Below are 111,551 nucleotides of genomic sequence, written 5' to 3' on the forward strand. Positions count from 1 at the left end.
CTCCGTCCGCACCGTGCACGCCGGCACCGCGGTCGTCGCCGCCTCCGCGACGAGGGAGCTCTTCGAGCACTTCGGCGCGCCGGGGAGCGGCCGCGAGACTCCCGCCGCGTTCGGCACGCTGACCGACCGGGAGCGCGAGATCTTCCAACTCGCCGCGCGCGGCCTCAGCAACACCGAGATCGCCCGGGCGGAGTTCCTCAGCGAGGCCACGGTCAAGACGCACATCAGCCGCACGCTCGGCAAGCTCGGGCTGCGCGACCGGGTGCAGCTCGTCGTCTACGCCTACGAGAACGGGCTCGTCGCCTGAGCCGGCCCGCGCGCCGCACTGCCGCGCCGGGGTGCCGACCCGCGAGCGCAGTGCTACCGTGGTCGCGTGCGCATCGGTCTGCTCCTTCTTAGCCGCCGCGACGAGATCTGATCCTCAGGCCCTCCTCGTCGCGGAGTCCGTCGTCGGCTGAACCAGACCCATCGTCACCACAGACCACCCGCGTGGTTCGATCCGCATCCGGATCCCCGCGAGACGAGAGACAGGCGCGTCCGCGCGCCGGGAGAGCACCCTCATGAAGAACACCCAGAAGCCGTCGTCGCTGCCGATCGGCAAGTACAAGCCGTTCCACGAGCAGATCGTCGTGGAGCTGCCCGACCGCACCTGGCCGGCCAAGCGCATCACCACGGCGCCGCGCTGGTGCGCCGTCGACCTCCGCGACGGCAACCAGGCGCTGATCGACCCGATGAGCCCCGAGCGCAAGCGGATCATGTTCGACCTCCTGGTCCGGATGGGCTACAAGGAGATCGAGGTCGGCTTCCCGAGCGCCAGCCAGACCGACTTCGACTTCGTCCGCAGCCTCATCGAGGAGGACGCGATCCCGGAGGACGTCACCATCCAGGTGCTGACCCAGGCCCGCGACCACCTGATCGAGCGCACCTACGAGTCGATCCGCGGCGCCCGCCAGGCGATCGTGCACCTCTACAACTCGACCAGCGTGCTGCAGCGCGAGGTCGTCTTCCGCAAGGACCGCCAGGGCATCATCGACATCGCCCTCGCCGGCGCGCGCAAGTGCCGCGAGATGGAGGCGTCGGTGCCCGGCACCGCCGTCTACTACGAGTACTCGCCCGAGAGCTACACCGGCACCGAGCTCGACTTCGCCCGCGAGATCTGCGATCGCGTGGTCGAGGTCTTCGAGCCGACTCCGGAGCGCAAGGTCATCCTCAACCTGCCCGCCACGGTCGAGATGGCGACGCCGAACGTCTACGCCGACTCGATCGAGTGGATGTGCCGCAACCTCGCCCAGCGCGAGAACATCATCGTCTCGCTGCACCCGCACAACGACCGCGGCACCGCGGTCGCGGCGGCCGAGCTGGGCTACCTGGCCGGCGCGGACCGCATCGAGGGCTGCCTCTTCGGCAACGGCGAGCGCACCGGCAACGTCGACCTGGTCGCGCTGGGCGTGAACCTGTTCACCCAGGGCATCGACCCGCAGATCGACTTCAGCGACATGGACGGCATCAAGCGCACGGCCGAGTACTGCAACCAGCTGGCCGTGCCGGAGCGCAGCCCCTGGGCCGGCGACCTGGTCTTCACCGCGTTCAGCGGCTCGCACCAGGACGCCATCAAGAAGGGCTTCGAGGCGATGGAGGCCGAGGCCGAGCGCACCGGCGTCAGCCGCGACGAGCTGACCTGGGCCGTGCCGTACCTGCCGGTGGACCCGAAGGACCTCGGCCGCTCCTACGAGGCGGTCATCCGCGTCAACTCGCAGTCCGGCAAGGGCGGTGTCGCGTACCTGCTGAAGACCGACCACGCGCTGGACCTGCCGCGCCGCCTGCAGATCGAGTTCTCCGCGGTCGTGCAGGCCAAGACGGACGCCGAGGGCGGCGAGGTCACCAGTGAGCAGATCTGGACGATCTTCCAGGACGAGTACCTGCCCGCGCCCGCGCACCGCGCCGAGGACAAGTGGGGCCGCTTCGAGCTGGCCCGCACGAGCACCTCGAGCGACCTGGGCGGCTCGATCGCCCTCGACGCCGTGCTGCGCGTCGGCGACGAGACGGTCACGGCGAGCGCGACCGGCAACGGCCCGATCAACGCCTTCGAGGCGGTGCTGGCGCAGCACGGCGTCGAGGTCCGCGTCTTCGACTACGTCGAGCACGCTCTCAGCGCCGGCGGCGACGCGCTGGCCGCCTCCTACGTCGAGTGCTCGGTCAACGGCCGCACCCTCTGGGGCGTGGGCGTCGACGCCGACATCTCGACCGCCTCGCTGAAGGCGATCGTCTCGGCCGTCAACCGCGCCCTCCGGGAGGAGGCCCCGGACCGCGAGCTGGCGACGGCCTCGGCCTGACGCTCGCGCTGGGCGGCCGCCGAGGCGGCGCGGCCCGTTCCCTGCCTGCGAGTCGCCCGCGGAGCGGGCACGCCATGCTGGTCGAGTAGCCCGCGGAGCGGGCGTATCGAGACCCCCCCGTCCATGCGGTGGTGGGTCTCGATACGCCGCGTGCCGCGGCTACTCGACCAGCATGAGGATGCCGCGTTCCGCGGCTTCCCGATCAGCATGCTGCGCGCCGCTGTGGTCGCCGCCGAGGCGGACCTCCGTCAGGCGCGGCCCTGGAGGATGAGGTTCCAGTAGACCCAGGGGAGCAGGTAGCGGTCGGCGAGGAAGGTGAGGCGGCGCTCCTTCGCGAGGCCCTTCCAGAAGGGGATGGTCGGCTTCGGGCGGTAGCGGTCGTCGAACTCGGCGAAGACGACGGTCGAGCGCGAGACGACGAACGGGCAGACCGAGTAGCCGTTGTAGACCTGGGGGAGCGGCTTCCCCTTGCGGGCGGCGACGAGGTTCTTCGCCAGGGTCTTCGTCTGCTGCCGGAGCGCTCCGCCCGACTTCGAGTTGGTGGTCGCGGCGGCGTCGCCGAGCGACCAGACCTCGGGGTGGCGGGGGTGGCGCAGCGTCAGCGGGTCGACCTCGACGAAGCCGCCGACGCCGCCCTCCGCCACGAGTCCGGTGCCCGCTAGCCAGTCCGGCGCTGACTGCGGCGGCACGGCGTGCAGCACGTCGTAGGAGAGCGTCTCCCGCTGCTCGGTGCCGATGTGCCCGCCGTCGTGGTCGACACCCAGCTGCGCGCTCCGGCCGTCCTCGCCGGCGATGACGATCGTCCGCTTCTCGGCGTCCACCTCGACCAGCTCGCGGCTGTAGCGCACGTCGATCCCGTACTCCGCCACCTTTCGCTCGAGCTCCGCGTCGATCAGCGGCATCCCGAACATCGTCGGCGTCGGCACGACGAGCACGACGTGGACGTCCGCGAGCACGCCGATCTCGCGCCAGTAGTCGCAGGCGAGGTACATCGGCTTCTGCGAGGCGCCGGAGCAGGTGCCCGGGCCGCTCGGCTGGGTGAAGACGACCGTGCCGGAGCGGACGCCGCGGAGCACGCTCGACGCCTTCCGCGCGTACTCGAACTCGTAGTTCGAGACACCGACCGGCGACGCCATCGCCTCCGACAGCCCGGGCACCGCCTCCCAGTCCTTCTGTATGCCGGGGCAGACGACGAGGTCGCCGTAGCCGACCTGCCGACCGGAGGCGAGCACGACCGTCTTCGCGGCGGGGTCGATCGCCTCGACGCGGTCCCGTATCCAGGTCACACCCTTCGGCGTCACCGAGCCCTGCGGCCGGGTCGCCTTCGAGGCGGGAGCGGTGCCGCCGGCCACGTGGGAGAACATCGGCTGGTAGAGGTGCGTCTCGCGCGGCTCGATCACCGCGACGTCCTTCACGCCGTAGCGGCGGAGGCGTCCCGCGACCGAGAGCCCCGCGTTCCCCCCGCCGATGATCAGCACGTCGTGTCGGTCTGTCGTGGTGCCCGCAGCGGTCATGCCGCCACCCTAGGTCGGACCTCCGACACGGGCGCGGGCTTCCGCGAGCCGTCCGGACGTGCATCCCCGCCGTCAGCCTCGCTTCCGCCAGCCCAGCCGCGGCACCCGGCTCAGCGCCCGCTGCTCCGGCAGGCTCCAGCCGTAGCGCACCGCCAGCAGCCGGATGACGGCCGTGACCAGCACCGCGATCGGCGCCGCGTAGTCGATCACCATCCCGAACCGCAGCGCGACCACCAGCACGACTGTGCCGGCGGTCGCCGCGATCGCGTAGAGCGAGCCCACGTGCATCAGCGCGATCGGCCGGTTGAGCAGGATGTCCCGGATCACCGAGCCTCCGACGGCCGAGACGGTGCCGACGAACACGGCGGGCACCTCCGGCACGCCGAGCGAGAGCGCCTTCGTCGTCCCGATGGCGCCGAAGAGCCCGATCGTCAGGGCGTCGAGCGCCGTGATCGTGCCGTCGACCCGGTTGAGCACGTGCTGCAGCAGCATGCCGAAGAGCGAGGCCGTCACCGCGACGAGCAGGTAGGCGTTGGTGTGCAGCGCCACGAGCGGGGTCTGCAGCAGCAGATCGCGCAGCACGCCGCCGCCGAGCCCCGTCGCCGTGCCGATGATCGTGACGCCGAGCAGGTCGATCCGGCGGTCGCGGAACTCGCCCGCGAACATCGCACCTTGCAGGCAGCCGATCGCGATGGCGAGGAGGTCGGCCCAGGCGGGGATCTCGAAGAGGGAGGCGGCCACCGAGCCATCGTTCCACGGGCGGGAGCGGGCGGGTGCCGGTCCACCGCGGGGTTGTCAGGGGTGGGGAGGATAATCGAGCGCATGCCCACCTACCGTGACGAAGCCGTCGTGCTGCGCACCCACAAGCTGGGCGAGGCCGACCGCATCGTGACGCTGCTCTCGCGCAGCCACGGCAAGATCCGCGCGGTCGCGAAGGGCGTGCGCAAGACCGGCTCCAAGTTCGGCTCGCGGCTCGAGCCGTTCATGGTCGCCGACCTGCAGCTCTACGAGGGCCGGAGCCTCGACATCGTCACGCAGGCCGAGTCGCTCGGCGCGTACGGCGCGATCATCGCGGCCGACTACGACAGCTACACCGCGGCGAGCGCGATGGTCGAGACGGCCGACCGCCTCACCGACGCCGACGCGTCGCTGCAGCAGTACCTCCTGCTCGTCGGCGCCCTGCGCTCGCTCTCGAAGCACGAGCACGAGCCGGTGCTCACGCTCGACTCCTACCTGCTGCGCGCGCTCTCGATCGCCGGCTGGGCGCCGAGCTTCGAGGACTGCGCCCGCTGCGGCGCCCCCGGCCCGCACGGCGCCGTGGTCGTCCAGCTCGGCTCTGTGGTCTGCGAGGAGTGCACGCCCCCCGGCGCCCCGCGCGTCGCCCCCGAGGTGGTCGTCCTCCTCGGCGCCCTGCTCACGGGAGACTGGGAGCACGCCGAGACGACGGAGCCCTCGACCCGCTCCCGAGCGAGCGGCGTGGTCGCCGCCTACACCCAGTGGCACCTCGAGCGCGGACTGAGATCTCTGGAGCACGTCACCCGATGAAGCCGTTCACCCACAGGGACGCCGTCCCGTTCCGCCCCCTCGACTGGACCGGCGTGCACCCGCCGGAGCTGCCGCGCAAGGCGGTGCCCGAGCACGTCGCGATCGTGATGGACGGGAACGGCCGCTGGGCCAACTCCCGCGGGCTGACCCGGGTGGAGGGGCACAAGCGCGGCGAGGCGTCGCTGCTCGACGTGGTCGCGGGAGCGATCCAGATCGGCGTCAAGCACCTCAGCGTCTACGCCTTCTCTACCGAGAACTGGAAGCGCTCGCCCGACGAGGTGCGCTTCCTGATGGGCTTCAACCGCGACGTGCTGCACCGCCGCCGCGACCAGCTGAACGAGTGGGGCGTGCGCGTGCGCTGGGCCGGCCGGAAGCCGCGGCTCTGGGCGTCGGTCATCAACGAGCTGCAGTACGCCGAGAAGCTGACCGAGGGCAACGACGTCCTCACGCTCACCATGTGCGTCAACTACGGCGGCCGCACCGAGATCGCCGACGCGGTGCAGCGGATCGCCGCCGAGGTCGCCGCGGGCCGGCTGAAGCCGTCCGGCATCACCGAGAAGACGATCGGCAAGGCGCTCTACCTGCCCGACATGCCGGACGTCGACCTCTTCGTGCGCTCCTCCGGCGAGCAGCGCACCAGCAACTTCCTGCTCTGGCAGAGCGCCTACGCCGAGATGGTCTTCCTCGACCGGCTCTGGCCGGACTTCACCCGCGAGGACCTCTGGGGCGCGATCGAGCACTACGCCGGCCGCACCCGCCGCTTCGGCGGCGCCGTGGACGTGCCGGGCGCGTCCGCCTGACGCGCCCGGCACGATCGGCGGCTCAGCCGTCGGTCCCGCACCGGGTCGGGTCGGCCGGAAGGGTGCCCTCGACGAGGTAGGCGTTCGCGATGGCGGTCGCGCACGACGAGTCCCGGTACAGGGCGCCGTGACCGTCCGCGTCCACCTCGACGAGAGTGCTGTTCGTCACCTCGGTCTCGTGCAGCCGCACGGCGTCCGCGTGCGGCGTCGCCGGATCGTGCAGGTTGGAGGCGATGAGGATCCTGTTCCCGCTCGTGTAGGAGAGCGCCGGATCCAGGCGCTCGTACTCGCCCCACCGGTCGCAGTCCCGGACCGGGTCGTCCGCCTGCTCGAGGACGCCGAGCGGCCCCGTGCTCGTCGGACCCTCACCCGCGACCGGAGCGGCGCTCGCTCCGGGGACCGCGGGGACGGCGCAGTAGACGGCGTACTCGAGTGCTCGGTCGACAGCCGAGTCGTCGGTGCTCGCGACGACGTCCAGCGCGTCCGCGTCGCCCGCCACCACCCCGCGGAGGACGGCGACCGTCTCTCCCCACGAGGACCGCGGCTCGTACAGGCTGGTCAGCAGGAAGGACGCGAGTTCGCGGCCGCCCACCTCGGCGGGCGCGCCGTCGGGGCCGGTCGCCGTCCGGGGCTCCGCCGTCAGCGACTGCAGGAGGGCTGTGAGCTGCTCGGCCGCCGTCGTCGCATCGCCGGTGAAGGGGCAGGCGCCGATGCCGCCCGATGTGCAGGCGGCGAGGAGGCGCGTGAGGCTCGCCTCGAAGCCCTCGAGATCGCTCGCCCTGTTCCGCGAGGCGGTGTCCGCGACGCCGTCGAGGATCATCCGGCCGACGGTGTCCGGGAAGAGGGTCGCGTAGACGCTGCCGATGTAGGTGCCGTAGGAGGCGCCGTAGTAGTCGAGCTCCGGCTGCTGCAGCGCCTGCCGCAGCAGCTCGTGGTCCATCGCCACGTCCGTGCTGGACGCGTGGACGGCGAAGCGGCTGGTGCTCGAGCACGCCTCCACCGCACCCGCGTCGTCGGCGGTCATCGCCTGGACGTCGCAGGCGAGAGCCGTCTCGGGGCTGACGCCTCGCGGCTCGATGCCGACCACGTCGTACTTCTCGAAGACGGGAGCGGTCTCCGGCACGGTCGCCAGGCCGAGGGCCATGTTCCGCGCCGAGACGCCCGGTCCGCCCGGGTTGACCATGAGCACCTCGTCGTGCGGTCCGCCCACCGAGACCCTGATCAGGTCGAGGTCCACCGACTCGGAGGTGTCGGGGCGGCTCCAGTCGACGGGCGCTGCGATGCTGCCGCAGGTCGCATCCACTCCGTCGAGCCCCGTCACGGCCTCGCTCGGGCAGTCGAACCAGGAGGGCTCCCCGTGCTGGGTGAACCACGAGGTCACCAGCGCCCGGGGCCCGCTCGTCGAGTCGACCACCGTGCCGGCGGTGCCGGCGGTGCAGCCGGACAGCATCAGCGCCAGGAGGCACCCCGCGCCGATCATCGGATTCTTCTTCATCGTGTCCATCCCTCGTGAATCGCTCGTCACCGCTCATGTCGGCGCGATGCGGTCGTCGGCTCGTGATCCGCACGTCGTCGACCCGTCGCGCGATCGGCGGCGGATCCGGACGTCTCCGCGGCCTCGACGAGGCGGCGTCGCGTGCGAGTGGTCAGCGTAGGGAGCGGGGGCCGCAGAGACCGGGCCGGCGTGCAGTGGACGCTGTTCGGAGATGATCGCGGTGCGGTGGGCCTACTCTTCTCCGTCCGCCTGCCCGCGAGACACCTCGGCTGGTGGGGGGAGTCGGCGTGACGGAGGGGCGGGCCCGATGGCGCCGCTGGCTACCATCGGAGCATGACGATCGGGACCAGCACACTCCGCGTCGGGCTCGTCGGCTACGGACTCGCCGGCCGGATCTTCCACGCACCGTTCCTCGAGGCGCACCCGGACGTCGCGCTGGTCGTGATCTCGACCAGCGATCCGGAGCGGGCGGCGGCGGCCGCCGCTGCGCATCCCGGCGCACGGATCGTCGCCGGCCTCGACGCGGTGCTCGCCGAGGGGCCCGACCTGGTCGTCCTCGCGACGCCGCCCTCCGTGCACCGCGAGCAGGCCGAGCAGGTGCTCACCGCCGGTGTCGCGGTGGTCATCGACAAGCCGTTCGCGCCGAGCACGGCCGACGTCGACGCGATCCTCGCCGCCTCCGAGGCGGGCGGGGCGCCGGTGTTCGTCTTCCAGAACCGCCGCTGGGACGCCGACTTCCTGACGTTGCGCCGGCTCCTGGCGGAGGGAGCGCTCGGTGACGTGATCCGCTTCGAGTCGACGTTCGAGCGCTGGAGCGCCCCGAAGACCGGCCGCTGGCAGACGGCGATCGGCCCGGCGCAGGGCGGCGGCATACTCTTCGACCTCGGCAGCCACCTCGCCGACCAGGCCCTGGTGCTCTTCGGCCCGGCCGTCGTCACCGCGGCGGAGACCCGCGTCGTGCACGCGGGCGGCGCGAGCGAGGACGACGCCTTCGTCTCGCTGCTCCACGAGTCCGGCGTGCGCTCGCACCTGACGATGAGCCGGGTCGCCCGCGCCTCGGCGCCCCGCTTCCGGGTGCTCGGCACGCGGGCGGCGTTCTCGGTCGACGGCCTGGACCCGCAGGAGGGCGCGCTGCGCGGCGGGGGCGCCACTCCGCTGGACGAGGACTTCGGCGTCGTTCCGCCGGGCGCGGAGGGGATGCTGACCGACGAGCACGGCACGACGGCCGTGCCGAGCGAGCGCGGGAACTACGCCGCCTTCCTCGCGGGAGTCGTCCACGCCCTGCTCGACGGCGCTCCGTCACCCGTCGACGTGCACGACGCTCGAGCCGTGGTCGCGCTGATCGAGCAGGCCCACGCCCTCGCCGCACGATGACGCACGACGCGCCCGGTGCTGCCGCGAGGTTGGCGATCCGGGCGTCGAGGGGGATCCTCGGAGGGTGAGCACCGCACCCCCGGCCCCCGCCGACCTCCGAGCGCTCTTCCCCGGCGCCCGCGGGTACCACAACGCCTGCACGCTGGGCCTGCCGCCTCGCGCGACCGCCGAGGCCCTGCGCGCGGACCTCGACGAGTGGTCGGCCGGCGGCGGCACCGCCGCGGGCTACGGAGCGGTCGCTGAGCGCGCCCGAGCCTCCTTCGCGCAGATCGCCGGAGTGCCGGTCGACCGGGTCGCGATCGGCTCGCAGACGTCGGCGATGGCCGCCGTGCTCGCCGCGTCGCTCCCGGACGGAGCGCACGTGCTCTGCGTCGACGGCGACTTCTCCTCCATCGTCTTCCCCTTCCTCGCCCAGGCCCACCGCGGCGTCGTGGTGCGATCGGTGCCCCTGGAGGCGCTCGCCGAGTCGGTCGAGGACGCCGACGACCTCGTCGTCTTCTCGGCCGTGCAGTCCAGCAGCGGAGCGCTCGCCGACCTCGACGCGGTCGTCCAGGCCGCCGCCCGCCACGGCGTGCGCACGGCCTGCGATCTGACCCAGGCCGCGGGCGTGCTGCCGGTGGACGCCTCCCGCTTCGACGCGACCCTCACGCACGCCTACAAGTGGCTCTGCTCGCCGCGCGGCGCCGCCTTCCTTACCGTCTCGCCCGAGTACGCGGCCGAGCTGCTGCCGGTGCAGGCCGGCTGGTACTCGGGGGAGGACGTCTGGTCCTCGTGCTACGGGCCCGCGATGCACCTCGCCGAGAACGCCCGGCGCTTCGACGTCTCGCCCGCCTGGCAGGCGTTCGTCGGGGCGGAGGCGTCGCTCGAGCTGTTCCGCTCGCTCGACCTCGCCGAGGTCTGGGAGCGCGCCTCCGGGCTGGGCGATCAGCTCTGCGAGCGCCTCGACCGCGCGCCGCAGCACCGCGCGATCGTCTCCTGGCCGGACGAGGACGGCGCCGATCTGGCGCGCCTGCAGGCCGCAGGGCTGCGCGTCTCGGGACGCGGCGGGCGCCTCCGGGTCGCCTTCCACCTCTGGAACGACGAGTCCGACGTCGACGAGCTCGTCCGGGTGCTGCGGGAATAGCTCCCCGTCGCCGCGGTTGTCCTCGGAGTGAGCGAAGCGCAGACCCCCATCACCGTCGACATCTGGTCCGACATCGCCTGCCCCTGGTGCTACATCGGCAAGCGCAAGTTCGAGCGCGGGCTGGCGGCGTTCCGCGCGGCGCACCCCGATGCGCCGGAGGTCGCGGTCGGGTACCGCAGCTTCGAGCTGTCGCCGGAGACGCCGGAGGACTACCGCGGCGGCACGGCCGAGTTCCTCGCCCAGCACAAGGGCGTCCCGCTGGAGCAGGCGCAGCAGATGCTCGACTCCGTCACCGCGATCGCGGCGGGGGTCGACCTCGACTACCACTTCGAGTCGGTCGTGCACGTCAAGACCGTCCGTGCGCACCAGGCGCTGCACCACGCGAAGGCGAACGGGCTCCAGCTCGAGCTGAAGGAGCGGCTGCTCCGCGCCTACTTCGTCGAGGGGCGCGACCTCGCGGACTCCGACGTCCTGGCCGCCCTCTCCGCGGAGGTCGGGCTCGACGCCGACGAGGCTCGGCGCGCTCTGGACGAGCAGCGGCACCTCGCCGACGTGCAGTCCGACATCGCGCAGGCGCGCGAGTACGGGATCAACGGGGTGCCGTTCTTCGTGCTCGACGGCCGCTTCGGGGTCTCCGGCGCACAGGAGCCGACGGCCTTCACCGAGGTGCTCGAGCACGTGCTGTCGCAGCGGGCGGTCGTCGCATGAGCGACCGAGTGCCGAGCGGGCCGTTCGAGATGCTCGGCGCGACGGACGTGCCCGTCTGCGAGGACGGTGTCTGCGCGGTCCCGGCGTCCGCGGCTCCCGCTGTCAGCGAGCAGGCTCCTCGATCGTGATGTCGGCGACCGTCGCGCCGTAGGCGGCGATCAGCGCGTCCGCGTCGACGAAGGCGCTCCGGCCGCTCGTGCCGGCGCCCAGGGCGATCCTGCGGCCGACGATCCGCTCGTCCGCGACGACGGGCCAGGCGGTCGTCGAGCCGATCGGCGTGATCGTGCCGCGGCGGTAGCCCGTCGCCTCCAGCGCCACCGACTCGTCGGGCAGGCGGAGCTTGTTCACGCCGACCACCGCGCGCAGCAGCGGCCAGGAGATCTGCCGGCCGCCGGGCACCAGCGCGAAGACGAAGCCGCCGTCGTGGCGCTTCACCACCAGCGACTTCACGATCGAGCCCGGCTCGATGCCCAGCAGCTCGGCCGCTTCGGCCAGGCTGCCGGCCTCCGGGCGGTCGACGATCTCGACGTCGAGTCCGCGCTCGCGCGCATCCGCCTCGAACCGCGCCGGGCCGTCCTCCCATGTGCGGTCCTCCGCAGTTCCGACCTCCACGGTGTCGTCCTCCACAGTGCCGTTCCCGTCCATCCGTCCCCACCTCTCCGCTCGTTCGCCTTCCCCAACACAGGATCTGGGAGAATCGATGCCGATGTCCTCCACTCTCATGGCCGCACCGCCCGCGCGCACCGCGCCGGCGCTCCGGATCGGCCCCCTCGAACTCGACGCCCCCGTCGTCCTCGCGCCCATGGCCGGGATCACCAACACCGCGTTCCGCCGGCTCTGCCGCGAGTTCGGCAACGGGCTCTACGTCAGCGAGATGATCACCTCCCGCGCGCTCGTCGAGCGCACCCCGGAGTCGATGCGCCTCATCCGCCACCACCCCAGCGAGAAGGTCCGCTCGATCCAGCTCTACGGGGTCGACCCGAAGACGGTCGCCGAGGCCGTCACCATGCTCGTCGCGGAGGACCGCGCCGACCACATCGACCTCAACTTCGGCTGCCCCGTCGCCAAGGTCACCCGCAAGGGCGGGGGAGCGGCCCTGCCGTGGAAGCTCCCGCTGTTCCGTCAGATCGTCGAGGGCGCGGTGCGGGCCGCGGGCGACGTCCCGCTGACGGTCAAGATGCGCAAGGGCATCGACTCCGACCACCTCACCTACCTCGAGGCCGGCCGGGCCGCGGAGGGCGCGGGAGTCGCGTCGATCGCGCTGCACGCCCGCACCGCCTCCGAGTTCTACAGCGGCCAGGCCGACTGGTCGGCGATCACGACCCTCAAGCAGGCGATCACGAGCGTCCCGGTGCTCGGCAACGGCGACATCTGGTCGGCCGAGGACGCGCTGCGGATGATGAGCGAGACCGGCTGCGACGGCGTCGTCGTCGGGCGCGGCTGCCTCGGCCGCCCGTGGCTCTTCGGCGACCTCGCCGCCGCCTTCGCGGGATCGGACGAGCGCTTCACACCGACCCTCGGCCAGGTCGCCACGGCCTTCCGCCGGCACGCCCAGCTGATCTGCGAGTTCTTCGAGAGCGAGGAGCGCGGCTGCCGCGACATCCGCAAGCACGTCGCCTGGTACTTCAAGGGCTACCCCGTCGGCGGCGACCTGCGCGCGAAGATGGCCTCCGTGGTCACCCTCGCCGAGCTCGACGAGCTGCTCGCCACCCTCGACCCGGACGTGCCCTACCCGGGCGAGGCGGCCGAGGGCCAGCGCGGCCGCGCCGGCTCGCCGAAGACGCCGTCGCTGCCCGACCGCTGGCTCGAGTCCCGCGAGCTGAACGCCGACCAGCGCGACGCCGTCTCGGCCGCCGAGATCCACCACAGCGGTGGATGACCGCGCGCTCTGGGGGTACTCGCTCGTCGACGTCGAGCGGTTCCTGCCGGAGGACCACAGCACCCGCCGCTCCGACTTCGCCCGCGATCGCGCCCGGCTCTTCCACTCCAGCTCGCTCCGCCGCCTCGCGGCGAAGACCCAGGTGCTCAGCCCGACCGCCGGTGTCGACTTCGCCCGCAACCGGCTGACCCACTCGCTCGAGGTCGCCCAGATCGGTCGCGAGCTCGCCACGAGCCTCGACCTCGACCCCGACGTCGTCGACACCGCCTGCCTCGCTCACGACATCGGCCACCCGCCCTTCGGCCACAACGGCGAGCGCGCCCTCAACACCTGGGCCGAGTCGATCGGCGGCTTCGAGGGCAACGCGCAGACCTTCCGGCTGCTGACGCGGCTCGAGGCGAAGGTGTTCGGCGAGGACGACCGCCCCTACGGCCTGAACCTCACCCGGTCGAGCCTCGACGCCAGCTGCAAGTACCCGTGGCCCGACACCCGCTCCGTCGCCGACCCGTCCGGCCGCGCCAAGTACGGCTTCTACGCCGACGACGAGCCGGCCTTCACCTGGATGCGCCAGGGCGCGCCCGAGGGCGTCCGCTGCATCGAGGCCGAGGTGATGGACCTCTCCGACGACATCGCCTACTCGGTGCACGACTTCGAGGACGCCGTGTTCTCCGGCTACATCGACGTCGCCGCGCTCGGGTCCCGCGTGGACCACGACGACCTCGTCGAGTCGATGCACTCCTGGGTCGGCGGCGAGATCGGGCACGACGAGCTCGTCGCCGCGTTCGACCGCCTCGACTCGCTCGACGTCTGGGTCGACTCCTGGGACGGCTCGCGCCGCGACCAGGCCCGGCTGAAGAACCTCACCAGCCAGCTCATCGGCCGCTTCGCCGCGTCCGCCACCGAGGCCACCCGCGACGCCTACTCCCACCCCGACCTCGTCCGCTTCGGGGGCCACGTCGTCGTGCCCCGCGAGCAGCAGGCCGAGATCGCCGTGCTCAAGGGCATCGTCGCCACCTTCGTGATGTCGCGGAACACCCGCCAGCCGATCTACGCCCAGCAGCGCGAGGTCCTCACCCGCCTCGCCGACACCCTCCTCGAACGCGGCGCCGGCGCCCTCGACGCCGGCTTCGCCGAGGACTGGAACGCCGCCGGCACCGACGACGCCCGCCGCAGGGTCGTCGTCGACCAGGTCGCCAACCTCACCGACCAGAGCGCCCTCAGCTGGTTCGAGAGGCTGTGCCACTGACGTGAGCGGGGCGCAGCCCCGCTCACGTCGGACGCCGGTCCCTGCCCGGCGTCCGCGCGGTCGGCTCCTCGGGGTGGTGCGTCTCAGAGAGCGGGTCGCGGACGCCTAGCGCGATTCGCTGGCACGCGAATCGCCCGTTCGGCTGCACCCTGCGGCGTGCATGCCGGAAGGCTGAGCTCTCCGGCACCCGTGCTGGTCGAGGAGGGCGCGGAGCGGCCGTATCGAGACCGACGTGTCCGGCGGGGTGGGTCTCGATACGCCGCGTTCCGCGGCTCCTCGACCAGCAGGTGGGCGCGGGTCTCGCGCTTCGCACGACGACGGCAGTCGCCCCGTGGTCTGAGGCTGCCTGCTCATGCTGGTCGAGTAGGGCGCGCAGCGGCCGTATCGAGACCGACGTGTCCGGTTCGGTGGGAAGCCCATGCTGATCGAGTAGGCCGCGCAGCTGGCGTATCGAGATCGACCAGCGTCAGCAGGACGAGTCTGCAGGCCCGTCCTGCTGGGGACGGTGGGTCTCGATACGCCCCTGCGGGGCTGCTCGACCAGCATGTGCGCGGGCGGAAAAGGCGCACTCGGCCGGGGGGCGGGTGGCGGCGGATACGATGGGGGACATGCCTCGGATTCGACAGACGGATGTCGAGGAGGTCAAGGCCAGGGTCAACATCGCGGACGTGGTCGGCGAGTACGTCACCCTGAAATCGGCGGGCGTCGGCTCGCTGAAGGGGCTCTGCCCGTTCCACGACGAGCGCAGCCCGAGCTTCCACGTGCGCCCCCAGGCCGGCTTCTACCACTGCTTCGGCTGCCAGGAGTCGGGCGACGTCTACAGCTTCGTGATGAAGATGGACCACACCTCGTTCAGCGAGACGGTCGAGCGGCTCGCCGGCCGCATCGGCTTCCCGCTGCAGTACGAGGAGGGCGGCGGCCAGGCCCCCGAGACCGGCGGACGCGCCCGGCTCATCGCCGCGAACAACGCCGCCGAGGAGTTCTTCCGCGAGCAGCTCGCCACCCCCGGCGCCGACGTCGGCCGCCGCTTCCTCGGCGAGCGCGGCTTCGACCGCGCCGCCGCCGACCGCTTCGGCGTCGGCTTCGCCCCCGACGGCTGGGACGGCCTCACCACCGCGCTCAAGCGCCGCGGCTTCTCCGAGGAGGAGCTGACCACGGCGGGCCTCGTCAGCAGCAGCAACCGCGGCGGCGTCTACGACCGCTTCCGCGGTCGGCTCGTCTGGCCGATCCGCGACGTCACCGGCCAGACCGTCGGCTTCGGCGCCCGCCGCCTGCTCGAGGAGGACAAGGGCCCGAAGTACCTGAACACCCCCGAGTCGCCCGTCTACCACAAGTCGCAGGTCCTCTACGGGCTCGACCTGGCCAAGCGCGACATCTCCCGCGGCCACCGGGTCGTCGTCGTGGAGGGCTACACCGACGTGATGGCCTGCCACCTCGCCGGCGTCACGACCGCGGTCGCCACCTGCGGCACCTCCTTCGGCGTCGACCACATCAAGGTCCTGCGCCGCGTGCTCGGCGACGACAGCGGCGTCGGCGAGGTCGTCTTCACCTTCGACCCGGACGCCGCCGGCCAGAAGGCGGCGATGCGCGCCTTCCAGGAGGAGCACCGCTTCGCCGCGCAGACCTTCGTCGCCGTCGCGCCCGAGGGCCTCGACCCGTGCGACCTCCGCCTCAACCGCGGCGACGACGCCGTGCGCCGCCTCATCGACGACAAGAAGCCGATGTTCGAGTTCGTCATCCGGCAGCTGCTGGCCCGATACGACCTCGACACGGTCGAGGGCCGGATCGCCGCCCTGCGCGCCGCTGCGCCCGTCGTCGCCGAGATCCGCGACCCGGCGCTGCGCCCGGGCTACTCGCGCGAACTCGCCCGGATGCTCGGCCTGGACATGTCCGAGGTCAACTCCGCCGTCCGCTCCGCCGGCTCCCGCGCGCGCAACGCCCCGGGCGGCCGGGACGAGCGCCCGCAGGAGGACGCCCCGGAGGCTCCCGCCGGTGCCCGGATCGCCGACCTCCCCGTCGACGTCGTCACGCGGATCGAGCGCGAGGCGCTGATGGCCATGCTCCAGCTGCCCCAGGTGATGGGGGAGTCGCTGCTCGCCCGCGCCGCGCACGCCGCCGTCACGAACGAGACCCTCCGCGTCGTCCGCGACGCCGTCGTCGCCAATCTCGAGCGCGCGCAGGACCGCGACTGGGTCGAGCACGTCGCGGCCGACGTGCCCGGGCCGTTCGCCTCGCTCGTGCACCAGCTCGCCGTGGCGCCCATCCCAGCCGCCGACGAGGCCGGCCTCGCCCGCTACTCGAAGGACGTGGCGATCTCGCTGATCGAGCGCGACCTCCTGCGCGAGATCGCCGAGCTGCGCGGCGCCCTGCAGCGCGCCTCGACCGACCCGGTGCTCTCCCGCGCCGTGCAGGTCCGCCTGGTCGAGCTGGAGCGCGAGAAGCGGGCCCTGCGCACCGAATGAGGGCGCCGCGAGTGCCGCGTGCCCTCGATGAGGGACGTGTTGCAGTCGTGTGAAGAAAGCGCCGGACGGCCCGCGCCGGTTCGGAGAGCGCTTCCGCATGTGTTACCACTGAGGAACAGCAATGCGGGCGCTCAGCGTCGTGGCCCCCGTGCGCCCAGAGAACACCGTGCGCCTGAAGGACAGTGCGCCGGATCGACACCGCTCCGCACGGACCCGTGCGCGACGGACTCTGCGCCGCGGGACCGCGTTCCACGCCGAGGTCCGCATCCGATTTCTGACAGGAAGAGGCAGACGGAGATGACATCCGGATTCACTCGCGGTTCGCGGGCACTCGGCACGGCAGCAGGCTTCGCCGCGGTCGCGCTCGTGCTGGCGGGCTGCTCCGCCGGCGGCGGGGACTCGACCGGCGGCGCGGCCGGCGGCACGCTCACCATCGGCACCACCGACAAGATCACCACGCTCGACCCCGCCGGTTCGTACGACAACGGCTCCTTCGCCGTGATGAACCAGGTGTTCCCGTTCCTGATGAACACCCCCTACGGCAGCCCGGACGTCGAGCCCGACATCGCCGAGTCGGCCGAGTTCACGGCGCCGACCGAGTACACGGTCACGCTCAAGGACGGCCTGAAGTGGGCCAACGGCCACGACCTGACCTCCTCGGACGTCAAGTTCTCCTTCGACCGCCAGGTCGCCATCGCGGCCGAGAACGGCCCGTCGTCGCTCCTCGCGAACCTCGACAGCGTCGCGGCGCCGGACGACACCACCGTCGTCTTCACGCTGAAGTCGGAGAACGACCAGACCTTCCCGCAGATCCTCTCGAGCCCCGCGGGCCCGATCGTGGACGAGGAGGTCTTCTCGGCCGACGAGCTGACCGCCGACGCGGACATCGTCTCGGGCGACGCCTTCGCCGGGCAGTACACGATCGCCAACTACGACGTGAACAACCTCATCCAGTACAAGGCGTACGACGACTACCAGGGCGTGCTCGGCGCGGCGAAGACGGGCACGATCAACGTCAAGTACTACGCGGACAGCTCGAACCTCAAGCTGGACATCCAGGAGGGCAACATCGACGTCGCGTACCGGAGCCTCTCCGCGACCGACGTCGAGGACCTCCGCGGGAACGACGCCGTCAAGGTCGTCGACGGTCCCGGCGGCGAGATCCGCTACATCGTCTTCAACTTCGACATGCAGCCGTTCGGCGCGACGACCGCCGAGGCCGACGCGGCCAAGGCGCTCGCCGTCCGCCAGGCCGCGGCCGATCTGATCGACCGCCAGGAGATCGCCGACCAGGTCTACAAGGGCACCTACACCCCGCTGTACTCCTACGTCCCCCAGGGCCTCACCGGCGCGACCGAGTCCCTCAAGGGCCTCTACGGCGACGGTCAGGGCGGTGTCGACGCCGACAAGGCGGCCGCCACGCTCCAGGCCGCGGGCGTCACCACCCCGGTCACCCTCAACCTGCAGTACTCGAACGACCACTACGGTCCGTCCTCGGGCGACGAGTACGCGCTGATCAAGGACCAGCTCGAGTCGACCGGCCTGTTCACCGTGAACCTGCAGACGACCGAGTGGGTCCAGTACTCCAAGGACCGCTCGAGCGACGTCTACCCGGCGTACCAGCTCGGCTGGTTCCCGGACTACTCCGACGCCGACAACTACCTGTCGCCGTTCTTCATCAAGGAGAACTTCCTCGCGAACCACTTCGACGACGCCGACGTGCAGAGCCTGATCGCCGAGCAGGTCTCCACCACCGACGCCGATGCGCGCACCGCGCTGATCGAGGAGATCCAGGACAAGGTCGCGGCGCAGCTGTCGACCCTGCCCTACCTCCAGGGCTCGCAGGTCGCGATCGTCGGCAGCACCGTGAGCGGAGCCGAGGACACCCTCGACGCCTCGTTCAAGTTCCGCTACGCGGCGCTCAGCAAGGGCTGATCCACCCCTCCGGCCGGCGCCTCCCCACCCGGGAGGCGCCGGCCGTTCTCCACGAAAGGCATCACGTGACGACAGCCACGACGGCTGCGGCGACGGCGCCCACCCGGCGACCGCGCGGCTCCGGAGGAGGACTCGGGCGCTATCTGCTCGTCCGCTTCCTGCTCATCATCCCGACCGTCTTCATCCTCGTGACGATGGTGTTCCTGCTCATGCGCTCGACGGGCGACCCGATCACCGCGGCGCTGGGCGGTCGGCTCACCGCCGACCAGCTGGCCGAGCGCGTGGCCGCGGCCGGCTACGACCGCCCGCTGATCGTGCAGTACCTCGAGTACCTCGGCAACCTGCTGCGCGGCGACTTCGGCACCACCCTGAGCGACAACCGCCCGGTCACCGAGGTGCTGGTCACCTACGGCGCCGCGACCGTCGAGCTCGCCTTCTACGCCCTGATCGTGGCGTTCCTGGTCGGCATCCCGCTCGGGATGCTCGCCGCCTACCACCGCGACCGCACGCCCGACGCGGTCCTGCGCATCTTCGCGATCCTCTGCTACGCGACCCCCGTCTTCTTCGCGGGGCTGCTGCTCAAGCTCGTCTTCTCGGTCTGGCTCAAGTGGTTCCCGGTCGCCGGCCGGGCGACGACGAACACCGAGCTCTCGCTGCAGTTCCTCGAGAACAAGACCGGCATCTACCTCATCGACGCGATCCAGACCGGCGACCCCGCCGCCGTGGGCGACGTGCTCTCGCACGCGGTCCTCCCGGCGATCGCGCTCGGCCTGCTGACCGCCGGCATCTTCCTCCGCCTCGTGCGCACCAACGTGATCGGCACCCTCGGCACCGACTACGTCGACGCCGCCCGCTCGCGCGGAGTGAGCGAGTTCCGCCTGGTCCGCACGCACGCCTACCGTCCGGCGCTCATCCCGATCATCACCGTCATCGGCCTGCAGATCGCCCTGCTGCTGGGCGGCGCGGTGCTCACCGAGACGACCTTCGAGTGGAAGGGCCTCGGCTTCCAGCTGGCCGAGTACCTCCAGGCGCGCGACTTCGTCGCCGTGCAGGGCATCGTCGCCCTGCTGGCCGTGATCGTGGCGCTGACCAACTTCATCGTCGACGTCATCGCGGCGCTCATCGACCCGCGAGTGAGGTACTGACCCATGAGCACCACCACTCCGGCGCGCCCGCGCCGCCGCCTCGTCGATCGGCTGCCGGTCGTCCACCAGCTCCGGCAGAGCGTGGGCCTGCAGCGCGGGATGCTCGTCACCGGTCTCGTGATCACCGGTGCGTTCCTCCTCGTCGCGGCCCTCGCCCCGCTGATCGCCCCCTACGGCTACTCGCAGCTGCGCACCGGCACCGAGTCGTTCGGCGCGCAGCAGCCGCCGAGTGCCGAGCACCTGCTCGGCACCACCGTCGGCGGCTACGACGTCCTCTCGCGCGTGATCTGGGGCGCGCAGACGGCGTTCCTCGTCATCGTCGTCGCCGTCGTGCTGTCGATCTTCCTCGGCGTCTTCCTCGGTCTCGTCTCCGGCTACCTCGGCGGCTGGCTCGACCGCGTGCTCGTCGTGATCTGCGACGCGATCTACGCCTTCCCGACCCTGCTGCTCGCGATCGTGATGTCGATCGTGATCTCCGGCGGGCAGTCGAACCTCTGGTCGGGCATCTTCGCCGCTGCGGTCTCGATCACGGTCGTCTACATCCCGCAGTACTTCCGGGTGATCCGGGCCGAGACGGTGCGGATCAAGGGCGACGCCTTCGTCGAGTCGGCGAAGGTCATCGGCGCCTCGACCCCGCGGATCATGTTCAAGCACGTGCTGCGGAACGCCACGCGCACGCTGCCGCTGATCTTCACGCTGAACTCGTCCGAGGCGATCCTCACCCTCGCGGGCCTGGGCTTCCTGGGCTTCGGCATCGAGCCGACCTCGGCCGCCGAGTGGGGCTACGACCTCAACAAGGCGCTGTCCGACGTGACCAGCGGCATCTGGTGGACCTCGGTCTTCCCGGGCCTGGCCATCGTCCTCGTCGTGCTCGGCATCACGCTGGTCGGCGAGAGCCTCAACGACCTCGCCGACCCGCGCCTGCGCGGCCGGCGCGCGGTGGCCGCCGGTTCCGGCGACGTCGCCGCGACGTCCGTCGTCCCGGGCGGCGCGCTCCCCGCGGACGGCCTGGAGACGCCGGGACACGATCCCGTCGCCGGAGTGGAGAAGACCCGATGAGCGTCCAGCGTCCCGCCGACAGCCGTCCCGCCGACGCGGGCTCCCGCCCGATCGTCGACATCCAGGACCTCGAGGTCGCCTTCGCGAGCGACCGCGGCGCCGTCCGCGCGGTGGCCGGCGTCAGCCTCCGGGTCGAGCGCGGCGAGGTGCTCGCCGTCGTCGGCGAGTCCGGCAGCGGCAAGACTGTGACCGCCAAGACCATCCTCGGCCTGCTGCCCGAGACGGCGACGGCGTCCGGCGTCATCCTGCTCTCGAAGAAGGACGGCAGCTCGTCGACCGACGTGGTCTCCGTGCCGAAGTCGCGTCTGCGCGAGCTCCGCGGCACCGATGTCGCGATGGTCTTCCAGGAGCCCGGCACCGCGCTCAACCCGGTCTTCACCGTCGGCTGGCAGATCGCGGAGGGTCTGCGGGCGCACGCCTCCGTCTCGCGCAAGGACGCGCGCAAGCGCGCCATCGACGTGCTGCGCACGGTCGGCATCCCCGAGCCGGAGAAGCGCGTCGACTACTACCCGCACCAGTTCTCCGGCGGCCAGAAGCAGCGCGTCGTCATCGCGATGGCGCTCGTGCTCGACCCCGGCCTGATCGTCGCCGACGAGCCGACGACGGCCCTCGACGTGACGGTGCAAGCCGAGATCCTCGACCTGCTCCGCCGCTGCCGCGACGAATTCGGCACCTCGATCGTCCTGATCACCCACAACATGGGCGTCGTCGCCGACCTGGCCGATCGCGTCGCGGTGATGTACCAGGGCGAGCTGGTCGAGGAGGCGCCGGTCGCCGAGCTGTTCGCCGCTCCGAAGGCCGAGTACACCCGCAAGCTGCTCGCCGCCGTGCCGCACGTGGGCCAGGGCGTCGCCCGGGCGAAGGAGCGCGCCATCGAGCGCGCCGGCGCCCCGGAGGCGGAGACGCTCGTCCTCGCCGAGGACCTGCGGATCCAGTACCCCGGCCGCCTCGGCCGCCCCGGCTTCGTGGCCGTCGACGGTGTCTCCTTCCGCATCCGCGCGGGCGAGGTGCTCGGCCTGGTCGGCGAGAGCGGCTCGGGCAAGACGACCATCGGCCGGGCGATCGCGGGACTGACCACCGTCACCGGCGGCTCGCTGCGCGTGCTCGGCAAGGAGATGCGCGGCATCCGCGAGCGCGCCTTCCGTCCCGTCCGCGGCGACATCGGCTTCGTCTTCCAGGACCCGGCGTCGAGCTTCAACCCGCTGCTGACGATCGCCGAGTGCGTCGCCGAGCCGCTGATCGTGCACGGCCGCGCCCGCGACGCCGGTGCCGCCCGGAAGCGGGTCGACGAGCTGCTCGAGGCGGTGCAGCTGCCGCGCTCCTACGGCGACCGCTACCCGCACGAGCTCTCCGGCGGTCAGCGGCAGCGCGCGAGCCTCGCGCGCTCGCTCGCGCTCGAGCCGAAGCTGCTGATCGCCGACGAGCCGACCTCGGCGCTCGACGTCTCGGTGCAGGCGCGCGTGCTCGAGCTGTTCGCGGAGCTGCAGCGCGAGTTCGGCTTCGCCTCGCTCTTCATCAGCCACGACCTCGCCGTCGTCGACCTGCTCGCCGACCGGATCGCCGTGCTCTACCGCGGCGAGCTGGTCGAGGAGGGCACGGGCGAGGAGGTGCTGTCCGCGCCGAAGCACCCGTACACGCAGCGGCTGCTGGCCTCGCTGCCGGTGCCGAACCCGGGGGAGCAGGCCGAGCGCCGCGAGCTCCTGCGCAGCATCGTCGAGGCGGAGCGGAAGGCGTGAGCCGAGCCGCCGCCGCCTCGGCGCCCATCGTCGTCGACGACCTCAGCGTCGAGTACCCGCCGCGCGGCATCAGCGGGCGCTGGACCGCGCTGCGCGGGGTCAGCCTGCGCGTCGAGCCGGGCGAGGTGCTCGGCATCCTCGGCGGCAGCGGCTCCGGCAAGTCGACGCTGGCGCGCGTCCTCGGCGGCGAGGGTCTCGACGGCCCGGCCGGCGCCGGGGCGCGGACGCGGCCGGTGATCATCGGCGGCGAGGCCACCGTCTCCGGTCACCGCCTCCGCGGGATGCCCGCCCGCGAGATCAAGCGCTTCACCTTCGACGTCGCGCACCTGGCGCAGGACGCCGGCGCGGTGCTGCGCCCGGAGCTGACCGTCTCCGAGCTGATCGCCGAGCCGATCTTCCTCCGCGACCGGCACTACGACCCGAAGAGCGCGGCGGTGCGGGTGGCGACGCTGCTCGACTCCGTGCACCTGCCGCTGTTCCTGCTCGACCGCTTCCCGTACGAGCTCTCCAGCGGTCAGCGGCAGCGCGTCGCGATCGCGCGCGCCCTCGTCCTCGGCCCGAAGGTGCTGATCGCCGACGAGCCGACCTCCGGCATCGACGCGACCGTCCGCGAGTCGATCGTGGACCTGCTCACCGATCTGCGGCGGCAGGAGGGCTTCGCCGCGGTCGTCGTGAGCCACGACATCGACGTGCTCAGCCGGGCCACCGACCGGATCGCCGTGCTGGTCGAGGGCGAGGTGGTCGCCTACGGCCCGCTGCTCGAGGTGCTGAACGACTCCCGTCACCCGTACGTCCGCGAGCTCGGCGCCGCCTTCGCGGAGTTCGAGCGCTTCGACGCCTCCCGCGCCGCGCGCACGGCGCCCGCGGAGGAGGCCGGATGAGCGAGCCGCGAATCGCGGTCCTGCCCCGGCCGAAGCAGATCTTCACCGACGCGATCGAGGCCGGCGGCGGCTCCGTCGTCGGCGTCGAGGACGCGGAGGCGCTGCTCTGGCTCTCCTACGGCCGCACCGACGAGCTCGCCACGGTGCTCGCCGAGCACCCGGGCCTCCGCTGGGTGCAGCTGCCCTGGGCGGGGGTCGACGTGTTCGCGCCCGTGCTGCGCAGCACTCAGCGGGAGGGGCTGCGCTGGACGAGCGCGAAGGGCGCCTACGCCGAGCCGGTCGCCGAGCACGCTCTTGCGCTGACCCTCGCGCTGCTGCGCTCGCTGCCCGAGCGCGCCCGCGCCGACTCCTGGGGAGCGAAGCGCGCCAGGACCCTGCACCGCGCACGGGTCGTCGTCGTGGGCGCGGGCGGCATCGCCGTGGAGCTCCTGCGGCTGCTGAGCGTCTTCGACGCGCACGTCACCGTGGTGCGCCGGAGCGCCGCGGAGGTGCCCGGAGCCGACCGCACGGTCACCGCGGACCAGCTGCCCGACGTGGTCGCCGACGCCGACGTCCTCGTGCTCGCGGCCGCCGCGACCGACGGCACCGCCCGGCTGGTCGACGCCGAGCTGCTGCGGCGGCTGCCGGCCGAGGCCGTGCTGGTCAACGTCGCCCGGGGGAGCCTCGTCGACACCGACGCCCTCGTCGCCGCCCTCGCGGAGGGACGGCTCGCCGGGGCCGCCCTCGACGTCACCGACCCGGAGCCGCTGCCGGACGGGCACCCGCTGTGGAGCGAGCCGCGCTGCCTGATCACCCCGCATTCCGCGGACACCCCGGAGATGACGACGCCTCTGCTCGCCGAGCGGGTCCGCGCCAACGTCGCCGCCTTCGCCGCGGGTCGCGAACTGCTCGGCGTCGTCGACCCGGCGCTCGGCTACTGATCCAGGATTTGGAGTTCGCGCAGACTTTGCTAAAGTAGTCACGCGCTGTTCGCCTCCGGGTGAGCGGATGATCCTCGATAGCTCAATTGGCAGAGCAATCGGCTGTTAACCGGTAGGTTCTTGGTTCGAGTCCAAGTCGGGGAGCGAAGGGCCTGGGACTCCACTCCTGGGCCCTTTTTCGTGCCCTCGAGTCGGTCCTCCGGGCCCGGTCTCCGCTCGTCGTTCCCTGCGTGCTCACCGGCCGGCCGTGCTCTCTGCCACGACCCCGACCGGAGCCCCCATGCGCGACGACGTCCTCGACCTCCTCCGCCGCCGGCCCGACGTCGAGGCCCCCGACCTCGTCGCGGTCGACGCGAGCGACCGCCTCCTCCTCGACCTCGCCGCGGGGCACTCCCGGGTCGCCGTCGTCGGCGACGCCTTCGGCGCGCTGACGCTGGCCCTCGCCGCCGACGGCGTGGCGGTCTCCTCCGCCCAGGACTCGATCGTCGCCGAGCGGGCCCTCGCCGCCAACGCCGAGGCGGTCCGCGCCGCCGGCATCGAGCTCGCGCCCTTCACGATCGCCGACTCGATCGCCGACGCGGTCGAGGGCGCCGAGATCGTGCTGCTGCGCCTCCCGCGCTCGCTCGACGCGCTGGCCGCCGTCGCGGCCGAGGTCGCGCTCGCGAACCCCGCCGCGCAGCTCATCGGCGCCGGCCGGATCAAGCACATGTCGCTCGGCATGAACGAGGTCCTGGCCCGCCGCTACGACCGGATCGACGTCAGCCTCGCCCGGCAGAAGTCGCGGGCGCTCCTCGCGAGCGAGGCGAAGGCGGAGCAGCCCGCTGCTGCCGGTGCGGAGCGCCGCCGTCTCGAGGCGCACGGGCTCGAGATCGTCGCACTGCCCGGCGTCTTCGCCGGGGCCAAGCTCGACCTCGGCACGCGGGCGCTGCTCGCCGCGCTCGACCTGGCCGCGCTGCCCGGGGGAGTCGCGGTCGACCTCGGCTGCGGCTCCGGAGTGCTCGCCGCGTCGCTCGCGCTCGCCCGCCCGGACCTCGACGTGATCGCCACCGACAGCTCCCGCGCCGCCGTGGAGTCCGCCGGCGCCACCGCCGAGGCGAACGGCCTGGGCGACCGCATCCGGCTGCTCCGCGACGACAACGCCTCCACGATCGCCGACGGCTCGGTCGACGTGGTGCTCTGCAACCCGCCGTTCCACTCCGACGGCGCGGTGACCGACCTCGTCGCGCGCCGGATGATCGCGGCCGCCGGCCGCATCCTCCGCCCCGGCGGCGAGCTGTGGACGGTGTTCAACTCGCACCTCGCGCACCCGGCCGAGCTGCGCCGCTCCGTCGGGCCGACCAAGATCATCGAGCGCAGCGCGAAGTTCACCGTCGCGCGCAGCCGCCGCGAGGGCTGAGCACTCACCCGAGTCGGGAGGGACGACCGCAAGCCCCCGCCGCGCCTCCGGCTCCGGCGCCCGCTCCCGGGTACGATCGCTCTCCGGCGTCCCCCGCGCCGTTCCCTGATGCCCCGGAGGCCGTCGTGCTCGAAGTCGTCCTCGTCCTCGCCCTGATCGTCGCGGCGGGGGCGATCGTCCTGTGGCGCCGCTCCGCCGCCGCCGAGCGCCGCGCGCTCGACAGCCGGGCCGAGGAGGCTGCGCGCGCCGTCGCCCTCGAGCTGTCCGTCCGGGAGCAGGAGGCGCGGCTGCGCATCGTCGGCGAGCTCGAGCAGCTCGCCGTCCGCGCCGCGTCGAAGGTGGTCGAGGAGGCCGAGAGCGTGCGCCTCACCATCGACCGCGATCCCGCCGCCGCCTCGCGCTCCGCCGGGCGGGCCGTCAGCGCCGCGGAGGCGTCGCTCGCCCAGCTGCGCCGCATCGCGACGGTCGCCGCGGTCGATCCGCGCGAGCTCCCCGCGACCGGCGGGACGGACGCCCTGATCGAGAGCGCCCGCGAGCGCGGCCTGGTCGTGCAGGAGGAGACGTTCGGCGAGCCGTTCCCGCTGCAGGACGGCGCGGACGTCGCCGTGATGCGCGTGCTCGAGTACGCCTTCGACGAGGCCCTCGAGTCCGGCGGCACCGGCACCGAGCTGCGGATCACCTCCCGCTGGACCGCCACCGGCCTGCGCGTCGAGGTCGACGACGACCGCGAGCGCCACGCCGGCGCCGAGTCCGACGCGAGCGCCGTCGACGCCGACCTGCATGCGCTGACCGACCGGATCGACAGCCCCGCGCTCTCGGAGCTGCGCGAGCGGGCCGGCCTCTTCGGCGGCGACGTCGTCGAGAAGCGCACGCCGGGCGTCGGGCGCAGCGTCACCGCGTCCTTCCCGACCGTGCGCCACCACAACGGCGTGCACGGCGTCGACCTGGCCTAGGTCAGGGAGCGCCGGCCGGGAATCGGAGCGGAGTCGAAGTCCCTCGGACGCTCAGTCCTCGAGGTGCTCGACGCCCGGGGTCCAGGAGACGCCGGGGACGCCCCAGCCGCGCTTGCGGGTGATCTTCGCGACGGGCTTGGCGTACTCGTGCTCAAGGCGGTCCGTGTAGAGCACCCCGTCGAGGTGGTCGAACTCGTGCTGGAAGACGCGGGCGAACCAGCCGTCCGCCTCGATCTCGAACGGCGTTCCGTCGAGGTCGACCGCGCGCAGGATCGCCCGCTCGGAGCGCCGCAGCGGGAAGCGCTCGCCGGGGAACGACAGGCAGCCCTCGGACTCGGTGTCCTCGTCGGCCTCGCCGAGCGGCGTCGGGGTGACGAACAGCTCGGGGTTGATCGCGACGCCGCGGCGGGGAGTGCCGTCGTCGGCCTCGTAGTCGTAGACGAAGAGCCGCAGCGGCACGCCGACCTGCGGTCCGGCCAGGCCGACGCCGGGCGCCGTGTCCATCGTCTCGAACATGTCCGCGACGAGCGTGCGGAGTGTGTCGTCGAACTCGGTGACGGGGGCGGCGGGGGAGTGCAGGACGGGGTCGCCGGCGATGCGGATGGGGAGGACGGCCATGGGGATCAGGGTATCGCGGGCCCTGCAGGCGGCCGTCCTGACCGTCATCCGCTGGTTAGCCGAGGTCCCCCGTGCGTCGGAGGATGCGCGGATCGATCGTGGGTAGGGTCGTGCCCATGCCCACTGACCTCGCCGACCTTCTGAACGACCCGGCGAAGTTCATCGGCATCCCGATCGCCCTGATCGGCGCGGTCTTCCTCTCGCTCGGTGCGCAGTTCCAGCACCGCGGAGTCGTCAAGGTCGAGCGCTTCTCGAAGCGCTCCGGCTCGAGCGGGCTGAGCGGTGGGCAGCTCTTCGCGCTGCTGTCGCGGCCGTCCTGGGTGATCGGCACGCTGATGCTGGCGCTCGCGATCGTCTTCCAGCTCACGAGCCTCGGCTTCTCGCCGCTGATCGTCGTCCAGCCTCTCGGCGCGGTCGCGCTCGTCATCACTGCGATCGTCAACGCCCGGGTGAGCAAGGTGCGGCTGAACGCGTCCTCGATCCGCGCGATCATGCTCTGCGTCGGCGGCGTCGGAGTCTTCGTGCTGGTGGCCGCCTTCAATGCGGTCGACGAGTCGATCCGGACCTCGCAGCTGATCACGATCCTGGTGATCCTCGCGGTCGTCATGACGATCTTCGTCATCGCCTTCCGGGTCTTCCGCAAGAAGGCGCGGGCGATCTTCTACATCCTCGGCGCCGGCGTCGTCTACGGCTTCGTCGCCACCCTCGCCAAGGTCGTCCTCAACCGGATCAAGTTCGGCGAGTTCGACCCGCTGACCGTCGTCTGCATCGTGGCGCTCCTGGCCGCGACGGCGCTCGGCGGCTACTTCGTGCAGAACGCCTACGCCTCCGGGCCGCCGGACCTCGTCGTGGCCGGCCTGACCGTCGTCGACCCGCTGGTCGCCGTCGCGATCGGCATCATCGTCCTCGGCGAGGCGCAGTACGCGGCGCCGTGGGCGATCCCGCTCTTCATCGCGGCGGGAGTGGTCGCCATCTGGGGCGTCTTCCTCCTCGCGAAGCACCACCCGCAGGCCCGCTGAGCCACCCGACGCGAGGCGCCGCAATCCCGGGTTCCGGCGCCCTCCCCGCCTACACTGGGACCGCTTCGAGACGCCGTGCACCCGCCCGAACCCACGCCGATCGCTCCTCTCGTCGAGCGACACGACATCGTTAGGACCCACTCCGTGTCAGATCCCCGCGACGCGTCACGCCCCGAGTCGTCGACCGGCGACTCCGCTCCGGCGGACGCCGCCCGCCGCCCGCTGACCGTCGTGATCGGCTGCGACACCTTCGCGCCGGACGTCAACGGAGCGGCCAAGTTCGCCGAGCGCCTCGCCGCCGGCCTGCAGGCGCGCGGCCACGAGGTGCACGTCGTGGCCCCGTCCGCCGACGGCTGGAGCGGCACCCGCGTCGAGGACCACGAGGGCCAGCGGATCATCGTGCACCGCCTCTTCAGCCTCCGGTGGCCCCCGCACGACTGGCTGCGCTTCGCGATGCCGTGGCGCATCCGCCAGAACAGCGCGCGGATCCTCGACGAGGTGAAGCCCGACGTCGTGCACTTCCAGTCCCACGTCATCGTCGGCCGCGGCCTCGGTCAGGAGGCGGCCAAGCGCGGCATCCGCATCATCGGCACCAACCACTTCATGCCCGAGAACATGCTCGAGTTCACGCTCCTGCCCAAGGCCGCCCAGGCGAAGGCCGTGGCGATGGCCTGGCGGGCCGCCCGCCGCACCTTCGGCCGCGCGGAGGCGGTCACGACGCCGACCCGGAAGGCCGCGCAGTTCCTCGAGAAGTACACCGGGCTGCAGGGCGTTCGTGCGATCTCTTGCGGCATCGACGCCGACAACTACACGCCCGACTTCACCCCGCGCACCGCCAACCGCATCCTCTTCGTGGGGCGCGTCACCGGTGAGAAGCACATCGACGTCCTGCTCCGCGCGGTCTCTCTGCTCGACCCGTCGCTGGATGCGCAGCTCGAGATCGTCGGCGGCGGCGACCAGATGCGCAACCTCCAGCAGCTCGCCACCACCCTCGGCATCGCCGACCGCGTCCACTTCACCGGCTACGTCTCCGACGCCGAGCTGAAGCAGGCGTACAGCCGTGCGACCGTCTTCGCGATGCCCTCCATCGCCGAGCTGCAGAGCATCGCGACCATGGAGGCGATGGCCTCGGCCCTCCCCGTGGTCGCCGCCGACGCGATGGCTCTCCCGCACCTCGTCCACGAGGGCGAGAACGGCCACCTCTTCGAGCCCGGCAGCGCGCAGGCCCTCGCCGACGGTCTCACCGACGTCCTGACGGCTGACCCCGAGCGCCTCGAGGCACTCAAGCGCAGCTCGCTCCGCATCGTCGCCGCTCACGACATCAACCGCACGATCAGCACTTTCGAGAGCCTGTATCGTGGGGAGCCGGTGGCCGATCCGGCCGCCGACGCAGCGTCCGCTCCGGCAGGCCGAGCCGCCTCCTGACGGCCCGCCCCGCTCGCCCCGGGCGCCGCGGGGCGTTAGCTCAGCCGGTCAGAGCAGCGGACTCATAATCCGTCGGTCACGGGTTCAAGTCCCGTACGCCCTACTTCCGTCCCGTCGCGGTCACCCCGCCGGTCCGTGCCCCGACTCCGCAGAAGTCGTCGTACTCGCGCGCTGCCTACGACAACTTCTGCGCACTCGACGCGACCTCGCCGTCGGTCCCCGCCGCGCATACGCAGAAGTCGTCGTACTCGGGCGGCGAGTACGACGACTTCTGCGGAGTGAGCGGAGATGGGGGTGTCGCGGCGCTCCGTTACTGTCGTGATGTGGACACGCCTACTGCGCTCTTCGTTCTCTATGCCGCCGCCGGTCTTCTGAGCACGCTGCTTTTTGCGCTCTTCTGGTACTGGATCGTTCGCTTGGCAGTGACCCACGGATTGCGTTCGCACTCGTACTGGCTTCGGCGACAACGCGCCGCTTCGGCCCGGGTCGATGCCATTAACGCGACGAGTACTGCAGAGATCGACCTTCCTTCGGAACTCCGATAGCGGAAAGCTCTACTGCAGCTCAAGGCGAAGTCCGAGCGGCAGCGGCCTTCCGGACTCGGAGTGCACTTCAGCGACGGTGCCCTCCGATTCGCCTCTCCGTGTGAAGCGGATCTCTCTCCTCGAATGCCGCTCTGCCGCGCACTGCACTGCGGCAGGAAGGATGACACTCTCTGGCAAACTGCTTGGACATCGTGTCGCAAGGAGATCCTCATGCCGCTCACTTTCACTGCCATCGACTTCGAGACCGCGAACGAGCAGCGGGCCTCGGCCTGTGCTGTCGGCGTGGCACAGGTGACGAACGGGGTCGTCACCTATCGGGCCTCGACGAGGATCCGCCCGCTGACGGGCGACACCTTCTCGATGCGGAACACGTCGATCCACGGACTGACGTGGGAGGACTGCGCAGGAGCCCCGGAGTGGCCGGCCGTCTCGGAATGGATCGGGCAGGTCGTCCGCGATGCGCCGATCGTCGCTCATAACGCGTCCTTCGAGAAGGGAGTCTTCACAGCTACCAATTCTCTCGCGGGGATGGACCGCCCGACGCCGGACCTGCTGTGCTCTGTGGCGCTCTCGAAAGCCCACCTCGTTCTCGACTCCTATCGGCTCCCCGCGGTCGCCCGGCATCTGGGAGTCCGGCTCGACGACCATCACGATGCCGAGGCGGATGCCGTCGCCAGTGCGGAGGTCGTGCTGGCGATCGCTCGGAGGACGATGCGCGATGACGTCGCTCATCTCTGGGAGGAGACGCGAGTGGCGAAGAGAGCCGTACCGGCCGCGCGTCACTACGTCCGGCTGGCGGATCTTCCTCAGGCCAGCTCGAGCGCTGACCCGGACAGTCCTCTGCTCGGAGAGGTCGTCGTCTTCTCCGGCGAGATCGAAGGGATCCCACGAAAGGAGGCGCAATCGCTGGTCGCGCGCTTCGGTGCGACCGTGGGGTCGAACGTGACGAGGAAGACGACTCTCGTCGTGCAAGGGGTCTTCGGCCCGGGTGAGTTGAAGCCTGGCGAGACGGTGAGCGCGAAGATCCTGAAGGCGCGCGAGCTGGCGTCGAAGGGTCAGCGCGTCGAGGTCATCGACCAGACGGCGTTCCTCGATCTCCTGCGCTCGGTGGGCGCGGTGCTCTGACCTGGAGCAGCGCGGCGAACCGTCCGCGATCAGTGCGCGTGCCGGTACACCTGTGCTCGCTCACTTGCGCGAGTACGCAGAAGTCGGCGTACTCGGGCGCCGAGTACGCCAACTTCTGCGGAGTGGACGGAGTGGACGGAGTGGCGGGCGTCAGGCGTCCGGGCGGGACTTCTTCAGGCGGGACTTCGCGGCGCGCTCGGTGAGGACGGAGAGGTAGTCCTGGACCGGGCGGTCGGCGAGGGAGTCGAGCTCCGCCTGGACGGCCGACTCCACCTCGGCGGCGGGGCGGTCGGGGAAGCGGGTGCGCAGGCGCGCGGACACTTCGGAGACGATCTGGTCGAGGTTCACTTCAGCGGTCACGGGCGGATCTTCCTCCCCGTTGGTTAACGAATGGTGTTCCTTCTGCGTCGACCGCGTCGGCGCTAGCACGTCCGCCGCCCGGAAGCCCGTAGTGGCCGGTCTCCGCACGACGTGGTTCGCTGTTCTCGTGCCTGACCTCCCGATGTTCCCGCTCGGCTCCGTGCTGCTGCCGCACATGCCGCTCCCGCTCCGGCTGTTCGAGCCGCGGTATCTGCGGATGCTCGGCGACGTGCTCGAGGACGACACGCTCTCGTTCGGCGTCGTCCTCATCGAGCGCGGGCAGGAGGTCGGCGGCGGCGATCAGCGCTTCCCGATCGGCACGGTCGCGCGCATCCTGAACATCGACGGCGCCGAGTCGTTCGTCACCATCGACAGCGTCGGCGAGAACCGCTTCGAGGTCGTCCGCTGGTACGACGACGACCCGTATCCGAAGGCCGAGGTGCGCCCCGTCGCGCCGCTCGCGTGGGCGCCCGAGCACGAGGAGCTGCTGCGCTCCGCCGAATCGGCGGTGCGGACGGCGCTGGCGGTCGCGAGCGAGTTCGTCGAGCAGCGCTACGGCGCCGTCGTCGAGCTGGCCGAGGACCCGGCCGCGCACGCCTGGCAGCTCGCGGGAGTCGCTCCCGTGACCGAGCTCGACCGGCTCGCGTTCCTGCGCAGCACCTCGATGGTGGAGCTGCTCGAGGCCGTGCGCGAGCGCTCGTCCGAGGCGACCGAGTCGTTCCGGGCCGGCTGGGCCTGATCGTCGCCTCGCGCTGATCGACGTCAGCCGCTGATCCGGTGACTCGCGCCGACCGCGAGAGCCCGCCTCATTCCTCGAGCGCGACTCCGCGCTCGGCTGCGAGCTTCGCCAGATCGTCGACGACGACGAGCGCCATCCGCACCGAGCGGTCTCGCTGATATTCCTCGTCGTCCGCGTCGATCAGCGGCGCGCGGTCGAGGGTCTCCTCGATCGACTGCGACAGCTCGCGCCAGGCGTCCTGCCGGGCGTCGTCGACGAGCGAGGCCAGGTACTGCTCGTCCCGTGCGCGGTGGCGCAGGGAGTCGGCGACCGCGAGCGAGAGCCGCTCGCGGTGGTCGAGGTTGTCGATGTCGGCGGAGCGGTAGTCGTGCACGTGGTCGGAGCGGCCGCCGACCAGGGTCGCGTCCGCGGCGATGGCGCGCAGGCGCTCGGCCGCCGCCTCCGACTCGTCGGCGAGCTTCTCCAGCTCGGCGGCGGCGATGACGGAGTAGTGCCGGACGTCGAAGGGGACGCCCTCGGCCAGGCCGTCCATCAGCACGCGGTTCTTCACGGCCATCCGGCTCGCGTACTGGGCGAGCAGCAGGCCCTCCTCCGCGGCCTCCTCGACCGAGACGGGCTCGCGCGACGGGTTCTCGTCCGGGTCGTACGGCTCCATCTTGAACCTGCGTCGACGGCGGAACCACACGCGCGTCACCTGCACCCTCGGTCCGAGCGCCCCGCCCGCCGGAGCACCTCTTCGAGAGTACCGGTCGGGCGGCTCGGGCGATCGGCTCCGGCTCACGGATCCGGCTGTTCCGGCGAGCCGAGGGTGTTTCTGCGAGCCGGAGATCGGTAGGGGTCCGTGGTCGTGAGCTTCGGCTCGTCATCTCGACGCCGGCTCGTGGATTCCGGCTGTTGCGGCGAGCCGGAGCTGATTCCGCGAGCCGGAGGTCGGTGGTCGTCAGCTTCGGCTCGTGATCTCGACCCCGGCTTGCGGATTCGAGCAGTTCCAGCAAACCGGGGTTGTTTCTGCGAGCCGGAGGTGGGTGGTCGTGGGCTTCGGCTCGTGGTGTCGGCTCCGGCTCGTGGAATCCGGCTGTTCAGGCGAGCCGGGGTTGTTTCTGCGAGCCGGAGTTCGGTGGTCGTGAGCTTCGGCTCGTGGAGTCGGCTCCGGTTCGTGGAATCCGGCTATTGCGGCGAGCCCGAGCTGTTTCTGCGAGCCGAAGGTCGGTGGTCGTGAGCTTCGGCTCGTGGAGTCGGCTCCGGCTCGTGGAATCCGGCTGTTCCGGCGAGCCGGGGCTGTTTCTGCGAGCCGAAGGTCGGTGGTCTTGAGCTTCGGCTCGTGGAGTCGGCTCCGGCTCGTGGAATCCGGCTGTTCCGGCGAGCCGGAGCTGTTTCTGCGAGCCGGACTCGAGTCGGAGAGGCCGGGAGTGCCGTCAGCTGTTCGGAGCGGTCGGCCGGTCAGGCGTCCCGCCAGTCGTCCTGTAGCAGGTGCGAGCCGGCCTGCGGCCCCATCTGCAACATTCCGCCGTCGACTGCGTAGGACGCTCCAGTGATGTAGGCGCCCGCGGGCGAGGCGAGGAGGGCGATCACGGCCGCGATCTCGCGCGCGTCGCCGGGACGGCCGAGCGGGATGCCCGGGCGGTCGATGCCATGCGGATCCACGTCCTCCGCGTCGTTCATCGGGGTCGCGATCTCACCCGGTGCCACCGCGTTGGCGGTGATCCCGTAGCGGCCGAGCTCGAGGGCGGCGACCTTCAGCAGCCCGCCGAGTCCGTGCTTGGCGGCGACGTAGGCGCTCGCGCCGACGCGGGGCTGGTGCTCGTGCACGCTGGTGACGCCGATCAGCCGGCCGCCGGTGCCCTGCGCGACCATGATGCGGCCGGCGCGCTGGAGGCCGACGAACGCTCCGTCGAGGTTCAGCGCGACGACCTCGCGCCAGCTGTTCAGGCTCTGCTCGAGGAAGGGCTCGCCCCCGCCCCCGCCCGCGTTGTTGACGAAGACGTCGAGTCCGCCGAGGCGCTGCGACACTTCGTCGATCACGTCGCCGACCCGGTCGAGCTCGGTCGCGTCGAGGCGGGCGACCTCGGCGCGGCGGCCGTGCGAGCGCACCTCGTCCGCGGTCTCAAGCGCGCCCTGCTCGTCGCTGTGCCAGGTGATGCCGACGTCCATGCCGGCCTCGGCGAGGGCGACGGCGGCGGCCCGGCCGATGCCGGAGTCCGAGGCCGTGACGACGGCGCGCGTGGGGCGGAAGTCGCGGGGTCCCTGGGTCATGACGTCTCCTGTTCCGAGGCGCGGCGCACCTCCTCGATCCCGATCCCAGCACCGGCGTCGCCCGGCCGGCAGACGCTTGACACGCCGGTCACCGCGGTCGCGGGCGTGGCGGATGTCCGGGCGGGGGCTCGGATCGAGTTGACTGTCCTGATGGACTCCCGACGCATCTCCGTCGTCGTCCCCGTCAAGGACGACGCCCGGCACCTCGAGCGGCTGCTCGCCCTCCTGGCCGAGCAGACCCTCGCCCCCTTCGAGATCGTCGTCGTCGACGACGGCAGCACCGACGACAGCGCGGACATCGCCCGTGCGGCGGGCGCCCGGGTGATCGTGCACGGCGGGACCGGCATCCCGGCCAGCACGGCGCACGGCTTCGACGAGGCGCAGGGCGACGTGCTCGCCCGGCTGGACGCCGACTCGCAGCCGGACCGGCACTGGCTCGCGCGGATCGCCGCGCACTTCGCCGACCCGGGCGTCGGAGCGGTGACCGGACCCGGCCGGTTCGTCGAGCTCGGCCCGGTCGCGCGGAACCTCGCCCGGATCGTCTACATGGACGCGTACTTCGTGCTGATGGGCTCCGCGCTGGCCAACTGGCCGCTCTTCGGCTCGAACTGCGCCGTCCGCCGCTCGGCCTGGCAGGAGATCGCGGGGGAGATGCACCGCGACGACCCCTACGTGCACGACGACGTAGAGATCAGCGTGCACCTGGGCCTGCGCCACCGGATCGTCTACGACCGCCACCTGGAGGTCGGCATCTCGGCGCGACCGTTCGGCGCCGCGGCCGACATGGTGCGGCGCCTCGACCGCGCCCTGCACACGCTGCGCCGGCACCCCGGGCTCGGCGACCCGGTGCAGCGCTGGATCCACCGCACCCGGCGCCGGCACGTCGAGCGGCTGAGGGCCCTCTCCGCCGCCCGCCGCGCTCCGCGCTAGGACTCCGCGGAGGTCGCGGCCGGAGCCTCGGCCGGCCGCGGGTCGTCCTTCGGCATCGCGCGGACCGCGAAGAGCATGCCGACGGCGAGGACCGTCAGCGCGATGCAGACGAAGCGGGTGCCGGCCGCGAGGCCCTCGGGCTCCGGATCGCCGCCGACGGCCTGGGCGTTGACGATCGCGCCGAACACCGCGACGGCGATCGCGCTGCCGATGTTGCGGGCGAAGAAGTTCGTCGAGGACACGACGCCGCGCTCGTTCCACTCGACGCTCGCCTGTGCGCGGATGAGGGTCGGCGTCGCGACCAGGCCCATCCCGGCGCCGATCAGCACGCAGAAGCCCGCGATCTCCCAGAGGCTCGACGAGGCGCCGAGGAGGATCGTCAGCCCGGTGCCGACCGTGACCAGCGCCGCGCCGAGGAAGGCCGTGCGGCGGAAGCCGATCCGCAGGTAGAGCCTGCCGGAGAGGCTCGCCGCGACCGGCCAGCCGATCGTCATCGCGGCGACCGCGAAGCCGGCGCCGAGGGCGGAGCTGCCGAGGACGCCCTGCGCGAAGGTCGGGAAGTAGGAGGTGACGCCGAGCGTGATCGCGCCGACCGTCACCGAGACGAGACTCGTCGAGAGCAGCACCCGCCGCGTGAGCACCCAGAGCGGCAGCACCGGGGCGACCGCCCGGCGCTCGATGGCCACGAATCCGGCGAAGGCGAGCGCCGCGACGACGAAGACGCCGACGCCCGCGGGCGAGAGCCAGGGCCAGGCGTTGCCGCCCTCGAGCAGGCCGAGGATCAGCAGCGCGGTGCCGACGGCGAGCACCGAGGCGCCGGCGAGGTCGAGCGGAGTGCGCTCGCCGCGGGTGGTCTCGCGGAAGCTGCGGATCAGGAGGAAGGCCGCGAGCAGGCAGAGCGGGATGTTGACCAGGAAGATCCAGCGCCAGGCGCCCAGGTCCGAGAGCACGCCGCCGAGAGTGGGGCCGACGACCGAGGAGATGCCCCAGACGCTGGCGAGGTAGCCCTGGGTCTTCGCCCGCTCGGCGACCGTGTAGATGTCGCCGGCGATGGTGATGCCCATCGGCTGGATGGCCCCGGCGCCGAGGCCCTGCAGGGCGCGGAAGGCGATCAGCGCGGGCATGCTCCAGGCCAGGCCGCAGAGCAGCGAGCCGACGAGGAAGAGGCCGATCCCGATCAGCATGATGGGCTTCCGCCCGATCACGTCGGAGAGCTTGCCGTAGAGGGGGACGGAGACCGCTTGGGCGAGGAGATAGATGGAGAACAGCCAGGGGAACTGCTCGAAGCCGCCGAGGTCCGCGACGATCGAGGGCACCGCGGTCGAGAGGATGGTCGCGTCGAGGGCGACCAGCGCGGTCGAGATCATCAGCGCCAGGAGGATCGGACCGCGCTCGGAGCGCAGTCCGACGCTCGCGCGCGTGGGGGAGTCGGTCATTCCGCTCACGCTATTGCAGAGCCGGGCGATGGAACGGGGGCTCGACGCACTCGGTAGACTGGCCCTATGGAACTCGTGCTCTGGCTCGTCGTAGCCGCCATCGCCGGTGTCGGCCTCGTCTCCGGAGTCGCGGCTCTGGTCGCCATGACGAAGGCGCCCTGGTCCGACAGTAAGTAGCGGTCCGACAGCAAGGAGCGGGGTCCGGGGTCGCACCCGCCCGCCCTCACTCGTAGCACCGCACCACGCTCCAGCACGGATCCGTCGAGGCGACGACGTCGAGCACGAACGCTCCGCCCGTCTCGAGATCGGTCGCCTGGAAGCGCCAGCCGCCGATGCTGACCGGCACGCCGCCGAACGTCGGCGGGAAGCCGTCGAGCGGCGCCCACCAGTCGCTGGTGCGCGTCCAGACCGTCGGCCGGTCGCTCACCCGGTAGCTGGCGCCGCGCCATTCGAGTGCGACGGGCACTCCGTCACCGTCGGTCGCGACCATCGCCGTCTCCTCGATCACCGCCATTGTGGGTGCTCCCGCCTGCTCCGCTCGACCCGCCGGACTCGACTGGCCGTTCGAACATGTGTTCGATAGTCTGCGAGTGTACGCCGCGGCGCCCGTGCTCGCCACGGCAGCGGATCGACCGGGCAGGAGGCGAGATGATCGAGTGGAGTCCCCTCCAGATGCTGCGCAGCAGCGGGCCCGACGAGTGGGTGATGGTGGACGCGATGCGGACCGGGCGGATCGGGCTGATCCGGCGGATCGAGACGGGGCCCTACCGCGAGAGCTGGTTCCGGGCCGTCACCTGGGCCGCGGAGCCGGGCAAGCGGACGCTGGTGGGCTACTCGCGGTCGATGGAGACCATCGCGGCGACGCTGTGGGCGCATCAGCCGCTGACCGCGCAGGAGAAGCCGTTCCCGGGCTACCCGGCGTCGAGGCCGGCCGGGGCGCCCGCGCCGTGATTCCGGCGGCCGAGGCCGTCGTCCGAGCGCGCGCCGCCGCGGAGGAGAATGGCCGGATGCTCCTCGCGCTCACCGGTGGCCCCACGGGGGAGTGGCGGGCGGTCGTCGCGGACGGCTCGGGGGCCGAGGTCGGCGGCGGGCGCGGTCCGGTCGAGCTGGCCGCCTTCGTCCGCGAGCGGGAGGCGGAGCGGCCGCGCTGGGTCTGGGACGACACCGCCCGCTGGTACCCGGCGCTCCTGGCCGAGGGCGTGCACATCGCACGCTGCCACGATCTCCGCCTCGCCCGGGCGATCCTCCGCCGTTCGGAGCAGACGGCGCGCTCGCCGCTCGCCCGCTCGGTTCCCGACGCCTGGGACGCCGGGGCCGCCGCCCCGGTCGCCGGCGACACGCTGCTCGGCTTCGAGGAGGCGCCCGCGGAGACGGACGAGCTGGACCCGCTGGTCGAGCTCGCCCGGCAGGAGGAGGCGCTGGCAGCGGCCGCGCAGGGTGGGCGCCTGCGGCTCCTGCTCGCCGCGGAGTCGGTCGGCGCGCTGATCGCCCGCGAGATCGCCGCGGCCGGGCTGCCGTGGCGCGCCGACATCCACGAACGCGTCCTCACCGACCTGCTCGGCCCGCGTCCGCGCTTCGGCGGCCGGCCGGCCCGCCTCGAGGCCCTGGCCGACGACATCCGCCGCGAGCTGGACGCGCCCGAGCTGAACCCCGACTCGCCGGCGGACCTCCTGCGCGCGCTCCGCCGCGCCGGACTCGCGGTCGAGTCGACCCGCTCCTGGGAGCTGACCTCGATCGAGCATCCGGTGATCCCGCCGCTGCTGGAGTACAAGAAGCTCTCGCGCCTGCTCACCGCCAACGGCTGGGCCTGGCTCGACGCCTGGGTGCACGACGGGCGCTTCCGGCCGGAGTACGTCGTCGGCGGCGTCGTCACCGGCCGCTGGGCGACGTCGGGCGGGGGAGCGCTGCAGCTGCCGCGGCAGATCCGCGCCGCAGTGACCGCCGACGCGGGCTGGAAGCTGGTGGTCGCCGATGCGGCGCAGCTGGAGCCGCGCATCCTCGCCGCGCTGGCGGGCGACTCCGTGATGGCCGCCGCGGGTCGGGGCAAGGACCTCTACCAGGGCATCGTCGACGCGGGCGTCGTCCCGGACCGACCGCGGGCCAAGGTGGCGATGCTCGGCGCGATGTACGGGGCGACCAGCGGCGAGGCCGGGCGGCTGCTCCCGCGCCTCACGCGCGCGTACCCGCTCTCCGTCGCTCACGTCGAGGCGGCCGCCCGCGCCGGCGAGCGGGGCGAGCGGGTGTCGACGCGGCTCGGACGCAGCTCACCGCCGGGCGACGTCGACGCCGGTGGTCAGCGCGCCCGCGACTGGGGGCGCTTCACCCGCAACTTCGTCGTGCAGGGCACGGCCGCCGAGTGGGCGCTCTGCTGGATGGGCGAGCTGCGGGCCCGGCTGCGCGCGGAGGGCGCTCTCGCGCACCTCGTCTACTTCCTGCATGACGAGGTGATCGTGCACGCGCCCGCGGAGGAGGCGGAGCGGGTCGCCGCGGTCGTGCGCGAGGCCGCGGTGCGCGCGGGGCGGGCGCTGTTCGGCGATCAGGACATCGACTTCCCGGTCACCGTCGCGATCGTCGACGCCTACGACGAGGCGAAGTGACGCGACTGCCCGACCGAGGCTCCGGTGCGGTGGCTCAGTACCAGTGCGGCGAGCGGTTGTTCCAGGCCGACCAGGCCGCGCACGGCGAGCCGTAGCGGTCGGAGATGTAGGCCAGACCCCAGTCGATCTGGGTCGCGGCATTGGTCTGATAGTCCGCGCCGTAGGTCGCCATCTTGCTCGCCGGCAGCGCCTGCGGGATGCCGTAGGCGCCCGAGGAGCGGTTCAGCGCGTTCCAGCGCCAGCCCGACTCGCCGTTCCAGAGCGGGATGAGGCAGCTGTCGGCCTGGTCCTGGCCCCAGCCGTGGACGCCCATGACGGAGCGCGCGTAGTTCTGCGCCTGCGCCGGCGACATGCCGTCGGTCCGGCCGGCGTAGGTGCCGAGCGCGGCGATGGTCTTCGCGCTGCTGTCCTTGCCGGACGCGTCGTCGTCGCCGAGCTCGACCGGGCCGCCGCCTCCACCCGTCGACGGTGCCGCGGGAGCAGCCGGTGCGGGGGCGGAGGGTGCGGACGGCGCCTTCGCGGCCTGCTGACGCCGGGCCTCCGCCTCGGCGGCCTCGCGGGCCAGGCGCTCCTGCTCCTCGAACGCGGCCTTCGCCTCCTGACCGGTGGCGAACTCCTCCTCGAGCGCGGCCGTGGTGTTCTTGAGCGAGGCGAGCTGCTCGTAGAGCCCGGCGCTGTACTGCTCCTGGTCGGCGACCTTCGCGTCGGCCTCGGACTGCGCGGCCTGCGCCGTGGCGAGCGCGTCCTGCGCGGCGCTGACGAGGGAGAGCCGCTCCGTCCGCGCCTGCTCCGCCTGGTCGGCGAGGGAGGCGGCGGCGTTCTCGGTGGTCTCCGCGTCGTCCTGCAGGCGGCTGGTCTGCAGCGTGAGCTGGCTCATGGTGCCGAGGCGGTAGAGCAGCTTGTCCGACTGCTCGCCGCCGACGAGGAGGTTCAGCGTCGCGTCGGTTCCGCCGTTGCGGTACAGCTGGGCAGCGAGCCGGCCGGCCTGCTCCTTCGCGGCGTCCGCGTCGGCACGGGCGGCGGCGGCGCGCTCCTCGAGAGCCGTCACGCGCTGGGTGGCCTCGTCGAGCGCGCTCTGCGCGGCGTCGGCCTCGGCGGCACGGGAGATGGCGGCGTCGGTGAGGACGGCGGCCTGGTCGCGCAGGTCGGCGAGGATCGCGGTGATGCGGTCGACCTCGGCGGCGGTCGCGCTCTCGCTCGACTTCGCGGCCTCGACGTCCGACCAGGACGGGTAGTCGGCCGGGTCGTAGGCGGAGGCCGCCATCGGTGCGGCGAGGGCGGCGCAGAGGACGAGGACCGTGCCCGCTCCGGCTGCGACGAGCCGTCGGCGCGCGGAGGTGGACACGCGGAGGCCGAGAGGCGAACGGATCATAGCCCCCACCCTAGGCGACGGCGCCCGCGCCTGTCTCGTGCCGGTCGTTCTGTGCGCCGATCGGCCCGTCGGTCGCGGCGTCGTCCCGCGCCGCAGCCTTGCGTCCGCGCCGCGGGCGCTCGAGGGCGTAGCCGCGGACGGCCGCTCCGTCAACGGTCCCGACGAGCTCCTCCCGGGCGGCATCGAGGAGCCGGCGCAGTGCGTCGTCGCGCACCAGCACCGCGCGTGCTGCGAGGCGGCGCTGCGGGTGCTCGTCCAGCGCCTCCTGCTCCTCGGGGAGCGTGCTCGCGTAGGCGTCGAGGACCGCGTCGAGGTCGGCGTCGGACAGGCTGGAGGCGAGGAGGATGCGGTCGAGCACGTCGTCCCAGTCCTCCTCGGCGGAGGCGCCCTCGCCGCTCAGCCAGGCGAGCGCCTCGCCCCGGCCCTCGTCGGTGAGCGCGTGCAGGGGGAGTCCGTCCTCCGTCGATCCCGCCGCCGCGACGAGGCCGCGCTCGCGGAGCCGGTCGAGCGTGGAGTAGATCTGCCCGACGTTGACCCGGCGACGGTGGGCCGCCCGATCGAGCAGCTCGGCGTGCAGCTGCAGACCGTAGGCGGGACCGAGGGTGAGAAGAGCGAGCAGACCGTCGCGGACCGACACGGGGCTCCTCTCGAGCGGGTCGCGGGCCCGGAGCCGGGCGACGCCGCGGTTCGGGCGGACTTTCCCGAGTATAGGCAGGGGATCTGCGCGACCCGGCGGCGGGAGCGGCGAGGCGCCTTGTCGTGGCGCGGAGGGTCCTGCATAATCTCGACTGGTGGCTCGTCCACCGCACAAGAAGGCACTGCACGTCGCTCGTGGTCCAGGTCGTTGGGGAAGACGCACCAGGACGGACGGAGGACAGCGTGGTGACGCAACAGACTCGGGGTGTGCTCTTCGTGCACTCCGCCCCCCGCGCGCTCTGCCCCCATCTGGAATGGGGAGCAGGTCGCGCTCTCGGCCGTGCCGTGAACTTCGACTGGATCGAGCAGCCGGTGCAGCGCGGCGCCCAGCGCACCGAGTACGCCTGGGAGGGACCGGTCGGCACCGGCGCGGCGATCGCCTCCGCGCTCCGCGGTTGGGCCGACGTCCGCTACGAGGTGACCGAGGACCCGTCGCCCGGCGTCGACGGCGGCCGCTGGATGCACACTCCGGAGCTGGGCGTCTTCTACGCCCAGACCGACAGCGCCGGCAACACCGTCGTCCCCGAGGACCGCATCCGCTCCGCCATGGAGAGCGCCGGAGCGGACCCCATCGAGCTGCACCGCGAGCTGCGCCTCGCCCTCGGCCAGGCCTGGGAGGACGAGCTCGAGCCCTTCCGCGCCGCGAGCGACTTCGCGCGGGTCATCTGGATGCACAGCGTCGGCTGATCGGGCTGTGCCTGTTTCTGCGCCGCTCCCTGCGCGGCGCAGCGCGGTCGGCTCGGGGAGGTGGTCGCGTTCTGCAGAGCGGGGTGCGAACGGCGACGGCGATTCGCTGGCACGCGAATCGCCGGATGCGCCTCGTGGCGCGCGGCGATACGGCGGGCGCGACTCTATGACCGAGTGGGCGCATCTTCGGCTCGTGGGGCGCGCTTCAGCTCGTCGCAACGGCGGGATCCGACTGCTGGTCCGCCGTGCTGGGGACGGTGGGTCTCGATACGCCCCTGCGGGGCTACTCGACCAGCAAGCTCGTCATGGTGATCGAGTAGCCCGCGGAGCGGGCGTATCGAGATCCACCACCGCCCGAAGGAGGAGTCTGCAGACCGCCCTCTTGAGGACGGTGGGTCTCGATACGCCCCTGCGGGGCTACTCGACCAGCATGGTCTGGTGCTGGCGGAGGTGTCCGACGCAGCGAGCCGCAGGCGATGCGGTCACCTCACCCGGAGTGCTGCAGCGAGTGCCCGGCGGAGCGAGCCGCAGGCGAGGCGGTCCCGTTCCCAGAACTGCGGGCGAGGGCTCGCGGTGAACGACCACCCTCGCGGCACGAGGCGCATCCGGCGATCCGCGTTCCAGCGGATCGCCGTCGCCGCACCGCACCGGCCCTGCGATCCGCAGCCCCGTAGGGAGCGGACGCGCCTGCGCCGCGCAGGGAGCGGCGCAGCCCGCGTTCCGGTCGGGGTGACGGGGCTACGCCCCGTTACACCGACCGGAACGCGGCAACAGCATTGTGCCCCCCGAACCCGAAGGAGTTGGAGAGGGCGACGAGGGGCCCGGCTCCGAGGTCGCGCGGGCTGGTGACCACGTCGAGGGGGATCTGCGGGTCCTGCTCGAAGAGGTTGATGGTGGGCGGGGCGGTGCGCTCGTGCAGGGCGAGGACGGTGAAGATCGCCTCGAGAGCGCCGGTGCCGCCGAGGAGGTGGCCGGTGGCGGCCTTGGTGGCGGAGACGGCGATGTTCGGGAGGTGGTCGCCGAAGACGCGGGCGAGGGCCCGGTACTCGGCGATGTCGCCGACGGGGGTGCTGGTCGCGTGGGCGTTGACGTGGGTGACGTCGGTGCGGGCGGCGCCGGCCTGCTCGAGGGCCTCGATCATGGCGCGGGCGGCGGCGGAGCCCTCGGGGTCGGGGGCGGTGATGTGGTACGAGTCGCTGGTGACGGCGCCGCCGGCGAGCTCGGCGTAGATGCGGGCGCCTCGGGCGAGGGCGTGCTCCTCGGTCTCGAGGACGAGGGTGGCGGCGCCCTCGCCGAGGACGAAGCCGTCGCGGGAGACGTCGTAGGGGCGGGAGGCGGTGGCCGGGTCGTCGTTGCGGCGCGAGAGGGCCTGCATCGACGCGAAGGCGGCGAGGGGGAGCGGGTGGACGACCGACTCGGTGCCACCGGCGATGACGACGTCGGCGAGGCCGCGCTGGAGGTGCTCGTAGGCGTTGGCGATCGCCTCGGTGCTCGACGCGCAGGCCGACACGTCGGTGCGGGCGTAGGCGCGGGAGGGGATCGACATGCTGATCGCGGCCGCGGCGGCGTTGGGCATCAGCATGGGGATGGTCATCGGGAGGACGCGGCGGGGACCGCGCTCGCGGAGGGTGTCCCACGCGTCGATGAGGGTCCAGAGTCCGCCGATGCCGGTGGAGTAGTCGACGCCGACGCGCAGCGGGTCGACGTCGGTGATGCCGGAGTCGGCCCAGGCCTCGCGGGCGGAGATCAGGGCGAACTGGCTGGAGGGGTCGAGGCGCTTGGCCTCGGGCCGGGGGAGGACCTCCTCCGGGCGCACCTTGGCCTGGGCGGCGAAGGTGACGGGGAGCTCGAGCTCGGTCACCCAGTCGGCCTGGATCGTGCTGACGCCGGACTCGCCCGCGAGAAGGGCGTTCCAGGACTCGCGAGCGGTGCCGCCGAGGGGCGTGCTGGCTCCGATGCCGGTGACGACGATTTTCTTGGGACTCATGACGACGATCTCTGTTCCGTGACGGGTGGGTGCCGGGCGCACCCCGGCCGGGCTCGGAGCCCTGGCCGGGGTGTCCGCCGCGTGGACGGGGTGCGCGGGGCGCTGGTTACGCGGAGGCCTTGACGATGAAGGTGACCGCGTCGCCGACCGTCTTGAGGTTCTTGACCTCGTCGTCCGGGATCTTCACGTCGAACTTCTCCTCGGCGTTGACCACGATGGTCATCATCGAGATGGAGTCGATGTCGAGGTCGTCGGTGAACGACTTCTCCATCTCGACGGAATCGGTCGCGATGCCGGTCTCGTCGTTGACCAGTTCGGCCAGGCCGGCGAGGACTTCTTCGTTGGACAGTGCCATGGTTCTCTCCTTGAGGGGTGTTCGATCAGAGTGTTCTCGAACTCGGTGTTCGTCGAGATCGGGGTGTTCGTCGTGTGACCGTAGGTCAGTTTAGGGGTGGGCCTGCGCCCCCTACGGGAGCACCACGACCTGCGCGCCGAAGACGAGTCCGGCGCCGAAGCCGATCTGCAGGGCGAGTCCGCCGCTGAGCTCGGGGTGCTCCTCGAGCAGGCGGTGGGTCGCGAGCGGGATGGAGGCGGCCGAGGTGTTGCCGGTCGTCTCGATGTCGCGGCCGATCGTCACGGTCTCGGGCAGCTTCAGCTGCTTCGCGAGCTCGTCGATGATCCGCATGTTCGCCTGGTGCGGGATGAAGGCGGCGAGGTCCTCGGGCGCGACGCCCGCCTCGGCCAGCGCCTGCTTGGCGACCTTGGCCATCTCCCAGACCGCCCAGCGGAAGACGGAGGGGCCGTCCTGGCGCAGCGTCGGCCACTCGGCGACGCCGTCGCGGTAGGCGGCGAGCGGGTTGTCCATCCCCACGGTGTCCCACTTGGAGCCGTCGGAGCCCCAGACGGTCTTCGAGATGCCGGCGGTGTCGCTCGGGCCGACGATCGCGGCGCCGGCGCCGTCGCCGAGGAGGAAGGAGATGCTGCGGTCGGTCGACTTCACGATGTCGGAGAGCTTCTCGGCGCCGACGACGAGGACGTACTCGGCGAGGCCGGAGCGGACGAACGAGTCGGCCTGGGCGATGCCGTAGGTGTAGCCGGCGCAGGCGGCGGAGATGTCGTAGGCGGGGGCCGGGTTCGCGCCGATCCGGTCGGCGAGGAGCGCCGCCAGTGAAGGCGTCTGCACGGTGTTGCTGATCGTGGAGACCAGCACGAGGCCGATCTGGTCGGCGCGGATCCCGGCCTTCTCGATCGCCTCGAGGGAGGCGGTCGTCGCGAGGTCGACGGCCTGGATCTCGGACGAGGCGCGGCGGCGCTCGACGATGCCGGTGCGCTGGCGGATCCACTCGTCGGAGGAGTTGATCGGGCCGACGAGGTCGTCGTTGGGCACGACGAGGTCGCCACGGGCCGCGCCGATGCCGAGGATGCGGGTGTACTGGCTGCCGCTGGACTGGGTGAGGGAAGGGGTCGTCATGGGTCTCTCCTGCTAGGCGGCGTGCTCGTCGATGAAGGCGCGGGCGGCGTCGAGGTCGTCGGGGGTCTTGATCGCGAGGGTCGGGAGGCCCTTGAGGCCGCGCTTGGCGAGGCCGACGAGGGCGCCGGCGGGGGCCAGCTCGATCAGGCCGGTGACGCCCGCCTCGGCGAAGGCCGCCATGCAGAGGTCCCAGCGGACGGGCGAGGCGACCTGGCCGACGAGCAGCTCCAGGAAGCGGGAGCCGCTGTCGACGACGGAGCCGTCGCTGTTCGTCCAGAGGCGCAGCGTCGGGTCGGCCGGGGTGATCGAGGCGGCGACGTCGGCGAGGGAGTCGCGAGCGGGCGCCATGTAGCGGGTGTGGAAGGCGCCGGCGACCTGGAGCGGGACGACGCGGGTGCCGCGGAGGGGCTCGTCCTTCAGCGCCTGCAGGGCGTCGACCGCGCCGGCGACGACGATCTGGCCGCCGCCGTTGTAGTTGGCCGGCTCGAGACCGAGCTCGTCGAGGCGGGCGAGGAGCGCCTCCTCGTCGCCGCCGAGGACGGCGCTCATCGCGGTGGGCGTCGCGGCGGCCGCGGCGGCCATGGCGCGGGCGCGCTCGCGAACGAAGACGAGGGCGTCGGGCTCGGAGAGGACTCCCGCTCCCGCCGCAGCGGTGATCTCGCCGACCGAGTGGCCGGCGATGCCCGCGATGCGCTCGCGGCGGCCGCCCTCGAGCAGCGCGGCCAGGCTGACCAGCCCGGCGGAGACGATCAGCGGCTGGGCGACCGCGGTGTCGCGGATCGTGTCCGCGTCCGAGACGGTGCCGTGGGCGGCGAGGTCGATGCCGACCGCCTCCGAGTGCGCGGCGACCTGCTCGGCCACCGAGGGGACGGCGAGCCACGGCTCGAGGAATCCGGGGGTCTGGGAGCCCTGACCCGGGGCGACGACGACGATCACGCTTTCAGTCTTCCGATCCGCGCCGGTTCGTGCGGCGCTCTGAGGTACTGACAAACCACAAAGAGCTTGTGGCGGTTCTACAACGGGGTGCGAGGAGGGGTGCGGCTCACTTGCGCGTCGGACGGCGGCGGACCGCTCCGTCCGGGTCGCTCATCGAGCCGAGGATGAGGGCCGACTGGAGGATGAGCGCCTCGCGGGCGCCCGTCGCGTCCCAGCCGATCACCTCCGCCACGCGCTTCAGGCGGTAGCGGACGGTGTTGGGGTGCACGAAGAGCTCGCGGGCCGTCGCCTCGAGCGAGCGGCCGTTGTCGAGGTACGCCCACAGCGTGGTGAGCAGCTCGGTCGAGTGCTTCTGCAGCGGCTTGTAGATCTGGGTGATCAGGCTCTGCCGGGCGAGGGGATCGCCGGCCAGGGCCCGCTCGGGCAGCAGATCGTCGGCGTTCACCGGCCGCGGGGCGTTGCGCCAGGAGCGCGCGACCGCGAAGCCGGCCAGGGCGGCGCGAGCGCTGCGCGAGGCCTCGACGAGCGTCGGCACCTCGTGGCCGAGGACCAGGTGACCGGAGCCGAAGCCCGGCTCGAGCGCGTTCGCGATCTCGAGGAAGGCGACCGGCGGGCCGGTCTCCTCCGTCGCGTTCTCACTCGGCTCGGCGCGGCCGATCACCAGCACGAGCCGGCTGCCCTGCACGCCGATCAGCACGTCGGCGCTCATGTGCCGGGCGGTGCGGCGGAGCTGGTCAACGTCGAGCATCTTGGGCGCGGTGCCCACGAGCACCGCGACCTCGCCGTGGCCGTGCCAGCCGAGCGCCGCGATCCGGCTCGGCAGCTCGTCGTCGGCCTCGCCCGTGAGGATCGAGTCGACGACGAGTGCCTCGAGACGGGCGTCCCAGAGGCCGCGCGCCTCCGCCGCACGGGCGTAGACGTCGGCGGCGGCGAAGGCGATCTCGCGCGAGTAGAGCAGGATCGCCTCGCGCAGGTCCTCGCCGCGGTTGGTGATCCGCTCCTCGACGACCTCGACGGTGACCTTGATCAGCTGGAGGGTCTGGGTCAGCGAGACGGAGCGGAGCAGCTCGCGGGGAGCCGCTCCGAAGACGTCGGCGGCGATCCACGGCGTCGCCGAGGGGTCGTCGAACCAGGAGATGAACGAGGTGATGCCGGCCTGCGCGACCATGCCCACCGCGGAGCGGCGGCCCGGGGGCATGCTGCCGTACCAGGGCAGCGTGTCCTCGAGCTTCTTGATGGTCTGCGTGGACAGCTCGCCCGAGAGGGTCCGCAGCCACGCGAGGGTCTGCTCCTTCGTGCGCGGAGCGCCCGGCCGGGTGGCCGGACGCTCCGCGGAAGGGGCAGTGCCCCGCGTCGACTGCGCGTCGTCGGAGGAGAGCACCGAGCCGTCCGTCAGTTATCGCCGCCGGCGTTGCCGGTGGTGCCGGCGTTCACGTCGTGGAGGCTGTACTTCTGGATCGCCTGGGCGGAGAGCGAGGGGTCGACCTCGCCGCGCTTGGCGAGCAGCTGCAGCGTGCGCACCACGACCGACGGTCCGTCGATCTTGAAGTGGCGACGCGCGGCGGCGCGGGTGTCCGAGAAGCCGAAGTCGTCCGCTCCGAGCGTCGCGAAGTCGCCCGGGATGAACTGGCGCAGCTGGTCGGGGACCTGGTGCGAGAAGTCCGAGACGGCGACGAAGGGGCCCTTCGCGTCGGCGAGCTTCTGCGTGACGTAGGGGACCTGCGCCTCGTCCTCGGGGTAGAGGAAGTTGTGGTGCTCGGCGTTGATGCCGTCGCGCCGCAGCTCGTTCCACGAGGTGACCGACCAGACGTCGGCCGACACACCCCAGTCCTCGGCGAGGAGCTTCTGCGCCTCGATCGCCCACGGCACGGCGACGCCGGACGCGAGCAGCTGGGCCTTCGGGCCGTCCCACTGACCCCAGGAGACGCGGTGGATGCCGCGGACGATGCCGTCCACGTCCACGTCCTCGGGCTCCTTCGGGTGCACGATCGGCTCGTTGTAGACCGTCACGTAGTACATGACGTTCGGCTCCGGGTGCTTCCCGCCGTACATCCGCTCGAGACCGGACTGCACGATGTGCGCGATCTCGTAGCTGTACGCCGGGTCGTAGCTGACGACGGCCGGGTTGGTGGCGGCGAGGATCGGCGAGTGGCCGTCCGCGTGCTGGAGGCCCTCACCGGTCAGCGTGGTGCGACCGGCGGTCGCCGCGATCATGAAGCCGCGGGCCATCATGTCGCCCGCCGCCCAGATCGCGTCGGCCGTGCGCTGGAAGCCGAACATCGAGTAGAAGACGTAGACCGGGATGAGCGGCTCGCCCTGCGTCGAGTAGGACGTGCCGACCGCGGTGAACGCCGCGAGGGCGCCCGCCTCGTTGATGCCGACGTGCAGGATCTGACCCTGCGGGCTCTCCTTGTAGGCCAGGAGCAGCTCGCGGTCGACCGACGTGTAGTGCTGGCCGCGCGGGTTGTAGATCTTCGCGTTCGGGAAGAACGCGTCCATGCCGAAGGTGCGGGCCTCGTCGGGGATGATCGGGACGACGCGGTTGCCGAAGTCCTTCGAGCGCAGGATGTCCTTCAGGATGCGGACGAACGCCATGGTGGTGGCGATCTCCTGCGTCCCGGAGCCCTTCTTGCCGATCTTGTAGGCCGAGTCGTCCGGCAGCGAGAGCTGCGTGTACTTCGACCGGCGCTCGGGCAGGTAGCCGCCGAGCGCGCGGCGGCGCTCCTGCATGTACTCGATCGCCTCGTCGCCCTGACCGGGGTGATAGTACGGCGGGAGGTAGGGGTTCTCCTCGAGCTGCGCATCCGTGATCGGGATCCGCATGGTGTCGCGGAAGCCCTTCAGGTTGTCCAGCGTCATCTTCTTCATCTGGTGGGTCGCGTTGCGGCCCTCGAAGCTGCGGCCGAGACCGTAGCCCTTGATGGTGTGCGCGAGGATGACGGTCGGCTGACCCTTGTGCTCCGTCGCGGCCTTCATGGCGGCGTAGATCTTGCGGTAGTCGTGACCACCGCGGCGCAGGCCCCAGATCTGCTCGTCGCTGTAGTCCTCGACGAGCTTCTTCGCGCGCTCGTCGCGGCCGAAGAAGTTCTCGCGGACGTAGGCGCCGTCCTCGGTCTTGAAGGTCTGGAAGTCGCCGTCGGGCGTCTTGTTCATCAGGTCGAGCAGCGCGCCCTCGGTGTCGCGGGCGAGCAGGTCGTCCCACTCGCGGCCCCAGATGAGCTTGATGACGTTCCAGCCGGCGCCGCGGAAGAACGACTCCAGCTCCTGGACGATCTTGCCGTTGCCCCGGACCGGGCCGTCGAGGCGCTGCAGGTTGCAGTTGATGATGAAGTTGAGGTTGTCGAGGCCGTCGTTCGCGGCGACCTGGAGCTGACCGCGCGACTCGACCTCGTCCATCTCGCCGTCGCCCAGGAACGCCCAGACCTGCTGGTCGGAGGCGTCCTTGATGCCGCGGTTGGTGAGGTACTTGTTCGCCTGCGCCTGGTAGATCGCGTTGATCGGGCCGAGGCCCATCGACACGGTCGGGAACTGCCAGAACTCCGGCATGAGGCGCGGGTGCGGGTAGCTGGAGAGCCCGCCGCCCTGGTGCGACTTCTCCTGGCGGAAGCCGTCGAGCTGGTGCTCGCTCAGGCGTCCCTCGAGGAAAGCGCGGGCGTAGGGGCCGGGCGAGGCGTGGCCCTGGATGAAGATCTGGTCGCCGCCGCCCGGGTGGTCCTGGCCGCGGAAGAAGTGGTTGAAGCCGACCTCGTAGAGCGAGGCGCTCGACGCGTAGGTCGAGATGTGCCCGCCGACGCCGATGCCGGGGCGCTGCGCGCGGTGCACGAGGATGGCCGCGTTCCAGCGGATCCACGCGCGGTAGCGGCGCTCGACGTCCTCGTCGCCGGGGAAGTCCGGCTCGTTCTCGGCCGCGATGGTGTTGATGTAGTCCGTCGTCGGCACCATCGGAACGCCGAGGTGTAGCTCCTTGGAGCGCTTGAGGAGGCTGAGCATGACGTCGCGTCCGCGACCCGCACCCCGCTCCTCGACGAGCGCGTCCAGCGACTCGTTCCACTCCGACGTTTCCTCGGGATCCGAGTCGACGTGTCCGACGGAATACGGGTCCTGATCGTTAACAGTCACCCTCGACCTCTCTCTGGGGGCAGATCGTGCCCGAGACATCACTCTCATGAAGCGGTGCGGATCCGCGCGCAGGACCCTCGGATGACGAGGAGCGCGCGGGCACCCGTGCAAGCCTAGCGATTCCGGTCATGTGTGGCGATCCACGACGGAACCGCACAGGGCACTGTGGGATTTCTCCAGCGACAGCGCGTCCAGCGGCCTCGTTCCCGACCGCTGTTCGGCTCCTCCTTGGTGGACGGCCGGAGCGGGTCTAGCATTGCCCCTCGTGCTCGCGCGACATTCGTGCGCATGGAAGGACATCGTCCGATGGCTCTCGAGAAGCTCACGCTGGCTCCCGACTTCGAACTCGCGAACCAGTACGGCGAGCGCATCCAGCTCGGCGACTTCCACGGGCGGCGCAACGTCGCCCTCGTCTTCTTCCCCCTCGCCTTCTCCGGCACCTGCACCGGCGAGTTCTGCGCACTGCGCGAGAACCTCTCGCTGTTCGAGCACGCGGAGGTCGAGCTGATCGGCATCTCCGTCGACTCCAAGCACACCCTGCGCGCCTGGGGCGAGAAGCAGGGCTACGACTTCACGCTGCTCTCCGACTTCTGGCCGCACGGCGACGTCGCCAAGCAGTACGGCGTCTTCCTCGAGGGAAAGGGCTACGCGACGCGCGCGACCTTCCTCATCGACAAGCAGGGCGTCATCCGCGACACCTTCATCACGGCGCCCGGCGAGGCCCGCTCGATGGACGACTACCGCGCCGCGATCGACGCGCTCACTCCGGCCCACGCCTGACGCTCTCCGCGAGATGCCACTTGTGACCGCCTTTCACGGCGTGTCGCGTGCACAAGTGGCATCTCGCGGGAGGGATGCAGGCGTCAGTTCAGGATGTTCACGGCTCGGGAGATGACCAGGGCCAGCAGGACGAAGCCGGTGAAGCCCTCGAGGGCCATCAGGAGCTTGACCCGGCTGGAGAGCGGCATCGTGTCGGTGGGGCTGAACGCCATCGTGTTCGTCGTCGAGACGTAGAGGTAGTCGACGAAGCCCGGGCGCCAGTCGGCCTTCTCGGAGGAGCCGGCCGCGACCTCGCTGACGGTGTCGCGGTAGGTGTCCTGCGGGAAGGCGAAGTCGGCGGGCGGCAGCTGCGAGCGCTCGAGCGTGCCGCGGGAGACGGGGCCGCCGCGGTCGAGCTCCCAGTAGATCAGCGCGTAGGCGACGACGTTGGTCACCCAGACCTGCAGCGCGGTGAGCAGCAGCAGCGGGCCGTCGGCCGATCCGTCGACGAGGTCGATCACGACGCGGACGACGTTGATCTGGTTCGCCGCGGCGAGCACGACCGCGAGGGCGATCGACACTCCGCGGGACCAGCGGGTCTCGGTGTCCAGGCGCCGCGGGTTGACCACGAACAGCGGGATCAGCAGCGCGAGCGTCAGAACCGCCGCGGCGATCCGGACGACCGAGGTGCCGGGATCGTGTCCGACGAGGTTGAGCACCACGGCCACGAGGATCGCGGCGGAGGCCGGCCAGCGGCTCTCGGCCCGGCGTCTCGCGCGGGTGTCGTCCGTGTCCGCCATGCGCCGAGAGTAGCGGTGCGAGCCGTGTCGTAGGATCGATCCCGATCGTCCGCGGCCCGGCCGCGACGGGGGCCTTTAGCTCAGTTGGTAGAGCGCCACGTTTACACCGTGGATGTCATCGGTTCGAGCCCGGTAGGGCCCACAGGAGAACCTCGCGAGACCTCGGGTCAGCGGGACTGGCGGCGCTTGTAGGGCTTGGGCTGGCCCTTGACGACGGGGGCGCGGCCGGTGCCCTTCGAGGCCTTGGCCTTGCCGCCGGACTTGGGGGCCTCCTCGGGCTCGTCGCCGAGGGCGGCGAGCTCCTCGCGGGCCGAGGCGAGGCGCTGGCGACCGGCGGCGGTGAGGGTCGTGGCGGCGGCGCCCGGCTCGAAGAGCGGGCGGCCGAGGTCGAGCTCGACGGCGGCGACGGAGGAGTCGAGCTTCGCGCGGGAGATGCCGAGCTTCTCGGCGGCGCGCACGAAGTGGAGCTCCTCGGCGACGGCCACGAAGTGACGCAGCTGGCTGATCTTCATGAGGAACCCTTCGCGGCCGCTCGCTGCGACCGCCTCCACCCTAGGCGGACGTCGGCGCGCGGCGGACACGCGCCCCGGCGCGGACGGACCGTCGCGGACACCTGCCCGGTCGACACCGGCCCTACGCCGACGGCGTCAGCCGCTGGTCGCCGACGACGCCGAGCAGCCGGAGGGCCTCGGCGGAGGCGGGGGAGTCTGCACGCGGCGTGAGCACCAGCAGCACCTGCGCCTGGTTCTCGGTGAAGAGGGCCTGGCAGTCGACGTCGATCTCGCCGACCTCGGGGTGGCGCAGGGTCTTGTGGTCCTCGAAGCGGGCCGTGACCTCCTGCAGCTCCCAGTAGCGGCGGAACTCCTCGCTCCGACCGAGCAGCGACGCGATGATCCGCCCGGCCAGCGGGTCGGCGTCGGGTGCCGCGGCGGCGAAGCGCAGCTGGGCGGTCTGCATCCGCCCCTGGTGCTCGTGCTCGCGCTCGGGGTAGCTGCGGCGGGCCTCGTCGGGGTGCGCGAACCAGCGGTGGATGCCGCTGCGGTCCAGTCCGGTCCAGGCGTCTCCGTCGCCGAAGAGGGCACGGGCCAGGCGGTTCTGCACGAGGGTCTCGCCGAGCTCGGTGATCACCAGCGCGGGAGTGTCGTCCAGCCGGTCCAGCACGCGGAGCAGCCCGGGGGAGACGTGCTCGTCGCGCCGGTGCCGTGCGGGCGGGGTCTGCCCGGCGAGCCGGAAGAGGTGGTCGCGCTCGTCGAGGTCCAGGCGCAGCCCGCGGGCGATCGCGGTGAGCATCTGCTCGGACGGCTGCGGTCCGCGCTGCTGCTCCAGCCGCGACCAGTAGTCGGCGGACATGCCGACGGCGGCGGCGATCTCCTCTCGGCGCAGGCCCGCGGTGCGGCGGCGCGCTCCGGGCGGCATGCCGACGTCGGACGGCTGCAGCCGCTCGCGTCGGCCGCGGAGGAACTCGGCGAGGGCAGGTCGGTCCATGCGCTCATCCTGCCGGTCCGCGCGCATCGCGGACCAGGGAGCGCCGATCCCTGGATCGTCCAGCCCTTCCGGCCCGCGCCGGGCCGGGGGACGGTGGAGTCCGGCCGGGCAGGACAGCCTGGGCAGACGAAGGAGACGACATGAAGACCACGGGCAGCACCATCCTGATCACCGGCGCGACCTCCGGCATCGGCCGAGGGCTCGCCGAGCGCTTCCTCGACGCGGGGAACACGGTGATCCTCGGCGGTCGCCGCAGCGAGCTGCTGGACGAGTTCACCGCGGCGCACCCCGGCTCGCACTCGGTCGTGATCGACGTCACCGACCCGGAGTCGATCGCCGCCGCGGTCGAGACGGTCACTCGGGAGCACCCCGACCTCGACGTCGTCGTCACGATGGCCGGCATCATGCTGCCGGAGGACCTGCAGGACTCGGGGCACCTCGAGACCGCCGCCGCCATCGTCGAGACGAACCTGCTCGGCACGATCCGCACGCTCACCGCCTTCACGCCGTGGATCGCCGCGAAGCCGGACGGCGTGCTGATGACCGTGTCCTCGGGGCTCGCGTTCGTGCCGCTGCCGGCGACCCCGACCTACAGCGCGACCAAGGCCGCGGTGCACTCCTACACGCAGAGCCTGCGGGCGCAGCTCGCGGAGACTCCGGTCCAGGTGATCGAGCTGGTGCCGCCGGCCGTCCAGACGACGCTGATGGGCCAGCAGGACGATCCGAGCGCGATGCCGCTGGACGAGTTCCTCGACGAGACGGTGCGGATCCTCGCCACCCGGCCGGAGGTGGAGGAGGTGCTCGTCGACCGGGTGCGCTTCCTCCGCGAAGCCGAGGCCGAGGGACGGCACGCCGACGTGCTGGCGCTGCTCAGCAGCCGCCACTGAGCCCGTCGCGGGGCGCCGCCGCCGCTCGGCCGTCGTTCGGCGACTGTTCTCCGGCAGGCGTTGCGCTGGAGCGCTCTCACGCCTACCCTCGCGGGCGTGGCCGGAACCCGAAACCGGCTGCAGAGGAGGCCGATGTGGGCGCGCTCGTCTACAGCGGTGTCGCCTCGATCGACGGCTACACCGTCGACGAGACCGGGGATTTCAGCTGGGCCACGCCCCGCCCCGAGGTGCACCGCTACATCAACGAGATCGAGGCCGGAGTGGGCACGTACCACTACGGGCGCGGGATCTACGAGACCATGCGCGGCTGGGACGCGGGCTACGAGCTCGCCGCGCAGTTCGCGTTCATCCACGACTTTCAGGAGATGTGGCGGAGGGCGGACAAGGTCGTCCACTCGACGACACTGCCCGCCGTCCGCACCCGGCGGACGCGGCTCGAGCGGACGTTCGATCCCGTCGCCGTGGCGGAGGAGGCCAGGTCGTCGGCGCACGACGTCTCCGTCGGCGGCGCGACCCTCGGGGGGCAGGCGCTCCTCGCCGGCGTCGTCGACGAGATCCGCTGCTTCGTGTCGCCGATCGCGGTGGGCGGCGGCACGCCGTTCCTCCCGCGCGGCTTCCGCGCTCGCCTCGAGCTGCGCGAGCAGCGCTGCTTCCCCGACGGCACGGCGTTCCTCCGCTACGGCGTGAAGCGCTGACGCAGCCGGGTCGCGGTCGTTCAGTCGCCTGTGGGCTCGTCGGCGCCGACCAGTGCGGCGATCCGGGCGGCGATCCGCGCGCCCTGCGCCCGGCCGGCCTGCGCGGCGGCGGGGCGGACCTCGGGGTCGAGCGAATTCGGGCCGAAGGCGGCGATCGAGGTTTCGTCCGCGTAGACGACCTCGACGCGCGAGCCCGACAGTGCCTCGAGCTCGGCGGTGGGCAGCGTGCCGACACCGGGCGAGCCGATGCCGGGCATCGGCGTGATGACGACCACCCAGTCGGCACCCGCGGCGAGGTCGGCGTTGCTCCCGGAGCGCACCCCGCCGTCCATGTAGCGGACGCCGTCGATGCTCACCGGCGGCCAGACGCCGGGCACCGCGCAGCTGGCGGCGATGGCGTCGACCAGGCCGACGCCGCTCGTGCGGTCGAAGACGGTGAGCGCTCCGGTGGCGGTGTCGATCGCGGTGATCAGGAGGCGCTGCTCGGGCCAGTCGGCGTCGGCGATCCGTGCGGCGATGACGTCGCGGCGGGACTCCTCGGACAGGGTCGCGGTCTCGAGGGCGAGCACGCCGATGCGGCGCCGGGCGTCCTCGGGCGAGGTCGCGCCCTCGATCGCGGCGGCGTAGCTCGCCTGCAGGCGCTCGACGTCGACGACGGCGCCGATCTCGGCGGACTCCTCGCGCAGCTGGGACTCGTAGGCCTCGTCGAGGCCGACGGAGGTGCTCAGCTGCGAGGCGACGGCGGAGCCGGCGGAGGTGCCGATCAGGGTCGTGGCGGGGTCGAGGAGGAGGCGGGCCGCCTCGGGCGAGGCGTCGCTGAGGCCGCGGACGATGCCGAGCTCCCAGGCGATTCCGGCGAGGCCGCCTCCGGCGAGGACGAGGGCTCCGGGCATGGGTGGTCCTTTCGATGGTGCGGTGAGGGGTGCTGCCAGCGTGGCCCCCGAGGCTGGGAGGCGCCGGCCGGTGGCGCGTGTCCGGCGGTGGTCAGGCGCGGGCTGCGGCGATGACGTCGGCCGCGAGCCGCGTCGAGCTGTCGCGGTCGCGGAGCCAGAGCGGGACCGAGTGGACGCGCAGACCCGTGCCGTCGAGGGCGCCGACGGCCGCCGCGTCCTCCTCGCCGACCAGCCAGGCGTCGAGCAGCCCGCCGGTGGAGCGTGCGCCGTAGTGCCGGCCCACCGCCTCCGCCGAGGTCTCGATTCCGATGGCGGGCAGGCAGTGGTCGGCCATGCCGCGCACCACCGCGCCGCCGATGATCGGCGAGACGCCGACGACCGGCGCCGAGGTGGTCCGCACGGCCTCTGCGATGCCGGGCACGCCGAGGATCGTCCCGATCGACACCACCGGGTTCGACGGGGCGATCAGGACCGCGTCGGTGTCGGCGATCGCCTCGAGCACGCCCGGGGCGGGGCGAGCCTCCTCGACGCCCTGCTGCACGAAGCGGCGGGCGGGCACCGAGGCGCGCAGCCGCACCCACCACTCCTCGAAGTGCAGCAGCCGGACGCCCTCGCCGGGCAGGTCGACCTCGACGTGGGTCTCGACGTCGGAGTCGGACATCGGCAGCAGGCGGACGCCGAGCGGCCAGCGCGCGGTGATCCGCTCGGTGGCCTCGGAGAGGGTCAGCCCGTCCCGCAGCATCGAGGTGCGGGCGAGGTGCGTGCCGATGTCGAGGTCGCCGAGGGTGAACCACGGCCAGCCGACGCCGAACGCGGTCAGCTCGGCCGAGACGCGCTCGCTCTCGCCGGCCCGGCCCCAGCCGCGCTCGGTGTCGTTGACACCGGCGAGCGCGTAGGTGAGCGAGTCGAGGTCGGGGCAGACCTTCAGTCCGGTCAGCCACATGTCGTCGCCGGTGTTGGCGACGACCGTGATCTCGGAGGGACCGCCGCCGGCCGCCTCGAGGTCGCGGAGGTGCTCGCGCACCGCGGAGGTGAAACGGGCGCCGCCGACGCCGCCGGCCAGGATCGTGATGCGCATCCGTCGACGCTACCGCGGACCGCGGACACCGCGGATTCCGAAGGACCGGCGCCTTAATGCTGCGGATCCGCGCCGGAAACACCCGGGAAACGTCGGAGGACGACGATGAACCCCTGTCCGGCGCACGGAGCGGAAGCGGTCATTGCCTTCGACCCTCGCGCGGACCACAGTGAGACCACGGCCCCTCGGCCCCGCCTCCCGCGTCTCGTGGGACCTCGGCGGAGCCTCGACCGGGCCGACCGAAGCATGGAGGTACCGATGACCATCGTCCGCGCAGCGATCACCCAGACCACGTGGACCGGCGACAAGGAGTCGATGCTCGACAAGCACGAGCAGTTCGCCCGTGACGCCGCCGCCCAGGGAGCGCAGATCGTCTGCTTCCAGGAGCTGTTCTACGGCCCGTACTTCGGCATCACCGAGGACAAGAAGTACTACCGCTACGCCGAGCCGGCCGACGGCCCGATCGTGCAGCGCTTCGCCGCGCTGGCGAAGGAGCTCGGCACGGTGATGATCCTGCCGATCTACGAGGAGGACATCACCGGCGTCTACTACAACACCGCCGTGGTCGTCGACGCCGACGGCACGATCCTCGGGAAGTACCGCAAGCACCACATCCCGCACCTCGACCGCTTCTGGGAGAAGTTCTACTTCCGTCCCGGCAACCTCGGCTACCCGGTCTTCGACACCGCGGTCGGCAAGGTCGGCGTCTACATCTGCTACGACCGGCACTTCCCCGAGGGCTGGCGCGAGCTGGGCCTGAACGGCGCGCACATGGTGTTCAACCCGAACGCGACCAAGCCGGGCCTCTCGAACCGCCTGTGGGAGGTGGAGGGCCCGTGCGCCGCCGTGGCGAACGGCTACTTCGTGCTCCAGCCCAACCGGGTCGGCCGCGAGGACAACGAGTACGGCGAGCTGGCCGTCGACTTCTACGGCACGAGCCAGGTGATCGACCCGCGCGGCAACTTCGTCGGCGAGCGCGGCTCGGGCGACAGCGAGGAGATCCTGATCCGCGATCTCGACCTCGACATGGTGCAGCAGATGCGCGACGACTGGCAGTTCTACCGCGACCGCCGTCCGGACTCGTACACGAGCATCCCGAAGCCCTGACCGCTGACGACCCGACCGCGCGACCGCCGCAGCACCAGAACCACCGAGGAGCATCGATGAAGACCCTCATCACGAACGGCACGGTCGTCAACGCGACCGGCACCGCCACCGCCGACGTCCTGATCGACGGCGAGACCATCGCCGCGGTGCTCGCGCCCGGCTCGACGCTGCTGGGCTTCGACCTCGCGGCGAACGTCGACCGCGTCATCGACGCGGCCGGCAAGTACGTCATCCCGGGCGGGATCGACGCGCACACGCACATGGAGATGCCGTTCGGCGGCACCTTCGCCTCGGACACCTTCGAGACCGGCACCCGGGCCGCGGCCTGGGGCGGGACCACGTCGATCGTCGACTTCGTGGTGCAGTACCCCGGCGAGAGCGTCGTCGACCGCTACCAGGCCTGGCAGGAGAAGGCGGCCGGCAACTGCGCGATCGACTACGGCTTCCACCAGATCCTCTCCGACGTGCAGGACTCGTCCCTGGTGGCGATGGACGAGCTGATGGACGAGGGAGTCACGAGCTTCAAGCTCTTCATGGCCTACAAGGGCGTGTTCCTCTCGGACGACGGGCAGATCCTGCGGGCGTTCCAGAAGGGCGCGTCCAACGGCGCGATGATGATGATGCACGCCGAGAACGGCGCGATCATCGACGAGCTGGTGAAGCAGTCGCTCGCCGCCGGCAACACCTCGCCCTACTTCCACGGGACCTCGCGGCCGTGGCAGGCGGAGGAGGAGGCGACGCACCGGGCGATCATGATCGCCGACCTCACCGGCGCGCCGCTCTACGTGGTGCACGTGTCGGCGAAGCAGGCGGTGGAGCAGATCGCGCAGGCCCGCGACCGCGGGATGAACGTCTTCGGCGAGACCTGCCCGCAGTACCTCTACCTCTCGCTCGAGGAGCAGCTGGGTGCGCCCGGCTTCGAGGGCGCGAAGTGGGTGTGCTCGACGCCGCTGCGCTCGAAGGCGGAGGGGCACCAGCACCACATGTGGCAGTCGCTGCGGACCAACGACATCCAGATGGTCTCCACCGACCACTGCCCCTTCTGCATGAAGGGCCAGAAGGACATGGGCGTCGGCGACTTCTCGAAGATCCCGAACGGCATCGGCTCGGTCGAGCACCGGATGGACCTGATGTACCAGGGCGTCGTGTCCGGGCAGATCTCGCTGCCGCGCTGGGTGGAGCTCACCTCGACGACTCCGGCGCGGATGTTCGGGATGTACGGGAAGAAGGGCGTGATCCAGCCCGGCGCCGACGGCGACGTCGTCGTCTACGACCCGAACGGGCACACCTCGATCGGCATCGGCGAGGGCCGCAGCCACCACATGAACATGGACTACTCCGCCTGGGAGGGCTTCGAGATCGACGGCCACGTCGACACGGTGATCTCCCGCGGCAAGGTCGTCGTCGACGACGGCTCGTACATCGGCACGGCCGGCGACGGGAAGTACATCAAGCGCGGGCTGTCCCAGTATTTGATCTGACCCGAAGTCCCCTTTTTCCCACCGCAACGAAGGAAGCCCCATGGACTTCGGAGTCGTCCTCCAGACCAACCCGCCCGCCTCGCGCACCGTCGCGCTCGCCGTCCTCGCCGAGACCTACGGCTTCGACTACGCGTGGACGTTCGACTCGCACCTGCTCTGGCAGGAGCCGTACGTCATCTACTCGCAGATCCTCGAGAAGACCCACCGGATCACCGTCGGCCCGATGGTGACCAACCCGGCGACCCGCGACTGGACCGTCATCGCCTCGCTGCACGCGACCCTCAACGAGATGTACGGCAACCGCACCGTCTGCGGCATCGGCCGCGGCGACTCCGCCGTCCGCGTCACCGGCGGTGCTCCCACCACGCTGAAGACGCTGCGGGAGTCGATCCACGTCATCCGCGAGCTCGCCAACAGCCGCTCGGTCGAGTACAACGGCTCGACCCTGCAGTTCCCGTGGAGCCGCGGCTCCTCGCTCGAGATGTGGGTGGCCGCCTACGGGCCGCTCGCGCTGAAGCTGGCGGGGGAGACGGGCGACGGCTTCATCCTGCAGCTCGCCGACCTCGACATCGCGCGCTGGATGATCCAGACGGTGAAGGATGCCGCGGCGAACGTCGGCCGCGACCCGGAGTCGCTGCAGTTCTGCGTCGCGGCGCCGATGTACATCGGGACCGACCGCGCGCACATGTACGACCAGTGCCGCTGGTTCGGCGGGATGGTCGGCAACCACGTCGCCGACATCGTCGGCCGCTACGGCACGAGCGGCGCCGTCCCGCAGGCGCTGACCGACTACATCGCCGGGCGCGAGGGCTACGACTACAACGAGCACGGGCGGGCCGGCAACTCGCACACCGCGTTCGTGCCCGACGAGATCGTCGAGCGCTTCTGCGTCCTCGGCACGGCCGACGAGCACATCGCGAAGCTGACGGCGCTCGCCGAGATCGGCGTCACGCAGTTCGCCGGCTACCTCCAGCACGACAACAAGGAGGAGACGCTGCGCGTGTACGGCGAGCGCGTCATCCCGGCCCTCGGCCCGCACATCGTGGCGAAGGCATGAGGTCGCCGGCCGCGACGCGCGGGGTCCTGCTCGGCGCGGCCGGGCTGCTCCTGCTCGCGGTGCTCTGGGAGGTCTACAAGGCCCTCGGGCCGGAGACCGGCGTCGTCGTCGGCGGCGTCACCGTGCTCCCGCGCACCAGCGCCATCGCGATGCCGCACCTCTGGGAGATCGCCGGCCGGCTCGGGGAGCCGATCACCGGCGCCCGCGACGCGCCGGTGCTCTGGCTCGCGGTGCTGCAGGCCAGCGCCTTCTCGCTCGGGGTCGCGGCCGTGGGCTGGGTCGTCGGCGTGGTCGTCGGGCTGCTGCTCGCGGTGCTGATGCAGCGCTTCCGCACGGCCGAGTCGGCGGTGCTGCCGTGGATCGTGCTGAGCCAGACGGTGCCGCTGATCGCGATCGCGCCGCTGGTGCGCCGCTGGGGCTCGCAGCTCGAGCTCGGCGCGTTCACCTGGGAGAACTGGATGTCGGTGGCGCTGATCGCCTCCTACCTCGCCTTCTTCCCGGTCTCGATCGGCGCGCTGCGCGGACTGAACGCGCCGTCGGCGCACCAGGTCGAGCTGATGCGCGTCTACGGCGTCGGCTGGTGGAAGACGCTGCTGCGGCTGCGCCTGCCCGCGAGCGTGCCGTTCCTCCTCCCGGCGCTGCGGCTCGGTGCCGTCAGCGCCGTGATCGGCACCGTCGTCGCCGAGGTCTCGATCGGCCTGCGCGGCGGCATCGGCCGCATGATCATCGAGTTCGCCTCCTCCGCCGGGGGAGACCCCGCCAAGCCCTGGGCGCCGATCCTGGGCGCGGTGCTGGTGGGCCTCGCGGCCGCCGGCGTCGTCGGCCTGATCGGCACCGCCCTCCGTCCGTTCCGCAGAGGGGAGCAGCCCGCATGAGCGCTGCCGAACCGGCCGTCGTCGTCGACTCCGTCACGAAGACGTTCACCACGAAGAAGAGCACGAGCGTCACCGCGCTCGACACCGTCTCGCTCGAGATCGCCGCGGGGGAGTTCGTGTCGCTGATCGGGCCCTCCGGCTGCGGCAAGTCGACGCTGCTGCGCCTGATCGCCGACCTCGACGAGCCGACCTCGGGCACGATCTCGGTGTTCGGCACGACGGCGCGGCAGGCGCGGCTCGACCAGGAGTACGGGATCGCCTTCCAGCAGGCGGGGCTGCTGCCCTGGCGGAGCATCCGCGCGAACATCGCGCTGCCGCTCGAGCTGCACGGCGTGGGCACCGCCGCTCGCCGGTCGCGGGTCGACGAGCTGCTGGCGCTCGTGGGGCTCGGCGACTTCGCCGACTCCTACCCCGACCAGCTCTCCGGCGGGATGCAGCAGCGGGTCGCCATCGCGCGCGCCCTCGCCGAGAGCCCCCGGCTGCTGCTGATGGACGAGCCCTTCGGCGCCCTCGACGAGATGACGCGCGAGCGGATGCAGACCGAGCTGCTGCGCATCCGGAGCGAGACGGGGGCCGCCGTGGTCTTCGTGACGCACTCGATCCCGGAGGCGGTGTTCCTCTCCGACCGCGTGGTGGTGATGTCGCCGCGGCCCGGCCGGATCCGCGATGTGCTGCGGATCGCGCTGCCCGACTCCTCCGAGCGCGAGGCGGGGGTGCGCGAGGACGCGGCGTTCTTCTCGGACGTCGGCGCCGTGCGCGAGCTGCTGCACGGCGACGCCGCCGCGGTTCCGCGCGGGGTGGAGAACCGGTGAACAGCCCCGCGCTCGCCCGGGCGGTCGTCGCCCCGCTCGTGCTCGGCATCGCGGCGCTGCTGCTCTGGCAGGTCGGCGTCACGGCGCTCGACGTGCAGCCGTTCGTGCTGCCGTCTCCGCTCGCGATCGGGGCGGAGTTCGCGCAGAACGCCGGCTCGGTCCTGGCCGGGAGCCGGGTGACCGGCGGCAACGCGCTGATCGGGCTGGTCGCCGGGGCGGTGCTCGCGGTGCTCGTCGCCGGGGTGTCGGCGCTGGTGCGGGTCTTCGACGGGCTGGTGGCGGCGATCGTCGCGGCGGCGGCCGTCGTGCCGATCGTGGCGCTCGCCCCCGTGCTCTACACGATGTTCGGCGCGAACGTCGAGACGGCCCGGCAGCTCGTGGCGGCGCTGGCGGTCTTCGTGCCGGTGTACGTCAACACCCTGCGGGGGCTGCGTCAGGCGGCACCCGTGCACCGCGATCTGATGCGCGCCTACGCCGCGTCACCGTGGCAGACGGCGCGGACGATCACGCTGCCCGGGGCGGTGCCGTTCTTCTTCACGGGGCTGCGGATCGCCTCCTCGCTCGCCGTGATCTCGGCGCTGGTCGCCGAGTACTTCGGCGGTCCGATCGGGGGCCTGGGCAAGTCGATCACCTCGGCGGCGTCGGGCAGCGACTACGCGCTGGCCTACGCCTACGTGCTCGGGGCCGTGCTCGTCGGCCTCGTCTTCTACTGCGTCACCGCGGGCCTCGAGGCGCTCGCGCTGCGGCGCAGCCACGCGCGCTGAGGCGCGTCCCTCCACTCCCGCCGGCTCGCGCCGGACGGGCACTTCGGCTCCACCCGAACGCACCACCCGCACCACGGCACGCGCACCATCCGCACCACCGCTCCATCCGCACCACGGCACTGACGGCCCGCCCGGGCCGCATCCCGCACCGCACCGCACCAGGAGGAACAGTGAACAGACGCACGCGCATCGCGATGACGACCACGGCGGGACTCGCCGCCGTCGGCCTCGCGCTCACCGGTTGCAGCGCATCCAGTGACACCGTCTCCGGAGGCTCGGGGGACTCGGGGGATCTCACCCCCGTCACCCTGCAGCTCCAGTGGGTCGCCCAGGCCCAGTTCGCCGGCTACTACGCCGCCGTCGACCAGGGCTACTACGAGGACGAGGGCCTCGACGTGACCATCGCCGAGGGCGGCGGCGACATCGTCCCGCAGGACGTCCTCGCCTCCGGAGACGCCGACTACGCGATCTCCTGGGTGCCGAAGGTGCTCGGCTCGATCGAGAACGGCGCGAACATCACCGATGTCGCGCAGATCTTCGAGCGCAGCGCCACCACGCAGATCTCGTTCAAGGACAAGGGCATCACCTCGCCCGCCGACCTCGCCGGCAAGCAGGTCGGCAGCTGGGGCTACGGCAACGAGTGGGAGCTCTTCGCCGGCATGCAGAAGGACGGGGTCTCGCTCGACGACATCTCGCTCGTGCAGCAGCAGTTCGACATGAACGGCTTCCTCGCGGGCGACATCGACGCGGCGCAGGCGATGACCTACAACGAGTACGCGCAGGTCCTCGAGTCGACGAACCCGGCCACGGGCGAGCTGTACACGCCCGACGACCTCAACGTGATCAGCTGGAACGACGTCGGCACGGCGATGCTGCAGGACGCGATCTGGGCCGACGCGGACAAGCTCTCGAGCGACGACGCCTACGCCGAGCAGACCGTCGCCTTCATCAAGGCCTCGATCAAGGGCTGGATCTACGCGAAGGACAACCCGCAGGAGGCGGCGGACATCGTCACCGCGGCCGGCTCCACCCTCGGCACCAGCCACCAGCTCTGGATGACCAACGAGGTCAACAAGCTGATCTGGCCCTCCACGAACGGTGTCGGCATGATCGACGAGGCCGCCTGGGACCAGACGGTCGACATCGCCAAGACGACGGAGAACGAGACCGGCGCGACCATCATCAGCGACGACCCGCCGGAGACCGCCTACTCGAACGAGTACGTCGAGAAGGCGCTCGCCGAGCTCGCGGACGCGGGCGTCGACACCAGCGGCGCCGACTACGAGCCGATCGAGGTGACCCTGGAGGCCGGCGGCGCCTGACGCGTCCCCGTCATTCCTCAGAAGTTGCGGTAGTCGTCCCCGGCTACCGCAACTTCTGCGTGTTCGCCCACTGAGGAGTGGGTGCGGGGGGTGCGGGGCGGGCGAGGGATCCGGGTGACCTCCGCCCGGGCGTGGCGCGGGGGACTAGGCTCGATCCTCGTGACTCCTTTCAAGAAGACGCCGTTCACCGTGAACGTGCGCGACATCGTGAACCGCCCGGGGGAGATGCGCGAGCACCGTCTCGACCTCGAGGCGCCCGAGGCCTTCGGCGAGGGCATCGTCGCCGTCCGCCAGGGCGCGCCGCTCGATCTCGACGTCCGGATCGAGTCGGTGCACGAGGGCATCCTGGCCAGCGTCCAGGTGTCCGCGGAGGCCGTCGGCGAGTGCAGCCGCTGCCTCACCGACATCTCCCTGCCTGTCGATGTCGAGTTCCAGGAACTTTTCGCGTACTCTTCTGACGAAGCTTTCGACTATGAGGTTCACGACGACCACGTGGATCTTGAACCTCTGGTCAGGGATGCGGTGGTGCTGTCGCTGCCGTTCCAGCCGGTGTGCCGGCCGGATTGTCCGGGCCTCGACCCTGTCACGGGGGAGCGGCTGGCCGAGTCCTCCGTGTCCGAGCCCGAGGCTCCGCGCGACTCCAGGTGGGCCGCGCTCGCCGGGTTGGGCGAGTCGGGGACCGGTGGGGCCGCAGCGCCCGGAGCTTCCGCAGACAGTGGTGCCGGCGCCGAGCCGCGCACCGAAGACGACCGAACCTGATCAGCCCCGCCTGATCCGACCGAGCTAGAGAAGAGAGAATCATGGCTGTTCCCAAGAGGAAGAAGTCCCGCGCGAACACCCACGCTCGTCGTTCGCAGTGGAAGGCGGAGGTCCCGCCCCTGGTGAAGACCGTCGAGAACGGCAAGACCGTCTACAGCCTCCCGCACCGCGCCAAGGTCGTCGAGGACTCCGCGGGCACCGCGCTGTTCCTCGAGTACAAGGGCCGCAAGGTCGCGAACGTCTGATCCAGTCCCTCCGGCTCCGCGTCGCTCCGCGGCACGAGCCGTGCGGTCCATGGTGAACCAGACCTCTGCCACACCCTCCAGCGACGACCGGTCGCGTCTGGAGGCCACGCTCGGCGTGAGCCTCGACGGTGAGCTCTTCGAGCTCGCCCTGACGCACCGGTCGTTCGCTTTCGAGCACGGCGGCCTCCCGCACAACGAGCGCCTCGAGTTCCTCGGCGACTCGATCCTCGGGCAGGCCGTGACGGTCATGCTCTACACCGAGTACCCCGCGCTGAGCGAGGGCGACCTGGCCAAGCGCCGGGCGAGCCTCGTCTCGACCGTCGCTCTCGCGGAGATCGCCCGCGGCATCGGCCTCGGAGAGCACCTCCGCCTCGGCCGCGGCGAGGAGATGACCGGCGGCCGCGACAAGTCGTCGATCCTCGCGGACACCGTCGAGGCGATCATCGGCGCCGTCTATCTCGGCACCGGCCCGGACGCCGCGCGCGACCTCGTGCTGCGGCTGATCGCCCCGCTGACCGCGGATCCGCTGCGCTTCGGCGTCTCGATGGACCCGAAGACGAGCCTCCAGGAGGCGGCGGCCGAGCGCGGCGCGCCCGCGCCCCGCTACGAGATCGCCGCGACCGGACCGGACCACAGCAAGGTCTTCGTCGCCACCGTCGTCGTCGGCGGGCTGGTCACCGCGCGCGGCGAGGGGACGAGCAAGAAGGCGGCCGAGTTGGCCGCCGCCCTGGACGCCTGGACGCGCCTCTCGGCGACGGCTCCGGGTGAGCCGGTCGCGCCCGCGGCTCCGGCCGCTCCGATCGAGGGCTGACCGTGCCCGAGCTGCCCGAGGTCGAGGTGGTGCGGGCCGGGCTCGCTCCCGCCGTCACCGGCTCGCTGGTGACCAGCGTCGAGATCGTCGACGAGCGCTCGCTCAAGCGCCACGTGCACCCGCTCGGCTCGTTCGAGGGGCTGCTCGTCGGGCGGCGGCTGCGCGGCGCGGTGCGACGCGGCAAGTTCCTCTGGCTGCCGGCCGGTCGCGACGAGGCGCTGCTCGTGCACCTCGGGATGAGCGGGCAGGTGCTGCTGCGGACGGCCGACGCCGCGCTCGCGAAGCTGACCCGCATCCGGATCGGCATCGAGCATCCGGAGCACGGCGAGCTGGCCCTGCACTTCGTGGACCAGCGGATCTTCGGCTCGATGGCGATCGACTCGCTGGCTCCCACCGCGGACGGCGCACCCGGCGGCTACGCCGGCGACGACGCGGTCGACGGCGACTGGCTGCGGGCCGTGCCCTCGCAGGTTGCGCACATCGCCCGCGATCCGCTCGACCCGTTCTTCGACCTCTCGGCCGTCCTCGCCGTGCTGGCCCGCCGGAACAGCGGCATCAAGCGCTCCCTGCTCGATCAGACGCTGGTCAGCGGCATCGGCAACATCTACGCGGACGAGTCGCTGTGGGCGGCCGAGCTGCACCCCGAGACGCCGAGCTCGTCGCTGACCGAGGCGCGGATCCGCCGCCTCTTCGCCGAGGTCCGCTCGGTGCTCGAGCGCGCCCTCGCCGAGGGCGGCACCAGCTTCGACGCCCAGTACGTCAACGTGAACGGCGCCTCCGGCTACTTCTCGCACAGCCTCCACGCCTACGGCCAGACCGGCAAGCCATGCCCGCGCTGCGGCGAGCCGATCGTCCGCGTGCCGTTCATGAACCGCTCGTCGCACCTCTGCCCGCACTGCCAGCGGCCGCCGCACTGAGCGACGCGGCCTCAGGTCCGGTCGGCGCTGCCTTCAGCGGAGGAGCCGCTGCAGAACAGCAGCTGAGATGGCAGGTCATCGCTGAGGGGCGATGAGCAGGACTCCTGGCTGATGTTCTGCGTCGGCCTGCTCGGCTGAACGGGTGGGGCCGGGTCAGGCGGCGGCCTTCTCCTCGGCAGGGGTCGCGTGCTTGACGTGGGCGATGAGGTGGCCGAGGAGCGAGGCGATCAGGGTGATCGCGGCGGCGATGGCGAGGCCGAGCCAGAGGCCGACGTTCAGGGCCAGGGCGCCGACTCCGGCGCCGGCGGCGATCAGGACGACGGCGGTGGCGCGGCGGAACCAGGGCTGGCCCTTGCCGCCGCCGAGGCGGGAGTCGGCGGCGAGGCCGGTGATGGTCGAGGTGACGACGACCGTGGTGACGTCCTTGACCGCGATGTGGCGGGCGGTCGCGGCCTGGAGGCCCATCGCGAGGCCCAGCACGCCGGTGACGGTCAGGGCCAGGGGCTCGGGGTGCTCGGGCACGACGCCGAGAACGACGGCGAGCACGGCCATCAGCAGACCGACGACGGTGAAGAGCCAGGAGGAGCGGGTGGTCCAGCCGGCCTTCACCGGGCGCAGGACGCGGCCGCCGATCGCGGCGCCGAGCATGAAGCCGGCGAGGGCGATGATCGGGCCGACGATGGGGAGGTCGTCGGCGCCGGCGAGCGCCATGCCGAGGATGACCACGTTGCCGGTCATGTTGCCGGTGAAGACCCGGTCGAGGCCGAGGTAGCCGACGGCGTCGATGATGCCGGTCGAGAAGGTCAGGGCGAGCATGAGGCCGAGGTGGACGTTGTCGGTGCGCGTGCGCAGGCGTCGGAACACGGGGGTCCTGTCGTCGGAGGGGAGGGGCGGGTACCGCGAGATGCCACTTGTGCGCACCTCCATCGGCGTGTCGCGTGCACAAGTGGCATCTCGCGGGAGGGAGCGAGGGTGGTGCGGGGCCGATACTGCCATGGATGCGGCGGGCGGCCGGGACACGAGGGCGCAACACGGCGCCGCTACTGTCGGACGGAGTGCGGGGCGGGCCCGCGCGGAGAGGCGGCCATCGTGCAGGACGTGCAGAGGCGGGACGCGCAGGGGCGGCCTGCGCAGGAGCAGCCGGCGGTGTGGGCGGTGCAGCCCGGGGAGGGGCTTCCGGAGGGGGTCGAGTACCTGCCGGCCGGGCCGGGATCGGTGCTGTGGGGGCGGCTGCCCTGCGCGAGCGACCGGGCGGTGCTCACCGTGGACTCCGGCGCTGAGGTGGTCGTCGACACGCTGAGCCACGAGGGGGTCCTGGAGGATCAGGGGCGCGATCCCGTCGCGTTCTTCGGGGCGCACGGTGTGGCTCCCGAGGGGGTGCTGCGCGACGCGGTCGAGCTCGCCGCGGACGGGCCCTTCCGCGACACCGCCGTCGACGGGCCGCACGTGGTGACCGGGCCGATCGCGGTGCGCGGTGCGCAGCCCGGCGATCTGCTCCGGATGACGCTGCTCGAGGCCGAGCCGCGCGTCCCGTACGGCGTGATCTCGAACCGGCACGGGCGCGGCGCGCTGCCGGGGGAGTACCCGCTGGCCGCGGGGTCGTTCAGTGCGTTCGCCCGCGTCGAGGAGGGCGCCGACGGGATCCGCCGGGGCGTGCTGCCGCTGACTCCGGGCGGTGAGCGCTCGGCGCGGTTCGAGCTGCACCCGTTCCTCGGGATCATGGGCGTCGCGGTGGCGGGCGACGAGCGGCCGCACTCGGTGCCCCCGGGTGCGCACGGCGGCAACATCGACATCTCGCTGCTCACGGCGGGCACGAGCGTCTACCTGCCGGTGCAGGTGCCGGAGGCCCTCGCCTACGTCGGGGACCCGCACTTCGCGCAGGGCGACGGCGAGGTCGCGCTGACGGCGATGGAGGCCAGCCTGCGGGTGCGGGTGCGCTTCGAGGTGATCCCGCGGGCGGAGGCGCTCGCCGCGTTCGGCGAGATCGCCGGGCCGCTCGGCGAGACGGCCGAGTTCCTGGTGCCGACGGGCATGGACGAGGACCTCGACGTCGCGGTGCAGAACTGCGTGCGCGCGGCGATCGCGCTGCTCCAGGCCCGCTACGGGATGGACGCGAGCCTCGCCTACGCGTACCTCAGTGCCGCAACGGACTTCAACATCTCGCAGGTCGTCGACCTGGTGAAGGGCGTGCACGCCCGCGTGCGGACGGCGGACTTCGATGAGTGAGACGCACGGCATCGATCCGCGCGTCACGACGCTGGAGGGGGAGCTGCCCGACGGGCTCGTCGACGCGGTGCTCGCCTACGAGGCCGCGCTGACCGCCGACGACGTGCCGGCGCTCGCCGACGCCTTCGTCCGCGAGCCGACGACGCTGCGCGGCGACGCCTCCGGGCTGCTCGTGGGGCACGAGGCGATCACCGGTTTCCGCGGACGGCGGGGCGGGACGCCGCCGCGGGCTCTCGCGGAGCTGCACGTCCGGGCCCTCGGGGCGGACGACGCGCTGGTCGTGACGGTGAACCTGCCGGCCCGTGGTGGTCGCGGGCTGGTGACGCAGCTGTGGACGCGGGACTCCGGAGTCTGGCGGGTGCGTGCCGCGCAGGTGCAGGCGCCCGCGCCGGCGCTCGATGCACGGGTGTGGCGGGCGATCGGGGCGCCGCTCGTGCCCGCCTCCGGGTCGGGGTCGCTCGACGGGCTGGATGTGGCGGTGAAGGACCTGTTCGCGATCGAGGGGCAGCGAATCGGCGCCGGGATCCCCGTGCGGCTGGCGGAGGCGGCGGTCGAGCGGTCGACCGCGCCCGCTGTCGCGATGCTGCTGGCCGCGGGGGCGTCGGTGCGCGGGATCGCGCAGACCGACGAATTCGCGTACAGCATCGCGGGGCGGAACTCCGGCTACGGGACGCCGCCGAACCCGGCGGTGCCGGGGGCGATCCCGGGCGGCTCCTCGAGCGGACCCGCGACCGCGGTCTCGCTCGGGCAGGCGTCGATCGGGCTCGCCACGGACACGGCGGGGTCGATCCGCGTGCCGGCGTCGTACCAGGGGCTCTGGGGGCTGCGGACGACGCACGGAGCCGTGCCGGTCGCGGGGCTGCTTCCGCTCGCGCCGAGCTTCGACACGGTGGGGTGGCTGACGCGGGATCTCGAGGTGCTGCGGCGGGTGGCGCGCGTCGCGCTGACCGGGCCTGCGGAGGCGCCTGCGGACGGGTTCGTCGTCTGCGACGCGCTGCTCGAGAGGGTCGACGCGCCGGTCGCGGCCGCGTTCTCGGCGGTGGTCGACGGGCTCGGAGCCGAGCGGATCGAGCTGCCGCCGGTGGCGGAGATGTTCGAGGCGTTCCGGACGGTGCAGGCGGCGGAGGCGTGGGCGTCGGACGGTGCCTGGGTCGCCGCGCACCCGGGCGTGCTGGCGCCGGACGTGCAGGCGCGGTTCGATGCGGCGGCGCGGATCGACGCGGAGTCCGAGGCGGCGGCGCGGGAGCGGGTCGCGGGGTTCCGCGAGCGGCTCGACGCGGCGCTGGCCGGACGGGTGCTGCTGCTGCCGTCGGCGTCGTCGGTCGCGCCGGCGCTCGACGCGTCGGCCGAGGTCATCGATGCGGCTCGGACGGCCACGCTCGGGTTGACCTGCCTCGCGGGGATCGGCGGATATCCGGCGCTGTCGGTGCCGCGGCTGAGCGTCGACGGGCGGCCGGTTGGATTGTGCCTGGTCGGGCCGCGCGGGGCGGATCCGGCACTGCTGGAGCTGGCGGCGGAAGTGCTGGGGTAGGAGGGCCCCGGAGCAGAGCATTTCGACGATGGTGGAGGACCCCACCCATGCTGATCGAGTAGCCCGCGGAGCGGGCGTATCGAGATCCGCCTGCGGCAGGACATGAGTCTGCAGACCTGCCCTGCTGATGACGGTGGGTCTCGATACGCCCCTGCGGGGCTACTCGACCAGCAATGGCTGCGGGCGTCTCTTCCCGGTGGACCCTCCCACGCCGAAACATGGGCGAAACGTCTGTTGCAGTAGGCTCGTGACCTGAAACAGGTTTTTCTCTGCACGTCCGACTGCGAAGAAGGTGGCTCCCATTCCGACCGCGCCCGCGATCTCGACGTTCCTCCCCATCGATCCGCCGCCCCGGCTGCTGATGGGCCCCGGCCCGATCAACGCCGACCCGCGGGTCCTCCGCGCGATGTCCGCGCAGCTGGTGGGTCAGTACGACCCGTTCATGACCTCGATGATGAACGAGACGCAGGAGCTCTACCGCCGCGTCTTCGCCACGTCGAACGAGAAGACGATGCTCGTCGACGGCACCAGCCGCGCCGGCATCGAGGCCGCTCTCGTCTCGATGCTCGAGCCGGGCGACAGGGTGCTCGTGCCCGTCTTCGGCCGCTTCGGCCACCTGCTCCGCGAGATCGCCGAGCGCTGCGGCGCGGAGGTGCACGTGATTGAGGCGGAGTGGGGCCAGGTGTTCCCGGTCTCGGTCATCACCGAGGCGATCGAGCGCGTGCGCCCGAAGGTCCTCGCGGTCGTGCACGGCGACACGTCGACGACGATGGCGCAGCCGCTCGAGGAGCTCGGCGCGATCTGCGAGAAGCACGGCGTCCTGTTCTACACCGACGTCACCGCGTCGCTCGCGGGCAACGCGTTCGGCGCCGACGAGCTCGGCCTCGACGCCGTCTCGGCCGGCCTGCAGAAGTGCCTCGGTGGGCCCTCCGGCTCCGCTCCCGTCACCTTCTCCGAGCGCGCCGTCGCCGTGATCGAGGCGCGCAAGAGCATCGAGGCCGGGATCCGCGACGAGGGCGACGCGGTCAGCGCGCACCCGGTCCGCTCCAACTACTTCGACCTCGGCATGGTCTTCGACTACTGGGGCCCGCGCCGGCTCAACCACCACACCGAGGCCACGACGATGCTCTACGGCGCGCGCGAGTGCGCCCGGCTGATCGTCGAGGAGGGCCTCGACGCCACCATCGCGCGGCACGAGCTGCACGGCTCGGCGATGCTCGCCGGCGTGCAGGGGCTCGGCCTCCGCGTCTTCGGCGACCTCGCGCACAAGATGAACAACGTCGTCGCGGTGCACATCCCGGACGGCGTGAACGGCGACGCGGTTCGGGGCGCGATGCTGGAGGACTTCGGCATCGAGATCGGCACCTCCTTCGGGCCGCTGCACGGCAAGGTCTGGCGGATCGGCACCATGGGCTACAACGCGCGCCAGGACACGGTGCTGACCACGCTCGCCGCGCTCGAGGCGGTCCTGCGGCGCGGGGGCGCGACCGTCGCTCCGGGCGGCGGCGTCGCGGGCGCCTACGGCGTCTACGACTCGGCACGGGGAGGCGCGGCGTGAGCGTCGTCGACGCCGCCGCGATCATGGCGCGCTGCGACGAGCTCGCCGCGGTGTCGAGTACCCGCGGCGCGATCGAGCGCGTCTACCTCTCTCCCGAGCACGCCCGCGTCAACGCGATGGCCGCGCGCTGGATGGAGGACGCCGGCATGCGCACCTGGCAGGACGCGGCCGGCAACCAGTGCGGCCGCTATGAGGGCGCGACGCCCGGGCTGCCCGCGCTGCTGCTCGGCTCGCACCTGGACACCGTGCCCGATGCGGGGCGCTACGACGGGATCCTCGGCGTGATGCTCGCGATCGCCGTCGTCTCCCGGCTGAACGCCGCGGGCACGCGCCTGCCGTTCGCCGTCGAGATCGTCGCGTTCGGCGACGAGGAGGGCACCCGCTTCGGCACGGCCCTGCTCGGCTCCCGCGCGGTCGCCGGCACCTGGGACGAGCACTGGTGGGAGCTGGAGGACGCGCACGGCACGACCCTCGTCGAGGCGTTCCACGAGTTCGGCCTCGACCCCTCGCGCATCTCGACCGCGGCGCGCGACGCGGCCGACGTCCTCGCCTACCTCGAGACGCACATCGAGCAGGGCCCGTACCTGGAGGAGGCGGACCGCGCCCTCGGCGTCGTGTCCTCGATCGCCGGCGCCCGCCGCTTCGCCCTGACCCTCACCGGCAAGGCCGGCCACGCGGGCGGCGTGCCGTTCGACCGCCGCCGCGACGCCCTGACCGGGGCCGCCGAGGTCGTGCTCGCCGTCGAGCGGATCGCCCGCGAGCACGGCGCGATCGCCACTGTCGGCCGCCTGGAGGCGTTCCCGGGCGCGGTCAACGTGATCCCGGGCCGGGTGGAGTTCTCGCTCGACCTGCGCGCCGAGTTCGACGACGTCCGCGACACCGTCTGGGACGGGATCGAGCACGCGATGTCGGAGACGGCCCGCCGCCGCCGGCTCGCGCTGACCGTCGAGGAGACGCACGGGGCGCCCGCCGTCGTCGCGGCCGACTGGCTGCAGGACGTCGTCCGCACCGGCATCCGGGCGACCGGCGACGAGGAGCCGATGGTGCTGTTCTCGAAGGCCGGGCACGACGCGATGGCGATCGCCGACCTCACCGAGTACGCGATGCTCTTCGTCCGCTGCGAGGGCGGCGTCAGCCACCACCCCGAGGAGAACGTGACCGAGGCCGACGTCGCGACCGCGCTGGACGCCTTCGAGGCGGCGGTGCACGCGTTCGCCGAGGCGCGGGCAGGACGGGTGTGACCGCCTCGGCGCCGATCGCCGAGCACCGCACCGACGCCTCCGCACCGAGCATCGGACACCGGATCGACGCGGGCTACGCCTCGCTGTCGCGGCAGGAGCAGCGCGCGGCCGACTTCATCCTCGACCACCTCGGCGACCTCGCCAGCTACACCGCCACCGAGCTCGCGCAGCACAGCGGTGTCTCGAAGGCCACGGTCTCGCGGCTCTTCCGCCGGCTGGGCTTCTCCAACTCGCAGGAGGTGCGCGAGCACGCGCGTGCGCTGCGCAGCTCCGGTGTGCCGGTCGGTCCGGCCTCGGCCGGTGCCCCTGCCGACGCGCTGGCCGCGCACCTCGAGAGCGAGCACGCGAACCTCCGCCGGCTCGCGACGACCTTCGCCGACGGACGGCTCGAGGAGTCGGTGCGACTGCTCTCGGGCGCCCGCGAGGTCGTCGTGATCGGCCTGCGCAACAGCTACCCGGTCGCGCTGCACCTGCGCCAGCAGCTCGCCCAGGCGCGCGCCCGGGTGCGGATCGCGCCGCAGCCCGGGCAGTCGCTCGGCGAGGAGATCGCCGGGCTCGGCGCGGAGGACGCGGTGGTGCTGGTCGGCTTCCGGCGGCGGCCCGCCTCCTTCGCGGCCGTCGTCGAGGTGCTGGCCGCGCACGGGGTGCCCGTCGTGCTGCTCGCCGACGCGCACGCGCGGCGCTTCGCGGATCGCTGCGCCGTCTGGCTGGAGTGCCCCGTCGACAGCGAGGCGGCCTTCGACAGCTACGCCGCGGCGATGAGCGCGGTCGCCGTGCTGGCCGCCGGAGTGCTCGGCGCCGTGCCGCGGGAGTCGCGCGAGCGCATCGCGGGCATCAGCACGCTGTACGCCGAGCTGGCGGAGCTGGAGGAGCGGCCGTGAGCGCCGAGGCGGCCGAGCTGATCCGGGCGCACGCCCGGCACCCTGTCGGGCGGGACGAGACGCTGCCGGTGGAGGTGCTCGGCCGCGCCGAGCTGCTCACCCCGACCTGCGGTGACCGGATCGAGGTCCGGGTCTCCGGAGACGCGGCGGCGCTGGCGATCGGCTGGAGCGGACGCGGCTGCGAGGTGTCGCAGGGCTCCGCGTCGCTGCTCGCGGACGAGCTCGACGGGCTCGACGCGGTGACGGTCCGCGGGCGCGTCACCGCCTTCCTCGACGCGATGGCGGCGCACGACGCGGTGTCCGGACGCGGGGCGGATCCCGACGGCTCGGCGGGCCAAGCGCTCGGCGACGAGGCGGCGCTGCTGCTGGTCGCCGCGAACCCGGTGCGCTCGGTCTGCGCGACGCTCGCCTGGCGCGCGCTGCGCGACGCGCTCGACGTGAGCGGGCTCGGATGACCGCCTCAGCCGGGTCCGTCGCGGTCGGCTCCCGAGAAGAGATCGCCGCACTCCACCGCGACGGCGCCGTGCCGCGCGAGGTAGTCGCGGGCGCCGGAGTCGCCGGTGAGCGTTGCCGCGAGCGGACGCCAGTGCGCGCTGCCCAGCAGCACCGGATGACCGGGCCGACCGCCGTAGGTCGCCCGCGCGAGCACCGCCGGACCGACGGGGGAGTCCCGGAGGACGCGCTCGCCGACCGCGGCGGGTTCGTCCGGCAGATCGACGAGCGTCACCAGGGCGGCGTCGCCGTGCGCGGCCCGCAGCCCGGTGCGCAGGGAGGCCGACAGTCCCTCGGCCCAGTCCTCCGCGACGACGACGCCGGCGCGCTCAGGCACCAGGCGTCGCGCCTCCTCGGCCTCGGCGCCGAGCACCACCAGCACGCTCCCGCAGCCGGCGGCCTCGAGTCGCACCACCGCGCGCTCGACCCAGCCCACGCCCGCCGCATCGCGTCGCAGCGCCTTCGGTCCGCCCGCCCGGCGCCCCGCGCCCGCGGCGAGCACCACCCCCACCACGTCCATCCGACCATCGTGCCGCACACCCGGGCCGACGAGGAGACCGCATGACCGACTCCACCACCCTCCGCGATGCGCTGCTGGCGTGCCTCGCCGTCCCGCGCTGGGCCGACGAGGTCGCCGCGGGCGCGCCCTACACCTCGACCGACGATCTCGCCGCCGCGGCCGACGCGAGCGCGCGCACGCTGACCGCCGAGGAGGTGGAGGAGGCGCTGGCCGACCACCCGCGGATCGGCGAGCGTCACTCGGGCGCGGGACGCTCCTCCGACTTCTCCGCCGCCGAGCAGGCGTCGAGCCTCTCGCCGGACGAGGCGCTGGCCGAGCGGCTGCTGGCCGGCAACCGGGCCTACGAGGAGCGGTTCGGGCGGGTGTTCCTCATCCGCGCAGCCGGACGCGACCGATCGGAGATCGTGGCCGAGCTGGAGCGCCGGCTCGCCCTCGACGAGGACGCCGAGCGCGGGATCGTCGCCGACCAGCTGCGCGAGATCACGGTGCTGCGGGTGCGGGCGCTCGGCCCGGAGACCGGCGCCGTCGTGGAGGCGGGTCGATGAGCGCGCACCGCAGCCACGTCACGACGCACGTGCTCGACGCCGTGCTCGGCCGGCCGGCGCAGGACGTGCCGGTCGCGCTCGAGGCGCGACGAGGATCCGGCTGGGAGCCGGTCGCGAGCGCGCGGACGGATGCCGACGGCCGCGTCGCCGAGTTCGGCCCGGCGGAGCTGCCCGCGGGGATCTACCGCGTCGTCTTCGACACCGCCGCGTACTTCGAGCGCTCGGGCACCGAGTCGTTCTACCCCGAGGTCGTCGTCGCGTTCCGGCTCGAGGACACGGCCGCGCACTTCCACATCCCGCTGCTGCTGAGCCCGTTCGCCTACTCGACCTACCGGGGGAGCTGAGCGTGCAGCTCCGGGAGCTCCTCGATGCGCCGTCGCTGCGGATCCGCGCCGTGCACACCACCGAGGAGGCGCTCGCCCGCGAGGTGAACTGGACGTTCACCACCGATCTGCTCGACCCGCGCCGCTACCTGGCGCGCGATCAGCTCGTGCTCACCGGCATGATGTGGCGGCGCACGGCCGAGGACAGCGAGGCCTTCGTGGCCGCGGTCGCGTCCTCCGGCGCCGTCGCGCTGCTGGCCGGCGAGGGGCTCCTGGGCTTCGTGCCCGACGACCTGGTCGCCGCCTGCCGCGCGCACGGCGTCGCGCTGTTCGCCGTGCCGGCCGACGTGTCCTTCGCCTCGATCACCGCGCACCTCTCCAATGCGCTGGCGGGAGATCGTGTCGCGCGGCTGACCGCCGGGCTCGCGCGCCAGCGGCAGCTGCTGACCGAGGTCTACCGCGGACAGCTGCTCGACGAGCTGATCGCGCGCACCTCGACCGAGCTGGGGCGGCCGGTGCGCGTGCTGACCGCGACCGGGCGCTCCGCCGCCGCGTCCGCGGACCCGCTGAGCGCCGACGAGGTCGACCGCGTCGTGCACGCCGCCCTCACGTCGCGCCGCACCCCGGTGACGGTGCCGGACGCGCACGGAGGAGTGCTGTCGATCCTCGCCGTCGCGGGGGCGGAGGAGCACCGCGCCGTCTCGTGGTTCGTCGTCGTCGCCGGCGACTGGAACGAGTGGCACCCCTCGCTGCTCGACGCGATCACCGAGCTGACCGGTGTCATCGGGCTCTACCGGCTGCAGCGCGAGGCGGCCCTGCTCGCCGACGCGGCGCTCGCCGACCGGCTGCTCGAGCTGATCGAGGAGGACAGCGAGCAGCCCGAGACGGCGGTCTACCTCCGCCAGCTGGGCCTCGGCGGCGTCGAGCGGTTCGCGGTGCTGGCGGCGGCGGTGGACGGCGACGGCGACCTCGCGCGCTCGGTGCTCACGGATGCGGTGGCGCATCTGGGTCGGGCCGTGGTGGGGCGCGATGCCGACGGTGCGGTGGCGCTGGTCCCGGTGGCGGACGACGAGGCCCTGGCCGTCGTGACCGCGGCGCTGCGCCGGGCTGGAGCGGCGCTCGACGGAGCGGTGCTGCGGGTCGGAGTGAGCGCGCCGAGTCCGCTGGCCGCGCTCGGTGGGGCGCTGCGGTCGGCGCGGTACGCGCTGCGGCTGCCGTCGGCGCCGGGCGACGCGTCGCCGGTGCGGATCGGGACGGCGGGCGAGGTGACCTCGGCGGTGCAGCTGCTGAGCGCGGTGCCCGATCACCTGCGCGCGGTGTTCGTCGAGCTGGTGCTCGGCCGGCTGATCGAGCACGACGCGCGCTACAACTCGCAGCTGGTGGCGACGCTCTCGGCGTTCCTCGACTGCGGCGGCTCCTGGGTGCGCGCGGCCGAGCAGACGCACCTGCACCTCAACACGGTGCGCTACCGCATCGCCCGCGTGGAGGAGCTGACCCAGCGCGATCTCTCGAACACGTCGGACCGCGCCGACCTCTTCCTGGCGCTGCGGCTGCGCTGAGCGTCCATGCTCATGCTGATCGAGTAGGGCGCGAAGCGCGCGTATCGAGATCCGCCCACCGTTCGGACGCGTAGGTCTCGATACGCCCCTGGCGGGGCTACTCGACCAGCATGAAAGGGGCGAGGATCCGGACGTCGGTGCACTCTTTCTTGCTGGGTGCACTCTTTCTAGCTGATCGAGTAGCGCGCGCAGCGCGCGTGTCGAGATCCGCCGTCGTCTGCGCCCGTGGGTCTCGATACGCCCCTGGCGGGGCTACTCGACCAGCATGGAGGCGGGCCCTGCGGGGTTGCTCGACCAGCACGCCTGCCGGGGTCCTCGACGCACAGGCGCTGCGGCTGAGCCGGCGGGCTCAGGAGGCGTCGCGGTCGACGACGGGTTCGAACCAGGCCTGCAGCTCGACGAGTCCGTCCGGGTACTCGGCCGCGCGTTCGATCGCCTCGTCGGTGAGGACGGTCATCCGGACCGTGAAGACCGGGTCGGGATCGTCGCCGCTCGTCTCGCTCGGCTGCCAGAGGCTCGAGGACAGGACGGTCTCGGCTGCGGCGAGGACCGGGTCGACCTGGACGCGGTCCAGGTCGTCGGCGGTGATGTCCGTCTGCAGGACGCAGAGTGCGCCCGGGTAGGCCGTGGCGAGATCCGCCGCGACGATCGCGGGGTCGGCGTCGGCCGCGACGGACAGCAGCGCGATCTGCGTGCTGTGGTCGACGAACGTCTGCGCGTTGCCGAGCACGGTGCGCGGGTGCGCCTGCTGGTAGGCGGCGGCCTCGTGCAGCCCGAGCGCCGCCATCGACCGCCAGCCGCCCGCCGGAGCGGTGCAGCCCTCGGGCTGCGGGACGGGCTGGGCGTCGGAGTAGGCGATCTTCTCCTCGTCCGTCGCGAAGCTCGGAGCCGGCGTCGGCGCGGCGGTCGGCGTGCTGCTGCCCACGGGGACGTACCGCTCGCCGTCGGCACTGACGAAGTCGAAGGAGCGTCCCGACAGGCGTCCGACCACGTAGGCGGGGATCGTCTCGACGCCGTCCTCGGTCCGCGGCCGGAACCCCTGCGCCGCGCTCTGCGAGCGGAGGTCGTCGGGTGTGATCCCGGTGAGGGAGAGCCCGTCCTCGCACGGGGAGGGTCCCATGGTGAAGCCGGGATCGCCGTCGAACGGGCAGAGGCGCATCGCGTCGCCGGTGAATCGGATGTCGACCGCTGCCGCGACCAGGTCACCGGCGGTGGGCGCGGCGCTCGCACCGGGCGTCGACGCCGGTGTCGGAGACGACGCGCAGCCGGCGAGCACGAGGCCCAGCAGCGCGGAGGCGAGAACCGGGGCGAGTCGACGGGTCATGGCCCGACGCTAGCGCGCTGCTCCGCCCGAGGACAGGATCATCGGGCTCACGACTCGAGCGGAGGCCGCGTGGACGGGGACGACGGCCCGTCACTCCGCCGGAGCGACGACGCGGCGGCCCTGCACGTGGACCGCCGCGATGGCGGGCTCGCGCAGGCCCAGGAGCAGGGCGAACAGCAGCTGGGCCGTCGCCTCGGCGGGGTCGTCGGCGCGGACGCCGAGGGCGAGGACCTCCGCGAGCGGCTCCCAGCGGTGGGGCTCGATGCGGAGGAAGTCCGCGTCCTTGCCGAGGTCGAAGTTGCCGAAGCGCTCCTCCATGTCGAGCGCGCGCGCACCGGCCAGCGTCGCGGTGAAGAGCAGCTGGGCCGGGTGCAGCGCGATCGACGCGTCGCCCTCCTCCGACAGGTGCACCTTGAAGGCGTCGTTCGCCACGCGCGCGAGCAGCCACTCGTCGCCGGCGCCGATGTCGCTGCCGAGCGCGATCGTCACGCCCGCCGCCGCGGTGCGCCGCCACGGCATCGTCCCCGAGCCGAGGAACTGCTGCGAGGTCGGGCAGTGCGCGATCGAGGTGCCGGTCGCGGCCATCCGGTGCAACTCCGCGTCCTGGCAGTGCACGGCGTGCGCGAGGATCGTCCGCCGGCCGAGCAGCGAGGAACCGCCGCGCCGCGAGCCGGGCAGGAACAGCCCGTCGTAGGTGTCCAGGTAGCTGCTGGTGCCGAAGCTCGAGAGGACCGCCGCGATCTCGCCGTCGCCCGGCCGGTCGTTCTCGTTGAGGTGGCTGTGCACGTAGACGCCGCGGTCGCGGACGCCGTCGTAGAGCTCGCCGAGCCCGGCGAGCGTCGTCGGCGTCACCGACAGCGAGAAGCGGGGGACGATGGCGACCTGCTGCAGCGCGGTCGAGGGGTCGCCGGTGTCGACCGCGTGCCAGCGGTCGATCTCCTCGGCGACGAGCGCGAGCGCCTCGTCCTCGCCGGTCAGCAATCCCGCGGCCGACGGCGGCCCGACCGTCTGCAGTCCGCGACCGGACACCGTGCGCAGCCCCGCCTCGACACTCCGCTCGAACAGCGCGTCCTGCGCGTGCGGGAACGCCGAGCCGAAGACCATCGCCGCGGTCGTCCCGGCGCTCACCCGCCGGCGGGTGAAGGCGCGCGCGATGCGGCCGGCGAACTCCTCGTCGGCGAGCCGCGACTCCGCCGGGAAGATCGCCGTGTCGAGCCACTCCAGCAGCTGCCCGCCGCCGAACGCGTCGGTCGAGTACGTCTGCGGGAAGTGCAGGTGCGTGTCGACGAAGCCGGGCAGGAGGAACGCGCCCGCGTCGCCGGTGACCGGCCAGTCCGCGTAGTCGCGGGGGAGGGCGGCGTGCGGTCCGACCCAGAGGATCGTCCCGCTGTCGCCGACGACGAGTGCGCCGTCCGGGATCGAGACCAGGGCCACCTCCGCCGTCTCGACGGTGGGCCGGCCGGCCACGTGCAGGACGTGGCCGCGGTGCACGCCGCGCGAGCCGGCGCCCGGACCGGACCCTCCGCTCACACCAGTCCCGAGTACGCGTACCAGGCGGGCCCGGCGTCCGGCGCGTCGTCGCGGGTGACGGCGGCCTGGATCAGCCCGTAGGGCCGGTCGGCGGCGTGATAGACCTCGTTGTCGTTCTCCACGCCGAAGGGCGAGAGGTCGTAGAGGAAGTGGTGCTTGTTCGGGGCCGAGAGGCGCACCTCGACGATCTGCGGGAACTCCTCCAGCACCGCCTTGCCCATCTCGAAGAGCGTCTGCTGCAGGGCGAGCGAGTGCACGGTGGCGAAGCGGCTGATCATCAGCGCCTTCACTCCGGCGTAGACGGCCTCCCAGTCGCTCGCGGCGATCTCCTCGTCGCTGAGGGCGAAGCGCCACTTCGCGACCAGCGAGGTCGCCATCACGCGGTCCCGGGTCGGCGGGAGCACCGTGTACGGGTCGGTGAGGAAGCCGTGGAACTCCGAGCCGGTGGACTTGAGGATCGTCAGGTCCTTGAAGCCGCCGGTGATCCAGACCTGCTGCGCGTCGCCGGTGCCCTCGACGGTGACGGAGGCGATGCGCACCTCCTGACCCTTGCGGACCCAGGTGTGGTCGTGCTCGGCGCCGTCGACCAGGACGCGCTCCCAGGCGAACTCCTCGATCTCGATCCGCGCGCCGTGCACGGTCTCGGTGCCGTCGACGAAGTGCCGGGCCAGCTCGAGGCCGTACGCCTCGATCGAGCGCAGCCCCTTCTCCTTCGCGAAGGAGTAGGCGGTTTGCTTCTGGGTGTCGGTGGGGAGGACCGCGGACTGGTCGCCGGTCAGGTGCGCGGCCGCGAAGTCGCCGCGCAGGGCGGTCGAGACGTTCACGTCGTGGATCTCGTGCCGGGGGCTGTCGCGGTAGATCCGGACGACGCGGTTCTCGGCCTTCCCGTACTGGTGGTCTCCGAGGATGATCGACATGTCCGCTCCTGTTCGCGTTCGGTGGTTCGTGGGGCTTCGCGGGGGTCCGCGGTCGCGCGGCCGGGCGGTGCCCGTCTGCCAGGATGCCGCGCGCGGCGAGCCCGTCGCACCGGCGGAGCGCTCAGCGTCCGGCGCCCGCGTCACCCGAGTCTTGTGCGATCCGCCCGGAACCGCGCCCGGAACCGCGGGAGTTCACACGGCGGAAACGTGACCGGAACACGCGGCCCGGCCCCGTCACTGCGACTCCGCTGCCGGTGACGGCTCAGGGCCGCTCGAGCAGCCGGCCGACCGGCGCCTCGCTGCCGCCCGTGACCCGGACTCCGCCGACCCAGGTCGCCGCGACGGCACCGCGCAGCACGCGGCCGTCGTAGGCGGAGACCTTGTTCTTGTGCGAGAGCGCGTCGACGTCGACCGGCGACGCCGCCTCCGGCTCGAACGCGACCAGGTCGGCGTCCGCTCCGGCGCGCAGCAGCCCCTTCTGGCCGAGCCCGGCGAAGGCGGCGGTCGCCGTCGACATCCAGGCCACGACCTGCTCCAGCGGTATCCCGCGCTCGCGGGCGCCCGTCCAGACCGCGCGGAAGCTCAGCTCGAGCCCGGAGATGCCGCCCCAGGCGAGCCCGAAGTCGCCGTCGTGCGCGAACTTGAGCGCGGCGGTGGCGGGGGAGTGGTCGGAGGCGATCAGGTCGATCGTGCCGTCGAGCAGGCCCTTCCAGAGCAGCTCGCGATTGCGCTCGTCCCGGATCGGCGGGCAGCACTTGAACTGCGTGCCGCCGTCGGGGATCGTCTCCGCATCGAAGGTGAGGTAGTGCGGGCAGGTCTCCGCGGTGATCCGCAGCCCCTCGGCCTTCGCCTCCCGCAGCAGCGGCAGCGCCTCGGCCGAGGAGAGGTGCAGGATGTGCGCGCGCCCGCCCGTCTCGCGGAGGGCCTGGATCACGCTGGCGATCGCCGAGTTCTCGGAGGCGGGCGGCCGGGACTCGACGAAGGCGTCGTAGGAGGTGCCGCCGCTGTTCGCGCTCGCCTCGAGCTCGACCGGGTCCTCGGCGTGCACGATCAGCAGGCCGTCGAACGCGGCGATCTCGGCCATCGCCGCGAACAGCTGCTCGGTGCTGAGGTGCGGGAACTCGTCCACGCCGCTCGGCGAGAGGAAGCACTTGAAGCCGAAGACGCCCGCGTCGTGCAGCTCGCGCAGGGTGCCGAGGTTCTCCGGGATCGCCCCGCCCCAGAAGCCGACGTCGACGAGCGCCTGCGGACCGGCCGCGGCCTTCTTGGCGTCCAGCCCCGCGACGGTGGTGGTCGGCGGGATCGAGTTCAGCGGCATGTCGATGATCGTGGTGACGCCGCCGGCCGCGGCCGCACGGGTGGCGGAGGCGAAGCCCTCCCACTCGGTCCGGCCGGGCTCGTTGACGTGCACGTGCGTGTCGACGATCCCCGGCAGCAGCACCTGGCCGGCGGGGAGGACGACCTCCTCGAAGGTCTTCCAGGGGGCGTCGATGTCGCCGACGGCGACGATGAGTCCGCCCGCGACGGCGACGCTGGCGGGCCGCGTCCCGTTCTCGGTCAGGACGGCGGAGGAGCGGATCACGAGGTCGAGCGAGGGGGAGTCGTCGGGCATGGGTTCGACCATATACTCGGCATGTTTCCCGCGTGTGAGCGCCCGCCGGCCGCACGACCCGGCTCCGCGCCCTCCCGCCCGTCGACGTCGGAGGCCGCCGTGCTCGAACTCGCCGTACCGCTCCTCGCGCGCGTCGAGGCGGGCGAGAGCGTCGCCGTGGTCACCGTCACCCACGTCTTCGGCTCGGCGCCGCGCGCCCTCGGCTCCTCGATGGCGGTCGACGCGGCAGGCAGCGCCATCGGCTCCATCTCGGGCGGCTGCGTCGAGGCCCAGGCCTACGCGCTGGCGCAGGAGGTGCTCGGCTCGGGCGGCTCCGGCTCGGAGCACTTCGGCTTCGACGACGAGGCGGCCTTCGCGGCCGGGCTCTCCTGCGGCGGACAGCTGCGGGTCTTCGGCCACGTCGTCGACGCGAGCTCGGGGGCCGTGCTGGCCGAGCTGCGCGCCGCGCGGGCCGGGCGGCCGGCGGGGCTCGCGATGATCGTCGGCGGGCCGGACGAGCTCGTCGGCCTGGTGCTGACCGGCGCGACCCGCGCGCAGGACGTGGTGGGGCCGTCGCTGGACGAGGACACGGTGCGCCGGATCTTGGCCGAGCGGGCCGCGCGCCTGGCCTCGGGCCGCTCGGCGACCGTGGAGATCGCCTGCCAGGGCGTCGAGCTCGAGGTGACCTTCGTGGTGAGCGCGGAGAAGCCCCGCCTGCTGATCTTCGGCGCCGTCGACTTCTCCGCGGCGCTCTGCGCGGCCGGGGCGCTGCTCGGCTACCGCGTGACGGTCTGCGATGCGCGGCCGGTGTTCGCGACGGCGGAGCGGTTCCCGGGCGCCGACGAGGTCGTGGCCGACTGGCCGTCCGACTACCTGGCGGCGACGGAGGTGGACGAGCGCACGGTGATCGCGGTGCTCACCCACGACGAGAAGTTCGACGTGCCGCTGCTCGAGACGGCGCTGACCCTGCCGGCCGCCTACATCGGCGCGATGGGCTCCCGGCGCACGCACGAGCGGCGGCTGCGGCTGCTGCGCGAGGCCGGAGTGGCGGAGGAGTCGCTCGCCCGGCTGCACTCGCCGATCGGCCTGGACATCGGCGCGTCGACGCCGGAGGAGACGGCGGTCTCGATCCTCGCGGAGGTGCTGGCGGTGCGCGCCGGGGCGTCCGGGGCGCCGCTCGCGGGGCGGTCGGGCCCGATCCACGCCTCGCGCTGAGACGGAAAGCGCCAGCGGGTCACGCGAGCTGCCGGGCTCCTCAGTCCGTGCCACAGAGAGGACAGCGCGACGGGCGCGATGCCAGCATGGCGTCGCTCCGCCGCTCACCCTCAGCACGATGAACCAGGAGTCACCATGACCGAACCCATCCGTTCCCTCACCGCCGCCCGTCCCGCGCGCGGAAGCCGCTCGACCGTCGCGACCTTCGCGCTCGTCGCTGGTCTCGCAGGCGGCCTCGCCCCGGCCGCACTCGCCGACCCGACCCCGGACGTCGCTGCCCCGACGAGCCCGGCGAAGAGCATCGTCACGGGCGGCGGGAGTGCGTCGGCGCCGTCGGCCGTCGCGGCGTCCGACGGCGGTTTCACCTTCTCCTCCTTGGCGGGGAGTGGAGCAGCCGTGCACCCCGGGCTGAAGGTCAAGACCTACGCCTGGTTCGACGTCGCGCCGGGGACCGCCGTCGGAGCGGGCACGCCGGTCACCGTCGTCTACTCGTTCTTCAACACCGGCGACATGCCGCTGCGCGATGTCGGTCCGACGAAGGTGAACCTGGACGTCGACACGGTCTCCACGGTCGTCATCAAGGGCCGCGTCGTCACCGTGGAGGATGTCCAGCGCGGCTCTGTGGCACTGTCGAGCACCTGGACGGCGAGGACGCCGGTGGGGTCGGTCTCCGCGCCGACCAGCACGTTCGACCTCCGCATCCCCGGCTCCGCCTTCTAGAGCACGCCCAGCTCGGCGGCGGTCCGACCGGCTGCCCTGACGTTCGTCGGGCGCCGGCGTACCGCCTCGAGGGGACGGACGCGAAGTGATGTCCCGTCGCTCCGCGTCCGTCCCCCTCCGTCGGCCTTCCTCCCCCTCGAGTGCGTGCCGTGCCGACGACGCGCGGTCCTCGACGGACCGTCTCCGGGAGGTTCACCGTCCGCACGACGACGCGCTCGTGGACGGCTGCTCCCTTCGCGATCTGGTTCTTCGCGCGCTGAGCAGCGGTCCGGAACGGCCCTGACGAGGGCGGGCCGGGGCGGAGGAAACCGCCGCGAAACACCGCGCTGCCATGCTCGGGGGATGCAGCGCCACGTCATCACCGGAGCCCATGTCGCCACCGTCGACGCCGCCGGGGCCGAGCACCCGGGCGGTCACGTCGTCGTCGACGATAGGCGGATCGTCGCCGTCGGCGCGGGGGAGCCGCCCGCCTGGGCCCTGGACGGCCGGGCGCCGACCGGTCTCCCGTCCGCGGAGCCGGTCGTGCTGACCCGGGTCGACGGTCGTGGGCACCTGCTGACCCCCGGACTCGTCAACACTCACCACCACCTGTACCAGTGGCTGACCCGCGGCTGGGCACAGGACTCGATCCTCTTCGACTGGCTCGTCGCGCTGTACCCCGCCTGGTCGCGGATCGACGCCGACCTCACCCGATCGGCGTCGCTCGGTGCGATGGGGGTGCTCGCCCGCTCGGGCTGCAGCACCGTGGGCGACCACCACTACGTCTTCCCGCGCGGCTCCGGCGACATCGTCGGCGGCATCGTGGACGCCGCCGCCACCCTGGGTCTGCGGCTGCACGCGACACGCGGCTCGATGGACCTCGGCGAGTCGCAGGGCGGGCTGCCGCCGGACTTCGCGGTCGAGACCACCGCGGCGGCACTGCAGGCCAGCGGCGAGGCCGTCGAGCGGTACCACGACACCTCGTTCGACGCGATGGTGCGCGTCGCGATCGCGCCGTGCTCGCCGTTCTCGGTGACGCCGGACCTGCTGCGCGAGTCGGCGGTCCTCGCCCGGCAGCTCGGCGTGCGGCTGCACACGCACGGCTCCGAGACCGTCGAGGAGGACGTCTACACCCGGGAGACCTTCGGGATGTCGCCCACGGACTACCTGGAGTCGCTCGGCTGGCTCGGCGACGACGTCTGGATGGCGCATGGCGTGCACCTCGACGACGACGCGATCGCGAAGTTCGCGGCCACGGGTACCGGAGTCGCGCACTGTCCGTCCTCGAACGCGCGGCTCGCGGCGGGCATCGCGCCGATCCCGCAGCTGCTGGCGGCCGGGGCTCCGGTCGGGCTGGGTGTGGACGGGGCGGCGTCGAACGAGTCCGGGCAGCTCGGCTCCGAGATCCGCGCGGCCGTGCTGATGAACCGGCTCCGCGCGGGCGCCGACCGGATGAGCGCCCGGCAGGCGCTCTCGATCGCGACGATCGGCGGCGCCCGGGTACTCGGGCGCCAGGACGAGATCGGCTCGATCGAGGTGGGCAAGCTCGCCGACCTCGCGCTGTGGCGGATCGACGGGATCGAGCACGCCGGCATCGCCGACCCGGTCGCGGCCCTCGCGCTCGGCGCGCAGCCGCCGCTGACGCTGCTGCTCGTCAACGGGCGGCCCGTGGTCGCGGACGGCCACCTCGTCACCGCCGACGAGGACGCGATCGCCCGCGAGGTCGCCCGCGCGAGCGCGGAGCTGGCGTCGCGCGTCTGACGCCTCGACGCGGTGTCCTGACGAGCGTAGGTCTCGATACGCCGCTGCGCGGCTCCTCGACCAGCAGGGAGGTGATGCCCACCGCGTCTGCATGCTGACCGAGTGGCCGTGCGCATGCCGACCGAGTGGGCGCCTTCATGCTGATCGAGTAGCCCGCGGAGCGGGCGTATCGAGATCCACTGTCGCCAGCAGGCTGGTCTGCAGACCTCGCGTTCTGGCGGTGGTGGGTCTCGATACGCCCCTGCGGGGCTACTCGACCAGCATGGGCGGCCGCGGCCGCCGCTCGGGTCAGCCGGGGGGTGCGCCCGCGTCGACCGCCTGGACCGGCGCCGCGCCGGGGTGCAGCAGGCGCCAGACGCGGTCGCGTGAGACGGGCAGGGCGTGCGGCCGGACGCCGACGGCGTCGCGGACGGCGTTGGCGAGCGCGGGCGCCACCGGGTTGTAGGGCGCCTCGCTCATCGACTTCGCGCCGAACGGGCCCAGCTCGTCGGCCGTGTCGGCGAAGTGCACCTCGGTCGGCGGCACGTCGGCCATCTGCGGGATGTGGTAATTCCGCAGGATCGCCGTCGTCACGGTGCCCTCGCCGTCGAGGATCACCTCCTCGTACAGCGCCGAGCCGATCGCCTGGGCGACGCCGCCCTCGACCTGCCCGCGGAGCTGCGCCGGATTGATCACGAAGCCGGCGTCCACCGCCTGGACCGACTGCAGGATCCGCACCTCACCGGTCGGCGCGTGCACCGCGACGCGGAAGCCCTGCACGTTGAAGGCGAGCGAGCGCTGCGCTCCGTCCTCGGTGCCGGTCGCCGACACCGGTCCGCCGGCTGCGAGCACCAGGTCGGCGTAGCTCACCCGGGTGCCGTCGGCGGCGAGCAGCCCCTCGTCGTCCGGCTCGAACTCGCTGCCGTCGTGGCCGGTCAGCCGCTTCGCCAGCGAGCGCAGGTCGGCGAGGAGCCGCAGCGCCGCGCTGTACACGGCCTTGCCGGCGACGACCGTCCCCGCGGAGCCGAATGCGCCCGTGTCGTACCGGGCCGCGGCGGTGTCCGACTGGCGGATCCGCACCCGATCGGCCGAGGCCCCGAACGCACTCGCGACGAGCTGGGTGTGCACGGTCGTCGTCCCGTTGCCGAACTCCGCGGTGCCGACTCCGATCGTGAGCACGCCCTCGGCGTCGACCGACACGGTGGCCTCCGAGAAGTGGCCGCGCGGGGGCAGAGTCGCGATCATCGCGACCGCCATGCCGCGCCCCGTGCTCCAGCCCGGTCCCTCGGGAGCGTCAGCCCCCGTCGCGCGGTCGAGCGCCGCCTCCGCGAGATCGAGGCACTGGTCGAGCCCGTAGGAGGCGAAGCCGATGTCGTCGCCCTCGACGTGCGTGACGACCAGCGGTTCGCCGGGCTTCACCGCGTTGATCCGCCTCAGCTCGAACGGGTCGATGCCGAGCTCGAGGGCGAGCTCGTCCATCGCCGACTCGATGCCGAAGATCACCTGGCCGAGGCCGTAGCCGCGGAACGCGCCCGAGGGCAGGTTGTTCGTGTAGACCGCCTGCGCGTCGACGCGCTTGTTCGGCGCCGTGTAGGTCGCGACCGACTCGGAGGTGCCGTGGAACATCACTCCGGGGCCGTGGTTGCCGTAGGCGCCGGTGTCGGAGAGCACGTCGACGCTCAGCGCGGTCAGCGTCCCGTCGCGGCGCGCGCCGAGCGTGACGTCGACCCGCATCGGGTGCCGGCAGGGCGCCATCGTGAACTCGTCGGAGCGGGTGAACTCGAACTGCACCGGCCGCCCGGTCGCCAGCACGGCCAGCGCGACGACGTCCTCGGTGAGGATCTCCTGCTTGCCGCCGAAACCGCCGCCGACCCGCGCGGTGAACACCCGCACGCTCGAGGGGTCACGATCGAAGATGCGCGCGATCTCGTCGCGAACCAGGAACGGCACCTGGGTGGAGGTGCGCAGCACCAGCTCGTCGCCCTCGAGCCAGCCGATGGTGCCGTGGGTCTCCAGCGCGGTGTGCGCGACGCGGGACGTCGTCCACCGGCCCTCGACCACGACGTCCGCCTCGGCGAGGCCGGCGGCGACGTCGCCGTACTCGCCGTGCAGCTCGGCGACCACGTTCGCGCCGGGGTCGGCGATGCGCGAGGCGATCGGGTCTTTGTCGGAGTGCAGGAGCGGGGCGCCGGGCGCGCGCGCCTCCTCGGGGTCGAAGACCGCGGGCAGCAGCTCGTACTCGACCTCGATCGCCCGGCAGGCGGCCTCGGCCACTCCGACCGACTCGGCGACGACGACCGCGACGCGCTGGCCGCGGAAGCGCACGACGGTGTCGAGCATCCGGGTGTCGTCCGGATCGTCCAGCCGCGACTCGTGCCGTGCGGTGGAGTAGAGGATGTCGGGGACGTCGGCCGCGGTGAGCACGGCGACGACGCCGGGCATCGTCGCGGCGACCGCGGTGTCCATCGAGAGGATGCGGGCGTGCGCGTGCGGACTCTGCAGCACCTTGAGGTGCAGCAGCCCGGGCACCGCGACGTCGAGCGTGTACGGCTCCTGACCGGACACGATGCGGCGGCCGGCCGGGGCGCCGAGCGAGCGGCCCACCCGCGACTCGTCGGCGGAGACGCGCCCGGTTCGCCGCACGGGGGTCAGCCCGGTGGGCGGCTCGCAGACGTGCTCGGTCACCGCCTCGCGGATCGGCCGGTAGCCGGTGCAGCGGCAGAGGTTCCCCTTCATCAGGCGGGGGAGGTCCTCCTCGCGCGCCCCCTCGAGGGCGCTCACAGTGACGACCATGCCCGCCGTGCAGAAGCCGCACTGGAAGGCGGCGTGGTCGACGAACGACTGCTGCACCGCGCCGGGCTCCTCCGGCGTGCCGAGTCCGGCGGCGGTGGTGACCTCGCGCCCCTCGATGCGGTGCGCGGGGTAGAGGCAGGAGTGGAAGGGCGTGCCGTCGACGAGCACCGAGCAGGCGCCGCAGTCGCCCGCGTCGCAGCCCTTCTTGACCTCGAAGTGCTCGTGGTCGCGCAGCAGCGTCCGCAGCACCTGGCCGGGGCGGGGCGACGCGTCGACCGGCTCGCCGTTGACGGTGAACCTCATGCGGCGCCTCCCGCGGTCGGGGCCGACTCGGTGATCGGCTCCGGTCCGCCCGTCCCGCCCAGCTCGCCGCGGATCTCCTCGGCCAGCACGCCGACCACCGCGCGACGCCAGTCGGCCGCTCCGTGCGGGTCGGTGAACCAGCTCGTGATCGCGCTGATCGCGCTGTCGAGCTCTGCGGAGGAGGGGAGCGCCGTCCAGCGCAGCACCTCGGGCCGGATCGTCGCGGCGGTCACCGTGAGCACGAACGCCCCGTCGGCGTCCACCCGGCCGATGACGAGCGCTCCGGAGCGCCCGAGCGGCGACAGCGCGATCTTCCGGTACGCGGTCCGCGCCGCCAGCGCCCGGCGCGGGAACTCGATCGAGCGGATCACGTCGCCGTGCCCGAGCGAGGTGGTCATGTTGCCGGTCACCAGCTCGGCGACCGGCACGAGAGCGTCGGAGCCGTCCGCCCGCCAGACGAGGGCCTCGGCGTCGAGCGCCGCGGCGAGGCTGATCATCGGCCCGGCCGGGAGTGCGTTGGCGATGTTGCCGCCGACCGTCGCGACGTTCCAGACCTTGAACGAGCCCAGCAGCGCCGTGCAGCACTGGAAGAAGAGCGGGTGCGCGGGCCTGTCGCCGTCCGGCATCGCCGACAGCTCGGCGAGGGTGCAGGTCGCCGCGATCGAGAGGCCCTCGGCTGTCTCGCGGTACGGCTCCCAGCCGAAGCCCTGCAGGTCGAGCAACTCGTCGAGGTGGTCGTGCGGGAGCGAGAACACCCAGGACCCGCCGCCGATCACCGCGGTGCGCGGACCCATCCCGGCCAGCTCGGCGCGCTCGCGGACGACGCGCACGTGCTGGATCGTGTTCAGGTCCATGCCGCGCCCTCCGCTCCGTGCGCCGACGGCGCGCTCCTCCCAGTGAACCTCAGACGTGTGACGCTCGTGTTTCCGAGCCCGCCGCGGAGGCTCAGCCGAGCGACGCGACCCACTCCGAGCTGCCGTCGACGAACGACTGCTCCTTCCAGATCGGCACGGTCGCCTTGATGTCGTCGACCAGCGCCGCGCAGGCCTCGAAGGCCGCGGCGCGGTGGGCGGAGGCGACGGCGCAGGCGAGCGCGAGGTCGCCGACCACGAGGTCGCCGACCCGGTGCACCGCGGCGACCCGCACCTCGGGGAAGCGCTCCGCGATCCGCCGGGCCGAGGCGAGCAGGGCCGCCGGCGCCTCCGGGTGCGCCTCGTAGGAGAGCCGGAGCACCCCGCGTCCCTCGTCGTGGTCACGGACGATCCCGGCGAAGGTGACGACGGCGCCGTGCGTCGGCGACTCGACGGCGTGCTCGCACTCGTCGACGGTGACGGGGTCGCGGGCGATCCGGGCCAGGGCGACGGGATCAGCGGACATGATCGCCCCCGCCCAGCTGGTCCAGCACGTGGCCGATGATCGGCTCGAGCACCTCGATGCCGTCGCGGACGCCACCGGGGGAGCCGGGCAGGTTGACGATCACGCTCCGGCCGCTGACCCCCGCGCGCCCGCGGCTGAGCACGGCGGTCGGGACGTGCGCGGCGCCGCGCGCGCGGATCGCCTCGGCGACACCCGGCAGCTCGCGCTCGAGCAGCGGCGCGGTCTGCTCCGGAGTCACGTCGCTCGGTGCGACACCCGTTCCGCCGGTGGTGATCACCACGTCGATGCCGGCCGAGAGGGCGTCGGAGATCGCCTCGCCCACCGCGTCGCCGTCCGCGACGACGACCACGCGGCCGCTCCAGCCGCGGCTCTCGAACCAGGTCAGCAGCGCCGGACCGGTGCGGTCCTCGTAGACGCCCGAGGCGGCGCGGGTGGAGGCGACCACCGCAACCGCGGTGCGGCTCACGACCGGCTCCACGAGCCGCTCCTGCCGCCCTCTTTCGCCAGGACGCGGATCCCGGTGATGACGGCGCCGCGGTCGACGGCCTTGATCATGTCGTAGACGGTGAGCGCAGCGACGCTGACGGCGGTGAGCGCCTCCATCTCGACGCCGGTGCGGCCGCTCGTGCGCACGCGCGCCTCGATCCGGACCCGGTCGTCGCCGGGCTCGAGGTCGATGTCGACGCCGTCGAGCACCAGCGGGTGGCAGAGCGGGATCAGCGCGGAGGTGGCCTTGGCGCCCATGATCCCGGCGATGCGCGCGACGCCGAGCGCCTCGCCCTTGGGCAGCTCGCCCTGCGCGAGGAGGCGGACGACGTCGGGGGTCGTCTCGACGAACCCCTCCGCGACCGCGACCCGCGAGGTGACCTGCTTGCCGCCGACGTCGACCATGTGCACGGCGCCGTCGCCGCGGACGTGGGTCAGCTCGGTGCCGTCGGCCGTCCCGCCGCTTCCGGTCGTGTCCGTCGTGTCAGTCATCGATCCTCCAGATCTCGACCGTGTCTCCGGTCGCGGCGTGCTCGGTCCCGATCGGGACCTGGATGAGCACGTTCGATCGAGCGTAGGACGCGAGCAGGTGCGAGCTCGGGCCGCCGACGGCGTGCACGAGCCCTTCGTCGTCGAGGGTGCCGCGCCGGATCTGGTGCAGGTGCCCGGGGGAGTCGAGCGGCGTGCCCAGCCGGGCACGCAGCCGCGGGCGCTCGGCCGGCAGCCGGCCGGCGAGCGAGCGGAGCACGGGCCGCAGGAACAGCTCGAAGGAGACCAGGGCGCTCACCGGGTTGCCCGGCAGCGACACGATCGGCAGGTGCAGGTCGTCGCGGACCCGGACGAGCCCGAGGCCCTGCGGACCGCCCGGCTGCACGGCGACGTGGCCGAACTCCGAGCCGGCCGCCCCGAGCGCGTCGCGGACGACCTCGTAGGCGCCGGCGCTGACCCCGCCGACGGTGATCGCGAGGTCGGCCTCGGCCGCGTGCGCGTCGAGGAGCGCGAGGAGGTCCTCCGCCCGGTCGCTGCCGCAGGGCACCACGCTCGGCAGGCCACCGGCCTCGCGGACCGCCTCGGCCAGCAGCGAGCCGTTGGCGTCGTAGATCTGCGCGTCCTCGAGCTCCGAGCCGGCCGCGCGGATCTCGTGCCCGGTCGGCACGACCAGCACGCGGACGCGGGGCAGCACCTCGACCTCGGTCAGGCCGAGCGAGGCGAGCAGGCCGTAGTGCGCGGCGCGGAGGACGGTGCCGGCGGGCAGCGCGAGCTCGCCCTGCCTCGCGTCGCTGCCCCGGGCGCGGACGAAGGCCGCCGCGACGACGGGGCGCGAGAACGCCACCTGGGCGTCGGTGCTGCTCGGGGCGGGGAAGCGCGGCGGGTCGACCGTCTCGATCGCGACGACCGCGTCGGCCCCGGCCGGCAGCGGCGAGCCCGTCATGATCGGCACCGCGGTGCCCGCCTCGTGCCGGGGAGCGCGGTCGCCGGCCGGGATCGGCGCGGCCACGGGCAGCGAGACCGGGCTGCCGGCGCTCGCCGCGGCGAGGTCCGCCGCACGCACCGCGAAGCCGTCCATCTGCGAGTTGTCGAAGCGGGGCAGATCCAGCGGAGCGTCGACCGAGCGCGCGAGGACCCGGCGGTCGTACGCGCCCGGGTCGGCCGCGACGGCGGCGGGAGCGAGCGCCAGCGTCTCGCGGGCGCCGCGGGTGGCCAGCGGCGAGAGCAGCGCGCGCACACGGGCGGCGTGCAGATCGATCGAGGTCATCGGGTCCTCTCGGAGGTCCTGGCCGGCGAAAGCGCTCCTGACGGCGCGGGGCGTTCCTGACGGGGCGGAGGCGTTCCTGACCGGCGGCAGGGACGTCTCCATCTTGCCCGCTCCGGCCCGGATCCGGCGCGTAGTCTGTCCGGATGAGCACAGCACTCGGGATCCCCGGCATCCGGCCCCGCCCACGCGGTGCGGTCCTTCCGGCCGAGCGGCCCGAGACCCCGCTGCTGCTCGACAGCTACGGACGCGTCGCCGACGACCTGCGGATCTCGCTCACCGATCGCTGCAACCTCCGCTGCACCTACTGCATGCCGGCCGAGGGCCTGCCGTTCCAGCCGCCCGCCTCGCTGCTGAACCGCGAGGAGATCGTCCGCCTCGCCCGCATCGCCGTCGAGCAGTTCGGCGTCCGCCAGATCCGCTTCACCGGCGGCGAGCCGCTGCTGCGCAAGGACCTCGTCGACATCATCCGCGACGTCGCCGCGATCGAGCCGCGCCCCGAGATCTCGCTGACCACCAACGCGATCGGCCTCTCCGGCCGCGCGCAGTCGCTCGCCGACGCGGGCCTGGACCGCGTGAACGTCTCGCTCGACTCCATCTGCGCCGAGACCTTCGCGAAGGTCACCCGCCGCCCCTTCCTCGACCGGGTCCTCGCCGGCATCGACGCGCTCGGCCCCGCCGGGCTCAAGCAGACCAAGATCAACGCGGTACTGCTGCCCGGGATCAACGACCACGAGGCGCCCGAGCTGCTCGCCTGGGCGCTCGCCGGAGGGCACCAGCTCCGCTTCATCGAGCAGATGGCCCTCGACGCCGACCACGGCTGGGACCGCTCCACCATGATCACGGCGGCGATGATCCGCGACCTGCTCTCGGAGCGCTTCGTCCTCACGCCGAACGCCGCCCCGCGCGACGGCGCGCCCGCCGAGCTCTTCGACGTCCGCGCGATCGGCTCCGACGAGCTGCTCGGCACCGTCGGCATCATCGCCTCCGTCACCGAGGCGTTCTGCGGCGACTGCCGCCGCACCCGGCTCACCGCCGAGGGCGGCGTCCGCAGCTGCCTCTTCTCCAACGAGGAGACCGACCTGCTCGGCGCGATGCGCTCCGGCGCCGACGACCACCACGTCGCCCAGCTCTGGCGCGGCGCGATGTGGGCCAAGCCGGCCGGCCACGAGATGAACCGGGCCGGCTTCGTGCAGCCCGAGCGCACCATGAGCGCGATCGGCGGCTGAGCGTGCGCGTCCGCTACTTCGCCGCGGCGAAGGCCGCCCTCGGGCGCGCCTCCGACGAGCTCGACGGTGTCGCCGACCTGGCCGCCCTGGAGGCGGAGCTGGTCGCCGCCGTCCCGTCTGCGGCCGACGTCCTCGCCCGCTGCAGCTACCTGGTCGACGGCGTCTCGACGACCGACCGCACCATGCCTTTGCCCGCGGGCGCCGCGGTGGACGTCCTGCCGCCCTTCGCCGGCGGCTGAAACCCGCGCCTCTCGCCGCTCTGCAGGCTCCTGTCCGTTCTGCAGGCTCCTGTCTGTTGTGCAGGCTCATGTCCGTTGTGCAGGAGATCTCGGCTCCGCTCGGCCGCGCCACGCGGCGAGACGGCACAGGGAACGCGGACGACCTGCGAATCGCACCTCCGATCGGATCAGCGCCAGCCCACCATGCCGCCGAGCAGAGAGTCGGAGGCGATCCCCGCCGCCGCCGCCCGGTCGGCCGCGATCCGAGAGCGCACGCCCGAGGCGCAGTGCAGCACCAGCGGCCCCGCGGGCAGCAGCGCCGGATCGAAGCGCGACATCGGCAGCCGCACGGCCCCGGGGATCGCGACCGAGCGGTCCTCGTCGTCCTCCCGCAGATCCACGACCGTCGGCGGCATCGGCCCCACGAGCCGCGCCCGCAGCTCGTCGGCGGTCACCGCTCCGGCCACAGCGAGCACCGCGGCCACCGGCGGCACCGCGCGGGCCAGCGGCAGCTCGCTCCACGAGCCGTCCAGCGCGTCGTGCACCACGACCCGCCCGAACAGCGGCGAGCCGACGCCCGTGACGAGCTTGACCACCTCGCTCGCCATCGCCGAGCCGATCGCCGCGCAGAGCGAGCCGAGCACCCCGACCGTCGCGCAGCTGTCGGCCGCGTCCTCGGCCCCGGGGTGCAGGGCGCGCAGGGTGACTCCGCCGCCCGGCGCGGCCGCCCAGAAGGTGGACAGCTGCCCGTCGAAGCCGAGCGCCGACCCCCAGACGTGCGGAACGCCGGCCCTGGTCGTCGCGTCAGAGGCCAGGTAGCGCGACCCGAAGGTGTCGAAGCCGTCGACCACCACGTCCCAGCCGGCGACGAGCGCGTCGGCGTTCGCACCGGTGAAGGAGACGGGGAACGCCTGTACATCGATCCCGGGGGAGAGCCGCCGCGCGGTCGCCGCCGCGGACTCCGCCTTCGACGAGCCGATCGACGACTCGTCGTGCGCGGTCTGCCGAGCGAGGTTGGACGCCTCGACGACGTCGCCGTCGACGATCCCGAGGTGCCCGACTCCGGCCGCGGCGAGCGCCGTGATCACCGGGGAGCCGATGCCGCCCGCGCCGAGGACGAGCACCCGCGCGTTCCGCAGGCGGCGCTGCCCGAGCTCGCTGAGGGGCGACAGCCGGATCTGCCGGGCGAAGCGCTCGCGCTCGGCGGCGGTCAGCGCCGGCCCCGGCTCCACCAGGGGGATCACGGCGCCACCTCGTCGAGCCGCCACTGGCCCTCCACCGCGATCGCGCGGAACCCCACGGCCTCGTTGACGGCGAGCATCGGCCGGTTCTCCTCCGCGTTCCAGGTGTAGACGGCCCGGCAGTCGGGGTCGGCCGCGGCGAGGTGCTCGAGCGCGTCGAGCTTGAGCAGCATGCCGAGCCGGTGCCCGCGGTGCGCCGGCTGCACGAGCGTCGCGCCCCAGAGCGCGGCGCGGCCGGGAAGCACGTCGACCGTGCAGTAGCCGATCGGCCGGCCCTCGTGCAGAGCGACCGAGGTCAGCTCCACCCGCCCGCCGGCGGTCGATTCGCGGTCGTGCGCCTCGAGGCGCTCGCGGGTCCAGGTCTCCTCGGGCACGGACAGCCCGGCCGTGGGCGCCTGCGCGGACATGCTCGCGCGCAGGGCGAGCATGCCGTCGACCAGCTCCTGGGGAGTCGCGCCGCTCCAGTGCCGCAGCTCGTAGGCCTCGGCGTGCGCGAGGGCACCGCGGCGCCGGGACGCGGCGAGCACGGGGTCGAGCGGCAGTCGCACCGCGCTGACCCGCTCCACCTGCTCCAGCACCCAGCCGCGGGAGGCGAGCCAGCGCGCGCCGGGGTCGTCGGCGGGCACGGAGCCGGCCCCCGAGCGGGCGGCCAGGCGCGGCGCCGAACGGTCGGCCCGGTGCGCCGTCCAGGTCTGCAGCACGGTGCGCCCGAGCGCCTGCGCCTCCGCCGTCAGCCGCTCAAGCAGGGCGGAGCCGACCCCGTGGCCGCGCTCCCCGGCGAGGACGGAGAACGCCAGCCAGGCCGCGTCGTCGCCCTCCTCGGTGCTCCAGTGCAGCTCGCCGCTGCCGACCGCGCGGACGCCGTCGTCCGTCATGACCTCGGCGAGGAACGCGCGGCGAGGGTCGAACTCCTGCTGCCGCCACTCGCCGAGGTTCGTCTCGGCGGGGAAGCCCAGCTCGTCCGTGCCGGTGCCCTCGGCCTCGACGGCGTTGCCGATCGCGGTGAGGGTGACGAAGTCGTGCCAGCCCTCGGCGCCCGGGTGCTCGGGGATCGGCAGCTCGCGGATCCGGAGCGCGGGGTCGATGGGGCTCGTCACCTCCCCAGTGTGCACGCCGCCGGGCCGCACCGCGCGGTTCCGCGGCACGACGGAGCCCGTCGAGTACCGTAGGGAGCGTTTTCGAGCGGAGCGAGGCGGCCGGGTGTACCTGAAGAGCCTGACCCTCAAGGGGTTCAAGTCCTTCGCGCAGCCGACCACGTTCGCCTTCGAGCCCGGGGTCACCTGCGTCGTCGGGCCCAACGGCTCGGGCAAGAGCAACGTCGTCGACGCTCTCGCCTGGGTGATGGGGGAGCAGGGCGCGAAGACCCTCCGCGGCGGCAAGATGGAGGACGTCATCTTCGCCGGCACCTCCACCCGCGGCCCGCTCGGCCGCGCGGAGGTCGCGCTCACCATCGACAACACCGACGGCGCGCTGCCGATCGAGTACACCGAGGTGACGATCAAGCGCACCCTGTTCCGCAACGGCGGCAGCGAGTACGCGATCAACGGCCGCGCCTGCCGGCTGCTCGACGTCCAGGAGCTGCTGAGCGACTCCGGTCTCGGCCGCGAGATGCACGTGATCGTCGGCCAGGGCCAGCTCGACGCCGTCCTGCACGCGACCCCGGAGGAGCGCCGCGGCTTCATCGAGGAGGCGGCCGGCATCCTCAAGCACCGCCGCCGCAAGGAGAAGACCCTCCGCAAGCTCGACGGCATGCAGGCGAATCTGACCCGCCTCTCCGACCTCGCCGGCGAGATCCGCCGCCAGCTCAAGCCGCTCGGCCGCCAGGCGGAGGTCGCCCGGCAGGCGCAGACCATCGCCGCCGTCGTCCGCGACGCCCGCGCGCGACTGCTCGCCGACGACGTCGTCACCCTCCGCACCGCGCTCGACGGCTTCGCCCGCACCGAGAGCGAGCGGCACAGCGAGCGCCTCGTGCTGCAGGAGCGGCTGGAGCAGAGCACGCTGCGCACCGCCCGGATCGAGTCCGAGATGGTCGGCGACGCGGTCGACGACGCCCGGCGCACCACCTTCGAGCTCGAGTCGGTGCAGGAGCGGCTGCGCAATCTGGCGGCGCTCGCCGGCCAGCGCCTCGCCCTGCTCGAGGCGGAGTCGGAGCAGCCCGCCGTGCAGCCCCGCGTCACGGCGCCGATGGTCGAGGAGGCGCGCGCCGAGCTGGAGCGCCTCCGCGTCGCCGTCCTCGACGCGGAGACCGCGTGGACCGACTCGCAGAAGGCGACGGTGCGCGCCCGCGGCGCCCTGGACGCGACCGACGAGGAGATCGCGGCGCAGTCGGCGCTCGTCTCCCGGCACGACCTCGAGCTGTCCAAGCTGACCGGCCAGGCCGACACCGCGGCCTCCCGTCTCGCGGCCGTCCGCGGCGAGGTCCTCCGCGCGCAGAACACCCTCGACTCCGCCGTGCAGCGCCGCGAAGCGGCCCAGCGCCAGCTCGACGCGCTGGAGGACGAGATCGGCGAGGCGGGCGGCGGCACCGACGGCACGCTCGACGAGGGCTACGAGCTGGCCCAGTCCTCGGTGTTCGAGGCCGAGGGCGAGATCGAGCGGCTCCGGGAGGAGCTGCACGCGCTGGAGCGCGAGCGCGACGGACTCGCCGCCCGCCGCAGCGCCCTCTCGCTCGCCCTCGACGTCTCCGACGGCTCGGCCGAGCTGATCGCCACCCGCCTCGACGGCATCCGCGGCCGCGTCGCCGAGCGGATCCAGGTCCGCCCCGGCTACGAGGCGGCCATTGCGGCGGCACTCGGAGCGGCCGCCGACTCCGTGCTCGCCGACTCGCAGCCGCAGGCCGAGGCCGCGCTCGACGAGGCGATCCGCCGCGAGCTCGGCCGGGTCGAGCTGCTGATCGGCGACGCCGCCCGCCCCGCCCTCGCGATCGAGGTGCCGGAGGGAGCGACCCGTGCCCGCGACCTGGTCACCGGCCCCGACGGCGTCCTCGCCCTGCTCGAGCAGGTCGTCGTCGTCGACGACCTCGACACCGCCCGCCGGCTCTGGCCCGCGCTGGCCGGCGGCGAGCACCCCGTCACCGTCGTCACCCGGGACGGTGCCTCGGTCTCGGACGCCGTCCTCAGCGGGGGAGCGGGCGGGCAGCGCAGCCGCCTCGAGCTGGTCTCCGAGCGCGACGCGGCAGCGAGCCGGCTGGAGGAGATCGAGGGCCGGATCGACCGCCTCCGCTTCGACCTCGCCGAGCAGACCGGCGCCCTCCGCGCCGCCAAGGAGCAGTCGCGCCTCGCCCTCGCCGCCCTGCGCGAGCACGACGCCGCCCGCGCCGCGCACACCGAGCGCCTCGGCCGGGTCCGCGCGCAGCTCGAGGGCGCCACCGCCGAGCTCGGCCGCGGCGAGAAGGCCCTGACCATCGCCACCGAGCGGGTCGGCGACGCCGAGGCCGCCGCTCAGAAGGCGAAGGCCGAGCTCGACGTCGCCCGCTCGCGCCCGCGCCCGGTCCTCGACGTCAGCGCCCGCGACGGCCTCCAGCGCGAGGTCGACGCGGCACGCGAGCGCGAGATCGAGGCGCGCCTCGGCGTCGAGACCGCCAAGGAGCGCGTCCGAGCCGAGCAGTCCCGCGGCGAGTCGCTCGAGCGCCAGCTCGCCGCCGACCGCGCCGCCGCCGACGAGGCCGCCCGCCGCGCCGTGATCCGCCGCCGTCAGCAGGACGCCGCGGCCGACGTGACCGGCGCCATCCCCGCCGTGCTCGCCTCCGTCGACCGCTCGGTGCAGCAGTCGCGTGCCGAGCTGCTGCGCGCCGAGACCGCCCGCTCGCAGCAGAACGAGGAGCTTCAGGCGCTGCGGCGCGAGGAGGGCGTGCTCCGCGACCGGCTGCAGAGCGTCACCGAGAGCGTGCACGGCCTCGAGCTGCAGATCTACGAGAAGCGCCTGCAGCTCACCGGGCTGCTCGAGCGCGCCGGCTCCGAGCTCGGACTGGTCGAGGACGTGCTGGTCGCCGAGTACGGCCCCGAGGTCCCGGTCCCCGACGAGACCGACGCCGAGGCGCCCGCGCGCCCGTTCGTCCGCGACGAGCAGCGCCGCCGGCTGGACAAGGCCGAGAAGCAGCTCGGCCAGCTCGGCCGGGTGAACCCGCTCGCCCTCGAGGAGTTCGCGGCTCTGGAGCAGCGCCACGTCTTCCTCACCGAGCAGCTGACCGACCTCACCAACACCCGCCGCGACCTGCTGACCATCATCGAGGAGCTCGACGAGACGATGCAGACGGTCTTCGCCTCGGCCTTCGACGACACCCAGGCCGCCTTCGCGGACGTCTTCCCGGTGCTCTTCCCCGGCGGCACCGGCAGCATCCGGCTCACCGACCCGGAGAACCTGCTCACCACCGGCATCGAGGTCGCGGTGCGCCCGGCCGGGAAGAAGATCGAGCGGCTGTCGCTGCTCTCCGGCGGCGAGCGCTCGCTCGCGGCGGTGGCCTTCATGGTCGCGATCTTCAAGTCGCGGCCGAGCCCGTTCTACATCATGGACGAGGTGGAGGCGGCGCTCGACGACGCGAACCTCGGCCGCCTGCTCAGCATCTTCCAGGACCTCCGCACGTCGAGTCAGCTGATCGTCATCACGCACCAGAAGCGCACGATGGAGATCGCCGACGCCCTCTACGGCGTCTCGATGCGCCAGGACGGGGTCTCCGCCGTGGTCGGTCAGCGCGTGGAGGCCCCGGCGGTCTGATTCACGGGTTCGATTCGCAGGCGATGCCGGCCCGCAGGCCCGTCCTGCCGCAGGTGCAGGCGCCGCGAAGGGCGGATCGCCTGCAGATCGGACGTCCGCCCGCCGGTAGCCTGGGCGCATGGCAGAACGCAGCTCCTGGTCGCTCGGTCGCGCACTCCGCGGCCTGTTCGAGAAGCGCACGATCGACGAGCAGACGTGGGACGACCTCGAGACGGCCCTGATCACCGCCGACTTCGGGCCGGACATCACCGAGGAGATGGTCGAGGACCTCCGTGCCAAGGTCGACCGCTACAACACGACCGACCCGCGCGACCTCCAGCGGATGCTCCGCGAGTCGCTGGAGGAGCGCCTCGCCAAGTACGACACGACGCTGAAGCTCAGCGAGCGGCCCGCCGTAATCCTGGTCGTCGGCGTCAACGGCGTCGGCAAGACCACGACCATCGGCAAGTTCGCGAAGTTCCTCCGCAACTTCGACCGCAGCGTCGTGGTCGGCGCCGCCGACACCTTCCGCGCCGCCGCGGTCGACCAGCTCGCCACCTGGGCGCAGCGCGCCGACGCGCAGATCGTCCGGCCCCAGCAGGAGCGCCAGGACCCGGCCTCCGTCGCCTACCAGACCGTCGAGTACGCGAAGACCCACGGCATCGAGATGGTCATCATCGACACTGCGGGCCGCCTGCACACCAAGGGCGGGCTGATGGACGAGCTCGGCAAGATCAAGCGCGTCGTCGAGAAGCAGGCGCCGATCTCCGAGATCCTCCTCGTCCTCGACGCGACCACCGGCCAGAACGGCCTGATGCAGGCCCAGGCCTTCATCGAGCACGCCGGCGTCACCGGCCTCGTCATCACCAAGCTCGACGGCTCGGCCAAGGGCGGCTTCGTCCTCGCCGTCCAGGAGAAGACCGGCATCCCCATCAAGCTCGTCGGCCAGGGCGAGGGCATCAACGACCTCACCGGCTTCACCCCCCACGTCTTCGCCGCCCAGCTCGTCGCCTGACCCGGGAGCCCTCCCTCCCCCTCCGCGAGATGCCACTTGCGCACGCGACACGCCGTGAAAGGCGTGCACAACTGGCATCTCGCGAAGGAGTCAGAGGTGTCGCGTCCGCAGTGCCTCGGCCAGGGGCAGCAGCTCCTCGTCGAGGATCTCGATGATGAGCTCCGGCTGGATGCGGAAATACTCGTGGATGATCACGTTGCGGAGCCCCGCGATAGCCGCCCACGGAACGCCTTCGAAGGTCACGAGCGCGGACTCCGGGAGCGCGCGCACCGCCTCTCCGATCACGGCGAGGTTGCGCAGCACTGCGTCCATGGCCATGCCGGCCATCGCGTCGTCGTCGCCGCTCAGGTAGGGCCGGTACTCGATGCAGCGGTCGATCGCGGCGCGGATGTCGCAGAAGCGGTCCTCGGGCGACCTGCTCACAGGGGAACCATGTCGCGGTGCGCGGTCTCCGAGACAGGTCGGCGGAGCAGCGACTCCGTCACAACGTCCACCCGCACCCCGAGGATGCGGCTGATCTCCTCGCCGATGCCCGCCACTCGCAGCAGGGCGTTGCCCGATCCGCTCTCGAGGTCGACGAACAGATCGATGTCGCTGTCCGCGCGGGCGTCACCCCGGGCGACGGAGCCGAAGAGTCGGGGATCGCGCGCTCCGTATCGGGCGAGGACCTCGTCCACGGCGGCACGGTGCGTCTCCAGCGCTCGACGCAGAAGGACTGCTCGCGCCGTGGCCGTGGACATGCGTCAAGGATACGAGGCCCGGTCGCCCGCCGTCTCGCCCGCTCCCGCGAGATGCCACTTGTGCACGCGACACGCCGTGCAAGGCGTGCACAAGTGGCATCTCGCGGGGAGAGCGGGTCAGACCGCCTGGGAGAAGCCGAGGGCCGCGTCCGCCAGGTGGCGCAGGTGCTCGGGGACCGGCAGGCCCTTCGACTCCATCGAGCGGGCCCAGAGGCGACCGGCGCGGTACGAGGAGCGGACGAGCGGGCCCGAGAGCACGCCGAGGAAGCCGATGTCCTCCGCCTCCTCCTTGATCGCGACGAACTCCTCCGGATGCACCCAGCGGTCCACCGGCAGGTGCCGCGGAGTCGGGCGGAGGTACTGCGTGATCGTCACGATGTCGGTGCCCGCGTCGTGCAGGTCCTGCAGCGCCTGCGAGATCTCCTCGCGCTCCTCGCCCATGCCGAGGATGAGGTTCGACTTGGTGATCAGCCCCGCATCGCGCCCCTGGGTCAGGACATCGAGCGAGCGCTCGTAGCGGAACGCCGGCCGGATCCGCTTGAAGATCCGCGGCACCGTCTCGACGTTGTGCGCGAACACCTCCGGCCGGGCGTCGAACACGCGCTGCAGGTGCTCGGCGCGCCCGGTGAAGTCGGGGACGAGGATCTCGACGCCCGTCCCCGGCGCCTGCGCGTGGATCTGCCGGATCGTCTCGGCGTACAGCCAGGAGCCCTCGTCCGGCAGATCGTCGCGGGCCACCCCGGTCACCGTCGCGTAGCGCAGGTTCATCCGCGCCACCGACTCGCCCACCCGGCGCGGCTCGTCGGCGTCGTAGTCCGCGGGCTTGCCCGTGTCGATCTGGCAGAAGTCGCAGCGACGCGTGCACTGCGAGCCGCCGATCAGGAAGGTCGCCTCGCGGTCCTCCCAGCACTCGAAGATGTTCGGGCAGCCGGCCTCCTGGCAGACGGTGTGGAGCTCCTCGTCCTTCACCAGCGACTGCAGCTGCCGGTACTCCGGGCCCATCACGGCCTTGGTCTTGATCCACTCGGGCTTGCGCTCGATCGGCGTCTCGGCGTTGCGCACCTCGAGGCGCAGCAGCTTCCGGCCGCCGGTCTCGGCGCTCACGCCGCGACCCCCGCGATCGTCTCCACGACCGCGAAGGCGGGCGCCGCCTCCCGGAACCGCGCCTGGACCCGGGCGCGCACCGACTCCATGGACGGCGCCTCGCCGCGCTCGCGCTCGACAGTGGTCACTCCGGCGTCGGCGATGCCGCACGCGACGATCCGGGAGTAGGGCTCGAGGCTGTTCGAGACGTTGAGGGCGAAGCCGTGCATCGTGACCCCGTGCGCCACCCGGATGCCGATCGCCGCGATCTTGTCGGCGCCCTCGCCCCGGCGGATCCAGACCCCCGAGCGCCCGTCGACCCGCACCCCGGCGACACCGAGGTCGTCGAGCACGTCGATCAGCATGCCCTCGAGCGAGCGGACGTAGGCGACGACGTCCACCGGCTCCCGCAGCCGCACGATCGGGTAGCCGACCAGCTGCCCCGGCCCGTGCCAGGTCAGCCGTCCGCCTCGGTCGACATCGACCACGGGGGAGCCGTCGACCGGCCGCTCGTGCGCCTCCGTGCGCTTGCCCGCCGTGAAGACGGCGGCGTGCTCGCAGAGCACGAGCGTGCCCAGCCGCGAACCGGCGACCACCTCGCCGTGCAGCCGGCGCTGCAGCTCCCAGCCGTCGCGGTAGTCCAGGGGATCCGCGGCGTCGCCCGCGAGCAGTGTCTCGATCACCCGGCCACCCTAGACGAGTTCCTGCACCCGGTACAGTTAATCGACGCGGGCCGCCGTCGTCCGACCTCCGGGAAGGCTCCGGTAGAATTCCCGGCATCATGGCTACTTTCGGCACCCTCTCCGATCGACTCGTCGAGACCTTCAAGAACCTGCGCACGAAGGGCAAGCTCTCGGCCTCGGACGTCGACGGCACCGTCCGCGAGATCCGGCGCGCGCTGCTCGACGCCGACGTCGCGCTCGACGTCGTCAAGGCGTTCACCGGCAAGGTCCGGGAGCGCGCCCTCGGCGACGAGGTCAACAAGGCGCTGAACCCCGCGCAGCAGGTCGTGCAGATCGTCAACGAGGAGCTCGTCGCGATCCTCGGCGGCCAGTCGCGCCGCCTCGAGTTCGCCAAGCGCCCGCCGACGGTCATCATGCTCGCCGGCCTCCAGGGCGCGGGAAAGACGACCCTCGCCGGCAAGCTCGGCAAGTACCTCGGCAAGGACGGCCACACTCCGCTCCTCGTCGCGGCCGACCTCCAGCGCCCCAACGCTGTGCAGCAGCTGCAGGTCGTCGGTGAGCAGGCCGGCGTCGCCGTCTACGCGCCCGAGCCCGGCAACGGCGTCGGCAACCCGGTGAAGGTGGCGCAGAACGCGATCCGCTTCGCCACCGACAAGCAGTACGACACCGTCATCATCGACACCGCCGGCCGCCTCGGCGTCGACGCCGACATGATGAAGCAGGCCTCCGACATCCGCCGGGTGACGAACCCGGACGAGGTCCTCTTCGTCATCGACGCGATGATCGGCCAGGACGCGGTCGCCACCGCGAAGGCCTTCCAGGAGGGCGTCGACTTCACCGGCGTCGTCCTCTCCAAGCTCGACGGCGACGCCCGCGGCGGCGCGGCCCTGTCGGTCGCCTCGCTCACCGGCCGCCCGATCCTCTTCGCGTCCACCGGCGAGGGCCTCGACGACTTCGAGCAGTTCCACCCGGACCGCATGGCGAGCCGCATCCTCGACCTCGGTGACGTCCTCACCCTCATCGAGCAGGCGCAGAGCGCCTTCGACGAGGACGAGGCGCGCAAGATCGCCGAGAAGATCATGGGGGACACGTTCACCCTCGACGACTTCCTCGGCCAGATGCAGCAGCTGCGCAACATGGGCTCGATCAAGAAGATGATCGGCATGCTGCCCGGCGCGAAGGGCATGCGCGAGCAGCTCGACCAGTTCGACGAGCGCGAGATCGTCCGCACCGAGGCGATCATCCAGTCGATGACCAAGGCCGAGCGGGTGAATCCGAAGCTGCTGAACGGCTCGCGGCGCCTGCGCATCGCCCGCGGCTCCGGCATGACCGTGACCGACGTCAACCAACTCGTCCTGCGCTTCGACCAGGCCGCGAAGATGATGAAGACCGTCGCCAAGGGCGGCGTGCCGAACGTCCCCGGCATGGGCCCCGTGCCCGGTGCCGGCTACCAGGGCCGCCCGAAGCCGCAGAAGAAGAAGAGCAGCAAGTCGGGCAACCCGGCCAAGCGCGCCGCGGAGAACGCGGCGATCAGCTCCGGCCCGCAGTCCACCAACGCGGGCGGCTCGGGCTTCGGCCTCGGCGGCGGCTCCGGCGCGGGTGCGCAGCCCACTCCGGAGGAGCTGGAGCAGCTGCAGAAGCTCCTCGGCCGATGAGGGGCGTGCGCGCCGGTCTCGCGGTCGCCGCGGCGGCCGCCGTCGCCCTCGGCCTCGCCGGCTGCTCCGAGGGCTCCGGAGTGGACGCCGCGTCGGCCCCGGCGCCGGACGAGCTCGTCGGCCGCTGGGTCACGGGAGTGTCCTACGAGTCGCCCGAGGTCCCGTTCCTGCTCCTCGCCGAGGACGGCACCTGGACCGGCTCCGACGGCTGCAACGGCGTGCAGGGCGAGTGGTCGATCGACGGCGAGGGCGCGCTGACCGTCGACGCCGGCCCGAGCACGATGATCGCCTGCGACGGCGTCGCCCTGCCGATGATCTTCGCCGACGCGATGATGGCCTCGATCGACGGCGGCCGCCTCCGCCTCTTCGACGCCGACGGCGCCACCACCGTCAAGCTCGCCCGCTCCACCAGCGACGACGCCCCCACCGCGTCCCCCGACCCGGCCGGCGAGTAGCCGCCCCGGTGGATCTCGATACGCCCGCTGCGCGGCCTACTCGATCAGCGGGGGGTCCGCCTCATGCTGGTCGAGTAGCCCCGCAGGGGCGTATCGAGACCCGTCCACCGGCACGCCGCCCGCCGCGAGGTCTAGCGTGAAGGCATGACAACCGCTTCTCCGCGCCCCGTCCGCATCGGCGTCCAGATCGCTCCGCAGCACGTCTCCTACGAGGTCATCCGCGACACGCTCGCCGAGCTCGAGGACATCGGCGTCGACATCGCCTTCAACTGGGACCACTTCTACCCGCTCTCCGGCGAGCCCGACGGCCTGCACTTCGAGGGCTGGAGCATGCTCGCCGCCTGGGCCGAGCAGACCAGCCGCATCGAGTTCGGCCCGCTCGTCACCTGCAACAGCTACCGCAACCCCGACCTGCTCGCCGACATGGCCCGCACCGTCGACCACATCAGCGCGAAGGGCGCCGAGGGCCGCCTGATCTTCGGCATCGGCTCCGGCTGGTTCGAGCGCGACTACCAGGAGTACGGCTACGAGTTCGGCACCGCCGGCTCGCGCCTCGACGAGCTCTCCGAGGCCATGCCCCGCATCCGCGCCCGCTGGGACAAGCTGAACCCGCAGCCCACCCGCGACATCCCCGTGATGATCGGCGGCGGCGGCGAGAAGAAGACCCTCCGCATCGTCGCGGAGCACGCCGACATCTGGCACAGCTTCTCCGACGTCCCGACTCTCGAGCGCAAGCTCGGCGTCCTCGCCGACTGGTGCTCGCGCGTCGACCGCGAGAGGGACGCCATCGAGATCTCGACCGGCGCGAGCGTCCGCGGGGGAGTCGGCGACGCCTCCTTCGGCGTGCTCGACCAGCAGTTCGACCTCGGCGCCCGCCTCTTCACGCTCGGCATCACCGGCCCGGACATCGACCTCCAGCCGGTGCGCGACCTGCTCTCCTGGCGCGACGGCAAGAACAGCACCACCCGCTGAGCGGCTCCCCGGGGGTCAGCCGGGCGCGTCCGTCGCCCGCTGGTCCCCGGGGATCGCCTGCGCGAGCCCGGCCTTCTCCGCGGCGAGCACGAAGGCGTCCGCGAGCGCGACCTGGCCCTCGGCCGTCGGATGCACCCCGTCCTCGGCGAGCAGCCCGTCGGCGCGCAGCGGGTCCGGGTACTCGAGGGCGATCCCGCCCGCCGCGTCCACGGCCTCCACGAGCGCCGCGTCGTACGCGTCGAGATCCTCCGGGCGCGGATCCGGTCCCCACACCGAGTCGAGCGCGATCAGCTTCGCGGAGGGGGAGGCCTCGGCGATCGCCTGCACCGCCGGGCCCATCGCGTCGGCGACCTCCTCGGGGGTCCAGCCGAGGTCGTTGCTGCTGGCGATCAGCACGATCGCGTCGGGCCGGGTGTCGGCGATCTCCTCGGCCCGGTCGCCCACGGCCACGCCGCAGTCGCCCGGCTCGATGAAGCCGCCGCCGTCGCAGCCCAGGTTGACGACGCTCCAGCCCAGGTCGTCCCCGACGAGGGCCGGCCAGGCCTGTCCGGGATCGAGCCCCAGACCGCGGACGATGCTGTCGCCCACGATCGTCACCCGCGCGCCGGCGGGCAGCGCTCCGCCGAGCGCGAGGGGAGCGGAGTCGGACAGCGGATCCGAGGTCGGCGACGGCAGGGCAGTGGCCGTCGCGGCGGACGCCGTCGGTGTCGCGCCCGCTCCGGCGGGAGCGCCGCTGGCACTCGAGCACCCGGCGAGAGCCAGCGCGCTCGCGCCGAGCAGCAGCGCGCCCGTGAGGAGCCGTCGCGTCATGCCCGCGGGTCCTTCAAACCGTCACGCAGCTCGCCCGCCAGCGCCCGGACGACGGCCTTCAGATCGCCGTCGTTCGCGGCCGCGGTGTGCAGCTGACGCTGGTAGCTGGCGCCCGCGACCAGGATCAGCTCGACGTCCGCGAGCTCCGCCGCGCAGCCGAGCCGCTCCGCCACCGGCGCGAGCGTCGTGAGCAGATCGCGGATGTCGTCGGTCACGAGCCGCTCGTTCCCGGCCGCGTCGAGGATGATCTCGGCGTCGAGTCCGTAGCGCGCGGCGCGCCACTTGTTCTCCCGGACGTACCAGGGCTGCATCGTCGCGAGCGTCCCGCCCTCGTCGAGCTGGGTCGAGAGGTGCTCGACCAGGCACTGGATCAGCGCCGCGACCGCGCCGATCTCCTCCGGCGAGGACAGCCCGTCGCAGGCGCGCATCTCGATCGTGCCCCACTGCGGGGAGGGGCGGATGTCCCAGCGGACCTCCGTGTGGTCGTCGATGACGCCGGTGCGCATCATGTCGTCGACGTACTCCTCGTAGTTCGCCCAGGCGCCGAACTGCGGCGGCAGCCCGGCGGTCGGCAGCTGCTGGAACATCAGCGCGCGGTTCGAGGCGTAGCCGGTGTCGACGCCGCCCCAGAACGGGCTGGACGCCGAGAGCGCCTGCAGGTGCGGGTAGTAGTCGAGCAGCGCGTTGAGGATGGTGAGGACCTTGTCGCGGTCCTCGATCCCCACGTGCACGTGGATGCCCCAGATCATCATGTTGCGGCCCCACCACTGGGTGCGGTCGATGAGCCGGTGGTACCGCTCCTTGTCGGTGATGGTCTGGTCGTACCACTGCGCGAAGGGGTGCGAGCCGGAGCAGACGAGGTCCAGGCCCATCGGGTCGGTGATCTCGCGCACCTGGCGCAGCTGGTCCTGCAGGTCGGCGACGGCGTCGCGGACGGTGCGGTGCACCCCGGAGACCAGCTCGACCGTGTTCTTCAGGAGCTCGCCGGTGATGCGCGGGTGCGGCGATCCGTCCTCGCCGCGGAGCGCCTCGAGCACGACGTCGGCGACGTTGGCGAGATCGCCCGTCTGCCGGTCGACGATGGCGACCTCCCACTCGATCCCGAGGGTGGAGCGGTCGGATTCGGCGAAGGTGATCTCCATGACGGCGTCCTCGTCAGTCCGGCGTCCACCGGGGCGGGACGCGCCCCCACATCCTCGCACCAGAGACCGGGGCGGACGCCGAGTGACGGGTGTCCGTGTCGGGGCCGCAGGCCGGGGGTTTTTCTGGCAGAATGATCCGTCGGGTCCGAGGCGGTCGACCCTCTACTCACCGCCGAAGAAACCCCCTCGAGCTTCCGGCCGGGTGTGCACCCCACGCTCACGGCTCAGTTCATCCATCATCGACCTCACGGTCAACGACCACACAGGAGAATTGTGGCTGTCAAGATTCGTCTGAAGCGCCTCGGCAAGATCCGAGCGCCCTACTACCGCATCGTCGTCGCCGACTCGCGCACCAAGCGCGACGGCCGCGTGATCGAGGAGATCGGCCAGTACCACCCGACCGAGCAGCCCTCGTTCATCAAGGTCGACTCGGAGCGCGCGCAGTACTGGCTCGGAGTCGGCGCGCAGCCGACCGAGCAGGTCGCCGCGATCCTCAAGCTGACCGGCGACTGGGGCCGCTTCAAGGGCGACGCCGACGCCGTCAGCACCGTCCAGGTGAAGGAGCCCAAGGCTCCGTTCGTCGTCGACGCCAAGAAGAAGCCGGTCCTCAAGCCGAAGTCCGAGGCTCCCGCCAAGGCCACCGCGCCCGAGGCGCCCGCCGCCGACGAAGCCTCCACCGAGGCGTAGTCCATGCTCGCTCCCGCCGTCGAACACCTCGTCAAGGGGATCGTCGAGAACCCCGATGAGGTCAAGGTCGTGGCTACGAGCTCCCCGCGCGGAGAGGTCCTCGAGGTGCGCGTGCACCCCGAGGACCTCGGCCGCGTGATCGGACGTTCCGGTCGCACCGCCAAGGCCGTCCGCACTCTCGTCGCTGCCCTCGCCGACGGGCGACGCGTGCGGGTCGACGTCGTCGACACCGACAAGTAGGGTGGCGACCCCCGCAGCGGGCACGACGCAGCTCCGCGTCGCCCGACTCACCAAGGCCCACGGGCTCAAGGGCGCGATCAAGCTCGAGCTCTACACCGACGAGCCCGACAAGCGCTTCACCCCCGGCGCCTCCTTCACGCTCCAGGTGCCCCGCACCTCCGAGTGGCACGGCAAGAAGCTCGAGCTCGTCGAGCTGCGCTGGTACAACAGCCACCCCGTCGCGTTCTTCAAGGGCATCGCCGACCGCGACGCCGCCGAGACCCTCCTCAAGGCGATCCTCTGGATCGACGAGGAGGTGCAGACCGAGCCCGGCGACGACGACTCCTGGTACGACTACCAGCTGGTCGGCATGTCCGTCGTCCGCGACGGCCGCGAGGTGGGCACGGTCCGCCGCGTCGACCACTTCCCCGCGCAGGACCTCCTGATCGTCGGCACGCCGTCCGGCGAGGTGATGGTCCCGTTCGTGAACGCGATCGTCCCGTCCGTCGACCCGGTCGCCGGCGTCGTCACCGTCACGCC

Annotated in this window: 105 protein-coding genes and 3 tRNA genes (2 of these 108 only partly in view); 65 read left to right on the forward strand and 43 right to left on the reverse strand. The window is 72.6% G+C overall.

The window, feature by feature from the left end; genetic code table 11:
- Positions 1 to 307, forward strand: partial view of a response regulator transcription factor gene (locus EDF35_RS08400; protein WP_133961812.1) — the final stretch only. The gene continues 362 nt to the left of window position 1, outside the view; the window shows 307 of its 669 coding nt (coding positions 363–669); its start codon lies beyond the left edge, outside the window; the stop codon is at positions 305 to 307.
- Between the two features lie 253 nt (positions 308 to 560).
- Positions 561 to 2,333: a 2-isopropylmalate synthase gene (gene leuA / locus EDF35_RS08405; protein ID WP_123735455.1), complete on the forward strand. Its 1,773-nt coding sequence runs from the start codon at positions 561 to 563 to the stop codon at positions 2,331 to 2,333.
- Positions 2,334 to 2,581: 248 nt separating this feature from the next.
- Here leuA and EDF35_RS08410 read toward each other — a convergent pair whose 3' ends face one another.
- Together EDF35_RS08410 and EDF35_RS08415 are read right to left on the reverse strand one after the other, a co-directional pair.
- Entirely contained in the window at positions 2,582 to 3,847 is a 1,266-nt protein-coding gene (locus EDF35_RS08410; RefSeq protein ID WP_133961814.1) for an FAD-dependent oxidoreductase, read from the reverse strand.
- A 72-nt stretch (positions 3,848 to 3,919) separates the two neighbouring features.
- Complete coding sequence (locus EDF35_RS08415) at positions 3,920 to 4,588, reverse strand: TRIC cation channel family protein (RefSeq protein WP_243586590.1); 669 nt, start codon at positions 4,586 to 4,588, stop codon at positions 3,920 to 3,922.
- A gap of 81 nt (positions 4,589 to 4,669) precedes the next feature.
- On the opposite strand from EDF35_RS08415, the gene recO reads away from it, so the two are divergent.
- Both recO and EDF35_RS08425 read left to right on the forward strand, forming a co-directional pair.
- Complete coding sequence (recO, locus tag EDF35_RS08420) at positions 4,670 to 5,392, forward strand: DNA repair protein RecO (RefSeq protein WP_133961816.1); 723 nt, start codon at positions 4,670 to 4,672, stop codon at positions 5,390 to 5,392.
- Positions 5,389 to 6,192: an isoprenyl transferase gene (locus EDF35_RS08425; RefSeq protein WP_123732113.1), complete on the forward strand. Its 804-nt coding sequence runs from the start codon at positions 5,389 to 5,391 to the stop codon at positions 6,190 to 6,192. The genes recO and EDF35_RS08425 overlap by 4 nt, the downstream gene beginning before the upstream one ends.
- A 22-nt stretch (positions 6,193 to 6,214) precedes the next feature.
- Here the strand turns inward: EDF35_RS08425 and EDF35_RS08430 are convergent, their stop codons facing one another.
- Positions 6,215 to 7,687, reverse strand: a complete 1,473-nt coding sequence (locus EDF35_RS08430; RefSeq protein WP_133961818.1) for an alpha/beta fold hydrolase — start codon at positions 7,685 to 7,687, stop codon at positions 6,215 to 6,217.
- A gap of 333 nt (positions 7,688 to 8,020) precedes the next feature.
- On the opposite strand from EDF35_RS08430, the gene EDF35_RS08435 reads away from it, so the two are divergent.
- From EDF35_RS08435 to EDF35_RS08445, 3 genes are all read left to right on the forward strand, one after another.
- Complete coding sequence (locus EDF35_RS08435; protein WP_133961820.1) at positions 8,021 to 9,061, forward strand: Gfo/Idh/MocA family oxidoreductase; 1,041 nt, start codon at positions 8,021 to 8,023, stop codon at positions 9,059 to 9,061.
- Positions 9,062 to 9,125: 64 nt separating this feature from the next.
- The gene (locus EDF35_RS08440) at positions 9,126 to 10,184 is read left to right on the forward strand and encodes an aminotransferase class V-fold PLP-dependent enzyme (RefSeq protein ID WP_133961822.1); all 1,059 of its coding nucleotides are present in this window, start codon (positions 9,126 to 9,128) and stop codon (positions 10,182 to 10,184) included.
- A gap of 27 nt (positions 10,185 to 10,211) precedes the next feature.
- Positions 10,212 to 10,892 (forward strand): DsbA family oxidoreductase, encoded by a 681-nt coding sequence (locus EDF35_RS08445; RefSeq protein ID WP_133961824.1) that lies wholly within the window; start codon positions 10,212 to 10,214, stop codon positions 10,890 to 10,892.
- 102 nt (positions 10,893 to 10,994) lie between these two features.
- Here the strand turns inward: EDF35_RS08445 and EDF35_RS08450 are convergent, their stop codons facing one another.
- Positions 10,995 to 11,504 carry a YbaK/EbsC family protein gene (locus EDF35_RS08450; protein ID WP_243839906.1) on the reverse strand — a complete coding sequence of 170 codons (510 nt, stop codon included), beginning with the start codon at positions 11,502 to 11,504 and terminating at the stop codon, positions 10,995 to 10,997.
- A 94-nt stretch (positions 11,505 to 11,598) separates the two neighbouring features.
- Here EDF35_RS08450 and dusB point away from each other — a divergent pair, with 94 nt between their 5' ends.
- From dusB to EDF35_RS08510, 12 genes are all read left to right on the forward strand, one after another.
- The gene (gene dusB / locus EDF35_RS08455; protein ID WP_243839907.1) at positions 11,599 to 12,771 is read left to right on the forward strand and encodes a tRNA dihydrouridine synthase DusB; all 1,173 of its coding nucleotides are present in this window, start codon (positions 11,599 to 11,601) and stop codon (positions 12,769 to 12,771) included.
- Positions 12,764 to 14,017, forward strand: a complete 1,254-nt coding sequence (locus tag EDF35_RS08460) for a deoxyguanosinetriphosphate triphosphohydrolase (RefSeq protein WP_133961828.1) — start codon at positions 12,764 to 12,766, stop codon at positions 14,015 to 14,017. Before dusB ends, EDF35_RS08460 begins: the two co-directional genes overlap by 8 nt.
- Positions 14,018 to 14,625: 608 nt before the next feature.
- Positions 14,626 to 16,479: a DNA primase gene (gene dnaG / locus EDF35_RS08465; RefSeq protein ID WP_123445638.1), complete on the forward strand. Its 1,854-nt coding sequence runs from the start codon at positions 14,626 to 14,628 to the stop codon at positions 16,477 to 16,479.
- A gap of 297 nt (positions 16,480 to 16,776) precedes the next feature.
- Complete coding sequence (locus EDF35_RS08470) at positions 16,777 to 18,414, forward strand: ABC transporter substrate-binding protein (protein ID WP_133961830.1); 1,638 nt, start codon at positions 16,777 to 16,779, stop codon at positions 18,412 to 18,414.
- Positions 18,415 to 18,479: 65 nt separating this feature from the next.
- Complete coding sequence (locus EDF35_RS08475) at positions 18,480 to 19,559, forward strand: ABC transporter permease (RefSeq protein WP_123703132.1); 1,080 nt, start codon at positions 18,480 to 18,482, stop codon at positions 19,557 to 19,559.
- 3 nt (positions 19,560 to 19,562) lie between these two features.
- Complete coding sequence (locus tag EDF35_RS08480) at positions 19,563 to 20,618, forward strand: ABC transporter permease (RefSeq protein ID WP_123732121.1); 1,056 nt, start codon at positions 19,563 to 19,565, stop codon at positions 20,616 to 20,618.
- Positions 20,615 to 22,354 carry an ABC transporter ATP-binding protein gene (locus EDF35_RS08485; RefSeq protein WP_133961832.1) on the forward strand — a complete coding sequence of 580 codons (1,740 nt, stop codon included), beginning with the start codon at positions 20,615 to 20,617 and terminating at the stop codon, positions 22,352 to 22,354. Before EDF35_RS08480 ends, EDF35_RS08485 begins: the two co-directional genes overlap by 4 nt.
- On the forward strand, positions 22,351 to 23,235 hold the full coding sequence (locus EDF35_RS08490; protein WP_243646352.1) for an ATP-binding cassette domain-containing protein: 885 nt from the start codon (positions 22,351 to 22,353) through the stop codon (positions 23,233 to 23,235). The genes EDF35_RS08485 and EDF35_RS08490 overlap by 4 nt, the downstream gene beginning before the upstream one ends.
- Positions 23,232 to 24,155 (forward strand): D-isomer specific 2-hydroxyacid dehydrogenase family protein, encoded by a 924-nt coding sequence (locus EDF35_RS08495; protein ID WP_133961834.1) that lies wholly within the window; start codon positions 23,232 to 23,234, stop codon positions 24,153 to 24,155. Before EDF35_RS08490 ends, EDF35_RS08495 begins: the two co-directional genes overlap by 4 nt.
- Before the next feature lie 71 nt (positions 24,156 to 24,226).
- Positions 24,227 to 24,299: transfer RNA gene (locus tag EDF35_RS08500), tRNA-Asn, on the forward strand.
- A 136-nt stretch (positions 24,300 to 24,435) separates the two neighbouring features.
- On the forward strand, positions 24,436 to 25,551 hold the full coding sequence (locus tag EDF35_RS08505) for a class I SAM-dependent methyltransferase (protein WP_123703139.1): 1,116 nt from the start codon (positions 24,436 to 24,438) through the stop codon (positions 25,549 to 25,551).
- Positions 25,552 to 25,676: 125 nt separating this feature from the next.
- A complete protein-coding gene (locus EDF35_RS08510; protein ID WP_133961837.1) occupies positions 25,677 to 26,504 on the forward strand; it encodes a hypothetical protein in 828 nt (275 codons plus the stop codon).
- A 51-nt stretch (positions 26,505 to 26,555) separates the two neighbouring features.
- On the opposite strand, the gene def is transcribed toward EDF35_RS08510, so the two are convergent.
- A complete protein-coding gene (gene def / locus EDF35_RS08515; protein ID WP_208323040.1) occupies positions 26,556 to 27,122 on the reverse strand; it encodes a peptide deformylase in 567 nt (188 codons plus the stop codon).
- A gap of 116 nt (positions 27,123 to 27,238) precedes the next feature.
- Between def and EDF35_RS08520 the strand changes: the two genes are divergently transcribed.
- From EDF35_RS08520 to EDF35_RS08535, 4 genes are all read left to right on the forward strand, one after another.
- Positions 27,239 to 28,141: a DMT family transporter gene (locus EDF35_RS08520; protein WP_123445647.1), complete on the forward strand. Its 903-nt coding sequence runs from the start codon at positions 27,239 to 27,241 to the stop codon at positions 28,139 to 28,141.
- Positions 28,142 to 28,375: 234 nt separating this feature from the next.
- The gene (locus EDF35_RS08525; protein WP_133962702.1) at positions 28,376 to 29,566 is read left to right on the forward strand and encodes a glycosyltransferase; all 1,191 of its coding nucleotides are present in this window, start codon (positions 28,376 to 28,378) and stop codon (positions 29,564 to 29,566) included.
- Positions 29,567 to 29,595: 29 nt separating this feature from the next.
- Positions 29,596 to 29,669: transfer RNA gene (locus tag EDF35_RS08530), tRNA-Ile, on the forward strand.
- Positions 29,670 to 30,234: 565 nt separating this feature from the next.
- A complete protein-coding gene (locus EDF35_RS08535) occupies positions 30,235 to 31,236 on the forward strand; it encodes an exonuclease domain-containing protein (RefSeq protein ID WP_166674050.1) in 1,002 nt (333 codons plus the stop codon).
- A 150-nt stretch (positions 31,237 to 31,386) separates the two neighbouring features.
- On the opposite strand, the gene EDF35_RS08540 is transcribed toward EDF35_RS08535, so the two are convergent.
- Positions 31,387 to 31,596 (reverse strand): hypothetical protein, encoded by a 210-nt coding sequence (locus tag EDF35_RS08540; RefSeq protein WP_133961841.1) that lies wholly within the window; start codon positions 31,594 to 31,596, stop codon positions 31,387 to 31,389.
- A gap of 127 nt (positions 31,597 to 31,723) precedes the next feature.
- On the opposite strand from EDF35_RS08540, the gene EDF35_RS08545 reads away from it, so the two are divergent.
- Positions 31,724 to 32,335, forward strand: coding sequence for an LON peptidase substrate-binding domain-containing protein (locus EDF35_RS08545; protein ID WP_243839908.1), 612 nt, complete (start codon positions 31,724 to 31,726; stop codon positions 32,333 to 32,335).
- A gap of 67 nt (positions 32,336 to 32,402) precedes the next feature.
- On the opposite strand, the gene EDF35_RS08550 is transcribed toward EDF35_RS08545, so the two are convergent.
- Positions 32,403 to 32,990 (reverse strand): hypothetical protein, encoded by a 588-nt coding sequence (locus EDF35_RS08550; RefSeq protein ID WP_123445650.1) that lies wholly within the window; start codon positions 32,988 to 32,990, stop codon positions 32,403 to 32,405.
- A gap of 785 nt (positions 32,991 to 33,775) precedes the next feature.
- Positions 33,776 to 34,588, reverse strand: a complete 813-nt coding sequence (locus tag EDF35_RS08555; RefSeq protein ID WP_133961843.1) for an SDR family oxidoreductase — start codon at positions 34,586 to 34,588, stop codon at positions 33,776 to 33,778.
- A gap of 150 nt (positions 34,589 to 34,738) precedes the next feature.
- Between EDF35_RS08555 and EDF35_RS08560 the strand changes: the two genes are divergently transcribed.
- Positions 34,739 to 35,518, forward strand: coding sequence for a glycosyltransferase family 2 protein (locus EDF35_RS08560; RefSeq protein ID WP_133961845.1), 780 nt, complete (start codon positions 34,739 to 34,741; stop codon positions 35,516 to 35,518).
- Here EDF35_RS08560 and EDF35_RS08565 read toward each other — a convergent pair.
- Entirely contained in the window at positions 35,515 to 36,954 is a 1,440-nt protein-coding gene (locus tag EDF35_RS08565; RefSeq protein WP_133961847.1) for an MDR family MFS transporter, read from the reverse strand. The genes EDF35_RS08560 and EDF35_RS08565 overlap by 4 nt on opposite strands.
- A gap of 223 nt (positions 36,955 to 37,177) precedes the next feature.
- On the reverse strand, positions 37,178 to 37,444 hold the full coding sequence (locus EDF35_RS08570) for a hypothetical protein (RefSeq protein WP_243615514.1): 267 nt from the start codon (positions 37,442 to 37,444) through the stop codon (positions 37,178 to 37,180).
- A 158-nt stretch (positions 37,445 to 37,602) separates the two neighbouring features.
- Between EDF35_RS08570 and EDF35_RS08575 the strand changes: the two genes are divergently transcribed.
- Complete coding sequence (locus EDF35_RS08575) at positions 37,603 to 37,905, forward strand: hypothetical protein (protein ID WP_123445655.1); 303 nt, start codon at positions 37,603 to 37,605, stop codon at positions 37,903 to 37,905.
- A 56-nt stretch (positions 37,906 to 37,961) separates the two neighbouring features.
- Positions 37,962 to 39,551, forward strand: a complete 1,590-nt coding sequence (locus EDF35_RS08580; protein WP_133961851.1) for a bifunctional 3'-5' exonuclease/DNA polymerase — start codon at positions 37,962 to 37,964, stop codon at positions 39,549 to 39,551.
- Between the two features lie 34 nt (positions 39,552 to 39,585).
- On the opposite strand, the gene EDF35_RS08585 is transcribed toward EDF35_RS08580, so the two are convergent.
- Positions 39,586 to 40,923 carry a hypothetical protein gene (locus EDF35_RS08585; protein WP_133961853.1) on the reverse strand — a complete coding sequence of 446 codons (1,338 nt, stop codon included), beginning with the start codon at positions 40,921 to 40,923 and terminating at the stop codon, positions 39,586 to 39,588.
- A gap of 10 nt (positions 40,924 to 40,933) precedes the next feature.
- Positions 40,934 to 41,560 (reverse strand): PadR family transcriptional regulator, encoded by a 627-nt coding sequence (locus tag EDF35_RS08590; RefSeq protein ID WP_166674051.1) that lies wholly within the window; start codon positions 41,558 to 41,560, stop codon positions 40,934 to 40,936.
- Positions 41,561 to 41,802: 242 nt separating this feature from the next.
- Between EDF35_RS08590 and EDF35_RS08595 the strand changes: the two genes are divergently transcribed.
- Positions 41,803 to 42,306, forward strand: coding sequence for a DUF3145 domain-containing protein (locus EDF35_RS08595; protein WP_243581736.1), 504 nt, complete (start codon positions 41,803 to 41,805; stop codon positions 42,304 to 42,306).
- Between the two features lie 748 nt (positions 42,307 to 43,054).
- Here the strand turns inward: EDF35_RS08595 and EDF35_RS08600 are convergent.
- The 6 genes from EDF35_RS08600 to aceE form a co-directional block, all read right to left on the reverse strand.
- The gene (locus EDF35_RS08600) at positions 43,055 to 44,293 is read right to left on the reverse strand and encodes a beta-ketoacyl-[acyl-carrier-protein] synthase family protein (protein ID WP_123703161.1); all 1,239 of its coding nucleotides are present in this window, start codon (positions 44,291 to 44,293) and stop codon (positions 43,055 to 43,057) included.
- Positions 44,294 to 44,399: 106 nt separating this feature from the next.
- Positions 44,400 to 44,648 (reverse strand): acyl carrier protein, encoded by a 249-nt coding sequence (locus tag EDF35_RS08605; protein WP_123445660.1) that lies wholly within the window; start codon positions 44,646 to 44,648, stop codon positions 44,400 to 44,402.
- Between the two features lie 111 nt (positions 44,649 to 44,759).
- On the reverse strand, positions 44,760 to 45,764 hold the full coding sequence (locus tag EDF35_RS08610) for a beta-ketoacyl-ACP synthase III (RefSeq protein WP_123445661.1): 1,005 nt from the start codon (positions 45,762 to 45,764) through the stop codon (positions 44,760 to 44,762).
- A gap of 12 nt (positions 45,765 to 45,776) precedes the next feature.
- On the reverse strand, positions 45,777 to 46,700 hold the full coding sequence (locus EDF35_RS08615; RefSeq protein ID WP_133961858.1) for an ACP S-malonyltransferase: 924 nt from the start codon (positions 46,698 to 46,700) through the stop codon (positions 45,777 to 45,779).
- Between the two features lie 106 nt (positions 46,701 to 46,806).
- Complete coding sequence (locus tag EDF35_RS08620; RefSeq protein WP_173232301.1) at positions 46,807 to 47,973, reverse strand: helix-turn-helix domain-containing protein; 1,167 nt, start codon at positions 47,971 to 47,973, stop codon at positions 46,807 to 46,809.
- Positions 47,974 to 48,092: 119 nt separating this feature from the next.
- Positions 48,093 to 50,819: a pyruvate dehydrogenase (acetyl-transferring), homodimeric type gene (gene aceE, locus EDF35_RS08625; protein WP_133961860.1), complete on the reverse strand. Its 2,727-nt coding sequence runs from the start codon at positions 50,817 to 50,819 to the stop codon at positions 48,093 to 48,095.
- Positions 50,820 to 51,125: 306 nt separating this feature from the next.
- On the opposite strand from aceE, the gene EDF35_RS08630 reads away from it, so the two are divergent.
- Positions 51,126 to 51,599, forward strand: a complete 474-nt coding sequence (locus EDF35_RS08630) for a peroxiredoxin (protein WP_133961862.1) — start codon at positions 51,126 to 51,128, stop codon at positions 51,597 to 51,599.
- A gap of 83 nt (positions 51,600 to 51,682) precedes the next feature.
- On the opposite strand, the gene EDF35_RS08635 is transcribed toward EDF35_RS08630, so the two are convergent.
- On the reverse strand, positions 51,683 to 52,378 hold the full coding sequence (locus EDF35_RS08635; protein ID WP_133961864.1) for a DUF1345 domain-containing protein: 696 nt from the start codon (positions 52,376 to 52,378) through the stop codon (positions 51,683 to 51,685).
- Positions 52,379 to 52,447: 69 nt separating this feature from the next.
- On the opposite strand from EDF35_RS08635, the gene EDF35_RS08640 reads away from it, so the two are divergent.
- Positions 52,448 to 52,520, forward strand: a tRNA-Val gene (locus EDF35_RS08640).
- Positions 52,521 to 52,545: 25 nt separating this feature from the next.
- On the opposite strand, the gene EDF35_RS08645 is transcribed toward EDF35_RS08640, so the two are convergent.
- Both EDF35_RS08645 and EDF35_RS08650 read right to left on the reverse strand, forming a co-directional pair.
- Positions 52,546 to 52,890 carry a LysR family transcriptional regulator gene (locus tag EDF35_RS08645; RefSeq protein WP_123445667.1) on the reverse strand — a complete coding sequence of 115 codons (345 nt, stop codon included), beginning with the start codon at positions 52,888 to 52,890 and terminating at the stop codon, positions 52,546 to 52,548.
- A 121-nt stretch (positions 52,891 to 53,011) separates the two neighbouring features.
- Positions 53,012 to 53,863, reverse strand: coding sequence for a helix-turn-helix transcriptional regulator (locus EDF35_RS08650; RefSeq protein WP_123732137.1), 852 nt, complete (start codon positions 53,861 to 53,863; stop codon positions 53,012 to 53,014).
- Positions 53,864 to 54,003: 140 nt separating this feature from the next.
- Between EDF35_RS08650 and EDF35_RS08655 the strand changes: the two genes are divergently transcribed.
- Positions 54,004 to 54,750 (forward strand): SDR family NAD(P)-dependent oxidoreductase, encoded by a 747-nt coding sequence (locus tag EDF35_RS08655; RefSeq protein ID WP_133961866.1) that lies wholly within the window; start codon positions 54,004 to 54,006, stop codon positions 54,748 to 54,750.
- A gap of 134 nt (positions 54,751 to 54,884) precedes the next feature.
- Positions 54,885 to 55,445 carry a dihydrofolate reductase family protein gene (locus EDF35_RS08660; RefSeq protein ID WP_133961868.1) on the forward strand — a complete coding sequence of 187 codons (561 nt, stop codon included), beginning with the start codon at positions 54,885 to 54,887 and terminating at the stop codon, positions 55,443 to 55,445.
- A gap of 20 nt (positions 55,446 to 55,465) precedes the next feature.
- Here EDF35_RS08660 and EDF35_RS08665 read toward each other — a convergent pair whose 3' ends face one another.
- Both EDF35_RS08665 and cofD read right to left on the reverse strand, forming a co-directional pair.
- Positions 55,466 to 56,338: a patatin-like phospholipase family protein gene (locus EDF35_RS08665; RefSeq protein ID WP_133961870.1), complete on the reverse strand. Its 873-nt coding sequence runs from the start codon at positions 56,336 to 56,338 to the stop codon at positions 55,466 to 55,468.
- Positions 56,339 to 56,429: 91 nt separating this feature from the next.
- Positions 56,430 to 57,416 carry a 2-phospho-L-lactate transferase gene (cofD, locus tag EDF35_RS08670; protein ID WP_133961872.1) on the reverse strand — a complete coding sequence of 329 codons (987 nt, stop codon included), beginning with the start codon at positions 57,414 to 57,416 and terminating at the stop codon, positions 56,430 to 56,432.
- Positions 57,417 to 57,674: 258 nt separating this feature from the next.
- Between cofD and EDF35_RS08675 the strand changes: the two genes are divergently transcribed.
- From EDF35_RS08675 to mutM, 11 genes are all read left to right on the forward strand, one after another.
- Positions 57,675 to 58,523: a nitrilase-related carbon-nitrogen hydrolase gene (locus tag EDF35_RS08675; protein WP_123445673.1), complete on the forward strand. Its 849-nt coding sequence runs from the start codon at positions 57,675 to 57,677 to the stop codon at positions 58,521 to 58,523.
- 56 nt (positions 58,524 to 58,579) lie between these two features.
- The gene (gene hydA, locus EDF35_RS08680) at positions 58,580 to 60,004 is read left to right on the forward strand and encodes a dihydropyrimidinase (RefSeq protein ID WP_133961874.1); all 1,425 of its coding nucleotides are present in this window, start codon (positions 58,580 to 58,582) and stop codon (positions 60,002 to 60,004) included.
- A gap of 40 nt (positions 60,005 to 60,044) precedes the next feature.
- A complete protein-coding gene (locus EDF35_RS08685) occupies positions 60,045 to 61,061 on the forward strand; it encodes a TIGR03842 family LLM class F420-dependent oxidoreductase (RefSeq protein WP_123735494.1) in 1,017 nt (338 codons plus the stop codon).
- Positions 61,058 to 61,936, forward strand: coding sequence for an ABC transporter permease subunit (locus EDF35_RS08690; RefSeq protein WP_123732144.1), 879 nt, complete (start codon positions 61,058 to 61,060; stop codon positions 61,934 to 61,936). Before EDF35_RS08685 ends, EDF35_RS08690 begins: the two co-directional genes overlap by 4 nt.
- Entirely contained in the window at positions 61,933 to 62,748 is an 816-nt protein-coding gene (locus EDF35_RS08695; RefSeq protein WP_133961877.1) for an ABC transporter ATP-binding protein, read from the forward strand. The genes EDF35_RS08690 and EDF35_RS08695 overlap by 4 nt, the downstream gene beginning before the upstream one ends.
- Complete coding sequence (locus EDF35_RS08700; RefSeq protein ID WP_133961879.1) at positions 62,745 to 63,512, forward strand: ABC transporter permease subunit; 768 nt, start codon at positions 62,745 to 62,747, stop codon at positions 63,510 to 63,512. Before EDF35_RS08695 ends, EDF35_RS08700 begins: the two co-directional genes overlap by 4 nt.
- A gap of 170 nt (positions 63,513 to 63,682) precedes the next feature.
- Positions 63,683 to 64,834, forward strand: a complete 1,152-nt coding sequence (locus tag EDF35_RS08705; protein ID WP_243839909.1) for an ABC transporter substrate-binding protein — start codon at positions 63,683 to 63,685, stop codon at positions 64,832 to 64,834.
- Positions 64,835 to 65,059: 225 nt separating this feature from the next.
- The gene (locus EDF35_RS08710) at positions 65,060 to 65,593 is read left to right on the forward strand and encodes a YceD family protein (protein ID WP_123446003.1); all 534 of its coding nucleotides are present in this window, start codon (positions 65,060 to 65,062) and stop codon (positions 65,591 to 65,593) included.
- Between the two features lie 41 nt (positions 65,594 to 65,634).
- On the forward strand, positions 65,635 to 65,838 hold the full coding sequence (gene rpmF, locus EDF35_RS08715; RefSeq protein WP_123445680.1) for a 50S ribosomal protein L32: 204 nt from the start codon (positions 65,635 to 65,637) through the stop codon (positions 65,836 to 65,838).
- Between the two features lie 49 nt (positions 65,839 to 65,887).
- Positions 65,888 to 66,649: a ribonuclease III gene (gene rnc / locus EDF35_RS08720; protein WP_133961881.1), complete on the forward strand. Its 762-nt coding sequence runs from the start codon at positions 65,888 to 65,890 to the stop codon at positions 66,647 to 66,649.
- A 2-nt stretch (positions 66,650 to 66,651) separates the two neighbouring features.
- The gene (gene mutM, locus EDF35_RS08725) at positions 66,652 to 67,566 is read left to right on the forward strand and encodes a bifunctional DNA-formamidopyrimidine glycosylase/DNA-(apurinic or apyrimidinic site) lyase (RefSeq protein WP_133961883.1); all 915 of its coding nucleotides are present in this window, start codon (positions 66,652 to 66,654) and stop codon (positions 67,564 to 67,566) included.
- Positions 67,567 to 67,719: 153 nt separating this feature from the next.
- On the opposite strand, the gene EDF35_RS08730 is transcribed toward mutM, so the two are convergent.
- Entirely contained in the window at positions 67,720 to 68,430 is a 711-nt protein-coding gene (locus EDF35_RS08730) for a YoaK family protein (RefSeq protein ID WP_311316352.1), read from the reverse strand.
- A 234-nt stretch (positions 68,431 to 68,664) separates the two neighbouring features.
- Between EDF35_RS08730 and EDF35_RS08735 the strand changes: the two genes are divergently transcribed.
- The 6 genes from EDF35_RS08735 (at position 68,665) to EDF35_RS08760 (ending at position 75,458) form a co-directional block, all read left to right on the forward strand.
- Positions 68,665 to 69,792, forward strand: coding sequence for an acetamidase/formamidase family protein (locus tag EDF35_RS08735; protein ID WP_208323063.1), 1,128 nt, complete (start codon positions 68,665 to 68,667; stop codon positions 69,790 to 69,792).
- Entirely contained in the window at positions 69,785 to 71,323 is a 1,539-nt protein-coding gene (locus tag EDF35_RS08740) for an AtzH-like domain-containing protein (protein ID WP_133961885.1), read from the forward strand. Before EDF35_RS08735 ends, EDF35_RS08740 begins: the two co-directional genes overlap by 8 nt.
- A 361-nt stretch (positions 71,324 to 71,684) precedes the next feature.
- A complete protein-coding gene (locus tag EDF35_RS08745; protein ID WP_133962706.1) occupies positions 71,685 to 72,881 on the forward strand; it encodes an alanine--glyoxylate aminotransferase family protein in 1,197 nt (398 codons plus the stop codon).
- Positions 72,878 to 74,122, forward strand: a complete 1,245-nt coding sequence (locus EDF35_RS08750) for an allantoate amidohydrolase (RefSeq protein ID WP_243839910.1) — start codon at positions 72,878 to 72,880, stop codon at positions 74,120 to 74,122. The genes EDF35_RS08745 and EDF35_RS08750 overlap by 4 nt, the downstream gene beginning before the upstream one ends.
- Complete coding sequence (locus EDF35_RS08755) at positions 74,119 to 75,003, forward strand: MurR/RpiR family transcriptional regulator (protein WP_243586622.1); 885 nt, start codon at positions 74,119 to 74,121, stop codon at positions 75,001 to 75,003. The genes EDF35_RS08750 and EDF35_RS08755 overlap by 4 nt, the downstream gene beginning before the upstream one ends.
- Entirely contained in the window at positions 75,000 to 75,458 is a 459-nt protein-coding gene (locus tag EDF35_RS08760) for an iron-sulfur cluster assembly scaffold protein (protein ID WP_133961887.1), read from the forward strand. Before EDF35_RS08755 ends, EDF35_RS08760 begins: the two co-directional genes overlap by 4 nt.
- 5 nt (positions 75,459 to 75,463) lie before the next feature.
- Here EDF35_RS08760 and EDF35_RS08765 read toward each other — a convergent pair whose 3' ends face one another.
- Entirely contained in the window at positions 75,464 to 76,015 is a 552-nt protein-coding gene (locus tag EDF35_RS08765; protein ID WP_133961889.1) for an NTP transferase domain-containing protein, read from the reverse strand.
- 41 nt (positions 76,016 to 76,056) lie between these two features.
- On the opposite strand from EDF35_RS08765, the gene uraD reads away from it, so the two are divergent.
- From uraD to EDF35_RS08780, 3 genes are read left to right on the forward strand one after another with little or no spacing between them, the layout of a single operon-like run.
- Positions 76,057 to 76,560, forward strand: a complete 504-nt coding sequence (gene uraD / locus EDF35_RS08770; protein WP_133961891.1) for a 2-oxo-4-hydroxy-4-carboxy-5-ureidoimidazoline decarboxylase — start codon at positions 76,057 to 76,059, stop codon at positions 76,558 to 76,560.
- Positions 76,557 to 76,904 carry a hydroxyisourate hydrolase gene (gene uraH, locus EDF35_RS08775; protein ID WP_123445688.1) on the forward strand — a complete coding sequence of 116 codons (348 nt, stop codon included), beginning with the start codon at positions 76,557 to 76,559 and terminating at the stop codon, positions 76,902 to 76,904. Before uraD ends, uraH begins: the two co-directional genes overlap by 4 nt.
- A gap of 2 nt (positions 76,905 to 76,906) precedes the next feature.
- Entirely contained in the window at positions 76,907 to 78,442 is a 1,536-nt protein-coding gene (locus tag EDF35_RS08780; RefSeq protein WP_133961892.1) for a helix-turn-helix domain-containing protein, read from the forward strand.
- 349 nt (positions 78,443 to 78,791) lie between these two features.
- Here EDF35_RS08780 and EDF35_RS08785 read toward each other — a convergent pair whose 3' ends face one another.
- From EDF35_RS08785 to allB, 4 genes are all read right to left on the reverse strand, one after another.
- Positions 78,792 to 79,766: a hypothetical protein gene (locus tag EDF35_RS08785; RefSeq protein ID WP_133961895.1), complete on the reverse strand. Its 975-nt coding sequence runs from the start codon at positions 79,764 to 79,766 to the stop codon at positions 78,792 to 78,794.
- Positions 79,767 to 79,856: 90 nt separating this feature from the next.
- A complete protein-coding gene (locus tag EDF35_RS08790) occupies positions 79,857 to 81,296 on the reverse strand; it encodes an amidohydrolase family protein (protein ID WP_208323041.1) in 1,440 nt (479 codons plus the stop codon).
- The gene (pucL, locus tag EDF35_RS08795) at positions 81,293 to 82,213 is read right to left on the reverse strand and encodes a factor-independent urate hydroxylase (RefSeq protein ID WP_123735510.1); all 921 of its coding nucleotides are present in this window, start codon (positions 82,211 to 82,213) and stop codon (positions 81,293 to 81,295) included. Before pucL ends, EDF35_RS08790 begins: the two co-directional genes overlap by 4 nt.
- Before the next feature lie 262 nt (positions 82,214 to 82,475).
- Complete coding sequence (allB, locus tag EDF35_RS08800) at positions 82,476 to 83,825, reverse strand: allantoinase AllB (RefSeq protein ID WP_133961897.1); 1,350 nt, start codon at positions 83,823 to 83,825, stop codon at positions 82,476 to 82,478.
- Positions 83,826 to 83,924: 99 nt separating this feature from the next.
- Here allB and EDF35_RS08805 point away from each other — a divergent pair, with 99 nt between their 5' ends.
- The 3 genes from EDF35_RS08805 (at position 83,925) to EDF35_RS08815 (ending at position 87,479) form a co-directional block, all read left to right on the forward strand.
- On the forward strand, positions 83,925 to 85,019 hold the full coding sequence (locus tag EDF35_RS08805) for an XdhC/CoxI family protein (protein ID WP_133961899.1): 1,095 nt from the start codon (positions 83,925 to 83,927) through the stop codon (positions 85,017 to 85,019).
- 135 nt (positions 85,020 to 85,154) lie between these two features.
- Positions 85,155 to 85,739, forward strand: a complete 585-nt coding sequence (locus EDF35_RS08810) for a hypothetical protein (RefSeq protein WP_123703263.1) — start codon at positions 85,155 to 85,157, stop codon at positions 85,737 to 85,739.
- A gap of 342 nt (positions 85,740 to 86,081) precedes the next feature.
- A complete protein-coding gene (locus tag EDF35_RS08815) occupies positions 86,082 to 87,479 on the forward strand; it encodes an 8-oxoguanine deaminase (RefSeq protein WP_133961901.1) in 1,398 nt (465 codons plus the stop codon).
- A gap of 288 nt (positions 87,480 to 87,767) precedes the next feature.
- On the opposite strand, the gene EDF35_RS08820 is transcribed toward EDF35_RS08815, so the two are convergent.
- From EDF35_RS08820 to glp, 6 genes are all read right to left on the reverse strand, one after another.
- Positions 87,768 to 90,554, reverse strand: coding sequence for a molybdopterin-dependent oxidoreductase (locus tag EDF35_RS08820; RefSeq protein WP_133961903.1), 2,787 nt, complete (start codon positions 90,552 to 90,554; stop codon positions 87,768 to 87,770).
- Positions 90,551 to 91,408, reverse strand: coding sequence for an FAD binding domain-containing protein (locus EDF35_RS08825; RefSeq protein WP_133961905.1), 858 nt, complete (start codon positions 91,406 to 91,408; stop codon positions 90,551 to 90,553). The genes EDF35_RS08820 and EDF35_RS08825 overlap by 4 nt, the downstream gene beginning before the upstream one ends.
- A gap of 91 nt (positions 91,409 to 91,499) precedes the next feature.
- Positions 91,500 to 91,931, reverse strand: coding sequence for a molybdenum cofactor biosynthesis protein MoaE (locus EDF35_RS20770; RefSeq protein WP_123703271.1), 432 nt, complete (start codon positions 91,929 to 91,931; stop codon positions 91,500 to 91,502).
- On the reverse strand, positions 91,921 to 92,397 hold the full coding sequence (locus EDF35_RS20775; RefSeq protein ID WP_166674052.1) for a molybdenum cofactor synthesis domain-containing protein: 477 nt from the start codon (positions 92,395 to 92,397) through the stop codon (positions 91,921 to 91,923). The genes EDF35_RS20770 and EDF35_RS20775 overlap by 11 nt, the downstream gene beginning before the upstream one ends.
- Positions 92,394 to 92,909, reverse strand: coding sequence for a cyclic pyranopterin monophosphate synthase MoaC (gene moaC, locus EDF35_RS08835; protein WP_127886331.1), 516 nt, complete (start codon positions 92,907 to 92,909; stop codon positions 92,394 to 92,396). Before moaC ends, EDF35_RS20775 begins: the two co-directional genes overlap by 4 nt.
- Positions 92,902 to 94,173: a gephyrin-like molybdotransferase Glp gene (gene glp / locus EDF35_RS08840; RefSeq protein WP_133961907.1), complete on the reverse strand. Its 1,272-nt coding sequence runs from the start codon at positions 94,171 to 94,173 to the stop codon at positions 92,902 to 92,904. Before glp ends, moaC begins: the two co-directional genes overlap by 8 nt.
- A gap of 143 nt (positions 94,174 to 94,316) precedes the next feature.
- Here glp and moaA point away from each other — a divergent pair, with 143 nt between their 5' ends.
- The gene (gene moaA, locus EDF35_RS08845) at positions 94,317 to 95,399 is read left to right on the forward strand and encodes a GTP 3',8-cyclase MoaA (RefSeq protein WP_133961909.1); all 1,083 of its coding nucleotides are present in this window, start codon (positions 94,317 to 94,319) and stop codon (positions 95,397 to 95,399) included.
- A 2-nt stretch (positions 95,400 to 95,401) separates the two neighbouring features.
- On the forward strand, positions 95,402 to 95,638 hold the full coding sequence (locus EDF35_RS08850; RefSeq protein WP_243839912.1) for a MoaD/ThiS family protein: 237 nt from the start codon (positions 95,402 to 95,404) through the stop codon (positions 95,636 to 95,638).
- Positions 95,639 to 95,805: 167 nt separating this feature from the next.
- On the opposite strand, the gene EDF35_RS08855 is transcribed toward EDF35_RS08850, so the two are convergent.
- Positions 95,806 to 96,861: a HesA/MoeB/ThiF family protein gene (locus EDF35_RS08855; protein WP_133961911.1), complete on the reverse strand. Its 1,056-nt coding sequence runs from the start codon at positions 96,859 to 96,861 to the stop codon at positions 95,806 to 95,808.
- Positions 96,858 to 97,955 carry a GNAT family N-acetyltransferase gene (locus EDF35_RS08860; protein WP_133961913.1) on the reverse strand — a complete coding sequence of 366 codons (1,098 nt, stop codon included), beginning with the start codon at positions 97,953 to 97,955 and terminating at the stop codon, positions 96,858 to 96,860. The genes EDF35_RS08855 and EDF35_RS08860 overlap by 4 nt, the downstream gene beginning before the upstream one ends.
- Before the next feature lie 103 nt (positions 97,956 to 98,058).
- Between EDF35_RS08860 and smc the strand changes: the two genes are divergently transcribed.
- Together smc and ftsY are read left to right on the forward strand one after the other, a co-directional pair.
- Positions 98,059 to 101,571, forward strand: a complete 3,513-nt coding sequence (gene smc / locus EDF35_RS08865) for a chromosome segregation protein SMC (RefSeq protein ID WP_133961915.1) — start codon at positions 98,059 to 98,061, stop codon at positions 101,569 to 101,571.
- A gap of 118 nt (positions 101,572 to 101,689) precedes the next feature.
- Positions 101,690 to 102,565 carry a signal recognition particle-docking protein FtsY gene (gene ftsY, locus EDF35_RS08870; RefSeq protein ID WP_123703286.1) on the forward strand — a complete coding sequence of 292 codons (876 nt, stop codon included), beginning with the start codon at positions 101,690 to 101,692 and terminating at the stop codon, positions 102,563 to 102,565.
- 90 nt (positions 102,566 to 102,655) lie between these two features.
- Here ftsY and EDF35_RS08875 read toward each other — a convergent pair whose 3' ends face one another.
- From EDF35_RS08875 to lipB, 4 genes are all read right to left on the reverse strand, one after another.
- Positions 102,656 to 102,988 (reverse strand): HepT-like ribonuclease domain-containing protein, encoded by a 333-nt coding sequence (locus tag EDF35_RS08875; RefSeq protein ID WP_123703288.1) that lies wholly within the window; start codon positions 102,986 to 102,988, stop codon positions 102,656 to 102,658.
- On the reverse strand, positions 102,985 to 103,305 hold the full coding sequence (locus EDF35_RS08880; protein WP_123703290.1) for a nucleotidyltransferase domain-containing protein: 321 nt from the start codon (positions 103,303 to 103,305) through the stop codon (positions 102,985 to 102,987). The genes EDF35_RS08875 and EDF35_RS08880 overlap by 4 nt, the downstream gene beginning before the upstream one ends.
- Before the next feature lie 117 nt (positions 103,306 to 103,422).
- Positions 103,423 to 104,409 (reverse strand): lipoyl synthase, encoded by a 987-nt coding sequence (lipA, locus tag EDF35_RS08885; RefSeq protein ID WP_208323042.1) that lies wholly within the window; start codon positions 104,407 to 104,409, stop codon positions 103,423 to 103,425.
- A complete protein-coding gene (lipB, locus tag EDF35_RS08890; RefSeq protein WP_133961917.1) occupies positions 104,406 to 105,071 on the reverse strand; it encodes a lipoyl(octanoyl) transferase LipB in 666 nt (221 codons plus the stop codon). Before lipB ends, lipA begins: the two co-directional genes overlap by 4 nt.
- A 98-nt stretch (positions 105,072 to 105,169) precedes the next feature.
- Between lipB and ffh the strand changes: the two genes are divergently transcribed.
- From ffh to EDF35_RS08905, 3 genes are all read left to right on the forward strand, one after another.
- Positions 105,170 to 106,726, forward strand: coding sequence for a signal recognition particle protein (gene ffh / locus EDF35_RS08895; protein ID WP_133961919.1), 1,557 nt, complete (start codon positions 105,170 to 105,172; stop codon positions 106,724 to 106,726).
- A 5-nt stretch (positions 106,727 to 106,731) separates the two neighbouring features.
- A complete protein-coding gene (locus tag EDF35_RS08900) occupies positions 106,732 to 107,181 on the forward strand; it encodes an META domain-containing protein (protein WP_166674053.1) in 450 nt (149 codons plus the stop codon).
- A gap of 144 nt (positions 107,182 to 107,325) precedes the next feature.
- On the forward strand, positions 107,326 to 108,153 hold the full coding sequence (locus EDF35_RS08905) for an LLM class F420-dependent oxidoreductase (protein WP_133961921.1): 828 nt from the start codon (positions 107,326 to 107,328) through the stop codon (positions 108,151 to 108,153).
- Positions 108,154 to 108,168: 15 nt separating this feature from the next.
- Here EDF35_RS08905 and EDF35_RS08910 read toward each other — a convergent pair whose 3' ends face one another.
- Together EDF35_RS08910 and EDF35_RS08915 are read right to left on the reverse strand one after the other, a co-directional pair.
- Positions 108,169 to 108,963 carry an SGNH/GDSL hydrolase family protein gene (locus EDF35_RS08910; protein ID WP_133961923.1) on the reverse strand — a complete coding sequence of 265 codons (795 nt, stop codon included), beginning with the start codon at positions 108,961 to 108,963 and terminating at the stop codon, positions 108,169 to 108,171.
- Positions 108,960 to 110,105 (reverse strand): glutamate--cysteine ligase, encoded by a 1,146-nt coding sequence (locus EDF35_RS08915; protein ID WP_133961925.1) that lies wholly within the window; start codon positions 110,103 to 110,105, stop codon positions 108,960 to 108,962. Before EDF35_RS08915 ends, EDF35_RS08910 begins: the two co-directional genes overlap by 4 nt.
- A 273-nt stretch (positions 110,106 to 110,378) precedes the next feature.
- On the opposite strand from EDF35_RS08915, the gene rpsP reads away from it, so the two are divergent.
- The 3 genes in view from rpsP to rimM are tightly spaced (at most 3 nt apart) and all read left to right on the forward strand, a layout consistent with a single transcriptional unit that may run on beyond the window.
- A complete protein-coding gene (gene rpsP / locus EDF35_RS08920; protein WP_123445713.1) occupies positions 110,379 to 110,792 on the forward strand; it encodes a 30S ribosomal protein S16 in 414 nt (137 codons plus the stop codon).
- A gap of 3 nt (positions 110,793 to 110,795) precedes the next feature.
- Positions 110,796 to 111,032 (forward strand): RNA-binding protein, encoded by a 237-nt coding sequence (locus EDF35_RS08925; protein WP_123445714.1) that lies wholly within the window; start codon positions 110,796 to 110,798, stop codon positions 111,030 to 111,032.
- 1 nt (position 111,033) lies between these two features.
- On the forward strand, positions 111,034 to 111,551 hold the 5' portion of the coding sequence (gene rimM / locus EDF35_RS08930) for a ribosome maturation factor RimM (RefSeq protein WP_133961927.1). It continues 229 nt past the right edge of the window; only the first 518 of its 747 coding nucleotides appear in the window; its start codon is at positions 111,034 to 111,036; its stop codon lies beyond the right edge, outside the window.

This window comes from Rathayibacter sp. PhB151, assembly GCF_004366415.1.
In the GTDB taxonomy this organism is placed as follows: Bacteria; Actinomycetota; Actinomycetes; order Actinomycetales; family Microbacteriaceae; genus Rathayibacter; species Rathayibacter festucae.

What these genes read in the sequence shown, in the direction of transcription:
- leuA (WP_123735455.1), top strand. Translation starts at nt 561, where the DNA reads ATGAAGAACACCCAGAAGCCGTCGTCGCTGCCGATCGGCAAGTACAAG.
- EDF35_RS08410 (WP_133961814.1), bottom strand. Translation starts at nt 3,847, where the DNA reads ATGACCGCTGCGGGCACCACGACAGACCGACACGACGTGCTGATCATC.
- recO (WP_133961816.1), top strand. Translation starts at nt 4,670, where the DNA reads ATGCCCACCTACCGTGACGAAGCCGTCGTGCTGCGCACCCACAAGCTG.
- EDF35_RS08425 (WP_123732113.1), top strand. Translation starts at nt 5,389, where the DNA reads ATGAAGCCGTTCACCCACAGGGACGCCGTCCCGTTCCGCCCCCTCGAC.
- EDF35_RS08430 (WP_133961818.1), bottom strand. Translation starts at nt 7,687, where the DNA reads ATGAAGAAGAATCCGATGATCGGCGCGGGGTGCCTCCTGGCGCTGATG.
- EDF35_RS08435 (WP_133961820.1), top strand. Translation starts at nt 8,021, where the DNA reads ATGACGATCGGGACCAGCACACTCCGCGTCGGGCTCGTCGGCTACGGA.
- dusB (WP_243839907.1), top strand. Translation starts at nt 11,599, where the DNA reads ATGTCCTCCACTCTCATGGCCGCACCGCCCGCGCGCACCGCGCCGGCG.
- dnaG (WP_123445638.1), top strand. Translation starts at nt 14,626, where the DNA reads ATGCCTCGGATTCGACAGACGGATGTCGAGGAGGTCAAGGCCAGGGTC.
- EDF35_RS08470 (WP_133961830.1), top strand. Translation starts at nt 16,777, where the DNA reads ATGACATCCGGATTCACTCGCGGTTCGCGGGCACTCGGCACGGCAGCA.
- EDF35_RS08480 (WP_123732121.1), top strand. Translation starts at nt 19,563, where the DNA reads ATGAGCACCACCACTCCGGCGCGCCCGCGCCGCCGCCTCGTCGATCGG.
- EDF35_RS08485 (WP_133961832.1), top strand. Translation starts at nt 20,615, where the DNA reads ATGAGCGTCCAGCGTCCCGCCGACAGCCGTCCCGCCGACGCGGGCTCC.
- EDF35_RS08495 (WP_133961834.1), top strand. Translation starts at nt 23,232, where the DNA reads ATGAGCGAGCCGCGAATCGCGGTCCTGCCCCGGCCGAAGCAGATCTTC.
- EDF35_RS08505 (WP_123703139.1), top strand. Translation starts at nt 24,436, where the DNA reads ATGCGCGACGACGTCCTCGACCTCCTCCGCCGCCGGCCCGACGTCGAG.
- def (WP_208323040.1), bottom strand. Translation starts at nt 27,122, where the DNA reads ATGGCCGTCCTCCCCATCCGCATCGCCGGCGACCCCGTCCTGCACTCC.
- EDF35_RS08520 (WP_123445647.1), top strand. Translation starts at nt 27,239, where the DNA reads ATGCCCACTGACCTCGCCGACCTTCTGAACGACCCGGCGAAGTTCATC.
- EDF35_RS08535 (WP_166674050.1), top strand. Translation starts at nt 30,235, where the DNA reads ATGCCGCTCTGCCGCGCACTGCACTGCGGCAGGAAGGATGACACTCTC.
- EDF35_RS08550 (WP_123445650.1), bottom strand. Translation starts at nt 32,990, where the DNA reads ATGGAGCCGTACGACCCGGACGAGAACCCGTCGCGCGAGCCCGTCTCG.
- EDF35_RS08555 (WP_133961843.1), bottom strand. Translation starts at nt 34,588, where the DNA reads ATGACCCAGGGACCCCGCGACTTCCGCCCCACGCGCGCCGTCGTCACG.
- EDF35_RS08560 (WP_133961845.1), top strand. Translation starts at nt 34,739, where the DNA reads ATGGACTCCCGACGCATCTCCGTCGTCGTCCCCGTCAAGGACGACGCC.
- EDF35_RS08565 (WP_133961847.1), bottom strand. Translation starts at nt 36,954, where the DNA reads ATGACCGACTCCCCCACGCGCGCGAGCGTCGGACTGCGCTCCGAGCGC.
- EDF35_RS08570 (WP_243615514.1), bottom strand. Translation starts at nt 37,444, where the DNA reads ATGGTCGCGACCGACGGTGACGGAGTGCCCGTCGCACTCGAATGGCGC.
- EDF35_RS08575 (WP_123445655.1), top strand. Translation starts at nt 37,603, where the DNA reads ATGATCGAGTGGAGTCCCCTCCAGATGCTGCGCAGCAGCGGGCCCGAC.
- EDF35_RS08580 (WP_133961851.1), top strand. Translation starts at nt 37,962, where the DNA reads ATGCTCCTCGCGCTCACCGGTGGCCCCACGGGGGAGTGGCGGGCGGTC.
- EDF35_RS08585 (WP_133961853.1), bottom strand. Translation starts at nt 40,923, where the DNA reads ATGATCCGTTCGCCTCTCGGCCTCCGCGTGTCCACCTCCGCGCGCCGA.
- EDF35_RS08600 (WP_123703161.1), bottom strand. Translation starts at nt 44,293, where the DNA reads ATGAGTCCCAAGAAAATCGTCGTCACCGGCATCGGAGCCAGCACGCCC.
- EDF35_RS08605 (WP_123445660.1), bottom strand. Translation starts at nt 44,648, where the DNA reads ATGGCACTGTCCAACGAAGAAGTCCTCGCCGGCCTGGCCGAACTGGTC.
- EDF35_RS08610 (WP_123445661.1), bottom strand. Translation starts at nt 45,764, where the DNA reads ATGACGACCCCTTCCCTCACCCAGTCCAGCGGCAGCCAGTACACCCGC.
- EDF35_RS08630 (WP_133961862.1), top strand. Translation starts at nt 51,126, where the DNA reads ATGGCTCTCGAGAAGCTCACGCTGGCTCCCGACTTCGAACTCGCGAAC.
- EDF35_RS08635 (WP_133961864.1), bottom strand. Translation starts at nt 52,378, where the DNA reads ATGGCGGACACGGACGACACCCGCGCGAGACGCCGGGCCGAGAGCCGC.
- EDF35_RS08645 (WP_123445667.1), bottom strand. Translation starts at nt 52,890, where the DNA reads ATGAAGATCAGCCAGCTGCGTCACTTCGTGGCCGTCGCCGAGGAGCTC.
- EDF35_RS08650 (WP_123732137.1), bottom strand. Translation starts at nt 53,863, where the DNA reads ATGGACCGACCTGCCCTCGCCGAGTTCCTCCGCGGCCGACGCGAGCGG.
- EDF35_RS08655 (WP_133961866.1), top strand. Translation starts at nt 54,004, where the DNA reads ATGAAGACCACGGGCAGCACCATCCTGATCACCGGCGCGACCTCCGGC.
- EDF35_RS08665 (WP_133961870.1), bottom strand. Translation starts at nt 56,338, where the DNA reads ATGCCCGGAGCCCTCGTCCTCGCCGGAGGCGGCCTCGCCGGAATCGCC.
- cofD (WP_133961872.1), bottom strand. Translation starts at nt 57,416, where the DNA reads ATGCGCATCACGATCCTGGCCGGCGGCGTCGGCGGCGCCCGTTTCACC.
- EDF35_RS08675 (WP_123445673.1), top strand. Translation starts at nt 57,675, where the DNA reads ATGACCATCGTCCGCGCAGCGATCACCCAGACCACGTGGACCGGCGAC.
- hydA (WP_133961874.1), top strand. Translation starts at nt 58,580, where the DNA reads ATGAAGACCCTCATCACGAACGGCACGGTCGTCAACGCGACCGGCACC.
- EDF35_RS08685 (WP_123735494.1), top strand. Translation starts at nt 60,045, where the DNA reads ATGGACTTCGGAGTCGTCCTCCAGACCAACCCGCCCGCCTCGCGCACC.
- EDF35_RS08690 (WP_123732144.1), top strand. Translation starts at nt 61,058, where the DNA reads ATGAGGTCGCCGGCCGCGACGCGCGGGGTCCTGCTCGGCGCGGCCGGG.
- EDF35_RS08695 (WP_133961877.1), top strand. Translation starts at nt 61,933, where the DNA reads ATGAGCGCTGCCGAACCGGCCGTCGTCGTCGACTCCGTCACGAAGACG.
- EDF35_RS08710 (WP_123446003.1), top strand. Translation starts at nt 65,060, where the DNA reads ATGCGCGAGCACCGTCTCGACCTCGAGGCGCCCGAGGCCTTCGGCGAG.
- rpmF (WP_123445680.1), top strand. Translation starts at nt 65,635, where the DNA reads ATGGCTGTTCCCAAGAGGAAGAAGTCCCGCGCGAACACCCACGCTCGT.
- rnc (WP_133961881.1), top strand. Translation starts at nt 65,888, where the DNA reads ATGGTGAACCAGACCTCTGCCACACCCTCCAGCGACGACCGGTCGCGT.
- EDF35_RS08740 (WP_133961885.1), top strand. Translation starts at nt 69,785, where the DNA reads ATGAGTGAGACGCACGGCATCGATCCGCGCGTCACGACGCTGGAGGGG.
- EDF35_RS08745 (WP_133962706.1), top strand. Translation starts at nt 71,685, where the DNA reads ATGGGCCCCGGCCCGATCAACGCCGACCCGCGGGTCCTCCGCGCGATG.
- EDF35_RS08765 (WP_133961889.1), bottom strand. Translation starts at nt 76,015, where the DNA reads ATGGACGTGGTGGGGGTGGTGCTCGCCGCGGGCGCGGGGCGCCGGGCG.
- uraD (WP_133961891.1), top strand. Translation starts at nt 76,057, where the DNA reads ATGACCGACTCCACCACCCTCCGCGATGCGCTGCTGGCGTGCCTCGCC.
- uraH (WP_123445688.1), top strand. Translation starts at nt 76,557, where the DNA reads ATGAGCGCGCACCGCAGCCACGTCACGACGCACGTGCTCGACGCCGTG.
- EDF35_RS08785 (WP_133961895.1), bottom strand. Translation starts at nt 79,766, where the DNA reads ATGACCCGTCGACTCGCCCCGGTTCTCGCCTCCGCGCTGCTGGGCCTC.
- pucL (WP_123735510.1), bottom strand. Translation starts at nt 82,213, where the DNA reads ATGTCGATCATCCTCGGAGACCACCAGTACGGGAAGGCCGAGAACCGC.
- allB (WP_133961897.1), bottom strand. Translation starts at nt 83,825, where the DNA reads ATGCCCGACGACTCCCCCTCGCTCGACCTCGTGATCCGCTCCTCCGCC.
- EDF35_RS08810 (WP_123703263.1), top strand. Translation starts at nt 85,155, where the DNA reads ATGACCGAACCCATCCGTTCCCTCACCGCCGCCCGTCCCGCGCGCGGA.
- EDF35_RS08815 (WP_133961901.1), top strand. Translation starts at nt 86,082, where the DNA reads ATGCAGCGCCACGTCATCACCGGAGCCCATGTCGCCACCGTCGACGCC.
- EDF35_RS08820 (WP_133961903.1), bottom strand. Translation starts at nt 90,554, where the DNA reads ATGAGGTTCACCGTCAACGGCGAGCCGGTCGACGCGTCGCCCCGCCCC.
- EDF35_RS08825 (WP_133961905.1), bottom strand. Translation starts at nt 91,408, where the DNA reads ATGGACCTGAACACGATCCAGCACGTGCGCGTCGTCCGCGAGCGCGCC.
- EDF35_RS20770 (WP_123703271.1), bottom strand. Translation starts at nt 91,931, where the DNA reads ATGTCCGCTGATCCCGTCGCCCTGGCCCGGATCGCCCGCGACCCCGTC.
- moaC (WP_127886331.1), bottom strand. Translation starts at nt 92,909, where the DNA reads ATGACTGACACGACGGACACGACCGGAAGCGGCGGGACGGCCGACGGC.
- glp (WP_133961907.1), bottom strand. Translation starts at nt 94,173, where the DNA reads ATGACCTCGATCGATCTGCACGCCGCCCGTGTGCGCGCGCTGCTCTCG.
- moaA (WP_133961909.1), top strand. Translation starts at nt 94,317, where the DNA reads ATGAGCACAGCACTCGGGATCCCCGGCATCCGGCCCCGCCCACGCGGT.
- ftsY (WP_123703286.1), top strand. Translation starts at nt 101,690, where the DNA reads ATGGCAGAACGCAGCTCCTGGTCGCTCGGTCGCGCACTCCGCGGCCTG.
- EDF35_RS08880 (WP_123703290.1), bottom strand. Translation starts at nt 103,305, where the DNA reads ATGTCCACGGCCACGGCGCGAGCAGTCCTTCTGCGTCGAGCGCTGGAG.
- ffh (WP_133961919.1), top strand. Translation starts at nt 105,170, where the DNA reads ATGGCTACTTTCGGCACCCTCTCCGATCGACTCGTCGAGACCTTCAAG.
- EDF35_RS08905 (WP_133961921.1), top strand. Translation starts at nt 107,326, where the DNA reads ATGACAACCGCTTCTCCGCGCCCCGTCCGCATCGGCGTCCAGATCGCT.
- EDF35_RS08910 (WP_133961923.1), bottom strand. Translation starts at nt 108,963, where the DNA reads ATGACGCGACGGCTCCTCACGGGCGCGCTGCTGCTCGGCGCGAGCGCG.
- EDF35_RS08915 (WP_133961925.1), bottom strand. Translation starts at nt 110,105, where the DNA reads ATGGAGATCACCTTCGCCGAATCCGACCGCTCCACCCTCGGGATCGAG.
- EDF35_RS08925 (WP_123445714.1), top strand. Translation starts at nt 110,796, where the DNA reads ATGCTCGCTCCCGCCGTCGAACACCTCGTCAAGGGGATCGTCGAGAAC.